The 115,343-nt window shown below is 40.6% G+C and carries 121 protein-coding genes and 2 pseudogenes (2 of these 123 cut by a window edge); 100 read left to right on the top strand and 23 right to left on the bottom strand.

Annotated features, from left to right (window positions below; translation table 11 throughout):
- From FIU87_RS20575 to FIU87_RS20540, 8 genes are all read left to right on the top strand, one after another.
- A protein-coding gene (locus FIU87_RS20575) for a C45 family autoproteolytic acyltransferase/hydrolase (RefSeq protein ID WP_152446313.1) crosses the window boundary here: on the top strand, nt 1-971 show its 3' portion. The gene continues 58 nt to the left of window position 1, outside the view; 971 of the gene's 1,029 nt are visible here — the last part of the coding sequence; the start codon falls outside the window, past its left edge; its stop codon occupies nt 969-971.
- Nucleotides 972-1,110: 139 nt separating this feature from the next.
- Nucleotides 1,111-2,205 carry an MBL fold metallo-hydrolase gene (locus tag FIU87_RS20570; RefSeq protein WP_152446689.1) on the top strand — a complete coding sequence of 365 codons (1,095 nt, stop codon included), beginning with the start codon at nt 1,111-1,113 and terminating at the stop codon, nt 2,203-2,205.
- A gap of 177 nt (nt 2,206-2,382) precedes the next feature.
- Nucleotides 2,383-2,874 carry an RNA polymerase sigma factor gene (locus FIU87_RS20565; RefSeq protein ID WP_152446312.1) on the top strand — a complete coding sequence of 164 codons (492 nt, stop codon included), beginning with the start codon at nt 2,383-2,385 and terminating at the stop codon, nt 2,872-2,874.
- Nucleotides 2,861-3,520: a zf-HC2 domain-containing protein gene (locus tag FIU87_RS20560; RefSeq protein WP_152446311.1), complete on the top strand. Its 660-nt coding sequence runs from the start codon at nt 2,861-2,863 to the stop codon at nt 3,518-3,520. Before FIU87_RS20565 ends, FIU87_RS20560 begins: the two co-directional genes overlap by 14 nt.
- Nucleotides 3,521-3,671: 151 nt before the next feature.
- A complete protein-coding gene (locus tag FIU87_RS20555) occupies nt 3,672-4,085 on the top strand; it encodes an RrF2 family transcriptional regulator (protein WP_152446310.1) in 414 nt (137 codons plus the stop codon).
- Between the two features lie 111 nt (nt 4,086-4,196).
- Nucleotides 4,197-4,907, top strand: coding sequence for a nitroreductase family protein (locus FIU87_RS20550; RefSeq protein ID WP_152446309.1), 711 nt, complete (start codon nt 4,197-4,199; stop codon nt 4,905-4,907).
- 433 nt (nt 4,908-5,340) lie between these two features.
- Complete coding sequence (locus FIU87_RS20545; protein ID WP_152446308.1) at nt 5,341-5,808, top strand: hypothetical protein; 468 nt, start codon at nt 5,341-5,343, stop codon at nt 5,806-5,808.
- A 117-nt stretch (nt 5,809-5,925) separates the two neighbouring features.
- Nucleotides 5,926-6,267, top strand: a complete 342-nt coding sequence (locus tag FIU87_RS20540) for a hypothetical protein (RefSeq protein ID WP_152446307.1) — start codon at nt 5,926-5,928, stop codon at nt 6,265-6,267.
- An 83-nt stretch (nt 6,268-6,350) separates the two neighbouring features.
- Here FIU87_RS20540 and FIU87_RS20535 read toward each other — a convergent pair whose 3' ends face one another.
- On the bottom strand, nt 6,351-7,427 hold the full coding sequence (locus FIU87_RS20535) for an acyltransferase family protein (protein WP_152446306.1): 1,077 nt from the start codon (nt 7,425-7,427) through the stop codon (nt 6,351-6,353).
- Between the two features lie 447 nt (nt 7,428-7,874).
- Between FIU87_RS20535 and FIU87_RS20530 the strand changes: the two genes are divergently transcribed.
- The 10 genes from FIU87_RS20530 to FIU87_RS20490 all read left to right on the top strand — a co-directional run bounded on the left by FIU87_RS20530 (nt 7,875) and on the right by FIU87_RS20490 (nt 16,161).
- A complete protein-coding gene (locus FIU87_RS20530; RefSeq protein ID WP_152446688.1) occupies nt 7,875-8,927 on the top strand; it encodes an ABC transporter substrate-binding protein in 1,053 nt (350 codons plus the stop codon).
- A complete protein-coding gene (locus tag FIU87_RS20525) occupies nt 8,917-9,741 on the top strand; it encodes an alkaline phosphatase family protein (RefSeq protein WP_152446305.1) in 825 nt (274 codons plus the stop codon). The genes FIU87_RS20530 and FIU87_RS20525 overlap by 11 nt, the downstream gene beginning before the upstream one ends.
- 22 nt (nt 9,742-9,763) lie before the next feature.
- On the top strand, nt 9,764-10,606 hold the full coding sequence (locus tag FIU87_RS20520; RefSeq protein WP_253905482.1) for an ABC transporter permease: 843 nt from the start codon (nt 9,764-9,766) through the stop codon (nt 10,604-10,606).
- Entirely contained in the window at nt 10,603-11,463 is an 861-nt protein-coding gene (locus tag FIU87_RS20515; RefSeq protein WP_152446304.1) for an ABC transporter permease, read from the top strand. Before FIU87_RS20520 ends, FIU87_RS20515 begins: the two co-directional genes overlap by 4 nt.
- Entirely contained in the window at nt 11,460-12,464 is a 1,005-nt protein-coding gene (locus FIU87_RS20510; protein ID WP_152446303.1) for an ABC transporter ATP-binding protein, read from the top strand. The genes FIU87_RS20515 and FIU87_RS20510 overlap by 4 nt, the downstream gene beginning before the upstream one ends.
- A 14-nt stretch (nt 12,465-12,478) precedes the next feature.
- Nucleotides 12,479-13,270, top strand: a complete 792-nt coding sequence (locus FIU87_RS20505) for a DeoR/GlpR family DNA-binding transcription regulator (RefSeq protein WP_152446686.1) — start codon at nt 12,479-12,481, stop codon at nt 13,268-13,270.
- Nucleotides 13,271-13,284: 14 nt separating this feature from the next.
- Nucleotides 13,285-14,289 (top strand): histidinol phosphate phosphatase domain-containing protein, encoded by a 1,005-nt coding sequence (locus tag FIU87_RS20500; protein ID WP_152446302.1) that lies wholly within the window; start codon nt 13,285-13,287, stop codon nt 14,287-14,289.
- Nucleotides 14,290-14,593: 304 nt separating this feature from the next.
- The gene (locus FIU87_RS20495) at nt 14,594-15,460 is read left to right on the top strand and encodes a DegV family protein (RefSeq protein WP_152446301.1); all 867 of its coding nucleotides are present in this window, start codon (nt 14,594-14,596) and stop codon (nt 15,458-15,460) included.
- A gap of 73 nt (nt 15,461-15,533) precedes the next feature.
- Complete coding sequence (locus FIU87_RS21170; RefSeq protein WP_172971141.1) at nt 15,534-15,671, top strand: hypothetical protein; 138 nt, start codon at nt 15,534-15,536, stop codon at nt 15,669-15,671.
- A 19-nt stretch (nt 15,672-15,690) separates the two neighbouring features.
- Nucleotides 15,691-16,161 carry a peptide-methionine (S)-S-oxide reductase gene (locus FIU87_RS20490; protein WP_152446300.1) on the top strand — a complete coding sequence of 157 codons (471 nt, stop codon included), beginning with the start codon at nt 15,691-15,693 and terminating at the stop codon, nt 16,159-16,161.
- A 139-nt stretch (nt 16,162-16,300) separates the two neighbouring features.
- Here FIU87_RS20490 and FIU87_RS20485 read toward each other — a convergent pair whose 3' ends face one another.
- Together FIU87_RS20485 and FIU87_RS20480 are read right to left on the bottom strand one after the other, a co-directional pair.
- Nucleotides 16,301-16,723 (bottom strand): hypothetical protein, encoded by a 423-nt coding sequence (locus FIU87_RS20485; RefSeq protein ID WP_152446299.1) that lies wholly within the window; start codon nt 16,721-16,723, stop codon nt 16,301-16,303.
- A 60-nt stretch (nt 16,724-16,783) separates the two neighbouring features.
- Nucleotides 16,784-17,812 carry a hypothetical protein gene (locus tag FIU87_RS20480; protein ID WP_152446298.1) on the bottom strand — a complete coding sequence of 343 codons (1,029 nt, stop codon included), beginning with the start codon at nt 17,810-17,812 and terminating at the stop codon, nt 16,784-16,786.
- Nucleotides 17,813-18,629: 817 nt separating this feature from the next.
- On the opposite strand from FIU87_RS20480, the gene FIU87_RS21165 reads away from it, so the two are divergent.
- The 3 genes from FIU87_RS21165 to FIU87_RS20465 are packed head-to-tail and all read left to right on the top strand — an operon-like array spanning nt 18,630 to nt 19,662.
- Nucleotides 18,630-19,016, top strand: coding sequence for a GNAT family N-acetyltransferase (locus tag FIU87_RS21165; protein ID WP_172971140.1), 387 nt, complete (start codon nt 18,630-18,632; stop codon nt 19,014-19,016).
- Between the two features lie 24 nt (nt 19,017-19,040).
- Nucleotides 19,041-19,472 carry a hypothetical protein gene (locus tag FIU87_RS20470; protein WP_152446296.1) on the top strand — a complete coding sequence of 144 codons (432 nt, stop codon included), beginning with the start codon at nt 19,041-19,043 and terminating at the stop codon, nt 19,470-19,472.
- On the top strand, nt 19,444-19,662 hold the full coding sequence (locus FIU87_RS20465) for a GNAT family N-acetyltransferase (RefSeq protein WP_172971138.1): 219 nt from the start codon (nt 19,444-19,446) through the stop codon (nt 19,660-19,662). Before FIU87_RS20470 ends, FIU87_RS20465 begins: the two co-directional genes overlap by 29 nt.
- Before the next feature lie 139 nt (nt 19,663-19,801).
- Here the strand turns inward: FIU87_RS20465 and FIU87_RS20460 are convergent, their stop codons facing one another.
- The gene (locus FIU87_RS20460; RefSeq protein ID WP_152446294.1) at nt 19,802-21,682 is read right to left on the bottom strand and encodes a M48 family metallopeptidase; all 1,881 of its coding nucleotides are present in this window, start codon (nt 21,680-21,682) and stop codon (nt 19,802-19,804) included.
- Nucleotides 21,683-21,789: 107 nt separating this feature from the next.
- Nucleotides 21,790-23,103: a voltage-gated chloride channel family protein gene (locus tag FIU87_RS20455; protein ID WP_253905481.1), complete on the bottom strand. Its 1,314-nt coding sequence runs from the start codon at nt 23,101-23,103 to the stop codon at nt 21,790-21,792.
- A 145-nt stretch (nt 23,104-23,248) separates the two neighbouring features.
- Here FIU87_RS20455 and FIU87_RS20450 point away from each other — a divergent pair, with 145 nt between their 5' ends.
- Nucleotides 23,249-23,527, top strand: a complete 279-nt coding sequence (locus FIU87_RS20450) for an ArsR/SmtB family transcription factor (RefSeq protein ID WP_152446293.1) — start codon at nt 23,249-23,251, stop codon at nt 23,525-23,527.
- 229 nt (nt 23,528-23,756) lie between these two features.
- The gene (locus FIU87_RS20445; RefSeq protein ID WP_152446292.1) at nt 23,757-24,989 is read left to right on the top strand and encodes an NADH:flavin oxidoreductase/NADH oxidase family protein; all 1,233 of its coding nucleotides are present in this window, start codon (nt 23,757-23,759) and stop codon (nt 24,987-24,989) included.
- A 53-nt stretch (nt 24,990-25,042) separates the two neighbouring features.
- Here the strand turns inward: FIU87_RS20445 and FIU87_RS20440 are convergent, their stop codons facing one another.
- From FIU87_RS20440 to FIU87_RS20435, 3 genes are all read right to left on the bottom strand, one after another.
- Nucleotides 25,043-25,588: a hypothetical protein gene (locus FIU87_RS20440; protein WP_152446291.1), complete on the bottom strand. Its 546-nt coding sequence runs from the start codon at nt 25,586-25,588 to the stop codon at nt 25,043-25,045.
- A 121-nt stretch (nt 25,589-25,709) separates the two neighbouring features.
- Entirely contained in the window at nt 25,710-25,841 is a 132-nt protein-coding gene (locus FIU87_RS21625) for a hypothetical protein (RefSeq protein ID WP_301538645.1), read from the bottom strand.
- Nucleotides 25,834-28,260 (bottom strand): bifunctional diguanylate cyclase/phosphodiesterase, encoded by a 2,427-nt coding sequence (locus FIU87_RS20435; RefSeq protein ID WP_253905480.1) that lies wholly within the window; start codon nt 28,258-28,260, stop codon nt 25,834-25,836. Before FIU87_RS20435 ends, FIU87_RS21625 begins: the two co-directional genes overlap by 8 nt.
- A gap of 168 nt (nt 28,261-28,428) precedes the next feature.
- On the opposite strand from FIU87_RS20435, the gene FIU87_RS20430 reads away from it, so the two are divergent.
- The 10 genes from FIU87_RS20430 to FIU87_RS21690 all read left to right on the top strand — a co-directional run bounded on the left by FIU87_RS20430 (nt 28,429) and on the right by FIU87_RS21690 (nt 35,839).
- Complete coding sequence (locus FIU87_RS20430; RefSeq protein ID WP_253905479.1) at nt 28,429-28,992, top strand: sigma-70 family RNA polymerase sigma factor; 564 nt, start codon at nt 28,429-28,431, stop codon at nt 28,990-28,992.
- Nucleotides 28,982-30,007 (top strand): DUF4179 domain-containing protein, encoded by a 1,026-nt coding sequence (locus FIU87_RS20425; protein ID WP_152446290.1) that lies wholly within the window; start codon nt 28,982-28,984, stop codon nt 30,005-30,007. Before FIU87_RS20430 ends, FIU87_RS20425 begins: the two co-directional genes overlap by 11 nt.
- A 563-nt stretch (nt 30,008-30,570) precedes the next feature.
- Entirely contained in the window at nt 30,571-31,056 is a 486-nt protein-coding gene (locus FIU87_RS20415; protein ID WP_152446288.1) for a GNAT family N-acetyltransferase, read from the top strand.
- Nucleotides 31,057-31,134: 78 nt separating this feature from the next.
- Entirely contained in the window at nt 31,135-32,265 is a 1,131-nt protein-coding gene (locus tag FIU87_RS20410; protein ID WP_253905478.1) for a GGDEF domain-containing protein, read from the top strand.
- Nucleotides 32,266-32,397: 132 nt separating this feature from the next.
- On the top strand, nt 32,398-33,144 hold the full coding sequence (locus FIU87_RS20405) for a TMEM164 family acyltransferase (protein ID WP_152446286.1): 747 nt from the start codon (nt 32,398-32,400) through the stop codon (nt 33,142-33,144).
- Between the two features lie 226 nt (nt 33,145-33,370).
- Entirely contained in the window at nt 33,371-33,562 is a 192-nt protein-coding gene (locus FIU87_RS20400) for a hypothetical protein (protein ID WP_253905477.1), read from the top strand.
- A gap of 135 nt (nt 33,563-33,697) precedes the next feature.
- Entirely contained in the window at nt 33,698-34,270 is a 573-nt protein-coding gene (locus FIU87_RS20395) for a bifunctional transcriptional activator/DNA repair enzyme AdaA (protein ID WP_152446284.1), read from the top strand.
- On the top strand, nt 34,257-35,165 hold the full coding sequence (locus FIU87_RS20390; protein ID WP_152446283.1) for a DNA-3-methyladenine glycosylase family protein: 909 nt from the start codon (nt 34,257-34,259) through the stop codon (nt 35,163-35,165). Before FIU87_RS20395 ends, FIU87_RS20390 begins: the two co-directional genes overlap by 14 nt.
- Nucleotides 35,158-35,658 carry a methylated-DNA--[protein]-cysteine S-methyltransferase gene (locus tag FIU87_RS20385; protein ID WP_152446282.1) on the top strand — a complete coding sequence of 167 codons (501 nt, stop codon included), beginning with the start codon at nt 35,158-35,160 and terminating at the stop codon, nt 35,656-35,658. Before FIU87_RS20390 ends, FIU87_RS20385 begins: the two co-directional genes overlap by 8 nt.
- Nucleotides 35,576-35,839 carry a cysteine-rich CWC family protein gene (locus tag FIU87_RS21690; RefSeq protein ID WP_152446281.1) on the top strand — a complete coding sequence of 88 codons (264 nt, stop codon included), beginning with the start codon at nt 35,576-35,578 and terminating at the stop codon, nt 35,837-35,839. The genes FIU87_RS20385 and FIU87_RS21690 overlap by 83 nt, the downstream gene beginning before the upstream one ends.
- A gap of 178 nt (nt 35,840-36,017) precedes the next feature.
- Here FIU87_RS21690 and FIU87_RS20375 read toward each other — a convergent pair.
- Nucleotides 36,018-36,167 (bottom strand): annotated as a pseudogene (locus FIU87_RS20375) (LuxR C-terminal-related transcriptional regulator); the annotation flags it as partial.
- A 4-nt stretch (nt 36,168-36,171) separates the two neighbouring features.
- On the opposite strand from FIU87_RS20375, the gene FIU87_RS20370 reads away from it, so the two are divergent.
- The 16 genes and pseudogenes from FIU87_RS20370 to FIU87_RS20295 all read left to right on the top strand — a co-directional run bounded on the left by FIU87_RS20370 (nt 36,172) and on the right by FIU87_RS20295 (nt 52,024).
- Nucleotides 36,172-37,593 carry an ATP-binding cassette domain-containing protein gene (locus tag FIU87_RS20370; RefSeq protein WP_301538677.1) on the top strand — a complete coding sequence of 474 codons (1,422 nt, stop codon included), beginning with the start codon at nt 36,172-36,174 and terminating at the stop codon, nt 37,591-37,593.
- Nucleotides 37,568-38,056 carry an RDD family protein gene (locus tag FIU87_RS20365; protein WP_172971135.1) on the top strand — a complete coding sequence of 163 codons (489 nt, stop codon included), beginning with the start codon at nt 37,568-37,570 and terminating at the stop codon, nt 38,054-38,056. The genes FIU87_RS20370 and FIU87_RS20365 overlap by 26 nt, the downstream gene beginning before the upstream one ends.
- A 2-nt stretch (nt 38,057-38,058) precedes the next feature.
- Entirely contained in the window at nt 38,059-38,973 is a 915-nt protein-coding gene (locus FIU87_RS20360; RefSeq protein ID WP_152446682.1) for an ABC transporter ATP-binding protein, read from the top strand.
- A complete protein-coding gene (locus FIU87_RS21685; protein ID WP_152446277.1) occupies nt 38,963-39,700 on the top strand; it encodes an ABC transporter permease in 738 nt (245 codons plus the stop codon). The genes FIU87_RS20360 and FIU87_RS21685 overlap by 11 nt, the downstream gene beginning before the upstream one ends.
- Before the next feature lie 15 nt (nt 39,701-39,715).
- A complete protein-coding gene (locus tag FIU87_RS20350) occupies nt 39,716-40,429 on the top strand; it encodes an ABC transporter permease (protein WP_172971134.1) in 714 nt (237 codons plus the stop codon).
- Between the two features lie 373 nt (nt 40,430-40,802).
- Nucleotides 40,803-41,717 (top strand): helix-turn-helix transcriptional regulator, encoded by a 915-nt coding sequence (locus tag FIU87_RS20345; RefSeq protein WP_152446275.1) that lies wholly within the window; start codon nt 40,803-40,805, stop codon nt 41,715-41,717.
- 60 nt (nt 41,718-41,777) lie between these two features.
- Nucleotides 41,778-42,404, top strand: coding sequence for a hypothetical protein (locus tag FIU87_RS20340; RefSeq protein ID WP_152446274.1), 627 nt, complete (start codon nt 41,778-41,780; stop codon nt 42,402-42,404).
- A 21-nt stretch (nt 42,405-42,425) separates the two neighbouring features.
- Nucleotides 42,426-42,680 (top strand): zinc ribbon domain-containing protein, encoded by a 255-nt coding sequence (locus FIU87_RS20335; RefSeq protein WP_152446273.1) that lies wholly within the window; start codon nt 42,426-42,428, stop codon nt 42,678-42,680.
- Between the two features lie 62 nt (nt 42,681-42,742).
- The gene (locus FIU87_RS20330; protein WP_152446272.1) at nt 42,743-43,024 is read left to right on the top strand and encodes a YkvA family protein; all 282 of its coding nucleotides are present in this window, start codon (nt 42,743-42,745) and stop codon (nt 43,022-43,024) included.
- A gap of 213 nt (nt 43,025-43,237) precedes the next feature.
- Nucleotides 43,238-44,404 (top strand): FAD/NAD(P)-binding protein, encoded by a 1,167-nt coding sequence (locus FIU87_RS20325; RefSeq protein WP_152446271.1) that lies wholly within the window; start codon nt 43,238-43,240, stop codon nt 44,402-44,404.
- A gap of 149 nt (nt 44,405-44,553) precedes the next feature.
- Nucleotides 44,554-44,937 carry an ArsR/SmtB family transcription factor gene (locus FIU87_RS20320; protein ID WP_152446270.1) on the top strand — a complete coding sequence of 128 codons (384 nt, stop codon included), beginning with the start codon at nt 44,554-44,556 and terminating at the stop codon, nt 44,935-44,937.
- 31 nt (nt 44,938-44,968) lie between these two features.
- Nucleotides 44,969-47,236: a heavy metal translocating P-type ATPase gene (locus FIU87_RS20315; RefSeq protein WP_152446269.1), complete on the top strand. Its 2,268-nt coding sequence runs from the start codon at nt 44,969-44,971 to the stop codon at nt 47,234-47,236.
- Nucleotides 47,237-47,390: 154 nt separating this feature from the next.
- Nucleotides 47,391-48,860, top strand: a pseudogene (locus tag FIU87_RS20310) (IS1182 family transposase); the annotation flags it as partial.
- Nucleotides 48,861-49,011: 151 nt separating this feature from the next.
- Complete coding sequence (locus FIU87_RS20305) at nt 49,012-49,704, top strand: helix-turn-helix transcriptional regulator (RefSeq protein ID WP_152446268.1); 693 nt, start codon at nt 49,012-49,014, stop codon at nt 49,702-49,704.
- An 86-nt stretch (nt 49,705-49,790) separates the two neighbouring features.
- Nucleotides 49,791-50,696: an EamA family transporter gene (locus FIU87_RS20300; RefSeq protein WP_152446267.1), complete on the top strand. Its 906-nt coding sequence runs from the start codon at nt 49,791-49,793 to the stop codon at nt 50,694-50,696.
- A 302-nt stretch (nt 50,697-50,998) separates the two neighbouring features.
- A complete protein-coding gene (locus FIU87_RS20295; RefSeq protein ID WP_152446266.1) occupies nt 50,999-52,024 on the top strand; it encodes an ion channel in 1,026 nt (341 codons plus the stop codon).
- Between the two features lie 1,026 nt (nt 52,025-53,050).
- Here FIU87_RS20295 and FIU87_RS20290 read toward each other — a convergent pair.
- From FIU87_RS20290 to FIU87_RS20280, 3 genes are read right to left on the bottom strand one after another with little or no spacing between them, the layout of a single operon-like run.
- Entirely contained in the window at nt 53,051-53,449 is a 399-nt protein-coding gene (locus FIU87_RS20290; RefSeq protein ID WP_152446265.1) for a DUF350 domain-containing protein, read from the bottom strand.
- 5 nt (nt 53,450-53,454) lie between these two features.
- Nucleotides 53,455-54,708 carry a glutathionylspermidine synthase family protein gene (locus FIU87_RS20285; protein WP_152446264.1) on the bottom strand — a complete coding sequence of 418 codons (1,254 nt, stop codon included), beginning with the start codon at nt 54,706-54,708 and terminating at the stop codon, nt 53,455-53,457.
- Nucleotides 54,709-54,713: 5 nt separating this feature from the next.
- Nucleotides 54,714-55,049, bottom strand: a complete 336-nt coding sequence (locus FIU87_RS20280; RefSeq protein WP_152446263.1) for an aminotransferase yhxA — start codon at nt 55,047-55,049, stop codon at nt 54,714-54,716.
- 247 nt (nt 55,050-55,296) lie between these two features.
- On the opposite strand from FIU87_RS20280, the gene FIU87_RS20275 reads away from it, so the two are divergent.
- The 7 genes from FIU87_RS20275 (at nt 55,297) to FIU87_RS20245 (ending at nt 63,120) form a co-directional block, all read left to right on the top strand.
- A complete protein-coding gene (locus tag FIU87_RS20275; RefSeq protein ID WP_216647520.1) occupies nt 55,297-55,797 on the top strand; it encodes an RNA helicase in 501 nt (166 codons plus the stop codon).
- Between the two features lie 391 nt (nt 55,798-56,188).
- Entirely contained in the window at nt 56,189-57,241 is a 1,053-nt protein-coding gene (locus FIU87_RS20270; RefSeq protein ID WP_152446261.1) for a GGDEF domain-containing protein, read from the top strand.
- A 215-nt stretch (nt 57,242-57,456) separates the two neighbouring features.
- Nucleotides 57,457-58,962 carry a malate:quinone oxidoreductase gene (locus FIU87_RS20265; protein ID WP_152446260.1) on the top strand — a complete coding sequence of 502 codons (1,506 nt, stop codon included), beginning with the start codon at nt 57,457-57,459 and terminating at the stop codon, nt 58,960-58,962.
- A 336-nt stretch (nt 58,963-59,298) separates the two neighbouring features.
- A complete protein-coding gene (locus FIU87_RS20260) occupies nt 59,299-60,525 on the top strand; it encodes an NRAMP family divalent metal transporter (RefSeq protein ID WP_152446259.1) in 1,227 nt (408 codons plus the stop codon).
- A 151-nt stretch (nt 60,526-60,676) separates the two neighbouring features.
- Complete coding sequence (gene pxpB, locus FIU87_RS20255) at nt 60,677-61,417, top strand: 5-oxoprolinase subunit PxpB (RefSeq protein ID WP_152446258.1); 741 nt, start codon at nt 60,677-60,679, stop codon at nt 61,415-61,417.
- Nucleotides 61,410-62,183 carry a LamB/YcsF family protein gene (gene pxpA / locus FIU87_RS20250; protein WP_152446257.1) on the top strand — a complete coding sequence of 258 codons (774 nt, stop codon included), beginning with the start codon at nt 61,410-61,412 and terminating at the stop codon, nt 62,181-62,183. The genes pxpB and pxpA overlap by 8 nt, the downstream gene beginning before the upstream one ends.
- Entirely contained in the window at nt 62,176-63,120 is a 945-nt protein-coding gene (locus tag FIU87_RS20245; protein WP_152446256.1) for a 5-oxoprolinase subunit C family protein, read from the top strand. Before pxpA ends, FIU87_RS20245 begins: the two co-directional genes overlap by 8 nt.
- Nucleotides 63,121-63,360: 240 nt before the next feature.
- Here the strand turns inward: FIU87_RS20245 and FIU87_RS20240 are convergent, their stop codons facing one another.
- The 3 genes from FIU87_RS20240 to FIU87_RS20230 all read right to left on the bottom strand — a co-directional run bounded on the left by FIU87_RS20240 (nt 63,361) and on the right by FIU87_RS20230 (nt 66,926).
- Nucleotides 63,361-65,361, bottom strand: coding sequence for a TRAP transporter permease (locus FIU87_RS20240; protein WP_152446255.1), 2,001 nt, complete (start codon nt 65,359-65,361; stop codon nt 63,361-63,363).
- Nucleotides 65,354-65,881 (bottom strand): DUF1850 domain-containing protein, encoded by a 528-nt coding sequence (locus FIU87_RS20235; protein WP_152446254.1) that lies wholly within the window; start codon nt 65,879-65,881, stop codon nt 65,354-65,356. The genes FIU87_RS20240 and FIU87_RS20235 overlap by 8 nt, the downstream gene beginning before the upstream one ends.
- Before the next feature lie 82 nt (nt 65,882-65,963).
- Nucleotides 65,964-66,926, bottom strand: a complete 963-nt coding sequence (locus FIU87_RS20230; RefSeq protein ID WP_152446253.1) for a TAXI family TRAP transporter solute-binding subunit — start codon at nt 66,924-66,926, stop codon at nt 65,964-65,966.
- Between the two features lie 164 nt (nt 66,927-67,090).
- Here FIU87_RS20230 and FIU87_RS20225 point away from each other — a divergent pair, with 164 nt between their 5' ends.
- Nucleotides 67,091-68,026 carry a D-2-hydroxyacid dehydrogenase gene (locus FIU87_RS20225; protein ID WP_152446252.1) on the top strand — a complete coding sequence of 312 codons (936 nt, stop codon included), beginning with the start codon at nt 67,091-67,093 and terminating at the stop codon, nt 68,024-68,026.
- Nucleotides 68,027-68,266: 240 nt separating this feature from the next.
- On the opposite strand, the gene FIU87_RS20220 is transcribed toward FIU87_RS20225, so the two are convergent.
- Nucleotides 68,267-69,733 (bottom strand): PH domain-containing protein, encoded by a 1,467-nt coding sequence (locus tag FIU87_RS20220; protein ID WP_152446251.1) that lies wholly within the window; start codon nt 69,731-69,733, stop codon nt 68,267-68,269.
- On the bottom strand, nt 69,720-70,247 hold the full coding sequence (locus FIU87_RS20215; RefSeq protein ID WP_152446250.1) for a PH domain-containing protein: 528 nt from the start codon (nt 70,245-70,247) through the stop codon (nt 69,720-69,722). The genes FIU87_RS20220 and FIU87_RS20215 overlap by 14 nt, the downstream gene beginning before the upstream one ends.
- Nucleotides 70,248-70,421: 174 nt before the next feature.
- On the opposite strand from FIU87_RS20215, the gene FIU87_RS20210 reads away from it, so the two are divergent.
- From FIU87_RS20210 to FIU87_RS20195, 4 genes are all read left to right on the top strand, one after another.
- Entirely contained in the window at nt 70,422-71,492 is a 1,071-nt protein-coding gene (locus FIU87_RS20210) for a Fe(3+) ABC transporter substrate-binding protein (protein WP_152446249.1), read from the top strand.
- Between the two features lie 227 nt (nt 71,493-71,719).
- Nucleotides 71,720-73,360, top strand: a complete 1,641-nt coding sequence (locus FIU87_RS20205) for an ABC transporter permease (RefSeq protein WP_253905475.1) — start codon at nt 71,720-71,722, stop codon at nt 73,358-73,360.
- A complete protein-coding gene (locus FIU87_RS20200; RefSeq protein ID WP_152446248.1) occupies nt 73,360-74,037 on the top strand; it encodes an ABC transporter ATP-binding protein in 678 nt (225 codons plus the stop codon). Before FIU87_RS20205 ends, FIU87_RS20200 begins: the two co-directional genes overlap by 1 nt.
- A 168-nt stretch (nt 74,038-74,205) precedes the next feature.
- The gene (locus FIU87_RS20195; protein WP_152445258.1) at nt 74,206-75,372 is read left to right on the top strand and encodes an IS256 family transposase; all 1,167 of its coding nucleotides are present in this window, start codon (nt 74,206-74,208) and stop codon (nt 75,370-75,372) included.
- Between the two features lie 494 nt (nt 75,373-75,866).
- Here the strand turns inward: FIU87_RS20195 and FIU87_RS20190 are convergent, their stop codons facing one another.
- The 5 genes from FIU87_RS20190 to rluF form a co-directional block, all read right to left on the bottom strand.
- Entirely contained in the window at nt 75,867-76,874 is a 1,008-nt protein-coding gene (locus tag FIU87_RS20190; protein ID WP_152446247.1) for a FecCD family ABC transporter permease, read from the bottom strand.
- Nucleotides 76,871-77,884 (bottom strand): FecCD family ABC transporter permease, encoded by a 1,014-nt coding sequence (locus FIU87_RS20185; RefSeq protein ID WP_152446246.1) that lies wholly within the window; start codon nt 77,882-77,884, stop codon nt 76,871-76,873. The genes FIU87_RS20190 and FIU87_RS20185 overlap by 4 nt, the downstream gene beginning before the upstream one ends.
- Nucleotides 77,885-77,956: 72 nt before the next feature.
- On the bottom strand, nt 77,957-78,892 hold the full coding sequence (locus FIU87_RS20180; protein ID WP_152446245.1) for an iron-hydroxamate ABC transporter substrate-binding protein: 936 nt from the start codon (nt 78,890-78,892) through the stop codon (nt 77,957-77,959).
- Complete coding sequence (locus tag FIU87_RS20175) at nt 78,843-79,688, bottom strand: ABC transporter ATP-binding protein (RefSeq protein WP_152446244.1); 846 nt, start codon at nt 79,686-79,688, stop codon at nt 78,843-78,845. Before FIU87_RS20175 ends, FIU87_RS20180 begins: the two co-directional genes overlap by 50 nt.
- Nucleotides 79,689-80,116: 428 nt before the next feature.
- Complete coding sequence (rluF, locus tag FIU87_RS20170) at nt 80,117-80,824, bottom strand: 23S rRNA pseudouridine(2604) synthase RluF (RefSeq protein WP_152446243.1); 708 nt, start codon at nt 80,822-80,824, stop codon at nt 80,117-80,119.
- Between the two features lie 364 nt (nt 80,825-81,188).
- On the opposite strand from rluF, the gene FIU87_RS20165 reads away from it, so the two are divergent.
- The 31 genes from FIU87_RS20165 (at nt 81,189) to FIU87_RS20020 (ending at nt 108,080) form a co-directional block, all read left to right on the top strand.
- Nucleotides 81,189-82,292 carry a BMP family lipoprotein gene (locus FIU87_RS20165; protein ID WP_152446242.1) on the top strand — a complete coding sequence of 368 codons (1,104 nt, stop codon included), beginning with the start codon at nt 81,189-81,191 and terminating at the stop codon, nt 82,290-82,292.
- Nucleotides 82,293-82,424: 132 nt separating this feature from the next.
- A complete protein-coding gene (locus FIU87_RS20160) occupies nt 82,425-83,945 on the top strand; it encodes an ABC transporter ATP-binding protein (RefSeq protein ID WP_152446241.1) in 1,521 nt (506 codons plus the stop codon).
- Entirely contained in the window at nt 83,945-85,033 is a 1,089-nt protein-coding gene (locus tag FIU87_RS20155; protein WP_152446240.1) for an ABC transporter permease, read from the top strand. The genes FIU87_RS20160 and FIU87_RS20155 overlap by 1 nt, the downstream gene beginning before the upstream one ends.
- Before the next feature lie 3 nt (nt 85,034-85,036).
- Entirely contained in the window at nt 85,037-85,984 is a 948-nt protein-coding gene (locus FIU87_RS20150; protein ID WP_152446239.1) for an ABC transporter permease, read from the top strand.
- A gap of 602 nt (nt 85,985-86,586) precedes the next feature.
- Nucleotides 86,587-87,585 carry a DNA-binding transcriptional repressor DeoR gene (locus FIU87_RS20145; RefSeq protein ID WP_152446238.1) on the top strand — a complete coding sequence of 333 codons (999 nt, stop codon included), beginning with the start codon at nt 86,587-86,589 and terminating at the stop codon, nt 87,583-87,585.
- Nucleotides 87,539-88,204, top strand: a complete 666-nt coding sequence (locus tag FIU87_RS20140; protein WP_152446237.1) for a phosphate propanoyltransferase — start codon at nt 87,539-87,541, stop codon at nt 88,202-88,204. Before FIU87_RS20145 ends, FIU87_RS20140 begins: the two co-directional genes overlap by 47 nt.
- Nucleotides 88,205-88,206: 2 nt before the next feature.
- Entirely contained in the window at nt 88,207-88,929 is a 723-nt protein-coding gene (locus tag FIU87_RS20135; protein WP_152446236.1) for a hypothetical protein, read from the top strand.
- A gap of 27 nt (nt 88,930-88,956) precedes the next feature.
- On the top strand, nt 88,957-89,256 hold the full coding sequence (locus tag FIU87_RS20130) for a EutN/CcmL family microcompartment protein (RefSeq protein WP_152446235.1): 300 nt from the start codon (nt 88,957-88,959) through the stop codon (nt 89,254-89,256).
- Between the two features lie 2 nt (nt 89,257-89,258).
- Nucleotides 89,259-90,689, top strand: a complete 1,431-nt coding sequence (locus tag FIU87_RS20125) for an aldehyde dehydrogenase family protein (protein ID WP_152446234.1) — start codon at nt 89,259-89,261, stop codon at nt 90,687-90,689.
- Nucleotides 90,690-90,816: 127 nt separating this feature from the next.
- Nucleotides 90,817-91,095, top strand: a complete 279-nt coding sequence (locus FIU87_RS20120) for a BMC domain-containing protein (RefSeq protein ID WP_152446680.1) — start codon at nt 90,817-90,819, stop codon at nt 91,093-91,095.
- A gap of 10 nt (nt 91,096-91,105) precedes the next feature.
- Nucleotides 91,106-91,936, top strand: coding sequence for a triose-phosphate isomerase (tpiA, locus tag FIU87_RS20115; RefSeq protein ID WP_152446233.1), 831 nt, complete (start codon nt 91,106-91,108; stop codon nt 91,934-91,936).
- 3 nt (nt 91,937-91,939) lie between these two features.
- Nucleotides 91,940-92,395: an RpiB/LacA/LacB family sugar-phosphate isomerase gene (locus FIU87_RS20110; protein WP_152446232.1), complete on the top strand. Its 456-nt coding sequence runs from the start codon at nt 91,940-91,942 to the stop codon at nt 92,393-92,395.
- 14 nt (nt 92,396-92,409) lie between these two features.
- Entirely contained in the window at nt 92,410-92,697 is a 288-nt protein-coding gene (locus tag FIU87_RS20105) for a EutN/CcmL family microcompartment protein (protein WP_152446231.1), read from the top strand.
- Nucleotides 92,698-92,973 carry a BMC domain-containing protein gene (locus FIU87_RS20100; protein WP_152446230.1) on the top strand — a complete coding sequence of 92 codons (276 nt, stop codon included), beginning with the start codon at nt 92,698-92,700 and terminating at the stop codon, nt 92,971-92,973.
- On the top strand, nt 92,970-93,233 hold the full coding sequence (locus FIU87_RS20095; RefSeq protein ID WP_152446229.1) for a EutN/CcmL family microcompartment protein: 264 nt from the start codon (nt 92,970-92,972) through the stop codon (nt 93,231-93,233). The genes FIU87_RS20100 and FIU87_RS20095 overlap by 4 nt, the downstream gene beginning before the upstream one ends.
- A 186-nt stretch (nt 93,234-93,419) precedes the next feature.
- Nucleotides 93,420-94,067 (top strand): deoxyribose-phosphate aldolase, encoded by a 648-nt coding sequence (gene deoC / locus FIU87_RS20090; RefSeq protein WP_152446679.1) that lies wholly within the window; start codon nt 93,420-93,422, stop codon nt 94,065-94,067.
- A 306-nt stretch (nt 94,068-94,373) separates the two neighbouring features.
- Nucleotides 94,374-94,574, top strand: coding sequence for a helix-turn-helix domain-containing protein (locus FIU87_RS20085; RefSeq protein ID WP_152446228.1), 201 nt, complete (start codon nt 94,374-94,376; stop codon nt 94,572-94,574).
- Nucleotides 94,575-94,922: 348 nt separating this feature from the next.
- Nucleotides 94,923-95,861 carry an AraC family transcriptional regulator gene (locus FIU87_RS20080; protein WP_152446227.1) on the top strand — a complete coding sequence of 313 codons (939 nt, stop codon included), beginning with the start codon at nt 94,923-94,925 and terminating at the stop codon, nt 95,859-95,861.
- A 14-nt stretch (nt 95,862-95,875) separates the two neighbouring features.
- Entirely contained in the window at nt 95,876-96,253 is a 378-nt protein-coding gene (locus tag FIU87_RS20075) for a DUF1761 family protein (protein WP_152446226.1), read from the top strand.
- Nucleotides 96,254-96,372: 119 nt separating this feature from the next.
- Entirely contained in the window at nt 96,373-96,894 is a 522-nt protein-coding gene (locus tag FIU87_RS20070; RefSeq protein ID WP_152446225.1) for a sigma-70 family RNA polymerase sigma factor, read from the top strand.
- Nucleotides 96,887-97,717 carry an LCP family glycopolymer transferase gene (locus FIU87_RS20065; RefSeq protein ID WP_152446224.1) on the top strand — a complete coding sequence of 277 codons (831 nt, stop codon included), beginning with the start codon at nt 96,887-96,889 and terminating at the stop codon, nt 97,715-97,717. Before FIU87_RS20070 ends, FIU87_RS20065 begins: the two co-directional genes overlap by 8 nt.
- A 98-nt stretch (nt 97,718-97,815) precedes the next feature.
- A complete protein-coding gene (locus tag FIU87_RS20060; protein ID WP_253905474.1) occupies nt 97,816-98,676 on the top strand; it encodes an LCP family protein in 861 nt (286 codons plus the stop codon).
- A 313-nt stretch (nt 98,677-98,989) separates the two neighbouring features.
- Nucleotides 98,990-99,202 (top strand): hypothetical protein, encoded by a 213-nt coding sequence (locus tag FIU87_RS20055; RefSeq protein WP_152446222.1) that lies wholly within the window; start codon nt 98,990-98,992, stop codon nt 99,200-99,202.
- 165 nt (nt 99,203-99,367) lie between these two features.
- Nucleotides 99,368-99,505 (top strand): hypothetical protein, encoded by a 138-nt coding sequence (locus FIU87_RS21160; protein WP_172971133.1) that lies wholly within the window; start codon nt 99,368-99,370, stop codon nt 99,503-99,505.
- Nucleotides 99,506-99,738: 233 nt separating this feature from the next.
- The gene (locus tag FIU87_RS20050) at nt 99,739-100,599 is read left to right on the top strand and encodes a MurR/RpiR family transcriptional regulator (RefSeq protein WP_152446221.1); all 861 of its coding nucleotides are present in this window, start codon (nt 99,739-99,741) and stop codon (nt 100,597-100,599) included.
- Nucleotides 100,592-101,617 carry a serine hydrolase domain-containing protein gene (locus FIU87_RS20045; protein WP_152446220.1) on the top strand — a complete coding sequence of 342 codons (1,026 nt, stop codon included), beginning with the start codon at nt 100,592-100,594 and terminating at the stop codon, nt 101,615-101,617. Before FIU87_RS20050 ends, FIU87_RS20045 begins: the two co-directional genes overlap by 8 nt.
- A 30-nt stretch (nt 101,618-101,647) precedes the next feature.
- The gene (locus FIU87_RS20040; protein ID WP_152446219.1) at nt 101,648-102,916 is read left to right on the top strand and encodes an ABC transporter substrate-binding protein; all 1,269 of its coding nucleotides are present in this window, start codon (nt 101,648-101,650) and stop codon (nt 102,914-102,916) included.
- A 24-nt stretch (nt 102,917-102,940) separates the two neighbouring features.
- Nucleotides 102,941-103,891 carry a carbohydrate ABC transporter permease gene (locus FIU87_RS20035; RefSeq protein WP_152446218.1) on the top strand — a complete coding sequence of 317 codons (951 nt, stop codon included), beginning with the start codon at nt 102,941-102,943 and terminating at the stop codon, nt 103,889-103,891.
- A gap of 10 nt (nt 103,892-103,901) precedes the next feature.
- Nucleotides 103,902-104,726 (top strand): carbohydrate ABC transporter permease, encoded by an 825-nt coding sequence (locus FIU87_RS20030; protein ID WP_152446217.1) that lies wholly within the window; start codon nt 103,902-103,904, stop codon nt 104,724-104,726.
- 31 nt (nt 104,727-104,757) lie between these two features.
- Nucleotides 104,758-105,669, top strand: coding sequence for an N-acetylmuramic acid 6-phosphate etherase (murQ, locus tag FIU87_RS20025; protein WP_152446216.1), 912 nt, complete (start codon nt 104,758-104,760; stop codon nt 105,667-105,669).
- Nucleotides 105,670-106,037: 368 nt separating this feature from the next.
- A complete protein-coding gene (locus FIU87_RS20020; protein WP_152446215.1) occupies nt 106,038-108,080 on the top strand; it encodes a catalase in 2,043 nt (680 codons plus the stop codon).
- Between the two features lie 43 nt (nt 108,081-108,123).
- Here FIU87_RS20020 and FIU87_RS20015 read toward each other — a convergent pair whose 3' ends face one another.
- On the bottom strand, nt 108,124-108,447 hold the full coding sequence (locus FIU87_RS20015) for a winged helix-turn-helix transcriptional regulator (RefSeq protein ID WP_172971132.1): 324 nt from the start codon (nt 108,445-108,447) through the stop codon (nt 108,124-108,126).
- A gap of 101 nt (nt 108,448-108,548) precedes the next feature.
- Between FIU87_RS20015 and FIU87_RS20010 the strand changes: the two genes are divergently transcribed.
- The 8 genes from FIU87_RS20010 to FIU87_RS19975 all read left to right on the top strand — a co-directional run.
- Complete coding sequence (locus FIU87_RS20010; RefSeq protein ID WP_152446213.1) at nt 108,549-109,040, top strand: lactoylglutathione lyase family protein; 492 nt, start codon at nt 108,549-108,551, stop codon at nt 109,038-109,040.
- 19 nt (nt 109,041-109,059) lie between these two features.
- Nucleotides 109,060-110,037 (top strand): zinc-binding dehydrogenase, encoded by a 978-nt coding sequence (locus FIU87_RS20005; protein WP_152446212.1) that lies wholly within the window; start codon nt 109,060-109,062, stop codon nt 110,035-110,037.
- Nucleotides 110,038-110,130: 93 nt separating this feature from the next.
- Nucleotides 110,131-110,934 carry an alpha/beta fold hydrolase gene (locus FIU87_RS20000; RefSeq protein WP_152446211.1) on the top strand — a complete coding sequence of 268 codons (804 nt, stop codon included), beginning with the start codon at nt 110,131-110,133 and terminating at the stop codon, nt 110,932-110,934.
- Between the two features lie 303 nt (nt 110,935-111,237).
- Nucleotides 111,238-112,104, top strand: a complete 867-nt coding sequence (locus tag FIU87_RS19995) for a heme-dependent oxidative N-demethylase family protein (RefSeq protein WP_253905473.1) — start codon at nt 111,238-111,240, stop codon at nt 112,102-112,104.
- Nucleotides 112,101-112,580, top strand: a complete 480-nt coding sequence (locus FIU87_RS19990; protein WP_152446209.1) for a dimethylamine monooxygenase subunit DmmA family protein — start codon at nt 112,101-112,103, stop codon at nt 112,578-112,580. Before FIU87_RS19995 ends, FIU87_RS19990 begins: the two co-directional genes overlap by 4 nt.
- A gap of 6 nt (nt 112,581-112,586) precedes the next feature.
- Nucleotides 112,587-113,546 carry a PDR/VanB family oxidoreductase gene (locus tag FIU87_RS19985; RefSeq protein WP_152446208.1) on the top strand — a complete coding sequence of 320 codons (960 nt, stop codon included), beginning with the start codon at nt 112,587-112,589 and terminating at the stop codon, nt 113,544-113,546.
- Nucleotides 113,547-113,893: 347 nt separating this feature from the next.
- Nucleotides 113,894-115,072: a ParM/StbA family protein gene (locus FIU87_RS19980; RefSeq protein ID WP_152446207.1), complete on the top strand. Its 1,179-nt coding sequence runs from the start codon at nt 113,894-113,896 to the stop codon at nt 115,070-115,072.
- A gap of 13 nt (nt 115,073-115,085) precedes the next feature.
- On the top strand, nt 115,086-115,343 hold the 5' portion of the coding sequence (locus FIU87_RS19975) for a hypothetical protein (RefSeq protein WP_152446206.1). Its footprint extends 324 nt past the window's final position; only the first 258 of its 582 coding nucleotides appear in the window; it begins with the start codon at nt 115,086-115,088; its stop codon lies beyond the right edge, outside the window.

Here is a 115,343-nt window from a genome sequence, read left to right as displayed (position 1 = left end):
AATTTGGCTTGGCACAAGGGAAGGAATTACGGTCATTACCAATCCTTGAAGAATTGAACCAGCTTAAGGAGCTGACGAAAAACTCCAATGTAGAAATGGCTAAGGAAATAATAAAGGATGTCTCTCCAAATATATTACAAGAACTAGAAGGGTTGGCAGCAGGATTAGGTATGGAATTAGATGCCACTATTAAACTTTTTAGCGGATATGATGTAGTATTTCCAGAAATGGGGTGTACTACATTGGTAAACGACGGCTATTACGTGCGCAATTATGATTTTAGCCCAGAAATGTACGATGCAAGGCTTGTATTCACGAATCCTAAGGATGGCTATGTTACTGTTGGCTTTAGTCAGCAGGTAATTGGAAGACTGGATGGAATGAATGAAAAAGGGCTCGTGGTTGGGTTACATTTTGTGAATAACGAGCATAGGGAAGAGGGGTTTATTGCAACAAGTATTGTTAGAATGCTACTAGAACAATGCGCAAATACGGAAGAGGCGATAGCATTCATCACCAATATCCCTCATGGCTATTGCTACAATTACTCCATCACAGACCAAAAAGGAAATAGTGTACTAGTAGAAGCTTCACCACAACTTCAGATTATACATTCCTCCAATCCTCTAATATGCACAAACCACTTTGAATCAGATGTATTAAGAGCGAAAAATAGATTACAAATACAACAATCGGTAAAACGGAAGGAGTATGTAAATTCCTTATTAAGGGAAAGTCTAACACCTATGTCTGCTTATTTTCATTTTAATGATGAACGTTCGCCATTGTTTTTTAATCACTACAAAGAGTACTTTGGTACGCTGCATACGGTTGTCTATTCACCAGCAGATTTAAGCCTGATAATTGGAGTGGGTGAAAATTGTAAACCGGTGGTATTTTCCCTAAAAGATTATATGGAGGGGAGATTGATTCTTCCTGAATATATAAAAGGAACAATTAATCAATCTTAATAAGAAGGAAAGAAAATAAGGTAAAGCAGCAATGCTTAAATTTTAATGAACAAGGTGAGCGGTATCATAAGTAATCATTTGACAAACTAATATGATAAGATAGAGTATCAAGCATTCAGAGAAAGGAATCATGAAAAAAATGATCTATTTTTTCATATTTTTATTTGTTTTATGTATTATCGTAGCTTTGTTTGTGAATATGCATGCAGTGTTCGGAGGAAATCCGAATAGCAGTCAGAAAGAACAATACACTTCTTTTGATAATTATGTTAATGGGAAATTTGTTAATCAGGTATCCACCAAGATGAGCATGCGTGTAGTGGATTACTTCTCGATGATGAAGGATTCTATTTTTGGTGTCAAAGACCGCAATCCTGCCCGTCCATTACCTGTTTCCAACATGGATTGGGACAAAATAAAAAGTGAAGAAGATAGTTTAACCTGGTTTGGTCATTCTGCTTTTTTACTCAGCCTCGACAATAAAAAAATGCTATTTGATCCAATGCTTGGGAAGGTTGCTTCGCCTGTTTCTTTTATAGGAAGTAAGCGCTACAGTGAAGATATGCTGCATATTATTGATGAAATGCCGCCTATTGATGCTGTTTTTATTACTCATGATCATTACGATCACTTAGATTATCCGTCTATACGAAAGTTGAAGGATAAGGTGGACCATTTCTTCGTTCCTTACGGTGTCAGCGCGCATTTGGTCCGTTGGGGAGTGGCAATGGAAAAAATTACGGAACTTAATTGGTGGGAGGAAAAGGAGTTCCAGGGTCTAACGGTGGCCTTGACTCCCTCCAAGCACTTCTCTGGAAGAGGGCTCTTTAATCGTGATTCGACATTATGGGGTGGCTGGGTCATACTTGGGAGTCAAACTCGTTTCTATACGAGTGGAGATGGTGGGTATGACACTCATTTTAAGGAAATCGGGGAAAAATACGGCCCGTTTAACATCGCTTTAATAGAAGGAGGTCAATATGACAGACGTTGGCCTTGGGTTCATATGACACCCGAAGAAGCTGTACAGGCTCATGTAGATGTCAATGGGGAATATATGATGCCCATTCACTGGGGAGCGTTTACGCTTGCTTTTCATAGTTGGACAGAGCCTATAGAACAAGCTTTAGCAGAGGCAAAAAAAGCAAACGTTAATGTAATTGCTCCTCCAATTGGAGAAACAATCATATTAACAGGAGACTTATCAACATCTCCATCTTCATGGTGGAAATAATCCCATCAGTTATAAGATTTCAAACGGTATTATAAGCTTCAACATCTCAACCCACCAAAAATAAATTTGCAATTAATACGTAGGCATATTCAGGTAAAATGAATATGTCTATTTTTTTTTGAAAATCTTGTAACGTTTTATTTTTTCGTTAGTTATTTAAGTGAAGGAGGGGAGAAAGTGAACTTTGAGGAGATTTATAAAGTTTATTTTAAGGATGTTTACTTCTATACAAAATCTCTAGTATCAGACAAAGATAAAGCAGAAGAAATTACACAAGAAGCATTTTTTAAGGCGCTGAAATCATTTCATCAATTTGATGGCAAAAAAGATGTAAGGTCATGGCTTTTCACGATTGCTAAGAATACATATTTTACACAACACCAAAAACAACAACGTGAGATAAATATGGAAGAAAATGTTGTGCAAAAAGATGTCCAACTTGTAGATTATTTGATGAATGAGGACCGTGCACTTGAGATACATCAATTTTTACATGCAATGGAAGAGCCATATAAAGAAGTTTTCTCCCTTCGAACATTTGGTGAACTTTCTTTTGAGACAATTGGGCAGCTATTTGGAAAAAGTGATAGTTGGGCAAGGGTAACGTATTATCGTGCGAAAAAGAAAATAATGGCTTATATGGAGGAGAAACAAGATGACGGAAATTAAATGTACGGTGATTCAGGATTTATTACCACTTTATATCGATGGGGTAGTAAGTGAAGATACAAAATCATTAGTTAGTGAACATTTACGAACGTGTGAGGTTTGTAAAAATGAGTATGAACAAATGAAGGAAACACTTTATGTACCAATTGAAAATAAAGTAACTTTGTTCAGCAAAATTAAAAAACGATGGAATCGAAAAAAATGGCTGCTTATTTTTGGGTCTGTATTAACCACCATCATACTAGGGTTTGCAATCTTTTCATTTATATTTTATTACGAAAAGCCAATTTCCTATACAACAGATTTATTTAAAATGGAAGAAACGGAAGACGGAATGCTTGTTTTAAATTATTTTGGAGAAAGCCATGCAGGAACACATACGACGTCTCCCTTAGAAGTTGAAATAGATGGAGAACTGAAAAATATTAGCCTGGTTTATTATAATGAAACAATTGCCCATTCACCTACTAGTAACTTTTTACTAGAGGACAAAAGAATTGGACCTGATCCATTAGAGTTAGTAAATAGTGGAACTGTTGATGCAATTTACTATGGGTATTTTGATCTTAATAAAGTAACAAAAGAAAAAGAGCAAACATGGGAAGAACTTCTCGAACCAATGACGTTGATTTGGGAAAGGAAATAAGGGGACAGGCACCTCAACCCTTTTAACCTTTAAAGTAAAGACGGGTCGCGGTGCCTGTACCTCAAACACATTCACCTTCCCCCCCTTCCTAAACACTTTGACTTTTTATGGGAGATGTTTCAGAATAAAGTGTAGATGAAGAGGTGAAACAATGAGTGAAAAGGTAACGAGTACAAGGTGGTTCAGTGTGGCCATTCAGGCACTCGTAGTGCTTGCTAATAATGAAGGCCGTTGTCCGAGTGGAGAATTAGCCGAGAAACTTAATTCTAAATCTGTCTTTTTAAGAAAAATATTAAGGCATCTGGTTAAGACCGAATTAATTGAGGCGAAAGAAGGCCGAGACGGTGGATATTTTCTTGTCAAAGATCCAAGTGAAATCAAATTGTCAGAAGTATATGATGCCATGAAAGCGGAAACCTTTCCTAAGGGGTTCTTTAATGTAGAAAGTAAAGAATGTTTTGCTGATACTACTCGTGAATCCCTTTGTACATTACGCGATGAAATGGAAGGCTGGGTCGTTGCAGGTTTAGAACAAAAGACCATAGCTGATTTAATGAAAAAGTGAAACATAGCTGTTTCGCTTTTTTATTTTTCTCTTGATTAACTGTAGTTGACAAAGGAACAGTTAACGTCATATACTGTTCTTGTAGAAAATACAGTTAAAGGGGATTTATAAATGTCTAAAAAAACGATGAGTAAAGAAGAATATTTAAATAAAGTAAAAGAAATTGATACCACCAAAGAAGCGCCCAAACAATTAGAGGACACAGATTTTCTGACTGTCGCGAAAGAACGCCGTTCCGTAAGACAATATGATCCTGAATTCAAAATAGATAAAAGTGAAGTCTTAGAAATTCTTGAAGCAGCTACGTTAGCACCATCATCTAGCAACCTTCAACCATGGAGATTTCTCGTTATTGAAGATCAAATGGAAAAAGAGCGTTTGTTGCCAATCGCCAATAATCAGCAACAAATTGTCGATGCTTCTGTGGTCATTGCAGTCCTTGGAGACAGAGAGGCATACAAGAATGCCGACCGTATTTATAGTGCCATCGCTGAAAAGGGAAGAATGCCAGAAGACGTAAAAGACATGTATGTGAACAGCATTTTGGATGGTTACGGATCTTTTCCTAAAGAACGCTTAGCGAAAATTTCTCATATTGACGGCGGACTTGTCTCTATGCAATTAATGCTGGCAGCTAAAGCAAAAGGCTATGATACCGTTCCAATGGGTGGATACGATGAGGCAAAATTCATGAAAGAATTTAATGTACCGGAAAACTACGAAGCTATCATGTTAATCTCCCTAGGCAAAGGCGCGAAAGCAGGTTTTGAAAAAACTCGTCTTCCTCTTAATGAGTTAATAAATTGGAATCGATTTGAATAAATAGACTATGTGGTCGTGGGGAAAGCGATGCCTGTCCCTCTCACAATAAAAAAACACCTTTCGCTCCATTAAGTTACGAGCGAAAGGTGTTTCTTTGTTTCTAATGAAATGCCTTTCTTCAATTTAGAAGAAGCCCATAAATACATTGTTGTTGCATCCCTCATTGTTTTTTACCGCCAAATGCAATGTGTGCAGGGTATTGGTGATAGGTGTTTGTCCATACGCTGATAGTAAATTTAGCTAAAAATCAATTCCATAGATGAACTACTTTTTGTCTTTTTTAAAAAATTTACAATAAATCACAAATGGCATGCAGGTTATAAAGCACAAATGAAGAAAAAGATAGAAAGTGATTTTTTGTTAGATTAAGATTGCTGGTTAAATGGAAGAATGGTGTTACACGTGAAACATATTTCATAGATTTGGAGGAATCATGATCAAATTAACCCAAACTATTATCCAGTTATTTTGTATTATCCTATTAGTTGGCTGTTCCTTAAACGTAGAAGGCAAAGATTATAATGTTAAAGAAATAGAAAACATCATAAACAGTACATACTCTGAAGAAAACGTATTACTAACACACAGTATAGACAATAAGGATATCATCCTTTATGAGTGGAATGAGACAATCTACTTTTTTTACTTCTTGGATAAAACGCTGAGAAACCATAATAGAAAACCTTTAGAGCTTGTTGATGAGGATGGCATTTCGTGGAGTGCTGGATCAGAAATAGACGGTGATTCCCACGTATGGGGTGTAGTTAATGAAAGCCAAGAGGTTCCAGTAGGGTTAGAAAATCATGAGATGGAATTTCTTCACTTAAAGTTTGATACTTACACCATTTTTTATATTGTGACAGAAGAGAATTTAAACTCTCCGATTCTATTTTCCTATTAGAATAGGGGAGTTTCTTTTGGAGGGGAAGTTAACAGGAAAAACGACCGTTTAAACCTTTCAAACATAGAAGGATGAAAACACCTTTCCCTTCAATATATAAAATGGAGGTGTACATGATTGAATGAACAATCACATAAATTGCTGAGAGCGTCAAAATGGGCATATGCTCTCCTTTATATCCCTTTATTTGGCTACAAGATAAATCAAGAATTATATTTGTTTTGGGTTTTTATTCTGGTAGTAGGAGGCGTAGCCGTTGCCGTGAAAAATGGCTTAATACGTACGGATTTGAGAGTAAAGATCACACTATTAGACACTGTTATCACTGCAGCCTTAGTACTATTGATTTTCTCCAATATAGGCATACCTGTTTTTATTAAACAAGTAATTTTCTTCGTTGTGGTAATCAGTGTATTTTATACTTATACGAAAGCGTTATATGCTGGAAAGTTAACGTAAGGCTTGAGGGAGCAGGTGAAACAACCCACATAGGGTAGAACACCTGCCTTTTTAAGACAGGTATTCCATATCTACCTGTTTTTTTATTTTGCTCCAAATAAAGTTTTTACAAAGGTAAAGCGTTTGATGAAAAGGTAATAGAGCAAGCCAATCGAGAGGAAAGTAAGTAGATTAATAAGGATAAATTCAACCCATATCGATAGAGAAAGCTCTTGCAAATAATACCCAATAATCACAATCAGTGTTTGGTGAAGGATATAAATGGTAAAAACCTTTTTATTCACAGAGGCAATCCATTTATTTTTTATGTTCATATAGGCCTTGAAATAACCAATTATTGCAAAAATCCATGCAAAGGTGGTGATGGCTTGTAACAACGTGAATAGTATCAGTGGAGTAGTATAGCCGTTAGTAAGGTGCAGCCAATATAAGAAGAGTACAGCGCTCATGCTTACAATAGCAAGCAATAATAGGCGTGTTCGTTCTTTCTCTACTATTCGCTCGATTTCCGTTTCTTTTACGATGTATGCCCCGTAGAGAAAAAAAGTAAAATAGTAGAATGGGTTAAACTCCATCCCTAATAACACAATATCTGTAACAAAAATAGGGATGATCAATAAATATAAAAACCATGAAGAAGTAGAAGAGGTCACCATACTCTCCTTATGTTGGATGAAGCGAAAAACAGCAATGCTTAGTAACGAAAATACGACTAAAAATAAGATGAACCACATGTGAGCCGGAGTAAACGTTCCAGTAAATCCGTCAATCTGTGAAAGATCAAAGGTAAAGAAGGTAGGATAGTACTCCCAATAACTTGTAGTAGGAGGAATGATTCCCTTACTTAAGGAGGCAAAGTATCCTTGAGGGGGAACTATCACTAATACAGCAAAAATAAAGGGAATGAGTAATCTTGTCAATCGATCGCGAATGAAGGATCTGTTGCTTCTAGAACGAAGGATGAAATATGTCCCTACACCTGAAACTAAGAAAAGAATCGGCATCCGCCACTGTGACAAAAATATCGCAAACAGCTGTAAGATCATGCTTTCGTCACCTTTTATGTAGAACGGGTAATAATCATACATTCTTGCAGTATGAAATGGAATGAGTAACATAATGGCTACTACTCTTATCACATCAATATAGTGTTTCCTCACTAAGTTATCCTCCCTTTACGACAGAGAGACAGGCACATTTCTCTCTTACCGAATCCGCATATTACCAATATATCTCAAAACTTACTTTTCGAATATAAAATTTTTTCTCCAATACATAAGCAAAAGAAGGCTAGGGTGTTTAACCTTCCGTATGGATTGTTCTTTTCATATGGAAGGTTAGCACCTTTTTTGGCTTTTAAAAAATGCTATCTCTTTTCCTCCCTTTTTGTGCACCTAACCTATCTATCATTTTTAGTTTTGTAACAATTGATAATTATTTTTTTACAATACCTTTATGTGGGATTAACAATCTATTCGTATAGTGAAGACAAGAAATACAACAAAAAACAACAGAATACAACAAAAAACAACAAATAGGGAGGAAGTCAGATGACTTTTCTTAAAGGTAAAACAATTATTCGTAATGTCGTGTTAGGAATTGGATTAATGAGCTTAACGGCTTGTGGAGCAGGTGATGCAACAAGCGATGAATTGTCATTTGATCCAAATTCTTTAAGTCTTGAAGAAATTGAAGGAAAAGCAAAGGAAGAGGGCGCTGTGAACAGTGTCGGCATGCCTGATGCTTGGGCGAACTGGAAAGAGACATGGGAAGACATGAACGAAAAATATGGACTAGATCATACAGATACAGATATGTCGAGTGCAGAAGAAATTGCCAAGATGGAGTCTGAAGGAAAAAATGCAACAGCAGATATTGGGGATGTAGGAGTTTCGTTTGGTCCAATTGCGAAAGAAAAAGGCATCACCTTGCCATATAAGACTTCTTACTGGGATGAGATTCCTGATTGGGCCAAGGATGACGAAGGACACTGGGTGGTTGGCTACCAAGGAACCATTTCCTTCGTAACAGATAAAAAGCAAGTGGAGGACGCACCAACATCATGGCAAGACCTTCTAGAAGGAGACTACATGGTTTCAGTTGGTGACGTTAAGACGGAATCACAATCCCAAATTGCAGTACTTGCTGCCGCGTTGGCACACGGGGGAGATGAAACGAATCTTCAACCAGGACTCGACTTCTTTGCTGAACTTGCAAAACAAGGGCGTTTGAGTACTGCGAATAACTTGAGTGTGTCAGGTATGGAAACAGGAGAAATGGAAGTTGGGATTATGTGGGACTTTAACTCATTAGGCTATGCAGATGCGGTAGATCGCGAGCGTTTTGATGTGAAAATCCCTAAAGAAGGTTCTATCGTTAGTGGCTATGCAACAATCATTAACAAAAATGCCAAGCAGCCACATGCTGCGATGTTAACCCGTGAGTACATTTTAAGTGACGAAGGTCAAGTAAACCTTGCAAAAGGCTATGCACGACCAATCCGAGAAAACGTTAAACTACCAGAGGATGTTGCAGCAAAAATGGTTCCAGAAGAGGAATACAAAAATGCTGTACCAATTAAAGATTTAAAAGCCTGGGAAAAAACAGCAAAAGAATTACCACGTCTATGGCAGAGTGAGGTTTTAGTTCATGTCAAATAAGCTCATCGTCGTTGTTGTTGACGGCATGCGTCACGACTTAGCGATTGAGAACTTAGGATTCATGGAACACTTAGCAGCGAGCAAGAAGGCTACTCGCTGCCAAGTAGTTTCAGAGCTTCCTAGTATCTCAAGACCTTTATATGAAGTGTTATTAACCGGTACACCTAGCTCAGTGAATGGAATTACACATAACAATATGGTCAGATTATCCGAGCAAGAAAGCCTTTTTCATTTAACGAAAAAGCATGGTTTGACAAATGCAACGGCTTCTTACTTTTGGGTTAGTGAATTATACAACCGTGCACCGTTTCATTTTATCGAGGACCGTGACCAACTACACACAGAGAAGCCGATTCAAAATGGACGCTTTTATTGGGAGGATCATTACCCAGATAGCCATCTATTCCTTGATGGAGAGTTCTTGCGTCGTCAAGTAAATCCAGACTTTCTCTATATTCATTCCATGAATGTGGATGATGAGGGGCACAAATTTGGTAGCAATTCAAAGGAATATCGTGCACGAATTTTGAATGTGGATAATCTTCTTTCTGAGCTCATTCCGATTTGGCTGAAGGAAGGCTATCAAGTGGTCGTTACAGCTGATCACGGCATGTCAGAATGGGGACTTCATGGCGGAACAACGGATGGTGAACGAATGGTGCCATTTTATGTCATCAGTGACAAAGTAAAAAAAGGCGTTCAGGATATCACTTTTGGTCAGCTAGCCTTTGCTCCGTTGATGTGTCACTTAATGAATATAGATCCATCAGCGAACATGCAACCACTACCACCGACAGTGCAATCATTGCTGTAACCGAAAAAGGAGGACGTTTTCGTTGGTACGTTCAAAGCTGCTTATATTAATTTGGCTTGTGCCATTTGCTCTTGTTTTATGTGGGTTTTTGCTTGCTCCTCTTGTGAACATGCTTGTTCAAAGCTTCAGAGGAAGTGACGGAGCATTTGGATTAGAACAATTTCAAATCATTTTTAGTGATGCCTTTTATCTCCAATCCATCACAAATAGTTTGCAAATCTCGATTATTTCAGCCTCGATTGCGATTATTATAGCAGCAATCGGTGGTTATTCCATTACGACGCTAGCAAGCAGAGGGAATAAATACATGGTTATGATTACCAATATGACGTCTTATTTTGAAGGCATTCCCCTTGCTGTATCCTTTATCGTTTTACTTGGAAACAATGGGCTATTCACATTGTTATTTTCAGAATTAGGACTTCCGATTGCGGAGAGCTTTAATTTGTATTCTTGGGTTGGATTGATCATTGTCTATGTTTACTTCCAAGTGCCGTTTGCGATAATGCTGCTACTTCCAACCTATCAAGCGTTAAATAACGAGTGGCGCTATGCTTCCAACCTACTTGGGGGTAGGTCGCTTCAGTATTGGCTAAAAATTGGACTTCCTGTTTTATTACCAGGAATTTTTGGAACGTACACGATATTACTTGCAAACTCACTTGGGGCTTATGCAACAGCATACGCACTCGTTGGCTCAACGTATAACTTAATACCATTGCAAATTGGTTCACTCATTTCAGGAGATGTGTTCTTAGATCCGAATCTTGCGAGTGCCTTTGGGGTCATCCTTGCAGTAATTATGCTTGGTTCCCTTTGGTTAAATGAAAAAATCATGCGTAAAGTTAGGCGGGATATTAAATGAAAACCAAGCCTATACATCTTTTCATCGTCATCTTACTAGCAATCTATTTACTACTTCCACTCGCTGGAACGCTCGTTTATTCGCTTTCTAAAAATTGGAGTACGACGATTTTACCAGAGTCATGGACTTTCTCATGGTACATCCAGCTTTTCCAAGATGAACGTTTTTTTCAGGCACTAGGGCGTTCCATCTTTGTCATCGCTGGTGGGGTCGGCTTGAGCATGGTCATTATGCTGATCACGATATTTGTTGTCCTTCTCTACTTCCCAAAGCAAGAGATGGTCCTGAAGCTTATCTCGATGTTGCCCTACGGTGTTCCTGCTGTTGCTTCAGCCATTGGACTACTAAACTTGTATTCTTCTAGCACGTTCACGATCGTTGGAACACCATGGATTTTAATAGGAATTTATGCGGTGATTATCATTCCATTTGTGTATCAAGGCATTAGAAATAGCTTGTATTCGGTCAATGCGATCGAGCTCATTCAAGCAGCAGAACTTCTCGGGGCATCAAAGGTTAAAGCGATATTATCCGTTGTTCTTCCGAATATCTCAAAGGGAATTTTGGCTGCTACGTTGCTTTCCATTTCCATGCTCTTTGGTGAATTTGCGCTAGCAAACATACTTGTTGGGGGACGCTATGAAACGTTACAAATCTATCTTTACCAACAGCTCAGTAAAAATGGTCATTTAACGAGCGCGATCGTTATTTCGTATTACACCATTATTATTATCATTACTGGCTTCCTTTTAACCTTACAATCAAAGAAGTCTAGTCAAACTACGAAGAAAAAATCGATTTTCCTAAAAACAAAGCAACCTATGAAAATTTCCATCCATGAAGGAGAGGTAAAATGAGTTATGTACAAGTAGATTCATTAGTAAAACGCTATGATGATAAAACGGTTCTTGATAACCTTTCCTTCTCCATTGAAAAGGGAGAATTTGTTACATTACTTGGCCAAAGCGGTTGTGGTAAAAGTACCTTGCTCCGTTCTATTGCGGGAATTACAGGGGTTGATGCAGGAAACATCATGGTTAACAACCAAGACATTACCCATCTTCCTTCACGAAAACGTGGAATTGGGATGGTCTTTCAATCGTATGCTCTATTTCCGAATATGACTGTGTTTCAAAACATTTCATACGGCTTGAAGATGAAGAAAGAGGGCAATGTTGAGTCGAAGGTAAAGAAGATGATGGACATGATGGACTTGGGTGACCTTGAGAAGCGCTACCCACATGAGCTATCGGGTGGTCAACAGCAACGCGTTGCCTTTGCTCGTTCGCTCATAATGGAGCCTAGCGTTCTTTTACTAGATGAGCCGTTTAGTGCCTTGGATGCAAAAATTAGAAAATCGCTACAAGAGGAAGTAAAAAAAATCCAACGCGAGCTTGATATTACGACAATCTTTGTCACCCATGACCAGAAGGAAGCCATGATTTTAAGTGATACTATCTATGTCATGAACAGAGGAATCATTGAGCAAGCAGGATCTCCTGAAGAAATTTATACGAAACCAAAAAACAAGTTCGTTGCTAGCTTCATTGGTGCCTACAATTTATTTTCCGCTACAGAGTGGGGAGAATGTACAGGGATGGTTGCCCAACAAGACGTCGCCATTCGGCCTGAAAGCATACTCCTCACTTCTAGCAAAGAAACCCTATTAACCAATGATGAGCAGTATGTGCTTAACGGACAAATCAAACGTAAAATGTTAAATGGAAACATAGTAAGCTATAAGGTTCAAGTAGACAATCATAGTGTCCTAGTTGATGAGATTAATCGAACGGCAAGCTACGCAGAAGGAGAAGATGTTCGTTTGATCATTCCAAAAACGGCATGTAGCTCTCTGTAGGAGATAGAAAGGTGATGAAAGACTTGTTTCCTGAAGAACGAAAACGATTTATCCTCGATCAACTAAAGTTAAAACAAAAAGTACAAGTAACGAGTTTAGCAGAACAATTTTCTGTTACATCGGAAACCATTCGTCGTGACTTGGATCAGCTTGAAAAAGATAGCCTCATCAAAAGAGTCTATGGTGGGGCAGTTCTTTCAAGCTATCAGCACGGCGAACCTTCACTAAATAATCGAAAAAGCATTCTAGAACAGGAAAAAAAATTAATCGGAAAAAAAGCGGCGGAGTTCATTAAAGATGGCACCACCCTTGTGATTGATATTGGTACAACCATGCTTGAACTTGCCAGGCACATTAAGAATAAAGAAAACGTAACCATTCTAACGAACTCACTTCCAGTTTCATCGATCCTGCTTGATTCACTAAACCGACATGAGTTTTCCGGACAAGTTATATTACTTGGTGGCGAGCTAAATATTAAGCAGCATTCCATTACAGGAAAGATTACGGAAATGGTTTTAGAAAATTTCATCATAGACCAAGCCTTTATCTCTGCGGGAGGTATGTCCTTGCAAAACGGCATTAGTGACTATGATCTTAGTGAATCAATGATTTCCAAATCCATGATTAAAGCCTCAAAGGAAATTTTCGTCCTTGCCGATCATTCCAAAATAGGGGTAGATGCCTTTTGTAAAATTTGTCGGCTAGATGAAGTGGATGCGATTGTATGTAACAACTTACTCCCTCAAGCATGGCACGGACATGAGGGATTACGAAATGTAGACTGGATAGTAGCGAATGAGTAAAAGGAAGTGACATCTTGAAACTTGACTATCATGTGCACCTAGAAGAAGGGCCATACTCGACAAATTGGCTCGCACGCACTGCAAAGGCGCTCGCCTTTTTTAAAGATAAGGACCTTAAGGAAAACCGCCACTCCTTGGAATGGATCAATCATCTCTCAAGTGATATCAGCGACCGTATCCGTCAAGGCTGTTACTCAGAGGCTTGGCTTGATTTATACCTTGAGCGTGCAAAACAGCTAGGCTTAAAAGAAGTGGGAATCGTTGAACATTTGTATCGCTTCCAAGAATGCCTAGACTATTTCACCAAGCATATGCATCTTGAAGCGGACGAACTAGGAAGCGTGCAAGCTCGTTGGCTCAACCATGTGGCCACCATCCCATCCATGAATGAGTTCATTGAATTTATTCAGTCCCAGCAGGAAAAATGGAAGTCTCAAGGCGTGACACTTCGCCTCGGACTGGAGGCTGACTTTTTTCCTCAAGGGGAAGAAGAGCTTGAACGTTTAATCTCCGACAAGCCTTGGGATTATATCATCGGATCGGTGCACTTCGTCCGGGGCTGGGGCTTTGATAATCCTGAAACTCAGCATTATTTTAAGGAGATGAACCTACGAGACTTGTACCATACGCATACATCCTATGTGTGCCAGTCAATCGAATCAAATTTGTTTGATGTTATCGCACATCTAGATAACCTAAAGGTGTTCGGATATCGCCCAGATGAAGGTCAATTGCTTGAGAATTACGAGCGAGTCGCAACAACGATTAAGAAGCATAACCTCGCTTCAGAAATTAACACAGGGCTATCCTATCGCTATCCAATAAAAGAAGCATGCCCAAGTCCTAGCTATCTTAACGTACTCGCGAAGCACCAAGTACCGCTAACCCTTTCATCAGACGCACATTATCCTGATGATCTCGGTACAAACCTTGATCACGCACGAATGCTCTTGCATGAGAACAACTATACAAAGGTGGTAGGATTCGAACAAAGAAAGAGAATGGAGATATCCCTGTAAGGGCAAAGCGGACATATACATTTACACCATCGACCTGATGGTGTCTTTCTTTTTAGTAGGCTATTATCGCAAACCTTGTTGCTGTTGCACATACCTAAAAATACAGTAAGCAATGTGGTTGTCGTGCTCTTTTTGTATAGGGAGATTTAAACATAATCCCATTTTTATTTGCATAAGATTGGAAAAAGTCTTAAACCCAACTTTTTCAATAATCTGTTAGAAACGAGCCTAGAAAATAAAAACAATAGTCTATCCATCCCCTTTCGGTTAAGATTAGAGCAGTATGTTTTATTGGAGGAACAAAATGATTAAATTAATGGCGGACTCAACTTGTGATTTGGCAGATGAAGTGTTGGAGATGTATGACATTAGCATGGCGCCGTTGTCGATTAATATAGAGGGAAAGACCTATAAGGATAGAGTGGATATAATGCCGGATGAGTTTTATGGAATGATGGAGGCGCTTTCGGAGTTTCCGACGACGGGGATGCCAAGTCCTGTGGAATATTTGGCGATCATGAAAAATGCGATTGAGAGTGGATATAAGGAAATTCTTTGTATTTGTATGTCTAGCGGGACAAGTGGAGCCTATCAATCTGCTGAGCTGGCGAAGGGATATTTTTACGAGGAGAATCCTGATTCCACGGTGAAAATCCATGTGGTGGATTCCAAATGTATGAGCCACGGGAGCGGCTTGCTGTTGCTAAAGAGTGCGTTAATGCGAGAGCGAGGGGCAACCTTCGAGGAGCTAGTAGAGTTTAACGAAACGTATAAAACCAATGTGAAGCATTACCTTTCTGTCGATGACTTAGATCATCTGATTAAGAGTGGAAGGCTGTCAAATGCCAGCGCATTCCTCGGCAAGCTTTTGATGCTGAAGCCAATTATGACCATGAAAAATGGAAAAGGGGCAATAGTTGCAAAGGAAAGAGGACTAAAGCGGGTCCTCGTGCATTATGTGCAGGAGTTCATCAAACGGAACGATGAAAAGATGACGGAATTTGTGATCATAGGCTACACCTCCGACATAAAGGTTGCGCAAAACCTCAAAGTGAAACTGGAAAAAGAAACAGATTTCAAGGGGGACATCCACATCATGCAGATGGGAGTGTCGGTTGGAACACATGTTGGACTAGGTGCGCTTTCGATGTTTTTTGTGGAGAAAAATTGACTGCTAGATGAAGATAACCTTTAATAACGGATGTTATAATAGGAGTATTTAGTAATCGTTTGGAGTGGAAAGCATGACAAAGAAAGATGAAACGAATGCAGGGAACAAAAAAGAGGATCAGAAAGTAACCCGAAAAGAAATGATTCAAGAAAGCTTTGAGAAAGCTGTGAAGCAAAACGGGAAGGCTTTAGAGAAGTTAAGTCAAAACTAATTTTGAACGGAGAACCAACATGGAAACAGTATATTTCGCAGGTGGATGTCTCTGGGGAGTTCAGGCATTTATTAAAACATTACCTGGTGTTACGTTTACCGAAGCGGGAAGAGCGAATGGCAAAACTAACACACTGGATGGCGAGTATGATGGCTATGCGGAATGTGTGAAAACAGAATTTGATCAGAGGGTTGTAAGCCTGGAGAGATTAATGGAATATTTCTTTGAGATAATCGATCCGTATAGCTTGAATAAACAAGGAGCGGATGTTGGGGAGAAATATAGAACAGGTATGTATAGTGAAGACGCCAAACATTTAGAAGCGGCGAGGAAGTTTATTCAGAATCGCAGCGATGCTAACCGTATCGTCGTCGAAGTATTGCCGCTTTCAAACTATGTAAGAAGTGCGGAGGAGCATCAGGATAGGTTAACACGGTGCCCAGATGATTATTGTCATATTCCTGAAGCGTTGTTAAATAAATATAAGTAAGGGAATTTAAGAAAAAGTAGTCAGATGGGATAGTGATCTGACCTGTTAAATTTTTTTAGAGAAAAAGAGATAGTAACTAATAGCCGGGGATAATATATAAAAGGTCATTAGCTTTTATAGTTTTTTATATAAAAAACTATTATTTGACTTCACCGACTATTTTCCATTCTCCTTCAACTTTCTCCAAAAGAATCAAAGACTGGAAAGAAAGAGATTGATCATTATTTAAACATCTAACAGTTATGTTAATTTGTTTAGATTGAAACTCTTTAATTTTATAAATAAGTGGAGCATTTCCTTCTTCAAATAGCAAATTTGGGCAAGATGTAATTCGCTTAATATCTACGGGTTCTCTTACTTTTACGAAAGGGGATGTTTCCGAGATTTCTTTCCATTGCTTTTCAGTTAGAACACTTATATTTATATTGTTTAATTTTTTTTCATTCGTAAAAAGTTCTTCTACTAAATTATAGGGTTTATTGAATGAATTATCTATTACTATGTAAAATAAACTTGATATGACAATAACGAGTATTGAAGCAGTGAGTAAGATTTTCTTCAAGTAGTTTCCTCCTAAACAAAATAACCCCTTTTGATGAAAGGGGTTATATAATAGTGAATCTTAGTAGTTTCTCCCAGATCCTTTTTGTTTCCAGTTACTTGTGTAATAAGTATTTGGATAGCCGTTATCTTGAAGTGGTCCTCTACCAGCCTTGTATTGATTTTGTGCAACATTTAAGATGTAAGTATTGTTAGAGAAATTAACTTGCGGTACCCATTCGAAAGGTAAATATCCATTGGCCGGTAAATAGTTAAAGTCTGTTGTAGCTAATTGTTGACCTGAATATCTGTCATATGCAAATTGTTTGTGTGACCAATACACTTCATGTTGATTAGAAGTAAAATAAGTTTTCCATTTTCCACCTGTATAAACCTGTCCATTCTTATATGCTTCTCTAATCCAACTTGAAGCTTTACCATCTCCTAATGCCCACTGGTCAATTGCAGCTGCTACACCACCAGTGAAAAATGTACTTAGTACACTTATCCATACTTTATTAGAAGTAACTTGACCGGAAATAAACGAGAATGTTTTAGAGTAACTTTCTCTTTCTAAAGTGCTTTTCAATCCTCTAACAGAATCAAATTGATGATCATAATAAAGGTTCTCAAATGTCATATAAATTCTTAGTGCACCTTCACCTGGATCAAAAGAGTTTGTATTAACTAAGTTGCTATAAAGTAAGTTATCTTTCTCGGTAGTATATATGGGGGTGTAGTAAGTAGCAATATAGTCCTCGCCATTTTCATTTTTACCTGTTTCTACATGGTTTATTTTATACCCTGTAATTCCTAGCTTTTGCATAAATGCTTTTTCTTCAGTCTTAGTTAAAGTTTGAGTTGCATTTTCATTCTTTAAATCATTCGGTAGGTTATTTTTACTAATAAAATTCATCTGTTCTTCAAGTGTGTTTTCGATTTTGTAAACAATATTTCCTTTACTTTCGAAAGAATCTATTTTTCTATCATTTCCCGTATTAAAACTAAATTCTGGATGTTTGTTAGTGTCATTTCCCTTTGCAAACCCGGAAGGTACTATGCTAAAAGTTAACATCAAAATAGTAAATAATGCAAATAGCTTCTTAAGCACTTCTAAAATCCCCCTTATTAAAGTTTTCAGCGACAATTATTGTCCTGCATTTCATCATAGATTTACTTATTCTATTAAACATTTTAAATAAATTTCACAAAATGATAGAAGGTATAACTAATTTTCATAAAATGGGAAAACTTCTGATTCGATTGAATCCATGATGGTTTTTGGTTAAATAAGGTAACTATTGGGAAAAAATAGAAGCTCTTCTAATATAAAAATACCATAATCATACAATAATAACTATCTTTATTCCTAAAAGAATATTCATAGAGTTAGAAGAGTAAAGTGGATATGAACCTTGAAACGGGGATGAAAAAATTGGGTTTTTCTCTTTATCTTCTAATAATTTTAAATACAATAAAGAAATTTAAAAGGAACAAATATAAGAAAATATTACACTAGAAGTATAATAAGTGAACTGGTAGTAGATAAGTATTTAAAAATAAGTCAACTCTCAGAGGATTAAGAGCCAAGTACATTTTTGATACAGAAACTGTAGCATAATAAACCAAGTTGCATTTCTATAAAAAAAGTGTTGGGCCTCCATTGACGTAACACTTTTAGTTTGAATATATATTATCCAAATTCCTTTAGATATCCTCCAGAACATCCTTTGCTGAAATCTACTGTTAAAGGAATAACCTTTTTAACCTTACACTGTTTTTGCCGAATCCTTATTTTTTTAACCCAAAAAGGAAAAAAGAGGGATCTACTAGAAATAATATATGTTCGTAATGGAATTAAAAGGAAGTCAATGGCTGTTCTTACAGTAAAAAATATCGTTCTTGTAAACACGAAGGAGAAGATACATATGTCTATTACTGAATCTAGTAAACCTTGTCACATAAAGCTTCGAGATATTAGAATCCCAGAAGATTATGAGCACATTGCTACCCTTCTTAATATGGTAGAACCAGGATCAACAACGGCTCAAACCCTTGCTGAAGAGGATTCGCAAATTCCAACGACATCAAATTTGACATTAAATGAAGAGGGTCTCTTGATTGGTTTTGGTAGAACAAGAGTGATTGCAGAAAATGATCACGGTCAAGTGATTGGGTATGGTGCTGTTTTTCGTGCTCCTTGGGTTGATGCTGGTAGTGTGGGGTGTATTTTTTGTGCTCATCCTGATTACAGTGGCCAGGGGGTAGGAGAGAGGATTTTAGCACATCTTGAAAATTGGGCAAATGAACAGTAAGCTTCTGTCTTAACATCCGTCATAATGGATTGGATTGATGCTTCCCTTCCTTTTGTCCAGAAACGTGGTTATTCTTTGGATGCTCATGTATTTGACCTTGAGTTGGACGTCCATCAATTTGACTTTGCTAGATATGCGAGTTTAGTAGAACAAGTAACAAAGTCTTGCATTCAGTTTGTTACACTTGCTGAAACTATAACAGACGATACCGAAAGAAAATTGTATGAATTGTGGGTGGATACCTCAAAGGATAACCCAGGTCAGTACGGTAGTGTTGCTCCATTTGATCAATGGAAAAAAGAGTTCATGCCAGAAAATTTTTCGCGCAAAGATTGGGTTTTCATTGCAGTTGATGGGGAGCGGTTCGTGGGCGTGACTCAATTATTCACCACAGAAGAGGAAGGAGTAGTGTATACAAACTATAGTAGTGTATACAAACTATACAGGCGTTCATAAAGAATATCGTGGGCGTGACATTGCAAAAGCATTAAAAGCTCTATCCATTGAGACGGCAAGGAAAGCAGGAGCGCAAACGATGACTACCGATTCTGAGAAAAGTAACGCTCCTATACAACATCTAAATCGAACCTTTGGATATATTCCCGGAAAAGGACATTACCGGATTTTAAAGAGATTAAGAGATTAGTTGTAGGCTAGGGAATTATTTCTGCCTCTAAACACAGCGACGAAACAGATAACTCTTTAACCTATTGAAACGCTTAAAAAAAAGCCAGGGATTCCTCCGAAAAATGAAGGCTCCCTGGCTTTTATCTGTTATGACATATTTAGGATACGTGTTCCTTGTGTACGCTCTTTTCTAATATCTGCGATCCTTCGACTTCCTTCATTTTCGCCTCAAATTCCTCATTCCCATTCAGAAGGAAAAACTGGATGTTATCCACAATCTCTAGTTCTTCTGAATATTTATCTAATAATTGCTCTGTGTATTCGTCTTGGTCGATAGCTTCTGGGACTTGCACCTTCAATCCAAGTAAATATATCTTTCTCTCTGGTATGACACTCACCACTTTTCGAATGAAATACGCCTCCACAATTTCACTGTGAGGAAGGAGATTGTCGGCAATTTCCTTCACTTGTTCTGGTGCTTGGTCGTGTGCCATATACTGGTCGTCGAGGTTGAGGTCAGAGGCTTCCTCTTCAAACTGCTTTAATAGAGTTGGCCAGGCTTCAAGCTGGATTCTAGTTTCCTCAAATGCCTCCATGTTGCCAGTGTGATAGTAGTATTCACAAAGAGTGTCTAAAGCCTCTTCCTTTAGCTCCCAATCAATTTCCATCGCTTTTTTGACGTAACGCTCGCCTTTTTGGGCAGTATCTTCCTGATGCAAGTAGATGTTTCCGAGTGCAAGGTAAGCCGGTGCAACTCTCTCTTCCGAAAACTCCACAATCATTTCCTCTAGCAAGGGAATAGCCGGTTCATATCCAACTAGATTGCGAGTTAGAATCGCCTTTTCATATTTGCCATGGATATCAAGTTCCTTACTCTGTTCTAATTCTTGCAATCTACTTTTTGCATCATTATAGGAAGCGATTTGCTCGTTCCATCTTTCCTTGTTGTGCTCTAACCATTCTTGATTAAATTGCTGGAGGATTGCTTTTGGATTGGCAAAGAAAAAGTCGATGGCAGATTCCTTATTCGTTGGAATGTCCGGTTTCATCCCAACAGCATTCAATCGCGCAGTCAAGCATGGATGGGTATCCTCTACATTGCTTTCCCTTGAAAGGGCATTTTGTAGAAATTCGTTTGCTAATGCGGGATTAAGTTTTTGGTATCTACTGAAAAATTGTGTATACGGGTGAGGCACGACGTTCGTTTTGGAGCCTTCTTGGAAAAGCTCATGAAAGAAATTCTCATAATAGTACTGTCCGCCAATGGAGACGGTACATAAAGTATCCCTTACTGCTTCAGGTGATGTTACTTTTGCAGCTGCGGCATCTGCAGCATACTCCTGCTGGCGGGCCATGACAAAGGTGTGGGCCGAATACCGAGGATAAAACCATTGAATAAACTTGCGGAATAAGAAGGTTCCAAACTGTTCATTATTTTCTAGGGAAGTCATAAGCTGCGCCCAAGTTTTTCTCACACGGTAGATCATCGCACCGAATGAGGTATCGGAATGGGAAATATGCGCTAGCTCATGGGCTAAAACAGTGGTAAACTGCTCCCGGCTGAGGCCAGACATCAGTGGAATCCCAATCATCAAGATGTTTTTCTTCGGACCAAATAGTCCAAATTTATGATGCTGCATCACAGCGGCATTGAAATCATTGTCCAACACAATCGCATGAATTTTAGGTGTTTTAAGCTGAGTACTAATAGTGGAGATGGCTTTCTCCAATTCAGGTGCTTCGTTTTTCTTTAAGTAATACCCCTCTGGCAGTGATATTGTCAAATATAGCGACTTAATAATGAAAAAAGATAGAGCACCAGTTACTAAAAATAATTTCAGACTGCCAGACGAAAAATTTCCGTCCGTCATATACAGAACGGAAATAGTCAGTAAAACTAACACCAAGGAGAGAAAGAATAAAATATATCCATAGCCAAGTGCCGTTAATAAGAGCACTTTAAAGCGATATCTCCCAGGATTTTCTTCCGCCTTTGTTTCGAGTTTTTTTACGAGCAATTCAAATTTCTCATCCGTCATAATTCCCCACCCTTTATATTTATTTCCATCTTCTTTAATTAAAGCATGACCTTCAGAAATGAGATAGTCCTAATTTTTGTAAAATTAGGACTTTTTAAATAAAGGTATTAGTGGTTTTTTCTATTTTCTACATTTTCATTGGTTTCTCCAGGGGGAAGCTGATATAACCTGCTTTTCGGGTCATAAATCTTTTGAGAAGGCCATAGTCCGTGATGTCCTGAAAATAGATAGCTAACAAGACAGGCTACAAAGAAGTATTCCAATCCTTGTCCATTAAACATTTCCATTGCGAGGAGAAATGCTGCCAAAGGGGTGTTGGTACCTGCACTAAACGCGGCAATCAAGCCTAATGCAGCCAGAAAGGAAAGAGGTAGATCGATAAAAGTATGCAACGCATTGCCTAAGGTTGCGCCAATGAAGAATAAAGGGATGGCTTCCCCTCCTACAAAGCCGCTACCAATCGATATCGCAGTAAAAGCAAGCTTGGCCAGGAAAGAATAAGGAGGGACTTCTTCCTTGAAGGATTGTTCTAACATCTCAATGCCCCGGCCATTGTAGTCTTGTGAGCCAATCAGGAAAGTTAACGCTACAACTACGATTCCTCCAAAGAACGCTCTTTTCATATGATTCTTTTTGAAAATTTTCTCTGAAAAATGTTGTATCCCGTGGCGCAACTGACAATATAAAACACTAACCCAGCAGAAGACTACAGTTAGAAGGATAACTTTTATAAACGTAATCAGTGATATCTCTGGTACGCTTTGGATGATAAGTTCCTCATGTTGATGTCCCCAAGCTGCTGTTGTGATGTAGTGTGCAACAAAGCTTGAAGTAAGACATGGGACAAGTGCTTCAAATTTCAATTTTCCTAATGTGGCCATTTCCATACCGAAAACAACCCCCGTTATGGGTGCCCCAAAGGCAGCGCCAAAGCCAGCACTTATTCCGCTCATGATGAGAATTTTTGAGTCCAATTTGTTTACTTTAAAGAAGTGGTTGACGGCTGAGGCCACACTGCCGCCCATTTGAATTGCTGCCCCTTCTCTCCCTGTTGAGCCCCCCAATATGACGGTAATAAAGGTACCAATATAGACGATTGGACCCATTCTCATCGGCACTTTTTTACTCCCATGAACGGCGTCGATGACCAGGTTATTTAACTCAGCCGTGTCATGTAACGTATTATTCGAGAAAACCTTCCCGTAATTCATATATAAGTAACCGATGACAATGCCTCCAAAAGGAAGAAGGAGGATAAGCCAATCGTTTTGTAATCGTACATCTCCAAGATAATCATTTGTTTTTAAAAGAAAGGTGGTGGTCGAGCCCACCATGAAACCAATGATGCTTCCAAAGAAACTCCATTGAGCAAGAAGGGTAAAAAAGGTTTTATACTTCAAAAGCATCCAAAAATCACTCATTTCTAACCAGTTCTAACAGACAATGTTATTTTTACCAGATGCAATAAAATTATTTAAGAGCATATCAGTTGCCTATTTAAAGGAATGCATGCTATTATATCGGTATATTCCGATATAACGATATGAAGGTGGAGAAATCATAAGCATGAATGACGTTCAAAGTTTCTTAAAAGCGTTAGCAAGTGAAAAAAGGCAGGAGATCATGTTTCTGTTCAAAGAGAAGAGTAGGTTAACAGTCAATGAAATTGCGGAGTTAGTTGGTATAGGCCAGTCTACTGCCTCCGAACATCTTGCTGTATTAAAGCGAGCTGGCATTTTACTTTCGAAAAAAGAAGGTAAAGAAGTTTACTATTATCCAGACAAAGAACAGATTATAAAATCGCTTCAAGGATTCACAGAATTTATCACTACTTGTTGCGAATAAATTATCCACATCTAAAAAAAGAAGGCTCTTTTCAAAAAATTGTTGCTAAAAACCTAAGAAAAAGTCGGCTTTAAGACTTTTTCCAATCATTATGCGAAGAAAAATTGCTAAGTGTATAAACTCCTCCAGGAAAAGAGCACGACAGCAACCTTTATCACGTGTGTCTTAACTATACGCAGTAGCAACAATGTTTGCGAAAACAGCCAAAAAGAAAGAAGGGAACATCATAATGGAAAACAATATTTTAGCTGCTCCTCTGACCTTACCCAATGGAACGGTAATCAAAAATCGTATCTTTAAATCAGCAATGAGCGAGGCGCAAGGAACAGCAGATCATGCGCCAACCACGTCCTTAGTAAAACTATATGAAAAGTGGGCAGAGGGCGGCGTTGGTCTTTCTGTTACTGGAAATGTCATGATTGATCGCCGTGCACTCGGAGAACCTGGGAACGTCGTTATAGAAGATGAAAAGGATTTAGAGATGCTATCAAAATGGGCGAAAGCAGGCACAAAAAATAATACCCATTTGTGGATGCAACTGAATCACCCAGGGAAGCAATCGCCGAAATTCATCTCCAAAGAACCAGTGGCACCAAGCGCTATCCCTCTATCTGGAAAAGTAGGGAGATTTTTTAACACACCACGAGCGCTGACTTCAGAAGAAATTAAAGAGGTCATTAAACGTTTTGGTAATAGTGCGAGGATCGCGAAAAAAGCAGGCTTTACCGGCGTGCAAATCCATGGAGCCCATGGTTACTTGGTGAATCAGTTTTTGTCCTCTCACCACAATCAACGAGTCGATGAATGGGGAGGAAGCCTACAAAATCGAATGCGCTTTGTTTTAGAAGTATATAAAGAAATCCGACAGCAAGTTGGAGAGGACTTTCCGATAGGAATCAAACTAAACTCAGCAGACTTTCAGCGTGGTGGCTTTACGGAAGAAGAATCGATGGCAGTTGTTCAAAAACTATCCGAAGCAGGAATAGATTTAATTGAGATCTCTGGTGGAACGTATGAAAAGCCCGCGATGATGGGGGCACCTGAAAAAGAAAGCACGAGACAGCGTGAAGCTTACTTTTTACACTATGCAGAAAAAGTTAGGAAGCTAGTTGCGACTCCTATCGTCGTGACAGGAGGTTTTCGTACGAAAGCAGGGATGATAGATGCCCTCACTGAAGATGAAATTGACATGATTGGCATCGCACGTCCCTTTGCCCTTTATCCAGATTTACCGAATCGTTTGTTGAATGGAGAGCTAGAAAAAGTGATGATGCCGCCTATTACAACAGGTATGACAAAGGTGGATAAAAACATTCCGATGCTTGAAATTGGCTGGTATGGGCAACAGCTAGCTCGAATAGGAAAAGGCAAGAATCCTAAGGAAAAGCTTAGTGCATGGTCGACGATTTTACATGTGTTATGGAGTCAAGGAACACACGGGTTTACGAAGAAACGAGGATAAGTCAAACAAGGGAACAGATTTAAGGACCTGTTCCCTCATTTTAATATTTGATGTTAGGTGTTACTGAACAATCTTTCTTTATCAGGATCGATGGTTTTTTCTAATTTGTCTTTCTTGCTTGTAACAAAATAAGCAAGGTTGAGAAGCTTATCCAGACTAAAAAGATAGACCTCTCTGCGAAAAATGATGAGTGTAAAGGCACTTGTATAAAGAACAAGGCTCATGAAATTCATATTTCCAGACAGTATAAAATTAATGTGCATAAAGAGGCAGGTTAAGATAGATGGGATAGTAAAAAAACCCATCACGATAAAAACTCCTATTATAATTTGTACGATAGGGATGACGTAGTTTAATGCCATCACATGTTCCAATGCCACAAGTTCAATAAAATGTTTATAAAATACTGGTACATCTGGCTTCTCTAATGCACTGTTTAAATAGGTAGTCAGAAATTCCCCAGGCTTTTTAAACCATAATTTATCAGAGATTTTGGTCACCCCGGCTAAAAGCCAACCCACCCCGAAGAGAACACGCATGAAAACAATGACAATTGGAAACATCCACCCCTTTTTAATAATTTTTGCTTGAATTGCCATTCCATTACTCCTCCTCATCATATCATCTACTACTTTTTCCTTATAGAAACTTTTTTGTATTAGGTAAAAAAATAGGATAAAAATTTTTATGTATTTATGCATTACGCCTAAAAAGTTTACCTTATGCAAAATATTTTACCAAATGAAAATAAATATGTAAATTACGAAAATACGAGTAGATGAAAAGCTCTTCTCTAAACAAAACAAAAAGTGTTACGCCACTCATCGGCGTAACACACTTTTTCTTAAACATTAACTGTATTCCCCTCCAACAACCCTCGCATATCCTCTGCGGAAATCGGTCGGCTGAAGTAGTATCCTTGTGCCTCATTACATTGCTTTTGCTGCAGGAATTGAAGCTGCTCGACAGTTTCAACGCCTTCAGCGATTACTTTTAAATTTAGGTTGTGGGCCATGGTGATGATGGTTTCTACTAGAGATGCGTCTTTTGGATCCGCATAGATGTTTCTCGTGAAGCTTTGGTCAATTTTTAGAGTGTGGATTGGGAATGTCTTCAGATAATTTAGCGAGGAATATCCCGTCCCGAAGTCATCTATGGAAAGATGGATGCCCATATCCTTTAATTGTTGCATTTTTACTACTGCATGTTTGGAATCCTGGATAATGCTTTCTGTTAGTTCTAGTTCAAGATAGTGGGCTGCTAAGCCAGTTTCTTGCAGGATGTTTTTTACACGGTCCAGTAAGTCGCTTTGTTGGAACTGGCGAGAAGAGATATTCACTGCCATCCTAAGTGGGTTATAGCCTTGGTCTTGCCATCGTTTGTTTTGTAGACATGCTTCCTTTAAGATCCACTCACCAATTTGCAGGATGAGGCCGGTTTCTTCTGCGATTGGAATGAACTCAGCAGGGGAGATGCTGCCCCATTCTGGGTGATTCCAGCGAAGGAGTGCTTCTGCACCAATGATTTCATTGGTGGTAACGTCTATTTGTGGCTGATAGGCAACCGTAAATTCATCCCGTTCCAAGGCTTTGCGTAAGCCAATTTCTAATGTCATTCTTCTAGAAACCGCTTCGTTCATGGCAGGCGTGTAAAATTGAAAATTGTTTTTGCCTAGCTCCTTTACTTGGTACATGGCCGTGTCGGCATTTTTTATTAGGGTGTCGATGTCTTTTCCATCTGTAGGGTACATGGCGATCCCAATAGATGGGGTGATGTATAGTTCTTGATCCTCCACGATTAAGGAAGAGTTAAGGGCATCAACAATTGCTTTGGCTCGCTTCGTTGCTTCAACTGCCGTCGTATGTGGAAGCAATACAATAAATTCGTCCCCACCTTGTCTGGATAACGTATCGTGTTTCCCTAAGAAAGACTGAATGCGATTGGCCACTTCAATTAACAGCTGGTCTCCAACGGCATGTCCAAGCGTATCATTAATATATTTAAAACGATCTAAGTCGATGAACATGATGCTTAACGAATCATGATTCTGGTCAGCTTGGTCCATTGCTAACGATAAACGGTCGTTCAATAACAAACGGTTAGGCAGACCTGTCAGAGAATCGAGGTACACCATTTGGTTCATTTTTTTCTCATTTCTTTTTCTTTCGGTAATATCTCTGATTATACTGCTAAAGTAAATGGCTTCTTCTTCCTTCCAAGAGGCCAAAGATAACTCAATGGGGATTTCACTACCATCTTTTTTCACGGCTTCTAGCTCTACGGTATTCCCGATTACCTTTTGCTCTCCAGTCGCGATATAGCGTTCCATTCCTTTTCGGTGTGCTTTCTGGTATCTTTTCGGAATAATCGTTTGTAGCTTTTGGCCAACGACTTCCTCTTTTTTAAAACCAAAAATTTTCTCTGCTCCGGTGTTCCATGAAATGATGGTACCTGTATTGTCGGATAAAATAATGGCATCATTAGCAGATTCAAGTACCGATAAGAATCTGCGCTCCGAAATAATCGATTGATTTTCAAAACGGCGATCAATCAACACACTCACAAACACAAACCCTAGTAAAATAAGAACGACGAGTCCTATCCCATAGGCTAAATAGGTACTGTTAAACCCCTCATACAAACCCGTAAGGTGAGAATGTCCTTCGTAGCTAGCTGCAGCCATTCCCGTATAGTGCATACCCGAAATGGCAGCACCCATAATGAGCGAGCTAATAAATTTTCTCCACCATATTTTCTTGGATTGATAGTGTTGACTAACAAAAGAGATAAGATAAATTGCCACTACCGATGCCACAAAGGCGATAAGGATCGAGAGTGCAAAGAGAAAGGTATCATAAACAATGTCAGCATCCATCATCATCGCTTCCATGCCGATATAATGCATAGAAACAATGCCCGTTGCAATAAAGAAAGCCCCAAGAAAAACATGGATGGTATTCATGTCTTTTCTACTGATGATATATAAAGCGATGCCCGAAGATAGAATCGCCGGCAGGATAGAAAGGACAACAACACGATAATCATATTGAACAGGTATGTTAAGGTGAAAGGCGAGCATTGCAACAAAATGCATGGCCCAAATCCCCATCCCCATGGCTAATGCACCCGCACTCCCCCATGCCAATTGCACATAGGACGTCGCTTTCCGGACCTGAGTACCCAAATCTAGCGCCGCGTACGAGGCCATGATCGCAATTAAAATCGAGAGTAGCACAAGTGGTAAATGGTATGAGCTTGATATAGCTTCCATGAAAATAATTGCTCCTTTTTGAGACGGAGGGACAGGTCCCTTGTCCCACTTTTTCGTAGTCCATCCAAATAGTTAAATAGTTTAATGGTATTATTTTATCATTTTTTGGAAGATGTGGATTATTTTTTAAGAAAAAATCCAAATGTTTAAGCCAAATGTGAAGGTAATTTGTCTAATAGATGTAAGAGAAACAAGAAGGGAGGAATTGCTATCATTGCTTTAGTAAAAAAAGCCCAAAAAGGGAACGATAAAGCATTTTTGAAGCTGTTTCAGGAGTATGAAGAAGATATCTATCGAATGGCGTATGTCTTTGTGAAAAATCAAAACGATGCGTTGGATGTTGTGCAAGAAGTAGCCTATCAATCATTTAAAAAGCTCCATACATTGAAAAAACCAGAATTCTTCAAAACATGGTTAATGAAGATTACCATGAATGTTGCAACGAATATCGTAAGGAGAAATAAAAAGATCGTTCATTTAAACCCAGGTTATGAGGAGTTTATGGGTACTGAGAATGAGGACATGACGCTATCGATTTCATTAAAAGAGTTGATAGAAGCGTTGGATGAGGACGAAAAAAGTATCGTATTACTGCGATACTATCACAATCATACATTTAAAGAGATTTCGGAACTTTTGGAAATTCCACTTGGGACGGCAAAATCAATTCTCTACCGTGCGTTAAATAAACTTCGAAAGCAATTTAAGGAGGGGGATATTTGTGAACAGTAATATTAATCAAGAGTTGAAAAAGATACAAATCCCAAAAGAGCTACATGAACGATCGAAATTAGGAGTAAAAAAAGCGAAAGCTGAACAACAAAAAAGGACTGTCAGAAAACCTCTAGTAGCGGCAGCTATGATGGTAGGTTTTACTGTTACATCCGTTGCATTTGCATTTCCTTCCATTGCATCACAAATCCCCTTTATGGATAATGTTATCCATTATTTTAATGAGGAAGAAAGAGATTACACGAGCTTTGATACCTTCTCCACTGATATTGGCCTTGCACAAACGAGCAATGGTACGACTGTGATGATAGACAATGCTGTCTATGATGGAACGAATATTACCATTTCCTATGCCTTAGAAACAGAACAAGAGATAAAAAATGAAATGGAGTTCCGTACCACCAACTGGTTTGATGTTGCGAGTGCAATTGGGATGGGAGGTACTGAAAAAATCACAAAAATAAGTGACAATCGCTTTGTAGGGTTGGCCACGATTACTCCTTATTTCGAAACGGAGGACTATCCAGAAACAGTCGAGATAGCATGGGAGCCAGGAGTTTTTAAAAGTTTATCGAATGATATGGAATTAGAAGGAGATTGGTCTTTTGCTTTTTCCCTCGATCGTTTAAATGGGGAAATGGAGTTGATCAATGAAACAGTTCAACACGAAAATACCCAATTTACACTTAAATCTGTTGAGTTCACAGACGTATCCACCGTTATTAACTACGAACAAGAGGTAGCGGATGAACTCCTACAAGAGTGGGAAAGTGTGACACCTGTATTTCATATAACCGATGACCTCGGAAATGTATATATGAATGGAACTGGTGGTGGCGGTAAGACAACAGATGATTACAAATCATTTAAAGGAACCAGCGATTTCGGTCCCATGAAAGAAGGCGCCACAAAACTCATCATTCAGACAACCCAGATTGCGAGTCTTAATAGTGGTAAGGGCCATACAAAAATAGAGATGGAACCGATTGTTATTGACTTAAACGAGTCACAGTGACACTTGAAAATTACTCAAGAAAAGAGGCTGGGACAAGAGTGTTTTAGCCTAAGTAAAAACCGAACTGATTGGAGTATTTGATCAAACCAGTTCGGTTTTTTAAGTATTAAAATATACTTTTACTTCTTAGATGACACCAGCGGTTGATTGGAGTGCAAGACGTAGACTCCTGCTTAAAGAAGTGGCCAAAGTGAGACCCCGCAGGCGAAGCCGAGGAGGCTCACGGGTCACCCGCGGAAAGCGAAGTCTTGCACGGAAAGCAATAGCGGTATTTAATGCCGGCATTAATATTGGTCGTCTTTTTGTTGCGTTTTTAAGTTTTGTCCCAGCTTTCATATTTTTCTCCTGACAGTCATACGACACTTATTTTGAAGTGTCGTCTCCCTTATAAAATTACCCCGATAGTACGCTAGATTTATAAGGCAATTCCTCTAAAAATTATCTAAATTTTCTTACTCTATAAATCTATTATTTATTTTTGTAAAGAAATATCTTTTTCTAAAAACCCAATGTTATAATGTAATTCTATTGGAATTATATAGAAATTAAAAGGACTGATAAAAATGAAATTGGTTATCCGTAAAATGAACGAAGAAGATATTCAGCAGGTACAGCAGGTAGCGAAGATCAGCTGGAATCACACGTATGAGGGAATAATTCCACGCGAGGTTCAGGATAATTTTTTGCAGTCTGCTTATAACGATGCTATGATGCATCGGCGCTTAGAGCAGTCGATTGTTTTTGTAGCAGAAATGGAAGGGAAAATAGTCGGTTTTGCTAACTTCTCTGGAGTAAAAGACGAGGGGAAAGTAGAGCTTGCAGCTATTTATCTATATCCTGAGTTTCAAGGGAATGGAATTGGAACAAAGCTGCTTGAAAAAGGGATAATTTACTTAGATGGTGTCAAAGAAATGTATATCAATGTCGAAAAAGACAATGCAATTGGAAAAGCCTTTTATGAGGCAAAAGGATTTCAGGTTGTCTCAGAATTTGATGATGATTTTGATGGACATATCCTAAAGACTATAAGAATGAAACTACTTGTATAAATTTCAACTTGTCAGCACAAAACAGGGCAATGAATGGTTCGAGTGAAGTGTGAAAGGCATTAAAGGAGGATTTTGTTTTTGTTAGATTTGTTTAATGATTTGTTTTTCAATCTTTGTGTTATGTTTTCCTTGATTTTTATCTACTTGCAATTACGATGGAAGGCTCAATTAGATAAAAGAAATTATCTTGTTTCCGTTATTATTGATGGGATGGCAGGAGGAATTTTAGGTTTTATCTTGATGTATTATTCGATACAGATAACGCAAGAAACCATCGTCGACTTACGTTTCATACCAGTAATGCTGATTATTATGTTTTTAGGCATCCCGCAAGCTCTTATCAGCGCGGTTTTAATTATCCTCGGAAGATTTATATTTGGATTCACTAATTCTGCCATTGCAGCATTGTTGCTAATGGCAATTTTGATCATTGGTTTTGTAGTCATCAACAAATTATGTGATAAAAATAACCTAGGTCGACTATCCTACAAGAAAAGTTTGGTTATGATTGTTTTCTCCAATATTGTATTTAGCGTCTTTATCTCCTTTCTGGTTGATGATTACGGTGTTTTAACTATTTTAATTCCATCGTATTGGGTGATTTCCATTATTGGTGGGCTTACTTCTATCTTCTTCGTTGAATATATAAGAAAAACACAGTATCTCTTAATGAAGTATGAAAAAGAATCAACCATTGATTTTCTGACTGGCTTAAATAATGTCCGTCAGTTCGATGCGATTTGGAATACCCTAACTAGCAATGCTGTAGATAAAGGGGAGCGATTATCGCTATTAATCATTGATATTGATCATTTTAAAAACGTGAACGACACCTATGGACACCCTGTCGGTGATACGATACTAACAGAATTGGGAAAGGTTCTAAAAAATACGACTCGCTCATTTGATGTTGTTTCTAGAAATGGGGGAGAGGAGTTTTCCGTCATTTTACCTGATAGCCCGCACGCTCATGCAATGGAAATCGCAGAGCGTATCAGAAAAGCAGTAGAAGCTCACAAATTTATAGTTTCACCTATAAAATCCATCCACATCACGGTTTCCATAGGTGTTGCAACCTATCCAGAAACCGAGAGTGATGCTAAACAAATTGTCTATGTTGCTGACGAGTGTTTGTACAAAGCAAAGCGCACAGGCAGAAATAAAGTTTGCGACAATTCTTATGAAGATTTTAATAGAAAATATAAGTAGGAAGAGGGGGGAGGATTCATCAAATACCGATGAATTCTCTTTTTTTTACAGGTTAATTTGCAATGAAGCAGGTCATAAGACTCAAATGGAGAAAAAGTTAGAGAGTAAATTTTTATGAAAGGAGGGTGATCTATGACGAAGCTGCTCGAGGCCATTCCATTATTTTACTACGATGTAGTTGCCATTGGAATTTATGTTGCCATTTTATTCATGATAAAGAAACGTAATGTACAGAACAAAACGAAGGTGTTGTATTTATTATCCGGGATCAGTTTTGTTGCTCTTTTAATTAATAACTATTGCTTTTATCTGGACGGGTGGCACTGGCTCACGCTATTGCCTTTTCATTTGTGCTACATCGGGGTAATCATTATTCCTCTTGCTCTCCTGATTAAGAATACTACTTTGATGGATTTTGCATTCTATTTATGTGTACCTGGCGCCTTTGCAGCACTTATCCTGCCGAGTAAAGATTATATTGCAGAGCCATTTTCTCTTTTAACGCTATCATTCTTTGTTTTTCATTTTTTAAATGTTGCGATTCCACTGCTTGCAAGCAGGTGGGGGCTGTATGATCCTTCGCCATCCTTCAAAAAAGCAATACGTGTCAGTCTAACTGGACTCGTTATTGCCGGCATGATGCACCTATTGAACCTGTTCTTGATGAGTGTTACTAATCTCGAAATCAATTACTTTTATACCTTTATCAAATATGCTGCACCGACAAATCCAGCATTTGAACTATTAGGTAGCTTCATCCCATACAATTACTTTTATCTCTGGCCAGGGCTATTGGTCTTGTATGGTTATATGGGATTTGTATTTGTGATGAGAAGTGTGAGTAGCTATTGGAAACAGACTGCTAACATTACTGGTTAAGAAAAGGTGTTACACGTGAAACAAAAGGGTAGGTAGTGGGACGAGGGAGCTGTACTTTCCTGTTCCTCCGTCCTTTAGCATTTTTCCAGATGGCAGAAAATATACTAATGGTAGGGCAGGAAAATACAAGCGAGATGGTGAGACTATGAAACTTTTTTTGGTAGTAAGCCAACTATTTTATCTGGTGAGTTTGGTTTTCTGGCTTCCAATATGGGGATTGTCTTTTATGGCTTTTGATAATGGAATTGCTTTTTGGAATAGTCTCTTTGTGTTAACCATCAGTGCCTATCCACTTGCAGTAATCATTTGTTCTATCTTTGCATGGGTCCTTCATAACAAAAAGAAACGAGCTGCCGTCGTAATAAACCTTATTCCTATGGTGTGGGTCATTGGTGTGGGGATGTTGGTGTTACTATAGGTGATTAAGGGACAGGGAAACCTGTCTTCTTTTTATTCCCTCATTTCAGACCATAAGAGCAAGAATAAGGATGAAAAGAGCGTTCAATACTTGTTAAAATAAAGAAAATAGGGCAGGAAGGGAGAGTAAAGGGATATGGAAACCGATATCAAACTTTCATTTGAAGAGATGTGGGAGAAAATTATTGCGTGTGATCGTAAGTATGATGGGGTATTTTTTACAGCAGTCAAAACGACCAAGATATATTGCCGCCCCTCCTGTCGCTCAAGAAAACCGAAGAAAATAAATGTGGAATTTTACAGTTGTATCTTGGAAGTGGAGAATGCTGGTTTCCGCGCATGTAAGAGATGTCAGCCAGAAATTGAACATTCCCCACATATTGAAGTTGTGAGAAATGTTATAAGCTTTCTAATCAATCATTATAAGCAACATTTGATGTTAAAAGATATTGCAGATCAAGTTGGCCTAAGTCCTTTCTATTTAGAACGCTTGTTTAAACAGGAAACGTCGGAGACTCCTCGCTCGTACTTAGAAAAAATTCGTGTGGATAAGGCAGCGCACCTTTTAAAAAATACAACATTAACGAACCTGGAAATTTGCTATGAGGCGGGATTTCGGAGCCCCTCTAATTTTTACAAAGTGTTTCGAAGCCTAAAGTCTTGTTCACCTAGTGAATATCGAAAGGAACATCTCCATGAATTGGCGTGATAAAGAAGCTACAATCGAACTGTATCCTCCAAAGGAATTCAATTTCGATGAGTGTTTAATTTTTTTGAACAGATCGAACCTGGAAATTCTACATCAAGTGAAAGAGGGATCTATCTATAAACTTATTAAAGTGAAAGAAGCGTTACTATTATGTAAGCTTGATTACGTTAATCATGCCATTATAGTGGAGTTCCCCGCACAATCACCCTCCAGTTACTATCGTAAAAAAGTGGCAGAATATTTTTGGGAATGGTTTGACTTGGAGCAAAATTTAGAGGGGTTTTATGAGATGGCACGGCAAGATAAGGTATTAAAAACCCTAGTTCATCGCTATCATGGATTGCGCATTTTATGTATCCCTGATCTTTTTGAAGCACTAGTATGGGCCATTATGGGTCAGCAAATCAATTTAACTTTTGCCTACACCTTAAAAAAACGCTTTGTCGAACAGTTTGGGGAGAGCATGACTTGCGAGGGAGAAACCTACTGGCTATTTCCATCATTTGAAAAAATTGCATTACTAGACGTAGCGGAATTAAGAGAGCTTCAATTTACTAGTCGGAAAGCCGAATACATCATCGGGATTGCCAAAATGATGGCAAATGGCGACCTTTCAAAAGGCTTACTATTTCAAAAAAATGAATGTCATGAAATAAAAAAATCATTAATGACGATAAGAGGAGTCGGAGCCTGGACAGCAGATTACGTGATGATGAAATGCCTGCATCTCCCTTCGTCCTTCCCAGTAGCTGATGTTGGCCTTCATAATGCCTTAAAGCAGCTGCTGAGTTTAGAAAATAAACCATCTATTTCAGAAGTACAAGCCTATGCAGCCAATTGGGAGGGCTGGGAGGCGTATGCAACCTTTTATCTTTGGAGGTCCTTATATGACTAGCATCCATAAATTAGATTATGAATCACCAATTGGGGTAATCGAAATAATGGCTACCAATGAAGCCATCCTCTCCATTTTCTTTTCTGAAAAGGAGAAAAAGAAGAACCTTTTACAAGCACAAACTCCTTCTGTATTAACAGAATGCTATACCCAGCTTGATGAATACTTCAAGGGAGAGCGCCAAAATTTCTCCTTCTCTTATCAATTAAAGGGCACGGACTTTCAACAAACAGTTTGGAAAGCATTAATAGAAATCCCCTATGCGGAAACGGTAACCTATCAACATATTGCCGATTCCATTGGAAATGAAAAGGCTATTAGAGCTGTAGGGAATGCAAACGGAAAAAATCAATTAAGCATCGTCTTTCCTTGTCATAGAGTAATAGGCTCAAATGGAACATTAACCGGTTATGCAGGAGGTCTTTGGAGAAAAGAATGGCTACTTCAACATGAGAAGAAATGGTGTCAAGAAAGGGAAGATGCCCGTGGATAAACATCGTTGTCCCATATGCAACAACCATAATCAGTGCAAAGTAGATGAGGATGTTAAAACCTGTTGGTGTATGTCTCTAAAAATGGATCCGAAAGTTCTGCAACAAGTGCCAAAAGAGTTTATAGGGGTACAATGCATTTGTGAAAAATGTTTTAAAACACGAGAATTTCCCCCATCCTGAACAACCCCCGACCTGTTTGTTCTTTACCATAGAAACAAGTAATCATATAGTGTTATTTCTCCTATATATACTAGCTATGGGAAGATGTGAGGGGAGGGGATTTAACTGATATAAAGAAATTCTTTATTCACTTTTCATCTTAAATTAAGTCTATTAAGGGATTAATTTATTTCTGAAACTAAACATGAAGTAAACCTTTTTTAATACCATTAACGACCGCACCAACTCTTGAATCAGCATTTAATTTTCGAATAATGGAAGAGATATGATGTTCAACAGTACGTTTACTGACCATTAATTCTTCGCTGATCTCATAATTTGATTTATCGAAAATTCAAAGGAAAACGGATGAAAAAAGTACAACCAAAATTTTTGATCATATTTTTAGCCTTTCTGTGAGGCAAGTTCAAACACGCAGCGTAGGGGATTTGACAGTACGAATAATGGGACTAGAAAGAATTAGAAATTTCGTAGTAAATGACCTAATTAACTTAATAGTTTCTTTAATTGTTATTGTACCAGTTTTAGTTAACATCTATTTACAAAATCCAACATATGCTTTAATTCTAATGTCGTTAATAACAATGACAATTGTGATAAATATTTTATATAGTAAACATTTATATAAAATTTCTTTAGTGGAGAATTTTCATCTTGCAGACCACCGTGGGAATATCAATGAATCACTAAAGGAGCATTATTTTATTAAAGTTACTGGAATATATGATAAAATAAGGAAAAAATGGAATGATTCTTATAAGAACTATTTAAGAGTAGTAAACAAACGCATGGTTAAGCAATATACCTTTGAGTCATTAAATAGTTCCTTGTCTACCATTTCTATGATTCTATTTTTAATTATTGGTTTTTATGACTTTACTCGGAACCAAGTAAGTTTATCAAATGTTTTCTTTTTTATTACGATGGCAAGTATTGCTTTTGGACCAGTCACAAAAATTGTTAGTTCTATTATAAATTGGAATGCAATTGGCCCAATAATGTTAAGAGTTCAAGATGTTTTTGAAGAAACGGCTGATAATGAAGAGGTATCGCAAAATATAAAGTTAGAAAAGAATAATATTTCTTTTGAAGCTATAAGCTATGAAATCGAAAATACTAAAATTTTGGATAATATTAATCTTGAAATTAATGCAAACGAAAGTATCGCAATTTTCGGGAAAAGTGGTAGCGGTAAGTCAACTTTAGCAAATATATTAATGAAAGTTCACAAGCCTACTTCAGGAAAAGTAATGATAGGCGGGGATAATATTGAGAACATAAATAGTAATGGTTTAAGAAAGAATATCGGTTTAATGACTCAGGATGGGGTATTATTTAGCAGTACATTATTAGAGAATCTATCAATTTTTGATGTGATGTATAACCCACTAGAAATTCAATCATATATTAATAAACTGAACCTTGGGGATTACCTGCAGTTCAAGAGTATAAATGATATAACGATTGCAGAAAGCGGGAGAAATTTTTCTGGTGGTCAAAGACAACGTCTAGCAATGCTGAGGTTATTTTTGAAAAAATATCCTATTTTAGTATTAGATGAACCAACTAATCATTTGGACAAGAAAACAGGAGATATCATTATTGATAATATTTTTTCGGTTACAGCAACAAAAATCATTATCACTCATGATGAAAGAGTATTAAAAAAAGCTGATAAAGTGTTTGAATTAATTAATGGTCAATTAGTATTAAGAAGGGATGTTGAAAATGGAAAAGTGGAATCTCATTTTTAAGAAGATAGGTGCATTTATTATTGATGTGCTTTTATTTAACATAAGTTTTTTTATTTTTGCAAAAATTGTTGAATCTTTCAATAATCAAAGTTTATATCTTAGAGTACCAATAAATCCGATTAATCCTTTATCTATTGATGAATTAAATGAAATTCAATCATTTTCTTCAATTATCATTTTAAAGTTATTGATTTTTGTGGTATTAGGAGTTATTTTTTGGGCGGTAATTCCCATTATATTTAAGAGTAAGAGTACTATAGGAATGGAATTTTTTCGCTTAGAATATCAAAGTTATAGAAAGAACAAAAAAATTTCATTTATACAAGTTTTAATGCGTTATTTTTCTTCATTTGTCTCGTATGGCGCATTAGGCATAGGATTTCTTTTAGGAATATTTAATAATCGAGGTTTGACATTGCATGATCTAATAACTAAAACTATCATTTTGCCTAAGGAGCGGTAATGTTGCAACCAATTATTCAAATTAAACATCTTACTAAATCATTTTTGACTCAAACTGTAGTAGAGGATTTATCACTAAATATCCCACAAGGGTCTTTATATGGCTTTCTAGGCCCTAATGGAGCGGGTAAAACTACAACTATGAGAATGTTAATAGGTCTTATTTCTCCAGATGAAGGGGAAGTTATAATTAAAGATAAGAATATTAATAGTTGGAAAGAGTCTCTTTTTAGTCAAGTGGGCTGCTTTATAGATTCTCCAAATTATTATCCTAATTTAAGTGCATTTGAGAATCTAGCATATATTCAAAAGGTAATTAATAAACCCTTATCAGAGGTTGATCGAGTATTAAAAATAACAGGAATATACGATGCAAGGGATAAAAAGGTGAGAAATTATTCGCTGGGTATGAAGCAAAGGTTAGGTCTTGCCTTTGCTCTATTAAATGACCCGGAAATTTTAATATTAGATGAACCCACAAATGGTTTGGATCCAGAAGGAATTCATGAAATTAGACATTTATTGATTGAATTGTCTAAAAACAGAGGGAAAACTGTATTTGTCTCTAGTCATAACTTGGCAGAAATAGAGATGATGGCAGATTATATTTCATTGATTAACAAAGGGAAGCTAGTTTATGAAGGTAAATTAAATAAAGTTCTAGCCTCAGGTGAATATATATTAAAGGTTGATCAATTGGAATTAACCAAAACAATATTAGAAAACGAAGAAATACCATTTAATATAAACAATTTTGGTCAATTTATATTAAACATATCTGAGCAATTGGTAGCCAGAATTGTACGGTTGCTAGTTGAGAATAATGTCAATATATATGAAATTACCTCAAGAAAACAAACTTTAGAAGAAATGTTTCTTACTCTTACTAGTAAAAAGGAGTCTCTGCATGTTACATAATGTAAGAAACCAAATTGAAGGAGAAGTATTGAAAATAGGGAGAAACAGGATAATAGTAATCGGGGTATCAGCAGTCATTCTTAATTGTATGGTTAGTATTATTTATTTTTCATATAACCAAACTGCGTTAGATATAGAAGATTCGTTAAGGATACACAAATATTTATCAATATCTCATTTTTTTACTACCTTTATCCTAATCTTATTTTCAGCAGTCTTATGGAACCTACTAGTCTCATTAGAAAATAAAAGAGGTACATGGAGTATAATACTAACCCAACCAATCAGAAAAAGTAACCTAATTCTTTCAAAACATCTCCTATTCTTACTAATTTATACTCTATTTATTTTTTTTACCTTTAGCTTTTCACTTGTTTACACCAATTTTCTTGAAATCAAATTAGATTTTGAAATATTGTCTAAGTCGTACGTTGTATATTATTTTATTGGGTTAACAATTCCTTATAGTCAACTTATCTTTCATATATTTCTAAAGAATGGTATACAAGCTATGTCGTTATCAGTGGTCTGGATATTTCTATTAATGACAAAAAGTGTTTTGCCTAAAACAGTTAGTAGCGCGATACCAATTTATTATTTAGACCAGGTTTTAGGAAGCATTGCACCTGACCAGAATACAATAATAAAATATATAATCCTTACTACATTATTAATGTGCATTATGTTTTTTGTATCAATAAGAAAAAATTACTATGATTACTATTAATTTATGGAGGAAAAAATGGTTGTACTAGGAGAGTTCAAAAAAATGCATCGGACCGGTGTTTATCTAATCATTATTTTTTTAAGTATTCTCCCTATTTCATTTCAAGGAATCTTAGGAATATTAGCAGATGTCCAGAAAAGTAATCTATTTATTACGACTACTGGCTTGTTTTTTCGATTATTTATTATTATCGCAATTGGGCTAATCATCTCCTATTCATTTAGTAATGAATATAGAAAAAATGGTTACTTAAACTCTATTTATAACGGAATATCAATTACACATATGTTTAAGACAAAATTACTGTTCACCTATTTAATTATTACTATTTATATAGTCATTTCGATAGCAATAGCGTGCATTTTTATTTATTTAGCTGGTGGGGGGGTTCAAGAATCAATAACAACTCAACTAAAACCTATCTTATTTATCATTATTAGCGTATTCATACTGGTCAACATTCATTTTGTAATTTGTTTGGTAATTAAACAGTCTCCAACTATTTCTTTGTTGGTAGCGCTTCTTGGTGGTGTTTCCAGTATATTTTTTTCTTCAACCCCCTATTGGATTTTAAATCCATGGTCATATCCATATAGAGTTCTGTACTTCTCCTCCGTTAAATCAAGTTATTTAGTAATTATTATTTTTATCTTCCTTGGAACATTAATCGCAACAATAATATCAATATTATTTTTTGGGAAGACAAAACATATTGAGTATAACAGATAACATAAACTGAAAAATGGGTACGAAACAAGCAGCATAGAAATCGTAACAGGAATAAATATCGAATATAAACAGATAAAAAACGATTACCGTTCCTTCGTTAATGTAGAAAAGAGACGCGTATTCTATTGCTGAAAAAGCTTTTTGGCACGAACTCGGTGTGTTTTGGCATCAACTCCACTCATTTCGGCACGAGCTTTTTATCATAACTAAAAGTAATGGTGACCTCTAAATCAGGTCACTATTTTTTTGCCTTAAAACACCGCTTTAACTGGCTTTTTAAACGTTGCAACCAAAGTTATCTTTACTTTCCGAAGCCTATCTCATCATAATATATGATAGAAGGAGACGGATGAGGATTTGGGGGAGATAGTGTATGAAAGTCGAGAGATTACTTGCAATTATAATAAAATTGTTAAACAAAAATAGAGTAACAGCGAAAGAGCTTGCAGAGGAATTTGAAGTCTCTGTCCGAACCATTCAACGAGACATGGACTCCATTAACATGGCAGGAATCCCCATCGTCTCCTATAAAGGGTCCAATGGCGGCTATGGGATTTTAGAAGACTATAAAATCAGTACAGGTCTATTTAATGATATCGAGCACGAGTTGCTGCTTACTGCCTTACATGGAGTATATAAAAGCTACGATGACAAACAGTTAAAGCAAATTATTGAAAAGCTTTCTTCTATAAAAACAAATGCAAATCCAATAAATCAAGCTCCTATTTTTTTAGACTTCGGTGGGTGGGGACCGACGGAAAAACGAATAGAAAAAGTGCAGATAATCAAACAAGCGATTGAGTCAAAAAAAGTAGTTTCTTTTGAATACATTGATATCAATGGGAACGCCACCGAACGTAAAATCGAGCCAATAACCTTGATTTTAAAAATAAACAAATGGTATGTGTATTCCTTTTGTACATTAAGAGAGGAGTATCGACTATTCAAGTTAGGCCGTATGAGAAACGTAACACTCACCAATTTAGCAATAGAACATCGTGGACAAGTTAAGGAATATAACTTTTATCAGCATGAACGTGAAATGGTGACTTTGAGCATTAGGGTTACACAGCAAGCCTTAAATGAACTTGAGGATTTTTTAGATTTTGAAGGACTGGACTTCCGTGATGATGGGTGGATTTATGTGACGGAAACGTTTCCTGAGGACGAATGGATTTATCGAATGATCCTAAGCTTAGGAGATCAGGTGGAAGTCCTTGGACCACAACATATTAGGGACATCATGAAGGATCGGGCCAAAAAAATTTTTGATAGATATACGACATAAAGGTGTCTGATTACATGTGCTAGTGTAGTGAATAGAAACACAAAGAAAGGAAGGAGTAGCATGACCATTTTGCACTTAGTAGCTTCACAGCAAGGCCGTAACGATGAAGAGCCTAATATCGAACTTGCCCATAGGCTAGCAGAGGAAGAAAATCACGAGGGAATTGAAGAAGTTGTCCATCATCTATCGAACAAGGACAAAAAGATACAACACGACTGTATCAAAGTATTATACGAAATTGGTCAAGTGAAGCCAGAGCTTATCAGCCAATATGAGCTTATATTCATAGAACTGCTAAATAGCCGTAATAACCGTTTGGTGTGGGGCGCTATGACGGCAATAACTACCATTGCAGAGGTAGCCTCGGAGACGATTATGGCTCATTATGAAACCATCATTCGTGCTATGAAAAACGGCTCTGTTATTACGAATGATAAGGGTGTGCTGACACTTGCAAAGCTCGCAGCTGTCGATAATAAAAATTGTAGAAGGATCTTTCCTTACCTGCTAGAGCACTTAGAGAATTGTAGACCTAAGGAAATTCCCCAGCATGCTGAGAGCACCCTGATTGCCGTAACAGCGGATAACAAAGCAGCGTTTTTGGATGTGCTACAAAAAAGAGAAAAATATCTTACTGCGCCGCAACTAAAAAGAGTCAAAAAAATATACAAAGCATTAGAAGTGTAAATAAAGACAAGAGGTGAAACGATGAAAGAATATAAAAAGTGCCAAAGCTGTGCCATGCCTTTAAAGAAAAGCGATGATCGCGGTACAGAAGATAACCAAGCAAAAAGCGCCATGTACTGTAAGCACTGCTATCAAGAAGGAGAGTTCACCCAAAAGGATATGTCAGTAGAGGAAATGAAACAATTCGTAAAAACGAAATGCATAGATATGGGATTTCCAAAGTTTATGGCAGGATGGTATGTGAAAAACCTTCATAAATTGGAGAGATGGCAATAGACATTTTCCTATTGTGTAGTATACTTTATGAAGTTTAACCTAGTGAAAAGGTGGGGAGAAGGATGAGAAAAGTGCTCAAGCGGTTGCGCTTCGTATTTACGTTCTGGAGGTTCATTCCCTTTCTCGTGGACTATTTTAGGTCAAGGGAAGTATCAGGGACGAAAAAAATAACGGGGTTTGTGCTTCTGCTCGGGTACGTCGTTTTCCCTTTTGACCTGATCCCAGATTATGTATTGTTGTTTGGTGCAGTTGATGACATTGTCATAATCACCTTTGTGTTAGAGCGACTGGTCAAAATGGCACCAGCTTCTTTAAAAGAGAAATATAAGCTTTTGGATAAATAAGATGTAAACGTAAGGTGACCCTACTAAAAGGTCACCTTTTTTCATCCATTTTATAAATAGTAATTATTACGTTTTGTATATTGAAATTTTCATTAGTACACTATATACTTTGATGATAAAAGTTATCAATTATAGGAGTGCTACTCGGCTCCCTTTATAAATTTTTTTAACTATAAAATCGTAATTGTTACGATTTAACGAGGTGAACCAACGATGTTTGATTGGATTATTATTGGTGGGGGAGTGCAGGGAATGACTTCCGCTACCTACCTTCTCCAAAGCAACAAAACGACGACTTCAAAACTGCGTATCATTGATCCACATAAGAAACCGCTGGAAAACTGGAAACGATGGACAGACACTATTTCCATGCCATATTTAAGGTCACCTGCCGTTCATCATATGGATATAAATCCATCCGGTTTGAGAAATTTCTCGAAACAATTCTCTGAGGACTCTTTTTATGGGCGTTATCAACGGCCATCCCTAGCGCTATTTAATAAGCATTGTGATCATTTGTATCAGGATTTAAAACTACATGAATGCTGGATACAGGGCAGAGTAACAGAGGTAAAAAAGAAAAATCAACATTGGCAGATTATAGATGATGAAGGAAACACGATGGAAGCTAAAAATATTATCATCGCCATTGGTATCGGAGAGCAACCTTCCTGGCCTGAATGGGCACTCGAGTTAAGGAAAGAGGGAAAAAACATTCACCATATTTTTGAAGATTCCTTGGACATTCCTTCTTTAACGGGTCCAATTGCGGTAATTGGCGGGGGGATGACGGCAGCTCATCTTGCCAATAAGCTGGCAGCCCTGTTCCCAGGAGAGGTAACGATGGTAAAAAGACATCCTTTCAGAGTAAAGCTATTTGATAGTGATCCAGGATGGCTTGGCCCCAAAAACCAGATCTCCTTTCGGAAAAATACGGATTACTCAAGACGACGGAAGGAAATTGTAGATGCTAGACATCGTGGATCCATCACACAGGATCTTCATATAAAGCTAATTCACCTGAAGAAAAAAGGACACCTTGACTGGATGGACGAAGAAATTGATTCGTTCAATCTAGTAGAAGAAGGGACCTTGTTGGAAACGAAAACAGGAAAAGAACTATTTGCAAAGACCATCATTTTAGCCACTGGTTTTGTGCCCACTCTTCCAGGGAAAGAGTGGATTACCCCATTAATTAAAAGGGAAAAGCTAAAATGTGCGGAGTGCGGATACCCAATTGTTTCGTCCCATTTGGAATGGGCAGAAGGACTCTATGTGACAGGAGCGCTAGCTGAACTACAGATTGGCCCAATTGCCAGAAACATATCTGGAGCAAGACAGGCAGCAGAAAAAATTGTATCAGGAATAAAAATTGGATAAAAAAAAGGAAAAGACGATTGCGTTTTTTCCTTTTTTTTATTTATCATTCAAAAGAATATTTGAATAAACCTTTGACAATTTTAAAAAGGTGGCATACGATAGTCGTAGAACTAATAATCAAACGAACGTTTGAATGGGAGTGAAGATACATGTCAGAAAAATTGGCTCCAACTGCTGAAAAGGATACATGTGAGACCTTTTGTTTTGATGAACCTAAAGTAAACACCCTAAAAAATAGAGTAGAAGAAGTGAACGGTGTGGAGTTAATTTTCAAAGCACTTTCCGATCCCACCAGACTTAAGATAGCCTATGCGTTAACGCTAGAGAAGGAACTATGTGTGTGTGATGTTGCCAATATTATTGGATCCTCCACGGCCACTGCTTCCCATCATCTGCGGATGTTAAAAAACATGAACTTAGCGAAGTACCGTAAAGAAGGGAAGTTGGTCTTTTATTCCTTAGCAGATGACCATATTCATCAGCTTGTTTCGATAGCGTTAATACATTCCAAAGAAGAAATCGATCAAAAATAGACAGCCAGAAACTAGACGAAGGGTGAGAGCTATGTCAACAGATCAAACCAAAACGAATAGTTGTTGTTCAAATAATGGAAATAAACAAGAGGCTTCTCTTCCAATCGAAGTAACGCAGCACGCCTCTTCCTGCTGTACCGATTCAAAGGAGTCCAGTTGTTGTGGGGAAAAAGCAGCAAATTCTCCAATCGAACCTCTTTCCATTACATCAGGTTCGAATCAAGTGCATACCTTCCGAATAGAGGGAATGGACTGCGGCGCTTGTGCAGCAACCATTGAGAAACACCTTAGCACCAATGCAGCAATAAAAGACGTGCGTGTAAATTTTTCAACAGGAAAAATGCAGATTGTTCATGAAACATCGAATGAAGAGATTATGAAAGAAGTGAGCAGAGCGGGATTCACGGCAAGCCCTATCACAAAAGGTGGCGCTGCCCCAACTGAAAAGAGAAAAGAAATTCCGTTAACCGCCATCTCGGGGATATTTTTAGCGATTGGGTTTATCGGGTCCTATACAGGGCTTAGCAGTTTTCTAGTCACGCTTTTCTATGCGGCGGCCATCGTTGTAGGTGGATATAAACCAGTGAGAAGTGCCTACTTTGCAATAAAGAGTAAATCACTAGATATGAACGTCCTGATGTCAGCAGCGGCAATTGGCGCAGCGCTGATTGGCGAATGGTTTGAAGGGGCAACTGTGGTATGGCTGTTTGCTTTAGGCAATACGCTTCAAAACAAGTCCATTGAACGAACAAGAGACTCCATCCGCAGTTTAATGGATTTGGCTCCATCAGAAGCGTTAGTCAAAAAAGACAATAATCTGGTACGTATGCCAGTCGAAGAGGTATCCGTTGGCGACACCATTGTGGTGAAACCTGGAGAAAAAATTCCGTTGGATGGGGCAATTGTTTCCGGTGTTTCCACGGTCAATCAGGCTCCGATAACAGGTGAATCCATTCCGGTCGATAAAGCGGTTGGTGACACGGTTTATGCGGGAACAGTTAACGAAAATGGGTCGTTAGAGGTTCGAATAACCAAGCTTGTGGAGGATACCGCCATTGCGAAAATTATTCACCTTGTAGAAGAAGCACAAGAGAAAAAGGCGCCGACCCAAGCCTTTGTCGACCGTTTTGCAAGCATTTATACCCCTATTGTTTTTGGTATCGCATTAGTCATCATGATTGGGCCACCACTACTTGGCTTTGGAACGTGGGCAGAATGGGCCTATAAAGGGTTAGCTTTACTTGTTGTAGCATGTCCATGTGCACTCGTGATCTCTACCCCAGTCGCCATCGTCTCTGCGATTGGCAATGCTGCTAAAAATGGGGTGCTGATTAAAGGAGGTACCTTCCTAGAGAAAGCAGGAGCTATTACTGCAATCGCCTTTGACAAAACAGGTACCTTAACGGAAGGGAAACCAAAAGTATCGCAGGTTATTACGCTAAAAAATACAGAAAAAGAACTGCTTAGCATCGCACGTACCATTGAAGAGCACTCCAATCACCCGATTGCAAAAGCAATTACTGCTTATGCTGTAGAAAAAGAAATTCAAGCACTAATTGGTGATACTTTCCGAACCATCGTCGGAAAAGGTGCTCAGGCGACCATAAATGAGCAAGTGTATTATGTTGGGAATCCTAAATTGTTTGAAGAATTACAAGTATCCTTGTCCGGGATTGCTAGCCAAATCAAACAGCTTCAGCAGGAAGGAAACACACTGATTCTCGTTGGAACACAATCAGAGGTCCTCGGAATTATCGCCGTTTCTGATGCCATTCGTGCCATCACCGTACAGGCGATTGAAACCTTAAAGCAAGTGGGAATCGATGAAATGGTCATGCTGACTGGTGATAACGAAGGAACCGCCAAGAAAATAGCCTCCCAAACAGGGGTCGATCGTTATTTTGCAGAATTAATGCCTGAGGAAAAAGTAGAAGCCGTGAAAAAGCTTCAAAAAGAAGGCAAACAAGTCGCGATGGTAGGGGATGGAATCAATGATGCTCCTGCCCTGGCTACTGCAGATTTAGGTATCGCCATGGGTGGAGCCGGCACAGATACCGCCATGGAAACCGCCGACATCGTGTTAATGGCCGATAATCTTGAAAAGCTCCCTCATACGATTTCGCTGAGTAGAAGAGCCTTAACCATCATCAAGCAAAACGTGTGGTTTTCCCTACTTACCAAGCTTGCCGCCCTCATCCTGATTTTCACAGGAGATCTCACCTTATGGATGGCCGTGTTAAGTGATACAGGGGCCGCGTTGGTGGTTATTGTAAATAGTATGAGGTTGTTGCGGGACTAAGGGGACACGGGGGACACGGGGACAGGTCGAGACCGCTGAAAAACTCAACCTAAAAAATGTAAAATGATAAATAAAAAAAAGAAAACCTTCCTAAATTTGATATAATTGAATCGACCAAGAACCAATTAATCAAAGAGAAGGAAGGTTTTCTTTTATGCTTAAAGACAAGGATATGCAATTAAGCATCTACTCAGTATTATACAATAAAATCCCTAAAAATCATAAACTCAAATTACTCAAAGACGAAATTGATTTCAGTTTTATCAATGAGGCTCTTGAGAAATCATATTGTAAATATTATGGCCGTCCTGCCAAAGAACCTGAACTTATGGTAAAACTGTTAGTACTTAAATATCTATATAACCTCTCAGATGAGCAAGTGATTTTAGATGCTTCTTTAAACCTTGCTTACATGTATTTCTTAGGTGTAAACCCAGATGATGATCTTCCTCATTCCAGTCTGTTAACAAAATTTCGTAAAAATAAATTAGAGGGCAACCTAACGGTTGATGAAGTTATTGTAGAGATAATAAGGCAATGCGTGGACAAAGGGATTCTAGAAGGATCTGGTATAAGCATTGATACCACCCATACAGAGGCAAACACTTTTAAGTGTACGGCTGAAAGAGTCATGAAAAGATTGGCAAAAAAGATTTTCAAGACGGTGGAGAAGGAATGTGGTGAAGTTCCGGAGGAAATTAATCAAGACATTCCAAACTATAAAGAGATAGAAAATAATAAAGAAGCTAAAGCTGTCATGAAATCCTACCTCGATGAAACTATTCAGAAAGTAGAAAAAACAATTAGTTTGGAGAATTCTCCAAAAGTTAAGGCACTACTTGAAAATGCCAAAGCTATCGTTTCGGACCCTAAATTTATGAAGCAAAAAGGCGTTCGGTCCATTGTAGACCAGGACGCTAGAGTTGGGCATAAGAGTAAAACCTCTCATTTTTTTGGTTACAAAACAGAATTTATGATTACAACAGAAGACCGAATTATTACAGCTGTTCATGTGGATGATGGAGCTTATGTGGATGGAAAGAACTTTGATGATTTAATAGAGTTAACGAAAAAGAGTGGCTTAAAGATAGAAAAGGTATATGGTGATAAAGCTTATTTTCGAAGACCGATACTCGATAAAATTAAAGAAATTGAGGCTAAGTCCTACATACCAGTCAGTGAAATGGCTTATAAAATTGATGAAGATTTATTTAGTTATAATAAAGACTCAGATGAGTGGTTCTGTGCCCAGGGCAATAACACTATACGAAAGCATCATAAGAAAGGTAAGCACCGACAGGCTTACAAATATTACTTTGAAAAAGAACAATGTCGACACTGTCCCATCCGAGAGGTTTGTATTACTGGTAAGACAATAGGTAGAGTATTAGAATTGGGAATAAATACTCCAGAATTTTATCAATACAGCCAGGAACAAAAAATGGATGAGTTTAAAGAAGAATACAGGAAAAGAGCTTGCCAAGAATGGAAAAATGGCGAGATGAAAAATTTCCATGGATTAGATCGTGCCAAATGGTACGATCTAAAAAGCATGGCCTTACAAGCCAAGTTAACTGCATTAGCCGTAAATTTAAAGAGGATAGCAGCAATACTATCCTCTAAAAAGGGACTAAGTCCCGGATTATTTTCCAATATATTGGTATTTCCTGTGAAAAAAAGTGAAAGACGAAACCGTTGTGCTTAACAGCTTATAAAAAAGCCCCTTTTTCAGTAGTCTCGGACAGGTCCCTCGTCCCAATAAAGGAGGAATTCACATGCACCAACTCACCTGTGAAAAGAGGTCTTATAAGAGAGAGCTAACCTCCCACCAGCATGAATATGGGCAGTTTTTGTTTCCGTTACAAGGCTCGTTGGATATTCAGACAGAATGGCAGGAGATTAACCTGAAACCTGATTCCTTTTTTTATCTGCCTCCAACCTACGATCATCACTTTCGTTCCGAGGATCGGAATGAATTTTTAATCTTGGATGTGCCGACGTACCTTTTACCCGAAGGTACGAGCAGTATGTATCTTCCTTTGGATCAGCAATGGACATCCATACGCTATTTGCTATTGGAGGAGGCGGGAAGGCAGGATAACAAGTCGGCCTTAGGAGATTTAACGAGATATGTGACCAGCAAGCTTCAACACGCTAATCCGGTATCCATTGACTATCTTCATAACCACTATAAGGAAGCCTTAAGGGTAGAAACGCTAGCGGAAATGGAGCATTATCATCCAGTTTATTATTCTGCCTGGTTTAAAAAACGTACGGGGAAAAGCCTGAAAGCCTATGTATCGGAGCTTCGCTTGAAGGAGGCAAAACATCTGTTACTTTCTAGTGGATGGTCGATGTCAAGAATCAGTGAGGAGCTGGGCTTTGAGAATGCATCCTCCTTTACCCGCTGGTTTGGCCGCACAGAAGGAGTGCCGCCGCAAACATTCAGAACGCTTCATAAAGGATAAAAAGAATATTAAACTTGGTAAAGAAAATTGGAGCGAGATTTTCTATGCTAGGTTTAACTATTCTTTTTTTATTGGAGTGAGTATTTGTGAACGAAAAAATAGCCCCCTTTCTTATTTTAATGGCAGCCTTGCTCTGGGGAACAACTGGAACCGCTCAGGCATTTGCCCCCGTATCCGCACATCCCGTTGCCATTGGCGCTGTCCGCTTAGCTGTTGGCGGCATCTTTTTACTACTGCTAGTTCTAGTTACAGGAAAATTAAGCTTGAAAAATTGGCCTCTAAAAGCAACGATTGTCGCCGCCCTTAGCATGGCAATGTATCAGCCGTTGTTTTTCTCAGCCGTAACGAAAACTGGGGTCGCTATTGGGACCGTGGTTGCAATCGGTAGTGCTCCCATTTTATCGGGTTTGATGGAATGGATTTTCTTAAAAAGGCGTCCGAATAGGGTGTGGTGGATGTCGACCTTTTTGTCCATCTTCGGGTGCATGCTGCTGTTTTTGAACAAAGAATCTGTCATGGTTGACCCTGTTGGATTGGTGATGGCGCTAGGGGCCGGTTTATCCTTTGCCATTTATGCGATTGTCAGCCGTAACTTAGTAGGTAACTATTCTTCGTTAGCTGTCGTGGCTGTAGTGTTCACGCTTAGTGCTGTGTTTTTACTTCCACTATTATTTATGTTTGATCTTTCTTGGATAGCGAGTAGTCGAGGCATAAGTGTTAGCCTTCACCTTGGCATTATGGCAACAGGCATCGCCTATTTATTGTTCGCCAAAGGGATGAGGCACGTTTCCTCTTCTACGGCAGTGACCTTGGCCTTAGGAGAACCATTAACGGCGGCCATGCTAGGGGTTTTCTTATTAGGGGAACGTTTAAGTGGCACCTCGTGGTTGGGGATGTTGCTGGTGTTGCTTGGAATTGGACTGTTAATTGGTGCAACTAAAGCAAGGGTGGAAAGCAAAAAAGGTGGGGGTATACCCAATGAAAAAGGCTGATAAAAAATGGATTCGCTTAATTATTTTTATTTTCGCTTGAATAGGTGAATGATCGCTGAAAAAATGTGATTGTCGCCAGAATCCCCCCTGTTTTCGCTGATATATTTAGATTTTCGCTGAATCACACGTGTATATACCTACTAGGGGTATAGGAACCGACCTAACTTTCACTGAAAATCCTCAAGAACCTTTCTAAAATCAGTCTATTCGCAACGAAAACTGAAACCTTTCTCCCCCTACTAAAGTAGTAAAGATAAATGCTAAAATAGAGAAAGAGAAAAAGTAAAGGAGGAACCTTCTAAGTGTGGATTTTGCAACGTTTCTTTAAAAACATGATGAAAACGAACAATTTTGGGATTGTGCTAGTTTCTTTTCTTGTCATTGCTGGGAGTTCGTTTGTCATACATGCGTTAGAGCCAGACACGTTTCCCACTTTTTTTGAGGGAGTTTGGTGGACGATGACGACCGTAACAACGGTGGGATATGGAGATGTTTCACCAGCCACCGTGCCAGGGAAAATTTTTGCAATGTTTTTATTTGTTTTTGGTATTGGACTAATAGGGGTGTTGATTGGAAAGGTTGTTAATCTTTTGTCGTTGTATCAACGCTTAAAGGAGGAAGGGAAATTGAATAGCAAGAAGACGAATCATTTTATTTTTGTTGGCTGGACAGAGAAAACAGCTAAAACAATTGAGGAGATTCGAGAGGATAATCCAAACGCGCCAATTGTGCTAATTGATACGAAGAAAACGAAACCGGGAGATTTAGAGATTGATTATGTGCAAGGAGATGCGAGCGAGGATAGCGTGCTATTACAAGCTAATGTCTTAGAGGCAAAATCTGTGACGATTTTCTCTGATGACACAATTGAGGATGCATCGCTTTCTGACGGGAAGACCTTGCTAGTTGCTTCCTCCGTTGAAAGACTCTCAACCTTACATAACCGCAATGTTTATACGATCGTGGAAATTCGCAAGGAAAAAAGTATCCCGAATTTCTCCCACGCCAAGGTAGATGAGTTCGTGATCTCTGGGGAAACGGCATCACGCCTGATGGCAAAGGCCACCCTGTATAATGGTTCAACCCATCTATTTAGACAATTAACAAGCAGAATGCACGGCGATAATGTCTATGAAATTACGGCAGACCCATCTTGGAGCACCTACAAGCAAGCCTTCCACGAAATTCTTGAAAAAGGGGCAACCTTATTGTCCAACGGGAAAGATTTGAACATCAACAGAAGGCTCGATGAGAAAATTCCGAGCGGTGCGAAGCTTTATATTATTTGTGATAAGGACACCTATGAAGCGAAATTTAAGGTGGGTTGAGCTTAGGTAGAGGGGTATGTTGAGATGAATGAGGACAACAGAGGTTGATCTCTAGGTCGAGATGTCTTCATAGAGTCGGAATGAGGACAACAGAGGTTGATCTCGAGGTGGAGATGTCTTCATAGAGGTGGAATGAGGACAACAGAGGTTGATCTCGAGGTCGAGATGTCTTCATAGAGGCGAAATGAGGACAACAGAGGTAGCCCTCGAGGTGGAGATGTCTCCATAGAGGCTGAATGAGGACAACAGAGGTTGATCTCGAGGTGGAGATGTCTTCATAGAGGGGGAATGAGGACAACAGAGGTAGCCCCTGAGGTGGAGATGTCTTCATAGAGGCGGAATGAGGACAACAGAGGTAGCCCCGTAGGTCGAGATGTCTTCATAGAGGTGGAATGAGGACAACAGAGGTAACCCTCGAGGTGGAGATGTCTTCATAGAGGTGGAATGAGGACAACAGAGGTAGCCCCGGAAGCAGAGATGTCTTCATAGAGTCGGAATGAGGACAACAGAGGTTGATCTCGAGGTCGAGATGTCTTCATAGAGATGGAATGAGGACAACAGAGGAAGCCCTCGAGGTGGAGATGTCTTCATAGAGGTGGAATGAGGACAACAGAGGTAGCCCCTGAAGCAGAAATGTCTCCATAGAGTCGGAATGAGGACAACAGAGGAAGCCCTCGAGGTCGAGATGTCTTCATAGAGGTGGAATGAGGACAACAGAGGAAGCCCGGGAAGCAGAGATGTCTCCATAGAGTCGGAATGAGGACAACAGAGGAAGCCCCTGAGGTCGAGATGTCTCCATAGAGTCGGAATGAGGACACCAGAGGAAGCCCCGGAAGCAGAGATGTCTTCATAGAGGCCAAATGAGGACAACAAAAGGCCAACAGGAAGTGCTAATGTCTTCATAGAGTCCAAATGGAGACAACAAAGCAGGAAATCCATCCTCTGCTGTCCCCATTCACCCAAAATATCAAAAAAAGCTGCTCAGAAAGTTGGCTAATTTCCAACCTTCTGAGCAGCTCTTTATTTTTAGTACGTCAACGAACTAGCAATAATCCAACCAATCGAAAGCGAGAACATCATGAGCAAAATCCCGACAGATACGCGGTCTTCGTTGATGGCTTCCTTAATGCTGTAATTAATCGTTGCTACTTCAGCTAGCACGTAAAACACGATTTGGGCGATAATCCCGATGACTCCCCAAATTACCATGTCCAAGAAGGAGACAGAGTGTGCGATCGCAGACCCAATGACAAAAGCCAATCCGAGAAGCTTTCCACCCATAACAAGTGCGGCCGTTGTATTTCCTTGCCCCACCTTTTTGATTTTTTCATTTCTTGAGGTTAAATCAAATAAAAATAAACCAACAAATAAGAGAACAAATGCTGTTCCTGCATACATCCCAAAAGACGCTAAATAGCTGCCCATTTCTTTCACTCCTTCGTTTCTTTAAGCCCCACAGGCAAAAAGTAAGATAAATTATCGATGATTTGTTTGCCAATACGGTAGCCAAATGCACTTGCTTGTTCATTCACAAGGAAAGTACCAATCATCATATGGCCCTGTTTTTCCTCATGGTTTATTTGAAATGAAACCTCCGGCAGGTCGATATACTCCTGATACACCTGCACATAGTCGATATAGCTATTGTTCGGATCTTCCTCTACTTTTTCACCAGTTGGCGCGAAAATTTTAACCGAATCACCTTCTCTGCCAAACGTCGGTTTCTCCACATACTTTGTCCCCGAGGCAAGAAACGGTGAAGGCTCAAGGTAGGTGGCGAGAAAATACTCACGGACCCACTGATGCTCCTCTTCTGTAAAATAATCGCTTTTTTGTTCATGAAGTCCCCAAATTACGGCTTGCACCGCTTTAGACTGAAGCAAGAAAGCACTCAAGGGATTGACGACAGCAAGCTTTTTCAGACGAACAAGCTCTAACAATTGGAGTCCAACACTTGCCCCAGTTTCCGCATCCTTATCAAGAATAAGCGATTCAATCGGAAACGTCTGACGGTAAAGGACATCAATCACGCTGCCTTCCTCATCAAGAAGCGCCTCACCATCTGCAATTTGCAGCTTATGAAGAGGAACATACCGAGCAGGAAGTTTACAAATATCCATTAAGTACAACACCGTTTGTTTGTCCTCGAAATTCTCTTCATGAGACGTAAAAACAATGTTTGGAAAATCCTTTTTCCCTAAATCCTGATAGCTTTCAAAAATAGCATTCTTAACGCTTTTTCCCAAACGTTCCTCTTCTTGATTGTTCGGATTCTCGCGCTGTAGCTCCTTACACACTTCCCCATTGATATGAAACAACTCTTTAATAAACGTTGGGGTGTCACTATTAATCTCTAACACTTTATATGTATCCTTCGTTTTCACCAGATCCACACGCGAGATAACGGACTCTGCTTCCGTAGTCTTTATTTTTAGATACGGCAAGGTCTCTTTCGGATATCCAAGCTCCAGTAGCGTATCCTCATCGAGCTTTCGCAGCAGCTTCGCCATCTTGGAAAAAATTCGGCCCACTCTATAGGTTACTTGGCGAATGTGAGCTGCTTCCTCTGATTCAATCTCATGAAGTGTGAAAAGGGCATATTCCTGACCATATAAATTGCTCCAAAAAGTAGGATACCTTCCATAAAAATCATCTCGTGTTGTCTGATTTACATGCCTACTCATTTCCCTCATCCTCCAGAAAAAGATGAGCCGCTGCCGAAGCCTTTACTCGTTGAAGTATTCGATTTAAAGGTGGTGCTGTTCCGATAACTTTTATAGGAAGAATTATTTTTTAACGCGGATTTGTTCTTAAAAAAACTGCCGCCGTGATAATAGCTACGATAATAATCTGAATCATCATCATCACAAACATAAACGCCCTCTTCGTTATCCCATTCATACTCCTGACAACGATCATCCGATGGGACTTCTGGCAAGGTGTCTTCCTCTGATCCACAACCAGTCATTCCTAACGCAAATATCGTAGCAGAAACACTCGTTAATACTTTCTTCGTTTTTGTCATAAGGCCTACTCCTTTCCTGCAAAATAGCTTTTTTCGCAAAAGTGGTTGCTGTTTCGCATCGTTCTAAGACACGTACCGACATTTGATGTCGTGCTCTTTTCGTGAAAGTGGGGAAAAAAGTTCAACTTTTTTCATGAAAACAGCAACAAGCTTTGAGAAAAGAGCTTACAAAAATCAACTAAACTAATAGTAACAAAAAAAGGAAATAAAAGGGGAAATATTTTAATATTTTCGCAGGTTTTTTGCTATGATGGAAGGACAGGACAATTCTAAAAAAAGCAGGTGTATCCGAGTGGAATTAATTTATTATTTACACGACCGAGGAAGCTACGAACCCATCTATGAATACAAAAAAGGCAGCATCAGCGAGGACGAGATTTACGCGCGCCAGCTTTGTACCTACTTCATTAAAAATGGTGTTCAATACAAATTAGTATGCAATGAAGGTACAGTAAATAACAATACCGAGACGTTGACTGTGGAAAGAGACGATTTGGCTAGAAATTTTTATAAAGAAAAAACGTATCCTGAGGGCATCCACATGGAATTTCGTGAATTTAAATACCTTCAGGACATGCCGCTTCTTCATACGGAAGCCCTAGAAAGTCATTGGCAGGCACTCAAATTCTTGCTAAAAGATGTTGTGCACATCCCAGGCGTTGGCGAATGTCACGTAGACTCCACAGAAATCGACGAGGACCGGCAATGCTATGTGTTTTATATTGGGAAAATGGTGAAGGAAGAGTAGTGGCGAGTTTGAGCCAACCCCATTTTTCCATCCCCCTTCAGGTGTTCAGTTCTACGGTCAACATTCAACCTGTAGGGGTATATGCAATTTAAAATAGAAGCGGATGGAGGCTTTCGCTGAAATATCTTTTTATTCGCTGAAAATAAGTGAACTTTCCGCTGAATAAATAAAATTTTCGCCACATTCCCATCCGTTTTCGCTGATATATTTAGATATTCGCTGAATCACCGCTGTAAATACCCCATATAGGTATCCAATCCGGACCCCATGCTTCCCCATCATCTTTCGTATTCCTAAACAAACTCCATTTTCTAAGCAAAATATAGTAGCTTCCCTCCATTTTTCCTTTATAATGTAAAAAGGTAAAAGTATTTTACAGGATGTGGACGGAATGAAAGCTTTGCTAGATCGTGCGTACCAATCACACCATGCTCTTGAAGTGATTTTTTCTTCGTTGCGCTGGTTTTTTTTAGTGCTGTCAATTGTGGTTTTCAGTATTCAATATGTGGCGCAACCTGACTTCCAGAAGCTAATGTTATTTGTGCTACTCGTTATCTTCGGTTTCATCTATATGGGCTTTTCTGATTACTATTTACATAAATCCCCTGAGGGTTCAAAAATGTATACCACCATGACAAAGGGTGGGCCAGTCTTTGATTTTATTGCCTTTTCTGCCCTTATTCCCTTAACTGGTGGCCTCGCAAGTCCACTTTTTCCGCTAGCCTACTTAATTATTTTGCATGTGGCAGTCTATTGGAGATTTCTTGGCGGAATGATTGCAGCGGGCTTATTTACGCTCGTGTACTCGATCATTTTTTTCATGCAGAGAGAGGAAGCCACTTCTCTTCACCCGTTCATTGACTATTTTAGTGCCGTGTTATTCTTGCTTTTAATTGGCGGGTTATGCGGAATTATTGTTTCGAGAGAACGGAAGCATCATTCCGAGAACAGCATGTTGGTGGAAGCGGCCAACCGCGATTACCTTACCAATCTATTAAACCATCGTTCTTTTCAGGAATGCCTGCGAAAAGATTTAGACAATGGCGTGGATTTTTATCTGACGCTCACAGACATTGATAAGTTTAAGTCAATTAACGATAAATATGGCCACGTGATGGGAGATAGGGTGTTGCGACAAATTGGAGATATACTATCATCTTTTGTCCCTGAAAAACATGGAAAGGTATTCCGGTATGGTGGAGAAGAGTTCGCACTGATTCTCTATTATGAGCGACAATCAGAAGTAACCGAGGTGCTAGAGGAGATTAAGCAAGCGGTTGCATCTCATCTTTTCCAATGTAAAGAAGAGACGTTCTCAGTCACGATGAGCTTTGGGATGGCAAAACAGAACGGAGAAAATCCTGGTCAGCTTGTGGAAAAAGTGGACATGCTGCTTTATGAAGCTAAGGATAGTGGGAGAGACAGGATTGTCTGCGCTGGTTAAAACAGCCAATTGGAAGGACTTCTCTCTTTTTTCTGCCGGCTAAATCGTTTATAATAATCAGATAATAGTAGATAATTTCCACTATAAAAAATTCTTGCAAATTATGATATGATGATAATTAAGATAGATTTAGTATGTTTTAGGTGAAGCACCCTCTTTTATACAAATGCAGGTGTGCTGGCTCTTTTATAAATATAGGGGATGTGGACGTAATAATGAGCAACTCGCAGAAAAAAACAGACGTTATCTTAATTGGTGCTGGAGTCATGAGTGCAACCTTAGGGGCATTATTAAAGGAATTAGCACCAAAATGGAACATTAAAGTGTTTGAAAAATTGTCAAGCGCCGGAGAAGAGAGCTCAAATGAATGGAACAATGCTGGAACAGGGCATGCAGCTTTATGTGAGCTTAACTATACATCCGTGAAGGCAGATGGCACCGTAGACATTAGTAAAGCCGTAAAAGTGAATGAGCAGTTTCAGATCTCCAGACAATTTTGGTCCTATCTTGTACAAACAAAAATGATCAAAAAACCAGAAGACTTTATCATGCCAATTCCTCACATTAGCTTTGTAGAAGGCCAAGATAATGTCACCTTTTTGAAAAATAGGATGGAAGCGCTGTCAGCAAATCCGCTCTTTAAAGGAATGGAATTCTCCACCGATGCAAACAAGCTCAAGGAATGGATGCCGCTTATGATGGAAGGGCGTACCGCCAAGGAGCCTATAGCTGCTACAAAAATTGATTCTGGAACAGATGTGAATTTCGGGGCATTAACACGCATGCTGTTTGAACGTTTAAAAAAGCAAAACGTGGAGCTTAACTATAATCATAGTGTAAAAGATTTAAAGCGTGATAGCGACGGTGGCTGGGAAGTAAAAGTGCAAAACGAAAAAACTGGAAAGACCGAATCTCACCATGCAAAATTTGTTTTTATAGGCGGTGGTGGAGGCAGCTTACACTTGCTGCAAAAAACCGGCATACCAGAGTCCAAACAAATAGGCGGCTTCCCTGTAAGTGGATTGTTTTTAGTATGTAAAAATCCAGAAATCGTCGCGCAGCACCATGCTAAAGTATACGGAAAAGCAAAGGTCGGCGCGCCGCCAATGTCGGTGCCTCACCTTGATACCCGATATATCGATAACAAAAAATCCTTACTGTTCGGTCCTTTTGCAGGCTTCTCACCAAAATTCTTGAAAACAGGCTCCAATCTGGATCTCGTTACCTCTGTTAAGCCAAACAACCTTCTGACCATGCTTTCTGCAGGCTTTAAGGAAATGGCGCTAACGAAGTATCTGATTCAGCAGGTGCTCCTGTCACAGGAAAAACGGATGGAAGAGCTCCGCGAATTTGTTCCTAATGCAAAAGCGGAGGATTGGGAAATCGTCGTTGCCGGCCAACGTGTGCAGGTAATTAAGGATACAGACGCAGGCAAAGGAACGCTTCAGTTCGGTACCGAAGTGGTAAGTGCTTCCGATGGCTCTGTTGCTGCCTTACTTGGTGCCTCTCCTGGTGCTTCTACAGCTGTTCATGTCATGCTCGAAGTATTGGAAAGATGCTTCCCGCAGCACATGTTCGAATGGCAGGCAAAAATCAAAGAGATGATTCCTTCTTACGGTGTATCCCTCTCTGACAATCCAGCTCTATTCGAAGATATTCATGCATCGACTGCCAAAACCCTTGGCCTCCATGCAAAACAAAAAGAGATCGTCTTAAATTGAAGAGCAAGAACCTATAATCGTGGGTGATTATGGGTTCTTTTTTTGTAGGCCTCTCTTAGTTATCCCTTTTAACAAGGTGGGTTTTTGATGTCTAGAGTGTGTTTCTACCTCGCTTTTCCCAAGTGCAATTAGCTTTGTTATGTCTATAGTCCAAGAGTGATCATCAAAGCTTTTTTACAAACCAATTACATTCAAGTCAACCCTTTTCATTTTTTACAACAATACGGCCGAAAATTGTCAGTCAATTCATTTATATGTTAATATAGCGGAATAATATATCATTGAAGGATTTACCAAAAAAAGTAAGCGCAAACACAACCAGATGGAGGCTAAAAAATGACAGAAAATAATAATAGGACCTATGATTCCTTACAAAAGCCAAAAAGCAACTGGAGTGTTCTTTTAGGAGCAGCATTCTTGATGGGGTCGTCTGCTGTTGGTCCCGGATTCCTCACGCAAACAGCGGTCTTTACAGAAGAGCTCCTGGCAAGCTTTGGTTTCGTTATTTTGATGTCGATAATTTTAGACATCGGTGTGCAGGTTAATGTGTGGCGAATCATCGCCGTGTCCAAAAAGCGTGGACAGGACATCGCAAACATGGTGTTACCAGGACTCGGCTATTTCCTTGCCTTTGCAGTGGCACTAGGTGGCCTTGCTTTTAACGTTGGGAATATCGGTGGAGCAGGGATGGGGATGAATGTACTCTTCGGTCTTGATGTCCGAATTGGCGCCATTATTACTGCCGCTATTGCCATTGCCATTTTCCTCTCCAAAGAAGCGGGAGTGGCGATGGACAAGATTGCTCGTGCGCTTGGGTTGATGATGCTGTTGTTAACGTTGTACGTAGCATTTAAAAGTAATCCCCCGGTTGGCGAGGCAGCCTTGCGCACCTTCGTTCCAGAAAAGATTGATGTGTTTGCCATCATCACCCTTGTTGGAGGAACCGTTGGTGGGTATATCACCTTTGCTGGGGGACACCGTTTACTAGATGCCGGCATTAGCGGGAAGGAAAATCTCCACCAGGTGACGAAAAGTTCGGTATCAGGTATTGTGATTGCGTCCATTATGCGTATTTTTCTATTTCTTGCCGTACTTGGTGTCGTATCTACAGGCTTTAAGCTTGATCCTGCAAACCCACCAGCATCCGTTTTCATGGAAGCAGCTGGAATGGTCGGGTACAAAATGTTTGGAATAGTTCTGTGGGCTGCTGGTATCACCTCTGTAGTCGGTGCGGCATATACCTCTGTTTCTTTTTTACGAACATTATCGAAAACGGTCAACCGTCATAACTCCTGGTTTATAATCGGCTTTATTGTCGTCTCTACTATCATTTTTGCTTTTATCGGGGAGCCAGTTCTCTTGTTAATTTTAGCAGGAGCATTTAATGGACTTATTTTACCTGTAGCACTTGGGACACTGTTAATTGCCGCATACAAAAAATCAGTAGTTGGAGACTATCAGCATCCATTATGGCTAACGATATTCGGAGGTATTGTGCTTATTGCGACTGCTTATCTGGCAGGTGTCACCCTAATGAACCAGCTCCCTCAATTATTTTCATAGAATTAGCGAGTAGCGCTCAACGGAAGGTGAATGAAGCGCGGTTGGCCGTGAACAGTCAGCTAGAACCACCCAGCAAGCACTACTCGTCATGACACTAATCAACAAAACTATAGATTAATTATCTAAGGTGAAAAGAGAGGGGGAAAGTGGCTTGAACATTTCGTTTTTCCCACTAGGAGACACGGGCATTCAACTGTCATTTGGGGATGAAATAAAAAAAGAAACGAACACACAAATCAGAAGGTTTGCGGAATATTTACGGAAACATCCGATAAAAGGCGTCATGGAGTGGGTACCTGCCTACACCACCTTAACGATTTTTTACCAACCTGACGCCATATTGTATCAACAATTGCATGAACGATTACTTGAAGTAAAAGAAAATATACAAGATGAACCAGAAACGCATGCTGCAAAAGTGTATGAAATTCCGACCTTGTATGGTGGAGAAGAAGGGTCGGATTTAGGAGAAGTCGCTCGCTACCATGGCTTAACGGAAGAAGAGGTTATCTCCATCCATTCGGAAAAAGAATACTACATTTACATGATGGGCTTTGTACCAGGATTTCCGTATCTTGGCGGCATGGATAAACAGCTTGCTACACCAAGACGGGAAAATCCACGACCGAACATTCCAGCAGGCTCGGTTGGGATTGCTGGGGAACAGACGGGCGTTTATTCGCTTGAAACCCCAGGAGGCTGGCAGATTATCGGACAAACACCAATCAAGCTCTATGACCCAACAGAAGAGGAGCCGATTCTACTAAAAGCAGGCCATTATTTGCAATTTGTTTCGATAGATAAAGAGGAATTCCAAGCCATTAAAGAACAAATCAAAAATGGCAGCTACTCCGTGAAAACAAGAGAAAAGGGAGCGGATGAGGATGAGTAGGGTTGATTTAAATAGTGACTTAGGGGAAAGCTTTGGGGCTTATACAATCGGAAATGACCAAGCAGTACTTCAGTACATTTCCTCCGCCAATATCGCTTGTGGGTACCATGCAGGAGACCATAACGTTTTGATGGATACTGTAAAAAAGGCAACAAAGCTTGGAGTCTCTATCGGCGCACATCCAGGATTCCCGGATCTCGCTGGCTTTGGACGCAGAAATGTCCACATGCATCCAAATGAAATTTTTAATATGGTTGTGTATCAAATTGGTGCAATTCAAGCGGCGGCCACTGTTAACGGCACAAGGGTGCATCACGTGAAGCCGCATGGTGCGCTTTACAACATGGCCTCAAAAAATCAGGAAATCGCCATCGCTATCGCAAAAGCGGTTTATGCGATTGACTCATCCCTCGTTCTTTTTGGCCTGGCAGGAAGTGAGCTCGTAAAAGCAGGAGAACAAGTAGGCCTAAAGGTAGCACAGGAGGTTTTTGCCGATCGAACCTATCAGCCTGACGGAACGCTGACACCAAGAACAGAACCTCATGCCATGATACATGATGCGGATGTGGCGGTAAAACGGGTGATCCGAATGCTGCATGAAGGCAAAGTAACGGCTGTAAATGGGGAGGATATTTCCATTCAAGCAGATACTATTTGTGTGCATGGCGACGAATCAGAGGCATTGGCGTTTGTTAAAAGTTTAAGAGAGTCGCTGCTTGCTGAGAACATTGCCATCGAGCCTTTTGGAGTGTTGCATCATGAGTAGCGCTGTATTTAAAGTCACAAAGCCAGGCCTCCTAACTACCTTTCAGGATAAAGGCAGAACAGGCTTTCAGGAATACGGCGTGGTGGTGTCAGGCGCGATGGATGATTTTTCTCTGCAAATCGGCAATCTGCTTGTGGGGAATCCTGCAGGAGAAGCGGGCATCGAGGTAACCTTGATGGGACCAGAGCTAAAGGCGCTTGAAGATGTCGTCATTGCCATTTGTGGCGGGAACCTGTCTCCAAAAGTCAACGGACAGCCTGCTCCGATGTGGAAAAGCTTTAAAGTGAAAAAAGGCGAAATTGTGGAGTTTGGAAAACCAATTTCAGGTGCCCGTGCCTATCTTTGCTTGGCAGGAGGCTTTTCGATTCCAGAAGCCATGGGAAGCAAATCAACCTTTTTAAAGGGAAGCCTCGGTGGTCTAGAGGGAAGAGCGTTTCAACGGGAAGATATTTTGTACGGGACCTCAGCAAACGGCAGTAGAACAGGGCGATCCCTGCACCCAGACGAAATTCCTACCTACCAAAAGGAAATGGAAATCAGGGTTTGTTTGGGCCCACATCTTGCTGCGTTTACAGATGCTGCAGTGGAGACCTTTCTGACATCCACCTATCAAATTACCCCACAGTCTGACAGAATGGGCTACCGCTTAAAAGGTCCAACGCTTGAACACGTGACTTCTGCTGATATCATCTCAGAAGCCATTCCGCTTGGCGGGATTCAAGTACCTGCTGATGGTAACCCGATTATTTTAATGGCAGACAGGCAAACAACCGGTGGATATACGAGAATAGCAACCGTCATTTCCACTGATATTTCCTTGCTTGCCCAGGCTCCCCCAGGGACAAATTTCCGTTTTCGAGAAATCTCTGTGGAAGAAGCGCAGGAACAGTATAAAAAAAGAGCGAAATTGTTTAGCGTGTTGGAAAAAGTCACGTAAAAAAAGCCAAATCACTGGAAGGTAACCTACCTAGTGATTTGGCTTTTTCTAGGCTCTTTTCTTAAAGATTGTTGCTATCAACAAGGAAAAAGTCGGCTTTAAGACTTTTTCCAATCTTTAAGTGAACAAAAATTATCTCATATTTAAATATTCTTCCCCGAAAAGAGCACGACAGTAACGTTAATTACGTAGCTCTAAATTATACGCAGAAGCAGCAAAATTTGCGAAAACACTCTTTTCTTATGCTTCTTTTACAACGGAACCTTTTCCAGAATCTTTACGCTTCCAGAAAATCTGTAAAGCGAGCATGATTCCAAATGCTACAAATCCATAGATGTCAGTATTCGACTCAGGATAGATGAGTAAAAGTCCAACTGCAACAGACAGAATACGCTCAATCCAATGAAGCTTTCGATACCAGAAGCCGATGAGGCCGGCACCGATGGAAATCATCCCAACGATAGAAGTGACAAGTATCCAGCTCACCTGCGGGATAGTCGTATCAATCATCAGTAGTTGTGGCTGGAACACAAACATATACGGAATGATGAATGCCGCAATCGCAAGCTTAGAGGCATTGATTCCCGTTCTGATTGGTTCACCTTTAGAAATCCCTGTTGCTGCAAAGGCTGCTAGTGCAACAGGTGGGGTGATATCTGCCACAATTCCGAAGTAGAACACAAACATATGTGCAGCAAGCACCGGAATGGCTACCTCAAGCTGATCATTCAGCGCTAAGATCGCTGGCAGGGCAATGGTTGATGTAATAATGTAATTTGCTGTTGTTGGTGAACCCATCCCAAGGATGATCGAAGCAATCATCGTAAAGAACAGCGTTAAAAGCAATAACAGAGTAGGAGTAGAAGTAATAGAAGCAGCCATACTTACCAAGCTGTTTCCAAGCTTTAGTCCAAGACCTGTTTTCGTTACAACCCCAACAATGATACCAGCACATGCAGTCGCTGCTGCAACGCCTAGCGCTGTTCGTGCACCAGAAGTAAGTGCCAACATAAATTTCGAAGGTGTAATTCTTGTATCTTTTCTAAATAAGCTCACAATAATCGCACTTAAAATACCTAGTAAGGCGGTTCTTTCAATACTAAATCCGTTAAACAATAAGAAGACAATAACTAATATAGGTAGTAATAAATGAATTTTCTTCAATACGACCATTTTGCTTGGAATTTCTTCTTTTGGAAGTCCATGTAAGCCTTGCTTTTTCGCTTCCAGATGCGTCATGATCCATATTCCTGAAAAATAAAGAATAGCAGGAATGGTCGCGGCTTTCGCGATTTCCCAATAAGGTACTCCCGCAAATTCAATCATTAAGAAGGCGGCGGCACCCATAATTGGTGGCATAATTTGTCCACCGGTAGAGGAAGCGGCCTCAACGGCACCAGCAAAGTTACGGTGATAACCGAGTCGTTTCATTAATGGAATCGTATAAGAACCAGTTGTTACCGTATTCGCAACCGAGCTTCCGGAAATCGTTCCTTGCAGGGCACTGGAGAAAATCGCGACCTTTGCTGGCCCACCAGTACGTCTTCCGGCAAGCGAGATTGCAAGATCATTAAAATAGTTCCCTACCCCGGTCTGAACGAGGAATGCACCAAATAATAAGAACAAGAAAATATAGGTAGATGATACCTGTAACGGTGTTCCTAGAATCCCATCTGTGGTAAAGAACATCGTTTGAATTAATTGTGTAAGGCTTAACCCTCTGTGAATGAGCATGCCTGGCATATACGGGCCAAATAATGCATAAATCATAAACACCACAGCGATGATGGTGATAGGTAGTCCAATCGCACGTCTCGTTGCTTCAATAACTAAAAGAATCGCCAAGCCTCCGATAATGGTTTGCGCCATATCAATGCTACCGATTTGTTGGACGAGCGTTTCATAAAAGACTGGCCAATAACCACAAACAACAATGGTTAATCCGACTAGAATGTAATCATACCAAGCTATCTTTGTTTTATCAGAGCCTTTTCTTGCTGGAAATAGCAAGAAGATAAGTGTAAGGGCAAAGCCTAAGTGAACGGTTCTTTGCAAATATGCAGTGAGTTGCCCGAAAATTCCTGTGTAGAGCTGGAACAAAGAAAAAGCAATCAACAACAAGAAAATCACTTTTGCAGCATATCCAGATAGCTTACGAGTTTGCGCTTCTGGGTCGTATTTTTCCAAGAGCTTTTCTTGTTCTTCCGCTGTCATCTCTACTTTATCTTTCATGTCACTCATCTATTTTCATTCCTTTCATACACTGCCACAGTGTTAATTTTTCTACTCTTACATTATACCAATCTCCTGGGGGAAAGTATGTGTTAAACCATACCATCTTTTCGCCGTTCTCCCCCCAGAGGAGGCGGTTTTTCGAAACGGTTTTCCCGTTTCGTATATTCATAGAGGGGAAGACATTGTTTAAGTTTTTTATATGATATTTACCATCTTCATATACAAACTCTTCTCCATCTTGTGCATTGGATGGCATGCCGATCCCGAATTCCTCGTAAACAATTTCGGTTTGGACAATTTGGTGGTCATCTCTCACCTGATACTTTTCCACCACATCCGTTAAGTGAATGGAATGTCTGAAGATGATTTGAAATGTTTCCTGTTCTTTTATGGGGAGATAGGCTTGAATGTTTTCTGTATTTCGTTGATAGAAAACAAGTGCGGTTCGAAATGGGATAAAAAATAGCCCCACTACAAGTAAAACTGTAATAGAGGATAAAATAATAGCACGCTTCAATTTGTTCATAAAAAACCACCTACTAAAATCAAAAAGAAGGACCGACAGCACCAGAAAATAGAGTGTCGGTCAATCCGTTGTACGTATCGAATTAGTCTAGTAGACCTTCTTCTTTAAAGTATTTCTTAGCACCTGGGTGGAAATCAATTCCGATTCCATCCGTTGCTGTTTCAAGTGTGATGAATTCACCCTTTGCATGGGAAATTGCATCCGTATTTTCATAGATTGCTTTTGTGATTTTATAAACTAGGTCCTCAGAAAGGTCCTTGGAAACAGCCAACATCGCAAGAACTGCTACCGTATTTACTTCATTTTCCATGTTATACGTACCAGCTTTAATAGTGTCAGCTGCATAGTATGGATATTTCTCTACAAGCTCGTCTACTTTTTCCTTTGAAATTGGAACGATGCTTACAGGATTTGTAGCAGATAATCCATCCACCGCACCAGTTGGTGTACCAGAAGTGATGAATGCTGCATCGATGTTTCCATCCTGGATTCCACCAGTAGATTCACCGAAATCAAGGTTTTGCGCATCAATGTCGTCCATTGTCATACCATGAACCTCTAGGATTTGCTCAGCATTGATGTAAGTACCAGAACCAGGTGCACCTACAGAAACCTTCTTACCTTTTAAATCTTCTACACTAGTAATTCCAGAATCAGCAAGCGTAACGATTTGAACCGTTTCAGGGTAAAGAGACCCAATTGCCAATACGTTGTCTACTGCTTTCCCTTCAAATGCGTTTGTTCCTTCAACTGCATTTGCCATAACATCCGTTTGAACGAATGCCAGCTCTGCTTCTCCATTAGAAAGCGCAACTACGTTATCAGCTGATGCGTTAGAAGAAACCGCGTCCGTTTGAATACCTGTTTCATCTGTAATAATCTTTGCCATTGCTCCACCAAGTGGATAGTATGTACCACTCGTTCCACCCGTTAGCATGCTCATTAACTTTGGATCATCGCCGTTACCTTCTCCGCCGCCACATGCAGCAAGAAAAAGAGATAGAACTAGAGTCATAGAGATAATTAGAAAACTCTTCTTTTTCATCGTACTCCCCCTAATTTTAAATTTACATCTCTTATTTTACAATTATTACACCATTTTTTCAAATGAAAACGCATTCGCACCTGTGGTAGTTGCCTGATGTAATGCGATTGTGTACTATTACACATAGTTGAAGAACCTTAAACAGATGGAGGCAAAATGCTGGTATGAAGCTGGAAAACATTCTATTTACTGGGAAAATATATAAAGAATTATCGCAGCTTGTTCCATTAAAATTGCAAGGAAAACAGCTGCGTTTTCTCTCTGAGAACAACGTAACAGAAAAGGACCTTGATTGGGCAGATGCTTTTGTCGCCTTCCAACCAACTCGCCAATTCCATTTTCGTCATGTAAAGTGGGTGCACGCTTTAGGAGCGGGTGTGGATCGGTACCTCGAGTTGCCTGCCTGGCCAGCTGACGTGCTCCTAACCAGAACAATTACCTCTTTTGGGCAAAAAATCGGAGAGTACGTGCTAAGTTACATGCTGCAAAACCTTCAGCATCATCAGCGGTATGCAGACCTACAGCAGCAAAAGGAATGGAAGGTGGTTCCTCCAGTCTCACTGGCAGAAAAGCGTGTAATTATCTATGGTACAGGAGAAATCGGGCAGGAGGTCGCGCGAATGCTTTCCTATTTCGGCGTTTGTGTGTATGGCGTTTCTCTAAGTGGGGGTGCTAAGCCTCATTTTAAACAAAACAGGACTCTCTCAGATGTCGATGACGCGCTTCTCCATGAGGTCGATTATGTGATCAACACGTTACCTTTAACGAAAGAAACCTCCCATTTTTATAATGAAGCTTTTTTTGCAAAGTTAAATGGAGCTGTTTTTATTAATGTTGGCAGGGGAAAATCGGTTGCAACAGAGTCATTGTTGCGTGCATTAGACAATGAGAATGTTGCCAGAGCAGTATTGGATGTGTTTGACGAAGAGCCACTTGCTTCAAGCAGTGCGCTATGGACTCATCCGAACATTACGATTACCCCGCATATTTCCGCTATCACGACACCAGAAGAAGCGGTAACGTGCTTTTTAGATACCTTAGAGAAAATTGAGGCAGGGGAGCCGTTAACGAATAGGGTAGATGTGAAGAAGGGGTACTAAGAGTGGAGGCTTGGGTTGGAAGGAAGTAGATGGGTGTCGATTTTTGTCGAATGGCCTTTATATGGACTCAAATGGACAAAAAAATAAAAAAGTCGCTTAAATAATTTGAAAGCGGATTAATTATTTAAAAGTTGGCTTAATTATCTCGAAAGTGGACAAATTATGAAATTGAGGACAGAGATCTCAGTACCAAAGTCCCCCAAAAAAGGCGCAGCCCACACCGGACTACGCCTACTCTATTTAAGAAGCCCTCTTTCTCTTCACACGCTCTTTTCTTTTTTCCTGAAACCAGGTAAAAAAAGCACTTGCTTCCTCACGCGAAACTCCAGCAAGGCTATTTAACTCACTAGGGTTTGCTCGGTTGTGGAAGGTTAAAGTAGCAATCCCAAATTTACGCTGCAGCCAAGAGTGCTCCACCGACACCTCTTGAATTTTACTAGAGTGGGTGACAAAGGTGGTCGTACTCCAGCCGCCTTTTCGTATTTGGACGGTATTCTCCAGCCGTCGGTAGCTAGTAAACACATAATCAAGTATCCTTGTCACCACTGCAAGCACAAACATGATACCTGCTGCCCAGAGCCATTCTGGTTTGAAAATGAATAAACCGACCGCCGCGATTATCGTTATATAGTAAGGAACAAGCAGCTTGTACCAAAGTACTTTCAATGGAAATCGATCCATCTGTTGCTCCAATGTATAACTAGGAAGGAGGGTGCCAATAAGTTTAAAAGCTTCCTCTTTTGGCATAAAAGGATAGAGTGAGCTCGTTTCCTTTTCTTCTGCTGTCATGGCTCCCACACTAACGAGTTTAATAGATACAAGGCCGAGCATTCTTTTTAAAATGGGTTCTTCCAGCACAATAGCCTGCACCTTGTGCTTGGGAATCACAAAATTAGTGGTACTCCCGATTCCTTTTTTAACATAAATTTTTTCCTTATCATCACTGATTTCAAAGTTTCCATATTTGATGGAGGTTTTCACATAGCCTATTTTAATTGAGATGGATAAGGCGATGAAAAAAAGTACAATGAGCATCCACCAGTGAATTAACAAGTAATCCAAAGCGCTTTCTGCCGTATCCTCGAGGCTAAAATAATCAGCTACATTCGTATAAATGGTAAGCAAGATAGGGAAGATTGCCAGAAAGCTTAGAGACGTAAAAGAAGCTTTGAAGATATCTTTTTTGGTAGAACGGAAATGAACTCGTCTTCCTTCCGGTAGAGGGGAGGTAGTTGCTTCACCTTCACCGTGTGCAGCTTCCTTCTCTTTTTCCAAATAGGACAGAATTCGTTGCTTTTCTACGACGGTAAGAACAGGGAAGACCACTTCTCCATCCTCTAACACAGTTCCAGTTTCAAGCGTTAAGGAGGTTAGTCCAAACCATTTATGTAGAAAGGTTGTTTTTGTGTGATGATTTTGAATGCGCTCAAATGAGATGGTGCGCTGTTTCTTCACAAACACGCCTTCTTTTAACACAATCGCATGCTCCTTGATTTCATAGCGGTGAGAAAACCACTTTAGAACATGAAAAACAAAGGTGCAAACCAACGCAATGATAAAAATATACCTTCCCCAAATCACCCAAGTAGATGTGGAGTTAATCTTTATTACAAAAAGAAAGAGAAGCCCAGCAATCGAATTTTTTATTGTGCTAAAAGAAGCGATGGCAATCCAGGCTGGATGAAACCGCTTATTACTCTGATTCATCTGTTACTTCTCCTTCCGCAACATCATCCTCTGTTACCTTGGCAAATGTTGCAATACGCGCTTTTAAATCTAGTGCAAGATCTTTCGGGATGGCCGGAATGGTGTGACTTGAGGTGGTCGTCCCAATCACGATGTTGTATAAATGAAACTTGCGTAATAAAGGTCCTTGCTCTGTTTTAACAACCTCTACTTTTTCCATTGGAATAATGGTGTGGCTTTCATTCCATTTCCCTTCCTTAAGCTGGATGAACTCCTCATCCACCTCATATCGCCATGTTCGTTGCAGAAAAGTCGGCTCAATGAAGATCGAGTAAATCGCAGAAACGGTAAAAAGGCCAATGAATATATAAAGGACAATAGGTACCCAGCTGTACCACCCGAACGCATGACTGCAGTATAGCAAGACAGCTAAAATAATGAGTGCTACAGTGTGACCAATGGTGTTGGACATTCTCCAAACGTTTACAGCATGGCTTGAAATTTTTTTGGTAGGTTCTTTTATGGTTAAGTACATGTTTATCACTCTCCTATTCAGTAGTACGGAAATGGAAAGGAATAGGTTTCGTGTGTTTCATGGAATTTTCATTGTTTTTTTGAAAAAGTATTGACTTGATAATGATTATCATTACAATAGTAGTAGTGAGAGTGATTATCATTTTTGTTTAATTTTACATAGGGAGTGTCAGAAATGAAGAAATTAACTATCTTAATAGCTTTAATGCTGACTTTCGCGTTAGCGTTAACAGGCTGTGTAAGCAGTACGAATAACAATGGTTCTTCTGATAATAATGGAGAAGAGAAGGCTACAGACGTAGTGAACGTATATACAAGCCGTCACTATGAGGCAGATCAAGAGCTTTACAAAAAGTTTGAAGAAGAAACTGGAATCAAAGTGAATGTCGTGGAAGGAAAAGGCGACGAGCTAATGGAGCGCCTAAGCATTGAAGGCGATGCAACAGAAGCAGATGTGTTCATCACAGCTGATGCTGGTAACCTTCACCAAGCAAAAGAAAGTGAGCTATTACAAGCAATTGAAAGTGACGTTCTTGCAGAAAACGTCCCAGAAAAACTGCGTGATGTTGACAACCAATGGTTTGGTCTAACTAAGCGCGCACGTGTTATCGTATATGACAAAGAGCGTGTAAAACCTGAGGAGCTATCCACTTACGAAGCTTTAGCAGAGCCAGAGTGGAAGGATCGTGTGGTTATCCGTACTTCTGAAAACATGTACAATATGTCTTTACTAGCATCTTTCGTTGACATCATGGGCAGAGACAAAGCGAAAGAATGGGCACAAGGAATCACAGACAACATGGCACGTGATCCTGAAGGCGGCGACCGCGACCAAGCGAAAGCAGTTGTAGCTGGTGAAGCAGACGTAGCAATCATGAACACATACTACATTGGTGTGATGCTAAAAGGTACAGATGAAGAAGAAAAGAAAGTAGCAGAAAAATTAGGGGTATTCTTCCCTAACCAAGAAACAACGGGTACACACATTAACATCAGTGGTGCTGGTGTGACAAAACATGCGAAAAACAAAGAAAATGCCATCAAATTCATTGAATTCCTAAGTGGTGAGGATGCACAAGGTAAATTTGCAGAGGCAAACTCCGAGTACCCTGTAAACCCTAATGTAGAAGCATCTGAGCTATTAAAATCTTGGGGCGAATTCAAAGAGCAAGATATCAACCTATCTAAACTAGGTGAAAACCAACAAGAAGCAATTAAAATCTTTAACGAGGTTGGTTGGAAATAAGAAAAGCAGAACGGTGAATGAAGCTGGATATCGGCAATTCGACTAGTTTCAAACAACTTTGCAACCCGTTCCCTGAAGTCTAATCGCTTATATTATTGAACAACTTTTGAACCGAAGCACACCAAACTAGTGCTTCGGTTCTATTAATTTGTCAGTCGATATTCCATTTGAGAATGATTTTCGTTATAATTTAGAGTGAGGCTTTTTTCGAAAAGGATGTGTCATCTGTGAACCGGTTTCATTGGTCAAGAGTGCACCATAAAGGATGGGCTCTTGCTAGCATAATTTTTATAACGATTATTCTCATTCCAAATATATTGATTGCTGTTGAATTTTTTACAGAAGGAAATGACAACTGGCTACATATTAAAGAGTATTTGCTCAGGGATTACCTGCAGAATTCGGTTGTCATCATTGTCTTTACAGCGTTAGCTACGATGTTCATCGGCACAAGTTTAGCATGGCTAATTACTATTTATGATTTTCCGCTCAGGAATTTCCTGAAGTGGGCACTCATACTGCCGCTTGCGATTCCTCCGTATATTGCAGCTTACACCTTTCATGGCATTTTGAATTACACCGGTGTGATCCAAACAACGTTGCGTAATTCCTTTGACATGCAAATAAATCAAGCTTATTTCAATATCATGAGCATTCAAGGTGCGATATTTATTTTTACCGTAACTCTATTTCCGTATGTGTATGCCATCACAAGGAGTTATTTTCAAAGCCTGTCAGCCTCTGTATTAGAGAATGCGAGATTACTAGGTGGCAGTGATGTGGATACCTTTTTCCGAGTGGCATTGCCAATTTCGCGCGCAGCTATTATCGGCAGCGTGACCCTTGTTATTTTGGAAGTGCTAAACGATTATGGGGTAACTAGTTATTACGGCATCCAAACGGTGAGTACCGCCATTTTCAGAACGTGGTATGGCATGATGGATCTAGATTCCGCGTTAAAGCTAGCCGGAACGCTAATGATGATCGTGATGGCTGTGTTGGTGCTCGAGCGCTTGCTTAGAGGCAGAAAGAAATTTTACGACCCGTCCTCTAAAATCAGGCCTATCAAGCCGAAAAAGTTAACCGGGACAAAAGCATGGGGAGTATTTGCCTATTGCTTTGGGGTGTTTACGGTTGCGTTTATCATTCCGCTCTTGCAGCTTTTGCGCTGGGCATTTATGACCTATGAAAAAGTGTTTAATGCCCAATTTATCACGCTAGCGAAAAATTCGATTTTAGTGGCTACAGTAGCTTCTTGTCTAATTATTTTTATCGCGTTGGTTATTTCAAATTACACGCGCTTACAACCGGGAGTGCTGACAAAAGTCATCTCCAGAGTAACAACACTGGGCTATTCAATCCCAGGAGCGGCAATCGCCATTGCGGTTATCACGATATTTATTTCGTTAGATCAAAGCATTGTGACCTTTTTGGCGCAGTTTAACCTAAAGCCAGAGTTTGTGTTGCGAACGACTTTAGTGATGCTCATCTTCGCCTACGTAATCAGGTTTTTGGCGATCGGCTTTAACAATATTGAAGCTGGCTTTGAAAAAGTGGGGAACCGCTATTCTGAAACGTCGCGTATGCTTGGTGCATCTACGTTGAGAACCTTCTTCATGGTCGACCTCCCGATGCTCCGTGGCGCCATCGTGAGTGCATTCATCCTTGTTTTTGTGGATATTCTAAAAGAATTACCACTAACGTTATTTCTACAGCCATTTAACTTTTCAACCTTGGCGACACAGGCATTCAAGTTTGCAAACGACGAACGCGTGCAAGAAGCATCGATTGCGTCTCTCATGATCATTTTCATTAGTGCGCTTTGTATTTTTATTTTCCACCGCGTACTGGATAAGGAGGCAACATAATGTTTATACAAATTAGAGATTTGCAATTCCAATATAAAAATACGAAAGCGAAGACGCTGGATAATGTAAATGTGGAGATTAATCGCGGCGAGATCGTGTCGATTCTCGGGAAAAGCGGAAGCGGAAAGAGCACGCTGCTGCGAATTATCGCTGGTCTGGAATCTTCGACTACTGGGAGCATGAAGGTGGACGGGAACGTCATGTTTGACCCTCGCACTTTTGTTGTGCCGGAGAAGCGTGGAATCGGTGTGGTGTTTCAGGATTACGCACTGTTCCCACACATGACGGTTTCGCAAAATATTAAATACGGCCTAAGGAAAATGAGCCGAAAAGACAAGCAAGAGCGCATGGAGGAAATGCTTCGGCTGATTAACATGGCGGATTATGCGCACCGTTATCCATATGAACTAAGTGGCGGTCAGCAGCAACGAGTGGCGTTGGCACGTGCGTTAGCGCCCGCACCTTCCTTGCTGCTGTTAGATGAGCCTTTTAGTAACCTGGATGCTCATTTACAAGAAAAAATCCGCGATGAATTGAAGGAAATCTTAAAGAAAACCGGGATTACCTCGATTTTTGTAACCCATGACTTTGCAGACGCGAAGGCGATTGCCGATAGAATCCTTTACATTGAAGAAGGGCATCTGGTAAACAGGGCTTGTGATCTTGTGATGAGCTAACTTTTTGGGTAGCACGGTGAATTTTGGCCGCCGTTTTGAGTGATTGCTATGCCCTTGGGAGGGAATTGCTGATTAAGTCCATATAATTGTGTAAAAAGAAAGAGTCATTTTATTCCTTCTTGTCAACACTGTTTTCAACGACGATAAACAATGAGAAGAGGAATAAGAATGACTCAATTACAGTTTAACCTAGATATCGACCTTTTAAAAGATGCAGTAATGAATTCTAATATGGAAGCAGTAGTTAGATCTGCGATTGTACTGGTGCTAAATGAATACATGGAAAAAGAAAGAGATGAATACTTACAAGCTGCTGCTTATGAACGCTCAATAGAGCGTTTGGATTATCGTAATGGCTATTATGAACGTGAATTTACGATGAGTATTGGGAAACTAAAGCTCAAAGTACCACGCACTCGAAATGGTGATTTTTCACCTTCCGTTTTCGAAAAATATGCCCGATGTGACCAAGCCTTCGTTCTCTCCATGGTAGAAATGGTCATTAATGGTGTATCCACTCGTAAGGTGACGCATATTGTGGAACAGCTTTGCGGAGAAAATGTTTCCAAATCGTTTGTGTCTTCTCTTACTCAAAAGCTAGATCCTATCGTTAATGACTGGGCCAAGAGGCCTCTTAATGACACCTACTATCCTTTTGTCTTTGTAGACGCTATGTATACCAAGGTGCGGGAGCACCATCGTGTTGTCTCCAAAGCTATCTATATTGCGACAGCTCTGACGGATAAAAACCAACGTGAAATTCTTGGTCTTCAGGTTGATCATGTCGAAAACTATGAAAGCTGGTCTCGTTTTTTCCAACAGCTTAAATCACGAGGGCTTCAATCACCTAAACTAGTTGTTTCTGACGCTCATCAAGGTCTACAAAAAGCTATTCAACGGGAATTTATTGGTACTAGCTGGCAAAGATGTAACGTACACTTCAAACGAAACATTTTTGAGAAACTCCCTAAGAAAGATTCCTTAGAAATCAGAACAATGATTAAACGTATTTTTGAAGCTGTAACGATTGAAGATATGAGAAACTTCAAAGAGGAACTCATGAGCCAATTTGCGGAGAACACGAGATATGAAAAAGCCTTAAAAGTTCTTGATGAAGGTTTTGAAGATACCATTCAATATATGGAACACCCACAAAACATCCGCCCTCATATTAGGAGTACGAATTGTTTAGAAAGGTTAAACCAGGAGGTTCGTAGAAGAGAAAGAGTAATACGGATTTTCCCTAACACTCAGTCAGCTTTTCGTTTAGTGGGGGCTGTCTTACTACACTATCAACAAACTGTTTACGCAAAGAGAAAGTCCTTTAGTAAATAGTTACTATTGTTTGCGTGGAACTTCCATCATGGATTGTTTCATAGCCAGAATGAGCTGTCAAAGTGAAGAACCTTTGACAGCCCACCCTGGCTATGAAGAGATAATACCATGGAAGTTTCGCTCAAAAAATATGAGGGCAATAAACTATAAACTTTTAACAGTTGAAAACACTTGTAAGGAATTTTACACAATATTAAGGACTTGACTGAATTGCTTTGCTTTTCGGGGTTATTGCGACACTTTCCGGGGTTATTGCAACACTTTTCGGAGTTATTGCAACACTTTCCGAGGTTATTGCAACACTTCATGGAGTTATTGCAACACTTTCGGAGTTTATTGCATCACTTTTCGGGATTATTGCATCACATTCCGAATTTATTGCATCACCTCTAAATACCAGTTTTGAAAACCAAATTCCTTTACAAAAAAAGCCTGATTCCCACACACCGCCCTCAAAGCGTGTGTGCGGGGTAATCAGGCTTTTTCCAATCCAATTAAACTTTCCGCAACAACAAATACATAAAGTATGGTGCGCCAATCAATGCCACCATTACCCCAGCTGGAATTCCTGTCTCAAGCAGGTTCCTCCCGACCGTATCTGCAAACAACAACAACCAACCACCAATCAGCACCGCAACTGGAATGAACAGCTGATTCCGCGGTCCAACCAACGATTTCGCAATATGCGGAGCCATCAAGCCGACAAAGGCAATGCCGCCTGTCACCGAAACAGCAGAGGCTGCCAACGCCACCGCAGTCAGCATCAGTACTACACGTTCCCTCTCCACGGACACACCAACGCCAACCGCAACCGGCTCACCAAGGCCCAGTAAATTAAGGCGATTCGCTTTATAAAGCGTGAATGGTACAAGCACGACAAGCCAAGGCAACAGCGCCAACACAAACGGCCAATCCGTCCCCCAAATGTTCCCCGCCAGCCATTGCGCGATAAAGTCGACCTTCACGCGCTCAGCAGAGGAAATCAAAATAATCATCAGCCCCGATAAGGCCATCGAAAAACCAACTCCGACTAGCACCAAACGAACTGGCTGTAAACCAGTAGCCCGTTGATAAGAGGACAAATAAATGCAGATAGCAGTCAACAAAGCCCCAACAAACGCCACCAAAGGAAGCATATACACAAAGTTCCCAGCATTAATGGGTACATACAAAAAGAAAACAGCGACCGCAACACCGGCTCCTGAATTAATCCCGATGATTCCTGGATCAGCAAGGTCATTCCGAGTAATTCCCTGTAAAATAGCCCCTGATAACGCTAAGGCCATTCCAGCAAGCAAGGTTACCGCAATTCGCGGTAAACGGATGGAAAACAGCACAAATTCCTCTTTAAATTCACCTTGACCAAAAATAGTAGGGAGGAGGCGATCATAAGCAAGAGAAGCGGGACCTAGGCCCATGCCAATCACCACGGTTGCCACAATTAACAATAATAAAGCAAGAATCGTCATTCGTTGTTTTTTCATAATGGAAGGATGGATCATGAGAATGCTTTCCCTCCTTTACGCACAATCACTAGGAAGAATGGCAGGCCGGCAATCGCAACAATCGCAGCCACCGGTGTTTCAAATGGTGCATTAATCGTGCGGCCCAACGTGTCAGCGAACATCATAAATGTCCCGCCAACAAGGGCAGACATAGGCAAGATAAAGCGGTAATCGGTACCCACGATAGCACGTACCACGTGAGGAATCATTAGCCCGATAAATGCCATATTACCAACCAAGGCTACCGAAGCTCCTGTCAAAAGAATAATAACCACAAACAGGGTTACTTTGACAGCAAGGATCTTTTGCCCAAGACCAACGGCAACCTCCTCGCTCAGGCTAAGAATGGTGAGCTGCCTGGAAAGGTATAGCGCAATTAGTATTCCAACAGTTACAAGCGGAATGATTAGCTGCAATTGCCCCCAAGTCGTCCCGATAATCCCACCTGCTGTCCACATCGATACATCCCGTGAAAGCTTAAAGGTAAGCGCCACACCTTCTGCGATTGCAAAAAGAAAGGCAGAAACCGCAGCTCCAGCAAGAACAATCCGCAAAGGAGAAAAGCCACCTTTTCTCATGGCGCCAAGACCAAACACCATCACCGCTCCAATGGCAGCGCCGATAAAACAAGCAATCATGATACCGTAATAATTCACGGAAGGTAAGAAGGCAAGTGTAATTGCAAGGGCCGCATTCGCGCCAGCTGTTAAGCCGAGTAAGCCTGGGTCTGCAAGCGGATTTCGCGTCATGCCCTGCATGATGGCACCTGCAACTGATAATCCTGCGCCAACAAAAATCGCCGCTACCTCACGAGGCAGTCTGATTTCACGAAGGATGAGGATTTTGTCACTGCTCGTGGAATAAGAGGTGAGTGCTAGCCAAACATCTCGTACAGTAGTATCCGCCGCACCAAATATCATCGCTGCAAAAAACATCCCTGCAAAAACAAGAATGGCTGCAAGCAGTTTATAGATAAATGGCATTCTTTTCTCATTTAGTATTTTCATCGTATCCATCTCTTTTTTATAAAATAATAGGGACCTACTGCCATAACAGAAGGTCCCTTTCTAACAGAAAAATTAGTTTCCTAAAAAGCTATCTTTAAAGAATTCAAGCTGGAAGTCAAGGGAAATTGGATCATTGAAATAGAACTCTTTCGCATCTGCTTCAAACACCTGGCCATTTTTCACAGCAGGAATGTTTTTGTACGTATCGGTTTCTTGGAAGGATGTATCTCCATCAGAGTTCTTACTGAATACCATGTAGTCGCCGGCAAACTCAGGCAGAACTTCAAAGGAAAGCTGATAGTACCCTTCTTCTAGGGCCATTTCCTTCACCTTTTCTGGCATGTTCAATTTCATTTCTTGATAAAGGATTTCCGTTCCACGACCCCAGTTGTCTCCAAAAACATATAGTTCTTTATCGAAGTTTTCGATAACAGATACCGTTGCATCTTCACCGATTTCGGCACGGATTTCTTCTCCTGCTTCTTTCGCTCGTGTTTTGAAGTCATCCACCCAGTTTTGCGCTTCTTTTTCTTTGTTTAGTAGTTTTCCAACTTCAACATGCTGCGTTAAGTAATCCACTTTTCCATACGTATAAGCAACAGTAGGAGCAATTTCCCCAAGCTTATCAAGGTTGTTTGTATTTGATGCCGCGATAATTAAATCTGGATCAAGTTCAATAATTTTTTCTAAATCCTGGTCAGATATTTCCTCTGCGTCTTTAATATATTCTTGATAACGAGGATTTGCTTTCGCCCAAGAATCTACACCAACAATATTCGTATCAAGCGCCATCACGTTACCGGCTACGAATGAGTTAAGCACCACCACACGCTGTGGGTTTGCTGGAACTTCAATTGGACCAGTTTCTGCTTCATAGGTAATTGTTTCAGAGGAGGAACCTTCTCCTTCTTTTGAGTCATTGTTATTGCCTGCATTATTAGAAGTATTTCCGCACGCACTAACTACCAGTAAGAGCAGGAATACGAATGGTATCATTAATTTTTTCATCGTTGTTTTCTCCTTTAAGTAGATGATAGGTCAAGCACATTGGTTTATGTGTTCTCGGGTCACGCCCGATAACAGCGTCAATCTGAAAAACTTGTCTGAGGACTTCTGGGGTAATGACTTCCTCACAGTTTCCGGCCTTCATGATGTTGCCATCTTTTAGCGCAATCAAGTAGTCCGCAAAGCGAGCAGCCTGGTTCAAGTCATGAAGCACCATGATGATGGTACGCTCTTGCTCCCTGTTCAGCTTTTGTAACAGCTCCAATACCTCAAGCTGGTGGGCCATATCTAGGTAAGTGGTTGGCTCATCAAGGAAAATAATCTCGGTTTCTTGGGCAAGGGCCATCGCAATCCAAACGCGCTGCCTTTGTCCGCCGGAAAGGGCGTCAACAGAACGATACTTGAATTCGGTGGTACCTGTTACCTCTAAAGCCCAATCAATGACCTCATAATCCTTTTTCGTCAAACGTCCAAAGCCCTTTTGATATGGAAAACGACCATAGGAAACAAGCTCACCAACCGTTAATCCGCTTACACTTTCAGGTGTTTGCGGGAGAATGGCAATCTTTTTCGCGAGTGACTTCGTGTTTTCTTTTGCAATCTCCTGACCATCGAGCACAATGCTTCCAGATTGATGCGCGATAATTCGCGTGATTGCTTTAAGTAGGGTGGACTTCCCGCATCCATTGGAACCTATAATGGTGGTAATTTGTTTGTCAGGGATTTCGACTGTGAGATCGTTGATGATGGAGCGTTCACCATAGCCGATGCATAGGTCTTTCGTATGTAGGCGAACCATAATGTTACCCCCCAGTTCAGCATAAGTTTACATTAAATGATAATGATTATCAGTTTCGTTACATCTATTACTATAAGACTACTGAGAATCATTGTCAATGACAAATTGGTGGAAAAAAATAGCCCTCTACCATGTTAGGGTAGGGGGATGGAAATATGGGAAGAGCGAGGGTGGACATGCAAGCTAAGGAACTGTGGGAGAATCGGCGTGGAGAATTTTAAAGAATATTGTCGAGTGGCTGATAATTGGTGAGTTTTGGCTGATAAACAGGTCATTTCGGCTGATAAACGCTCAATCCGGCTGATAAACGTTCATTTCGGCTGATAAATCCACAAACCGACCATTCCCCCTCTAGCTGACAAAGCTTCCGCAACCCAAGCCAACAAAAAAAACCACCCCATTGACTCATGGGGCGGTTCGGTCGCACTCTACCATTCACGCGGCTCATAATCCAGCTCCGCAAACAGCGCACGCTTTTCTTTTTTCGTTAAATCACGCCATTGGCCCATCGGCAGGTTTCCTAAATGAATATTCATGATGCGGGTACGGACCAAACGCACCACTTCATAACCAAGCTCGGCACACATGCGGCGAATCTGCCTATTCAAGCCTTGCGTCAAAATGATCTTAAACTCAAACTTGGACAGCTGCTCAACCTCACAAGGCAACGTCTTCGTGTCTAGAATTCGAACGCCTTCAGACATGTTCTTCACAAACTCAGCGGTAATTGGCTTATCAACCGAAACAATGTATTCTTTTTCATGCTTGTTCTCTGGTCGAAGAATCTCATTAATGATGTCACCGTCATTGGTTAGCAAAATCAACCCTTCCGATTCTTTATCTAAGCGCCCGATGTGAGACAAACGCAGCGGATGATTGACAAGGTCGATGATGTTTCCCTTCACACTTTTTTCGGTAGTGGAAGTGATGCCGACCGGTTTATTGAGGGCAATGTAGACATTATCGCGGGCAATTCGAATGACTTGGCCATTTACCAAGACCTCGTCACCTGGATTCACCTGTCCGCCGATTTTCGCCACACGGCCATTTATTTTTACTTTACCTTCTTCTATTAATTTATCTGCTCCGCGACGAGAAGCGACGCCAGAGTCACTAATGAATTTATTAATACGCATTAAACATCCGTCCTTACATTAAAGGTTCTCAACAACATTCATTGTACTATAAGAAAATACCACCTTACAAATAGGCAAGATAGAATGCGATTGTAAAAAAAATTGCCCCGCAGACTCGATTTCACTTTGCAAAAATAAACAACGTCTTTCCTATGTAATTTTTACCATTTTTTCAAAAGAAAAAAATAGAAACCCAGTATTTATCTGCAAATATTCGACATTTTTCTTATCTAGGACCTTTTATTCATGAAAATATGTTCATCTTTAAAAAACATATATTGAAAAATTAATAGATTAAGAATATAGTAATGTTAGTAAGGGTTTTCAATTTACTAATATTTTTAAATTTTGGGGGAGTTAAGACATGAAAAAGGGTTTTATTGCAACGATCATCATGGTTTTAACAACGATGATCTTTTTAGTAGGTTGCGGTACAGACAAGTCTAACGGTTCTGGTTCTACTGGAGATGGAAGCGGTTCTGATTTGAAGGTTGGTATGGTAACTGACGCGGGGACAATTGACGACAAATCTTTTAACCAAGGTACTTGGGAAGGTATTAAACAAGCGAAAAAGGATTTCGGTATCACAGAGAAATACTTACAGCCTGCAGGTACAACAGAAGCAAACTACATGCAAGAGATTACAAACCTGTATGATGCAGACTTTAAATTTATCGTTACGCCTGGATTCAAATTTGAAACAGCTATTTTCCAAGCGCAAAGCCAATTTGAAGATGCAAAATTCGTTCTTATCGATGGATCTCCACACAATGGTGATTTCAGCCCTGTAGTAGGTGAAAACACAGTATCTATTTTCTTTGCTGAGCACGAAGCTGGTTTCTTAGCTGGTGTTGCAACAGCTCTTGAATTAAAAGAAGGCGAAGCTGGATTTATCGGTGGAATGGAAATTCCTCCAGTTCAAAAATTCAACTGGGGCTTCCAACAAGGTGTTGCTTATGCTAACGAGAACTTAGATACAAATGTAAGCATTAAAGCAGAAAACGTTATCTACCAAGGTACGTTTGACGATGTAAACGCTGGTAAACAAATTGCAGCAGCGATGTTCGACCGCGGTGTGAAAGTAATTTTCGCAGCAGCTGGTGGTGTAGGTGTTGGTGCAATTGACGAAGCGAAAACTCGTGTATCTGGTGGAGAAGAAGTATGGATGGTTGGAGTCGACGTTGACCAATACGAAGATGGAAAAATGGACAACGGCGAATCTGTTATCTTAACTTCTGCTATGAAGAGAATTGACGTAGCTGCTATTGATATGATTAAAGCAGAAATCGATGGAGAATTCCCAGGTGGAGAAACATTAACGTTTAACGCTGAAAACGATGGTGTTGGTCTTCCTGAAGAAAATCCAAACTTAAGTGAAGAAACAACTAAGAAAGTAGACGAAATCTTCGAAATGATCAAGTCTGGTGACATCGCAGTATCTCATGAGCAAGGCGATCTTATCAAGTAATATAAAGTAACACCTGGCAATAAGATGCTTCAATAAAAAAAAGGCGGGTTGTCCCGCCTTTTTTACTGCCTATATTAGAGGTTAGTTGTCTGTCCTCTTGGGATAAATTTTTTAAAAAGGGAGAATAACTCGATGGACTATGTAGTGGAGATGCTCAATATCCGGAAAGAGTTTACTGGAATAATTGCCAATGATGATATTACACTTCGTCTGAAGCAAGGGGAAATTCATGCCCTACTTGGTGAAAATGGTGCGGGGAAATCAACGCTGATGGCAATCCTTTTCGGAATGTATCAACCGGATAGAGGGTCTATTAAAATCAATGGCAAAGAAACGAAAATAGCCAATCCTAACGTCGCGACAAAGCTTGGAATTGGTATGGTGCATCAGCACTTTAAACTGGTTAGTAATTTTACCGTGACAGAGAATATTATGCTTGGCTCTGAATTGCATAACATGTATGTGCTTGATAAAAAAACTGCCAGCAAAAAAATTGAGGACCTATCTAAAAAATACGGCTTGAATGTCGATCCTCATGCCAAAATTGAAGATATTTCCGTTGGGATGCAGCAGCGTGTAGAAATCCTTAAAATGCTTTACCGCCAAGCGGATGTGTTAATTTTAGACGAGCCAACAGCAGTACTTACTCCTCAAGAAATAGAAGAGCTCGGCAAAATCCTTAAAAACTTAATTGCAGAGGGTAAATCAATCATCATTATCACCCACAAGCTGAAAGAAATTAAGGCGATGGCAGACCGTTGCACCGTTATCAGAAGAGGAAAGACAATTGGCACTGTGAACGTAGCAGAAACAAGTAAAGAGCAAATGGCCGAAATGATGGTTGGCCGTGAAGTTAATTTCAAGGTTAGCAAAAAAGAAGCAACCCCAGGGGAAGTCGTTCTAAAGATGGACAATGTTTCCGTTAAACGCGGAAAAGACGTGGTTGCGCTGAAAAACATGACCTTAGAGCTTAAAAAAGGAGAAATCCTTGGTATTGCAGGGGTTGATGGAAACGGTCAAGCAGAAATTGTGGAAAGCATCACAGGCTTAAAGCAGGCTGACTCCGGAACCATCCTTTTTGAAGGCAAAGATATCACAAAAATGCCGGTTCGCTCCAGAATTGCGAGCGGAATTGCGCATATTCCAGAGGACCGTCATAAGCATGGTCTCGTCCTTGACTATACGATTGAAGAAAACATGGTCCTAGAGCTGTATCATAAAAAACCTTTCTCCAAGCGCGGATTCCTTAATTTCCAAGCAATCAGAAAGCATGCGGATAATATTATCCAAAGCTTTGATGTACGTTCTGGTGAAGGCGCAAAATCGATTGCGAGATCACTTTCCGGTGGGAACCAGCAAAAAGCGGTAATTGGTCGTGAAATAGAACTGGACCCAACCTTGCTGATTGCCGTTCAGCCAACACGTGGCTTGGACGTTGGTTCAATCGAATACATTCACAGCAGACTTGTCGAGCAGCGCGATAAAGGAAAAGCCGTGCTACTTGTATCCTTAGAATTAGATGAAGTAATCAATGTTTCCGATCGCATTGCTGTCGTGAACAATGGCCAACTAGTTGGTATCGTAAACGCAAAAGAAACAAACGAAAACGAACTTGGTCTGATGATGGCAGGCGTGACGAAGGGGGAAGAATAATGAGAAATGGCATCATCTCGTTACTTGCTGTCCTTTTCGGTTTAATTGCAGGTGCGATTCTAATGGCCGCCACAGGCAACAACCCTGTGGAAGGCTATAAATTTCTGTTTGAAGGCGGACTTAAGAACATTTCCCGTATTGGAAACACGTTAGCAACCGCAACGCCGCTCATTTTTACTGGTTTATCGGTAGCCTTTGCTTTCCGTACTGGTTTGTTTAATATCGGAGCAGCTGGACAAATGCTCTTCGGAGGCTTTTGTGCCGTTGCAGTCGGCTTAACATTCGACGACTTATCCAGACCATTACTACTTTTGCTTATGGTAGCGGCTGGTTTCCTTGGTGGAGCGCTTTGGGCGTTCATTCCTGGTTTATTAAAAGCGAAATTTAACGTGCATGAGGTAGTATCCACTATCATGATGAACTGGATTGCTTACTGGACGATTTATTACGCTGTACCAACTTATTTTAAAGGAGAGTTTTTGGAAACAGAATCCAGAAAACTTCCAGAAGTCGCGTCATTGCGCACACCGTTCTTAACGGAATTATTCGGTGGTTCTTACATTAACTTAGGCTTATTTATTGCTGCCATTGCAGTTATCGTATTCTCTTTTATCATCAATAAAACAACGCTAGGCTACGAGTTAAAAGCAGTAGGATTTAACCGTGATTCTGCAGAGTACGCAGGAATCGCAGTGAACAGAAGTATCGTAACATCCATGGTTATTGCCGGTGGGTTAGCAGGTCTTGGTGGAGTTGCCTTCTACACAGGGAACGCAACAAGCATCCAAATCGGTATTTTACCAACGCAAGGCTTTGATGGAATTGCCGTCGCGCTTCTAGGTGCAAACACTGGTGTTGGTGTGTTGTTAGCCGCGATTTTCTTTGGTCTTCTTTACTCTGGACGCGGATTTATGAATGCAATGACCGATATCCCACCAGAAATCGCGGACTCTATCATCGCGATTATCATCTATTTCGCAGCAACTAGCATTCTAATAGACCGTATGATTCGTTACTTCATGAACAAAAAGAAAAACAAAAAGCCGGTCGTTCCGCAAAATACGGCTCAAAAGAAGGAGGAGGTATAAGGTATGTGGACAATCATTCAGCAAATAGCTCCGTATGCGATTATCTTTACCATCCCTCTTTTGATTACCGCACTGGGAGCACTATTCAGTGAACGAAGCGGTGTCGTAAACATCGGATTAGAAGGTTTAATGGTCATTGGGGCATTTACAGGGGCGCTAGTGGTCCTTAAAATGCAAGCAGTAATGTCAGGTCCAAAAGCAATCTGGATTGGCCTTGCACTCGCAACCTTAATGGGACTCTTGTTCTCGCTCTTACATGCTTTTGCAAGTATTAACCTTCATGCTAATCAAATCATCAGTGGTACTGCCATCAACATGATCGCTGCTGCCATCACAGTATTCTTAGCACGTAACATTACAGGTAGCGGAAACATTCAGGTTAGCACATTAAAACCGTTTAATATCCCGTTCTTATCGGATATCCCGATTATCGGAAGTTTGTTTTTCACAAGAACGTATGCAACAACATGGCTTGTACTCGCAATTCTGCTGTTAAGTGCCTTCGTGCTTTATAAAACACCATTCGGTTTGCGCCTGCGTTCTTGCGGGGAGCACCCACACGCAGCAGAAGCAGCTGGGATTAGCGTAAGTAAGATGCGCTATATTGGTGTGATGATTTCCGGAGCATTCTCTGGTCTTGGTGGTGCGGTTTATATGATCACTACCGGTGGGGAATTCAGCGGAACAGTTGCAGGCCTTGGTTTCTTGGCCCTTGCATCCTTGATTTTCGGTCAGTGGAAGCCACTTGGCATTCTGGCTGCAACGTTGTTCTTCGGTTTTGCAACAACCGTTGCAAACGTGTCCCAGGTAATTCCAACATTGGCTGTCATTCCGCCAGTATTCTTGAAGGTATTCCCGTACGTGGTTACCCTAATTGCTCTAGTAATCTTTTCAAAATCATCCCAAGCTCCTAAGGCTGTTGGTGAGCCGTTTGATTCTGGAAAAAGGTAATAAGATGTTTGCTTGCACGCACCCGACTGATCGGGTGCGTGTTTTTTTGATTTTTGTGAGGTTATTGCGAGGGAGGAGGGTGGATGAGGGCAATGGGGAGGGTGTATTAGGACAATGGGTCGGGTGGATAAAGGTTGGTTGTCTTCATAGAGGTTGTATGAGGACAATGGGACGGGTGGATAAAGGTTGGTTGTCTTCATAGAGGTCGTATGAGGACAATGGGCCGGGTGGATAAGGGTTGGTTGTCTTCATAGAGGTCGTATCCATACAACGGCGAGCGAAAACTAGTTTAATAGTCTTCATATAACACCAATGGCCCCCAACCGAAGCAACCCACCCTTCTTATAAATAACATAGCTCCCTTTAACCCCTGCCACATCAACTAATCCCCACACAATTAAAACAATTCAAAATAAAAATTATTGACAGAATTTTCGCTAGGATTATAATAGAGTTAACATATGTTCACGAACAACTTTACAAAAGTTTAGTAAAGCGCTTACAGGAGAGCCTATCTATGAAAATTCAACAAGAATCCCGATAATAACAAGCACTTTCGTAACAAACCAAGTGAACATAATTTTAAAATCGGGTGAAGTAGCATGCAAAATGAAAAAATAGCCCGTTTAGTAGAAGTGGCTAAAATGTATTATCTGTTTAACTACAGCCAACAGGAAATTGCCAAAAAGCTTGGGGTATCACGACCTACTGTTTCAAGGCTCTTAGACCAGGCAAAGCAAGATGGTGTCGTACATATTAAGATTTGCGACCCAACCGAAGATATGACCAGCTTAGCCTTACAGCTAAAAGAGAAATTCAGCCTAAAAGATTGCGTCGTCACTTCCTCTCCTGCTTATGAAGACAATCATATAAAAGAAAAGCTTGGCGAGGCGGCAGCCGAATACTTATACACCATCGTCAAAAACGGCGATACAATCGGCATCACCTGGGGAACAACGCTTTATCAGCTCTCCCTAAAGCTAAGTCCAAAAAATGTGCAGGATGTGGAGATTGTCCAATTAAATGGTGGGGTGAGTTACTCGGAGCTGAACACGCACGCCTCTGATATCATCAATGGACTTGCGGCAGCCTTTCACACAACACCGCACTTCCTTCCGGTACCGGCCGTGGTCGATCATCCTGTCGTCAAGCAAGCGATTGTCGCGGACCGCCATATCAACAAGGCTCTCGAGCTTGGCAAACAAGCGAACATTGCCGTTTACACAGTCGGTGAAGTGGGAGAACAATCCACGCTCATGCGGGCGGGCTACTTCCTGGAAAGTGATGTAGAAACGTTAAAGAACAACAAAACGGTGGCTGATATTTGCTCACGTTTTATTGACATGAACGGGCATATCAGTAATCAATCCTTAAATGCACGAACGATTGGGATTGAGCTTTCCCAGCTTGCTGAAAAAGAATATAGCATTCTAGTGGCAGGTGGAAACAAGAAAGTAGAAGGAATACTTGGTGCTCTAAATGGTCAGTATGCGAATGTTTTAATTACTGACCAATACACAGCAAAAGCACTGTTGGAAATGGAGGAGAACAAAGATGGAGCGAGCGAGTATCAAGGCGCTGGTCCAAGAGGTGGTGCGTAACACCCTCCAGGCATCAAAAAAACAGGTGCAGATTGCCGTTTCCAACCGGCATATCCACCTGTCCCCTCAGCATGTGGAGAGGCTTTTTGGCAGAGGCTATGAGCTAAAAAAACAAAAGGATCTTTCCCAGCCTAACCAATTTGCTGCAAAAGAGACTGTCACGCTTATTGGGCCAAAAGGCAGAATCCAACATGTCAGGGTGTTAGGTCCTGCAAGAGGGAATACGCAAGTGGAAATCTCTCTTTTTGATGGCTATACCTTGGGAGTAAAAGCCCCTATCAGGCAATCAGGAGACATAAAAGGCTCGGCACCCATCACCATTCAGGGGCCAAGAGGGCAGCTACAACTAGAAGAAGGGTTGATTTGTGCTTCTCGTCATATTCACATGCACCCACAGGACGCAGATCGCTTCGGCGTGAAGGATGGGGATATGGTCGATATCAAAGTCGAAGGCGAGCGTGGCATAACTTTTTCCAACACCTTAATCAGAGTTTCTGAGAAATATAAGCTCGAAATGCATATCGATCTCGATGAAGCAAACGCAGCAAACATTCGCAATGGTCAGCTTGGAGAAATGACAGCGGTTTATTGCGCTCCAACGAAGGATGGGGGGGTGTAGCTGTGGATGTAAGGGAGACAGTTAAGACATTAGTGAAACAGGCGGTGGCAGCATACCTAGAAGCAAATCAGGAATCGCTGCAATCATCCAAACCAGCAATAACGATTCTCTTAACCTATCATGCTTCCAATCCAGACGAAATTTTGAAAGCGATTACTTCGATTGAAGAAGCTTTTAACATAACGCTCGTAGCATCAAAGGAATGGAGCGCGCGTTTGAATGAAAAGGAAGCACTTCCAATCGAAGATATGCCACAATACGAGCTGCAAAAGCTCTGGAGAGAAACTGATCTTCTCATCCTGCCAGTCGCGTCATTTGGGCTAGTTTCAAAGCTTGCCCTAATGATGGATGATGACAAGGCTGTGAAAACAGCGGTTGGATTTCAGCTGCTCGGCAAGCCAGTGATTATCGCAAAGGATGAGGTGGAGCTTGGGGTGTACCAGCAGGTGTTGGCACCTTATTCCGTTCAGGAAAAGCTCCAAGATTATATCCGGACGCTTCAAAAGGATAAGGTCAAGCTAGTACCGTTAACGCAGCTTACGAAAACTGCAACAGAAGAGCTTTCACAGCTAAAAGAAAGGCAACCGCTCATTCTCGCAAAGCATATAGAAAGTGCAAGTAGAGAGCGATTGAGTGAAGTTACCGTTCCGAAAAACAGCAAAATCACGCCTGTTGCAAAGGATATGGCAAGAGAACTCAAGGTTAAGATCCATAAAGAAACATGATGCTCCTTGAAAGGAGGCCAAGCATTAATGATCATCGCGAAAGTGGTCGGCTCGATTGTTGCCACAACGAAAGCAGAAAAGCTAACCGGGAAAAAACTGCTGATTGTTACACCTTTAGATATGAAAAGTATCGAAGAGGATGGCAAGCCTTTAGTAGCTATTGATACGGTTGGTTCTGGTATTGGGGAAGTGGTGCTGGTGGTCAGCGGAAGCTCTGCTCGCCAAACAGAAGCAACTACGGGAGTACCCGTGGATGCTGCCATTGTGGGGATTGTCGACCAGATTGAAATTCAAGGAAATCTTACCTTTTCAAAAGGAGGTAGTTAAGCTTGCAAATTAAAGAAAGTGATATCAAGCAAATGGTTGCAGAAGTGCTCGCACAGCTTGATGGGACACAAAAAGAAATAGGAACACAAGCTCACCAGCCAAGCGACATCGCTCTAGGCAACGGTGTGTTTCAAACCGTGGACGAAGCGGCTGATGCGGCAACAGAGGCGTGGGACAAGCTTCGCGTAACCTCACTTGAAACAAGAAAGAGAATGATTGAAAACATGCGGAACGTCAGTCGTCAGCATGCAGAAGAACTGGCAAAGCTTGCGGTCGAGGAAACTGGTCTTGGCCGAGTAGAAGATAAAATTGCCAAAAATCTGCTTGCAGCGGATAAAACACCGGGTGTGGAAGACATTGTCGCAACCACATACTCTGGTGACGGTGGATTGACTTTAGTGGAATATTCGCCTATGGGTGTGTACGGAGCCATTACGCCATCCACTAATCCAGCAGCCACCATCATTAATAACTCTATTTCACTTGTAGCTGCCGGAAACGCGGTTGTTTTCAATCCACATCCAAGCGCAAAACGAGTGTCTATCCGTGCGATGCAATTACTAAATGACGCAATCGTAGCGGCAGGTGGACCAGAGAATGTTCTTACCTCCGTTGCGAGTCCAAATATTGAGACCTCTAACGCGGTAATGAAGCATCCAAAGGTAAGGGCGCTCGTGGTTACTGGTGGCGGTATTGTTGTTCAGGCAGCAATGGCAGCAGGCAAAAAAGTTATTGCAGCAGGGCCTGGTAACCCACCGGTTGTGGTCGATGAAACAGCAATCATTCCAAAAGCCGCGAAGGATATTGTCACAGGCGCAAGCTTTGATAACAATGTGCTTTGTACGGCGGAAAAAGAAGTGTTTGTCGTAGAAAGTGTTGCAAACTCCCTAAAGAGCGAGATGACTAAAAACGGTGCCATCGAACTAAAAGGCTACCAGTTAGACAAGCTTTTAGAAAAAGTGCTAGTGAAAAAGGGAGACAAGCACTATCCTAACCGCGATTTTATCGGGAAAAACGCTTCCGTTCTACTTGAAGCAGCCGGTATCAAAGCGGACGCGAACACGAAGCTCATTATTGCAGAAACAAAAGGAGATCATCCTTTGGTTCATACAGAAATGCTGATGCCAATTCTGCCAATTGTCAGGGTAAAAGACGTCGATACGGCCATTTCGCTTGCGGTAAAAGCAGAGAAGGGGAACCGTCATACGGCCATCATGCATTCACAAAACATTAGCAATCTCACAAAAATGGCAAAAGAAATTCAAGCGACTATTTTTGTGAAAAATGGTCCGTCAGTATCTGGACTAGGTTATCAAAGCGAAGGGTTTACCACCCTCACCATTGCTGGCCCAACTGGCGAAGGCTTGACCTCAGCCAAAACCTTCACCCGTCAACGACGCTGTGTGCTGGTAGACGGCTTTAGAATTGTTTAGGAGGAATAGGTAGATGGCCGAATTAGAACAAGTATCTCAAGAAAGCCAACAAACGAAAGCCCCTAAAAAAAGAACAAAGAAACAACCAAAATCAAATAAAACAGAAGATATCCAAGGAGGAATTCAAATGAGTCAAGAAGCATTAGGAATGATCGAAACAAAAGGTCTTATCGGAGCAATCGAAGCAGCAGACGCAATGGTGAAAGCTGCAAATGTAACACTAGTAGGAAAAGAGTTCGTTGGCGGAGGCCTTGTAACAGTAATGGTTCGCGGTGATGTTGGCGCAGTGAAAGCAGCAACAGAAGCAGGAGCAGATGCAGCAGGTCGCGTTGGTCACTTAATCTCTGTACATGTGATTCCACGTCCAAACACAGAAGTAAACGGAATTTTACCGGTAGCGAAATAGGTTGTAGCGTATGGATTCTTCCATCAAAAACTACATCAAACAATTGGTACAGGAGGCAGTGAACAATTCTTTCTCACACCAGACTAACCAAACGGGAAGAAAGCCTCTTGTCGTGGCCAATTGGAAAATGAACAAAAATCTTCAGGAAGCCCTGAGCTTTGTACAAGATATTGAGGTCGAGGAGGGAGCAGAGGTTATCCTTTGTCCTCCAGCTCCACTTCTTTATCCAGTCGCCCAAGCGTCAACCCTACAAGCAAAATCGCTTCACATCGGTGCGCAAAACGTTCACCAGGAAGCGAGCGGTGCCTACACGGGTGAGATAGCGGGAAGCCTCCTGAAGGATATTGGCTGCAAGTACACACTTATTGGTCACTCCGAAAGACGGCAGTATTTTCAGGAAGATGACCAAACCATCAACCAAAAAGTGAAACGCGCACTAGAGGAAGGGTTAATACCGATTATCTGCATCGGGGAAACCTTAGCGGATAAACAGCAAAGCTTAACCGAAAAAGTCCTAACCACCCAGCTGTTAGGTGCATTAGACGACATTAGCCTCACGGATGTTGTGCTCGCCTATGAACCAGTTTGGGCAATTGGAACCGGAGAATCGGCAACAGCTCAGGATGCTCAAGCGATCCACAGCTACATCAGGGCCGTTCTCACCCATATTGATCCGCAAACTGCAGACAATGTATCCATCCTGTACGGTGGATCCGTGAATGAAAAAAATGCGAAGGAATACGCTGAGCAGCCTGACATCGACGGCGTTCTCGTCGGCGGCGCCAGCCTGAAGGTGGATTCTTTTCAGAAAATAATCAGTTCCTTTGCCAAAGGAGAATAAACAATGAAAAAAGTTGCAATTGGTAGCGACCATGGTGGCTACGAGCTAAAGGAAACGTTAAAAACGTACCTAACAGAGCTTGGCTATGAGTACCTCGACTTTGGCTGCAAGGCGAACGAATCCGTTGACTACCCAGACATCGCGTTTCTAGTCGGCGAATGCGTTGCAACCAACTCCGACTATGTTGGCATCATGATTGATGGTGTTGGCGTTGGGAGCGGCATGGTTCTGAACAAGATTCCAGGTGTCCGCGGGGCAGTGTGCTGGGATTTATCATCAGTCATCAACAGCCGCGAGCATAACAATGCCAACGTCTTGTCGATTGGTGGTCAATTTATCGGAGAAGGCCTTGCCAAGCAATTGGTGAAAACATGGCTGGAAACAGATTTTGCAGGCGGCAGACACGATCGCCGCGTCACCAAAGTAATGGAAATTGAAAGTCGTTTTATAAAACGCTGAAAGCAGGTTTAAACATGTTTGTAGCAAAAGTGATTGGCAATATGATCTGTACACATAAAGACGAAAACTTAAAAGGGTTAAAGCTTTTAATCGTCCAACCAGTAGACGATCAGCTGCAGGATAAAGGTAAACCACTTGTTGCTATTGATACCATCGGTCAATCAGGAGAAGGGGATCTTGTGTATCTTGCCAAGAGCCGCGAATCCTCGCTCCCTTTAAAGAACAGAGAAATCGTCCCATCAGATGCAGGAATTCTTGGAATCATCGACTATTACAATGTAAAACGAATGGAGGAAATATAAATGAGTAACGCATTAGGCATGATCGAAACTAAAGGTTTAGTAGGTGCTATTGAAGCAGCAGACGCAATGATGAAGGCAGCAAACGTATCTCTAGTAGGAAAAGTACAAGTTGGCGGCGGTTTAATCACTGTTTTAGTACGTGGAGATGTTGGCGCAGTGAAAGCAGCAACAGAAGCAGGAGCTGACGCAGCGCAACGTGTTGGTGAATTTTTATCTGTACACGTCATCCCAAGACCACATTCTGATATCGAAAAAATCCTTCCAACTAACCTATGAAACTAGCAAAGGTCGTTGGAAATGTCGTATCGACGATCAAAACACCGACACATCAAAACAAAAAGCTCATGGTGGTCGTCCCCGTAGATGAAAAAGGGGAAAAATGCGGAGATGCCATGATTGCCCTTGACCGCTTTCATGCCGGGGTGGACGACTATGTGCTTATTTTAGAAGAAGGCGGCTCGGCAAGAGAAATATTAGGTGATGCAAACGGCGCATTTGATGCTGTCATTGCCGGGATTGTCGACCGATTACAATAATGCGAGGTGAACACAATGCAAATGGAAGCATTGGTGGAACAGATTACAAATCAGATTATGGAACAGCTGACCAATAAACAAAAGCTTGCAGAAGGAACGCCCGCAGCTTCCGCACAACAAGCAACCGCACCAAAAAGTTACACAAATGCAGCAAGCAGCCTAGTGACAGGACCATCTGTTGCCAGAATGATTGACCATACTTTACTTAAGCCAGAAAGCACAAAAGAGCAAATTGTAAAGCTTTGTGAAGAAGCAAAGGAACACAACTTTGCAACAGTTTGCGTAAATCCATTTTGGGTACAAACAGCAGCTCAAGAGCTAAAAGGCTCTAAGGTTGGAATCACAACCGTTGTTGGCTTCCCGCTTGGTGCAACAAACAGCTATGTAAAAGTGGCCGAAACAAGAGATGCCATCGCAAGTGGCGCAACGGAAATCGATATGGTCATGAACATCGGCGCGCTAAAATCCGGTGACTTCGAAACGGTGAAAAAAGACATTGAAGCAGTGGTTCTCGCTGCAAAAGGCCACGCACCAGTAAAAGTGATCATCGAAACAGGCTTCTTAGAAAACGAAGAAAAGAAAAAAGCGTGTATTCTTGCGAAAATGGCAGGCGCTGACTTTGTTAAAACATCCACAGGCTTTGGACCAGGTTGCGCAACAGCAGAAGACATCAAACTAATGCGTGAAGCAGTAGGACCAGACATGGGCGTAAAAGCATCCGCATGCGTTCGCGACCTAGATACGGCCCGCAAGCTAATTGAAGCAGGCGCAACTCGTATCGGCGCAAGCTCCAGCATTGCCATCATCACAGGTGGTAAGGGGACTGGATACTAATATAAAAGTAATTAGGTAAGTGTTAATAGAGAAATAGTTACCAGCTGTTGATTGCACCAAAAGTCGGAAACAGAGCGGCGTGCTTGAGCCTCCCAGGGCATAGCCTGAGGAGGCTCCTCAAGGCCGTCCATAGGAAAGCGAAGCCTCATGAGAAAAACAACAGCGTCTCCATACACAACCTAATCTGACAGAACACCATACAGAGGAATCTTAGTTGGTGTTCTGTTATTTTTTCTATTGTAATACTCTGAAAATTCTTATATAATAATATGTAATCGCTTACACAATAGCCAGAGGAGGATTTACATGAAACATATCGCTAACCAACTAAAGAATGCACGAACAAGACAGGATATTGAAATAGATCAACTGGCAGCACTAACTGGCCTACCTGCAGACACCATCGCAGCAATTGAAGCTGGAACACTTGATGTGCAAATCTCCACTCTAAGTAAACTTTCAGAAATATTACGATGCTCCTTTTCAATAGGAGATTTGTCTATATAAGATCTCGGAGAAACCAGAGGAAGCTCTGGTTTCTTTTTTTATCTTTAAAAGGAGGGGAGTTCTGAAATTTAACTATCGCCAGATTATTTCTATTTTCGCCAGAATAATAAAATAATCGCTGAATTATCTCGCTTTTAGCCAAAATAACAAAATAATCGCTGAATTATCTCGCTTTTCGCTGATTAACGTAAATTTCCGCTGAATCGCGTTCCTTCCTCCCCGGCCCAAACCTTTCATTCCCTCAACCTCTACTCCAAACAGAGGTAATTTTGCAAAAAACATACAAAAAATTATCTAAACCTTTAAAAACCTGCCATAATAAAAGAAACAAAGTGAAGGAGTATCCCCATGCACACTGTCGAACAGCAAAAAGCCATTGATATCGTGATTGACTACATAGAAAAAAATTTAGAAAGCACACTTTCCCTACAAACACTCGCAGCCGTCTCCACCTATTCACCCTATCATTTTCAACGCATCTTTAAAGCTGCCATTGGAGAAACACCTGCCAACTACATAAAGCGCCTCCGAATGGAAAAAGCAGCGCATTTACTCATTTATGAATATTCCATCCCTGTCACGCAAATTGCCTTGATCTGTGGATTTTCCTCGCTTTCTTATTTTACCTCCTCCTTTCAATCCTACTTTGAAATGAGTCCAAGCAAGTGGCGAGAAGGTGGTTATCTTCAGCATTTCCCAAGGGAGTACGCAGATCATAGCAAGATTTCTAAACTAAACCGCAATATGCAGCAAGAAAAGTCCTATTCTACAAAGTATAATAGGTTTCAGTGGCTGAACCTTGAAAAAGTAAAGGTTACTGAGTTTCCTGTGTGCACAACGGTGAAAAGACAAAGCATTGGCTCCTACACTCAAGGAATACCAGAAGTCTGGGAAGATCTCTATCGCTTGGGAAGTGCTCATGAACTTATCGATAAGACGTCTTTGCTATTCGGTATTCCGAAGAATAATCCTTACATTACTCCTCCAGAAAAAAGTAGATATGAATGCCATCTTGCCATTTCTAGCAAGGATGCCATTCAAGGGGAAAATATTTCCACTTTTGCAGGGGGCAAGCATGTGGTCTATGAATTTGAGGAAGCGGTAGAGTACGAAAATCGAAAAATGCTTATAGAGTGCTATTCAGAGCTCTATAGCTTTTGGCTACCGGGGAGTGGCTATAAATATCTTGATAACCCCATCGAATTGGTGGAACTAACAAACGTTCAAGGCAGCTTAGAGGTTAGAAGTAAAATTAAAGCAATTGCTTTGGCTATTGAGCCGAAGTAGGAAAGGAATAAAAAATGGAAATCATCGACTTAAATTTAATAGCAATTTTAGCAGGAGCTGTGCTCTACGCTGTATACGGAGGTATTTACTACTCGGTAGTACTCGGGAAAAAGAAAGAATTCATCCAATCAGAAGGACCAATTAAATACATGGTAGCCGTACTGGTTGCCATCCTAAGCTCTGGCATCATGAATGTCCTCATTGGAGCTTCAGGAGCAATTGGATTAGGAGAAGGTCTGTTTCTTGGTCTACTGGTAGGATTGGTTATCACCCTTGTGTATTTAAAAAACATGCTTTTTGGACTAATGAGCAAAAAGGCATTTCTCATCGCAATCGGCGATCATCTCGTCATTTTCACATTGCTTGGCGGCCTACACGGCTTACTAAATTAACAAAAGAAACGCAAAAATGTGTGACAACTGCACATTTTTGCGTTTTTTATTTTTTTTTGAAACAATTTCACCTGCACAATCGTCCAACAATTGCTCTAAAGAGAAAGAGGCGAGGTAACGTGAAAGAAAAAGAGAGAGATTTTTTACTGGAGAAAGCCATGGTGGAGTATGGGGATCAGTTGACGAGACTAGCATACTCCTATGTTAAAGACGCGGACATGGCAAAAGACTTGGTGCAAAACACATTTATAAAATGCTACACCACCATAGAAACTTTCAGGCATGAATCAACATTAAAAACCTGGTTGTACCGAATAACCATCAATGAGTGTAAAGATTATCTTAAAAGCTGGTCGTATAAAAAGTTTTTGTTGCTTGAGCTATACAACAGCAACAATAATAGCTCGTTATCTCCAGAAGAGGTAGCAATAAAGAATTGGGAAAAAGGCAGAGTAAAAAGTACGATTTTCTCCTTACCTCCAAAATATCGTGAAATTATTTTCTTATATTATTATGAAGAGCTAACAATGGAGGAAATATCAACGCTGCTAGGGTTACCGATTAGTACTGTTAAAACCAGAATTAGGCGTGGAAAAGATAGGTTGAAACAGACCATTGAAAGGAAAGAAATCAATGAATAATGATAAAAAAGAAATGGAATCTATCTTTGAAGGCTTTGATGAAGTGAAATTCGATTCTAATGATCGAAAGAAGGTATTTAACACCTTAAAAAACAAAAGGGATAAAAAATTTCCTTTTACCCGTCTCAAGCCAATACTGATAAGCTCTTTATTCGGCTTGGTAGCAACTGTTTTGTTTTTTAGTATTTTTACTGATTTTAATAAGGAAGATCGACAAAGTGCTGAAAATAGTGAAAAACATCAAACAGGTTTTCTGTTTATTTCAAATGAAAATTATCGAACATCTTTGATTTTTGTATTGTCGTATAGCCCAAATACGGAATCTTTAAATGTTTTATCAGTTCCTAAAAGTTTAAAAGTACCCTTATATGATGCTGATGGAAATTATAGGAGCAGTGATAAAGTCTTACATGCTTATGGCTATGGTGGGGCAAACGGAACTAAGGAAACCTTGAAGAATCATTTCACTCAAAGCCCACCCGATTTTTACATGGAGCTAACAGAATCAGAATTTATTGGTTTCATTGATTCCATTGGTAATGGAGAAGAGGTATTGGCTGCTCTTTTAAAGAGGGACCAGGCACCAATGAATGAATTGGAAATGGCCGAAGAGGAGCATTACCAAGTTCTAAGCGATCTACTAGAGCGAACAATTGCAAGAGACAAAGAAAAAAGTCTGTTGGGAGTTAACTTACCTGATGAAATAAAGATAGATTCAATCCAGGTTGCGAGAATGCTAGAAGCTGAAATTTCAAACGAATTATTTTTTTACACCTTGGAAGAGGACGAATTACACGAAATTAGAAATAGTCTAAAACAATAAGACGTGAGGGTATTACAATGAGCAATTTTTCTAGAAACCAAAAAAGAGTAATAAGACGGAAAAAATTTATATGTTTACTGTTACTAATTCCAGCTGTAATGATTTCAGCCTTGTTTCTCTATGGATATTTCCAATATAAAAATGCTTATGATAACAATATCAGGGAGACTGTTTTAGCTCGCTCCGATATTGAGTTTAACGGTGCGGTGAGTAGCGACCAAAAATATAATGTATTGCTTCTAGGTACTGACGCGAGAAATGGTGAAAATTCGAGGGCTGATACCATTATGGTTGCTCAATTTGATCAAAAAGCGAATAAAAGTAAATTAATTTCAATCATGCGGGATTCCTACGTAGAGATTCCAGGTCACGGTTTTAACAAAATAAATGCTGCTTATGCCAATGGAGGAGTGGAAACTTTAAGAGAAACACTTCAACATAATTTTGATATTGATATCCATTACTATGTAATCATCAACTTCACCGGCTTCTCTAAAGTGGTTGATACAGCTTTTCCAGATGGAGTGGAAATTGACGTAGAAAAAGATATGTCTAAAGGCATCAATAATAGTTTGGCGGCAGGCTTTAGTACATTGAATGGCGAACAACTATTAGACTATGTGAGGTTCAGGCAAGATGAAGAAAGCGACTTTGGAAGAGTGCGCAGACAACAAGAAGTCCTCAAAGTATTGAGCAGTGAATTCTCGGAAATAAATAATCTTGTAAAACTTCCAAAAGTGATTGGAACTATTTCACCCTACGTTAAAACAAACCTCGATACTAAGCTATTACTCTCAATGGGACAGACTTTTCTGATTGAGGAGCAGAAGAGAATAGAAACCCTAAGAGTCCCTTTGGACGATACCTATACTGATGAAAGATATGAACATGCGGGATTAGTCCTCGAATTAGACTTAGAAACAAATAAAGCGGCTATAGACGATTTCCTAAATGAATAGTTTGTATAACTAAAAGAACGTGACAAAACAAAGGATTGTCTCTTTAACTGTTTCCGTTACCTATAAAAATGCCTATCAATCTGTATGCTAAGGCGATGTTTTTGCACCTCTATTTGCAACTTAACAATACGCATGGTAAGACCCCAATACACCTTCAATTTAGGAGGGAAATTCAGAAGGATAAGTGGGATTTTATGTTAAAATAAAATTTAACATATGCGTTATTCCGTTATAGGGCAGTATTATTGAATAAGGATTTTGCAATATTAATAAGTTTCTACTAAGCATTTTATAGGGGAGAGCAATAAATAAGATGAAACAAGTCTTTGAAAAAGTAATATATTTTATTTTTACTTTATTTATTTTTACCGTGTTATGGAAATTAATGGCGGTTTTATGGGACGCTTTTGTGCCTTGGAATTATAAAACTGACTTACTAGGACTTTTTGTGGTAACACCACTACTAATAGCAGCGGCTTTTATTTTATCAAGCTTGTCTTTTAAGATTATAAAGAGTTCAAAATAATAAGCCCTTACTGCATTCTCTTGAGCGATTGCAGCACTGTTGATTGCTCCTTACATATGAATAGGCTAGGTTACTTGAACAAGCTTGTAACTTTATGTCGTTAGAATCGTAGGAGTATTAAGTAAGAATTCATAGATAAACAATGATATTGATAGGGGAATTGAAATGGAATTAATAGTTGGAATAGCTATAGTACTAATTGTGTTTTTTTCTTCAAGCATAATTGAAAAAAGGTTAAAAAGCATAGAAAAACAAAACAATCGTGTAATAGAAATACTCGAAGAAATTAGAGATAAAAAATAAATTGTTATTCCACTAAATAGGAGCGATTATTGAATAATCCTCTACCAAGATATACGATTTAAAACTCAGTTCATTTTGGAGCTGGGTTCTTTTTTTGCTTTATTTATTGGTGTAATGACTCCTTTGAAAATTATGCAGAAAAAACGTGAAATAAAACTACAAAAATTACATTGATTTATGAAACTTTATTTTATAGAATAGAAGTAAGAAATATCTGAAAATGAGGAAATGCGATGAATAGTGAATTGGTTTTCATTCAGGAGAGCTTACATACGTTTAAGCCGACCGAACGGAAGGTAGCGGAGTTTATCCTTAGAAATCCAGATGAAGTCATGAATATCTCCATCCAAAAGCTTGCAGAACGAGCAGAGGTGAGTGAAGCGACGATCATCCGGCTTTCTCGTTCGTTAAAATGCAGAGGCTTTAAAGAGCTGAAGCTAAAAATTGCTTATGATCTTGCGAAATCCAAAGCCGAGAAAAAACTTGAGGGCTATGAGGATATTCCAAGAGACGATTCTATCGCGTCGATGATTCAGTCTGTTTCCCGAAACAACATCCAGGCGATTGAAAACACGGTCGATGTGTTAGATGGCGAGGAGCTGCAAAAGGCGATTGACCTCCTCTCTAAAGCAAGAGTCATTGCGGTATATGGGATTGGAGCATCTGGGTTAGTCGCCATGGACTTTAAGCAAAAGCTTACGCGAATTAACAGATGGTGTGAGGCAGCTTATGACAAGGATACACAGGTGACGATTGCGGCAAATCTCTCGAGAGCAGATGTGGCATTTGGCATATCCTATAGCGGTCAAACGAAGGATATTATCGATTCGTTAAAGGTTGCAAAGGAGAATGGCGCAAAAGTGATTACGTTGACAAGAAGTGGAACAAATCCAACCTCTTCCCTTGCGGACGTGAAGCTTCATACAACAAGCTTAGAGCGCAATGTCCGAAGCGGTGCCACGAGCTCCCGAATTGCGCAGCTAAATGTGATCGATGTGTTATTTTTCGGCGTAATGAAGCTTGACCAGGAACGAAATATAAAAGCCTTGGACAAAACGCGCAAGGCAGTGGGGGCTTCTAAACAAAATGTATAAGGAATACCTTCAAAAGCTTGTCGCAGACCGAGACATCCCTGGTGGTGTACTCTTTGTCCTTCAAAAAAAGCAGCCCATATTCTATGAGGCAATAGGAAGTTTTACAGGAGCAAATCTAAAAAACTATCAGATAACGAAAGATACACTTTTTGATGTGGCTTCTCTGACAAAGGTAGTGGCAACCCTGCCTGCTAGCTTATATTTGATGGCTGAGGGCGCCCTTAGTTTAGAGGCACAGGTAAAGCATTTTCTACCAGACTTTCGCCATGATGGCATCACAATTGGGCATCTGCTTACTCATAGGTCTGGGCTTTCCCCTGATTTACCTTTTAAGGACAGAGGTTCTCAGCGGGATGTGCTGGAAGGTATCTACATGCAAGAGCTCGCACACAAGCCTGGAAGCCAAGTTGCCTACAGCGATCTTGGCATGATTCTACTAGGAAAAATTATTGAAAAGGCAAGTGGGGAGAGGTTGGATGCTTTTGTAGAGCAGCGCATTTTTACTCCATGGGGACTGAAAAATTCCCATTTCCATCTACCAGAAAATTTGAAAGCGCTTGCTGCCTCTACTGAAAAATATCAATCTAGCTTTATTCAAGGCGAGGTACATGATGAAAAAGCCTTCCAACTTGGAGGGGTGAGTGGCAGTGCTGGATTGTTTTCAACCGCACAAGACATCTCCACATTTGCTCATCATTTTTTATATCCGGAGGAGCAGAGCGTCATTCCTGCTGCCTGGATGCGCAAGGCAACCCAGCATGTTCAAGGGAACAGAGGGCTTGGCTTTGAGGTTTGGAATGGGGAAGGGGACCCGCTATCATGCGGAGCGCATTGGCCTGTTGGTTCTTTCGGCCACACCGGCTTTACCGGCACAAGTATCTGGATGTCGCCGCAGGATGAACTGGTGGTTGTTTTTTTAACCAATAGCGTTCATTACGGGCGCTCCTTAAAAATTCGTACCATCCGCAAGAAATTACATTCGTTGATTTACTCCGCTACTACAGGGGAGATGTCATAAATTTATTAATGATAACAAGGGGGATGTACAGTGAAGGGGTTAAGTAAAGTTTGGTTGCTTAGTTTGATGGCGATTATGTTGGTCGTTTCTTCTGCTTGTTCCAACGATACAGGCGGAAACAATAGTGATGGGGATGAAGTTACGCTTACGATTGGAAGCTGGCGTACAGAGGACACGGAGAATTATAAGAAGGTTATTGCAGCGTTTAACGAAAAGCACCCTGATATTAAAGTTGAATTTAAGCCGTCTAAAAATACGGAGTATAACACCATTTTAAATACCTCTTTGCAAGCAGAGGAAGGTCCGGACATCATCCACCTTCGTCCATATGCACCAGGTCTTGAGCTTGCAAAAGCAGGCTATATTGAGCCAATCGATGGTCTAAACGGATTGGATAACTTCCCAGAATCTACCCTAAAGGCATCTCAAAGTGCAGATGGGAAACAATATGGCGTACCTTTAAACCTAAGTACTACGCAAGTATTTTACAACAAAGCAATTTTTGAAGAGCATGGTATTGAAGAGCCAAAAACGTGGGATGAGTTCATCGCGATTAATGAAAAATTATTAGATGAAGGCGTAACTCCAATTGCATTAGGAACGAAAGAAGGCTGGTTGCTTTCTCTAACACATGGTATTTTCGGTCCAGCTCACTGGGGTGGGAATGCTTTTGTAGATAAAATTTCTAAAGGCGAAACGGATTTCACAAGCCCAGAGTTCAAGAAATCTGTGCAAGCTATGGAAGACTTGAAGAAATACTTCCCGAAAAATTCTGAAGGACTTGGCATGGAAGATATTCGTACCCTATTCTTTACGGGCCAAGCAGCAATGTTCCCGCTTGGAAGCTGGGAAATTGAAGTGGTCCGTGGCATGAATCCTGACCTTGATTTTGGTTTCTTCCCAATGCCGTCCGCAACAGGTGGCGACCCTACGATTACTTCATGGGTAGATGGTTCTTTTGGTATCAATGCGAACTCTGAGCATAAGGAAGAAGCAAAGAAATTCTTAGAGTTCTTAACAACAAAAGAGTTTGGAGACCTGTTTACGAAAGAGTTCAAAATGATCAGTGCCAATCCAGAAGTACAATCGGACGATGAGCTGGTGAATAGCTTAAGTGAGGCAGTAAACCAATATTCTACTCCGTACATGATGCTTGTTCATTTTGCTGGTGGGAACCCAACAACAAAGGTGACCATTGAAACAGAATTACAAGGCATGTACATCGGCGACCAAACGGTAGATGGCGTGGTGGAAAAAGTACAAGAAAGTGCAGAAAGCTGGTTTGAGCCGTTTAAATAATAAATTACCAAGGTGGCGGGAAATATGCAGATTGAAACTAGCACACCCATAGTGAAAGAGAAGAAAACTAGGAATTGGAAAAGATGGGGGATCCATCTTTTCCCGATTCCCGCCCTGCTAATTTTTAGTATTTTCATTGTTTATCCCCTTGTTGCAGCCTTGTCCTATAGCTTTTACGACTGGAACGGCATCAGCAGGGGTGCGTTTATTGGTCTGCAAAACTTTGTGGACCTGTTTACCCTCCAGCCATTTAGCGACAGGTTTTGGAATGCTGCGCAGCACAACCTTCTTTATTTTGTGGTCCAAATGATTGTTCAAAATGGCATTGCCTTCCTACTGGCGTTTATTATTTATAAAAAAATCAAGGGGGCAGAGTTCCTCAAGATTGCTTATTTTTTGCCAAGGCTACTGTCTGTCATTGTCGTAGGCTTTCTGTGGAAGCTGATTTTGAACCCGAATTTTGGGGCATTAAATGTGTTGCTAGGGAAATTTGGCCTCGAAGATCTCCAAAAAGCATGGCTAGGCGATCCGGACACCGCGCTCATGGCTATTATTCTCGTAAACTGTTGGTTTGGGATTGGCTTTGCGATGTTGATTTTCCTTGCAGGCTTACAGAACATTCCGAAAGAGCTAATGGAGGCGGCCACACTAGACGGAGCAAACGGGCCAAAAATGCTCACAAAAATTATTTTACCGCTAATGGTACCGTCAATCATGATTATGACTGTATTGACGTTTATTCAGTCCTTTGAGGCGTTTGAACTGGTATATGCCATGCAAGGGTCACAAGGAGAGCCATATTTCTCCACAGATACCCTGGCTGTATTTTTCTATCGTCTTGCCTTTGGAGGCGGGGCAGGGGACTCTACCGCAGTAGGACTTGGGTCCGCACTTGCTGTTGTGTTGTTCCTCTTTATCGCAACATGTACAGCACTACTACTTAAACTGATGCAGAAAAAACAAGTGGAAATGTAGGTGATTGAAGGTGAAACAGACAATATGGACAAGACCGCTTTACTACACGATTGCCTTTGTATTTGCCACCATCAGCTTGTATCCGATCGTCTTAATGGTGCTGTCATCGTTTAAGCCGAGCGCAGAAATTTTTATGAATCCACTGTCTCTTCCGAAAAGTTTTAGCCTTGATACGTACCGCAGGCTGATGGAGGAAGTGCCTTTTATGACCTATTTTTATAATAGCGTCATTGTCAGTGTGATTTCTGTGCTTCTTATCCTTATCACGACGTCACTTGCGGCATTTTATATTGCAAGATATACATTTTGGTGGAACAATCTGCTCTTCTTCTTTTTCCTGATGGGCATGATGATTCCAATCAAGTTGGGAATTGTTCCGTTATTTATTTTGATGAAAGATTTAGGATTATTAAATTCTTTATGGTCACTAATTTTCATGTACACCGCGCAGGGTATCCCGTTATCGATTCTTATTTTGACAGGCTTTTTCCGAACGATGCCAGTGGAGCTCGAGGAAGCGGCACGCATGGATGGTGCAACAGATCTCCGCATACTGTGGAGCGTCCTGTTGCCTCTCATCAGACCAGCGCTTGGTACTGTCATGATTATCAACTTTATCAGCTCATGGAATGACTTTTTCTTTCCGCTAATATTTATTACAGATGACTTGAAAAAGACAATCCCCGTTGGAATGCTTTCTCTCTTTGGAGAATATTCCGCGGACTGGGGGACACTATTTGCAGGCTTAACGCTATCCTCCCTTCCTATGATTATCTTGTTCTTCGTCGCATCTAAACAATTTATGGACGGCCTGACAGCAGGGGCTGTGAAATAAACTGTGGGCTTATCAGGAAAGGAGGTTGGAAATGAACGAACTGAATCCAACGTACTTAACAGAAATGAAAAATCAACACTCTGAAAACCTTCATGATTTCTCCACCATGGAAATCATCCAGGTTATGAACCAAGAAGATAAAAAAGTTGCCTCTGTGGTAGAGAAAGCTCTTCCTCAAATTGCTGCAGCCATTGATCGCATCACCAAAGCGCTAGAAGGGGGTGGCAGGCTCTTTTACATCGGTGCAGGCACAAGCGGTAGGCTCGGCGTGTTAGACGCCTCAGAATGCCCGCCAACGTTCGGAGTGCCAGGCTCTCTTGTGAACGGACTGATTGCAGGCGGAGAGCAAGCCATCCGCTATCCGATTGAAAACGCCGAGGATGATGAGAAGGCTGGAGAGGACGCGGTGGTTGGGCAGCTGACGAGCCAGGACGTTTTGGTTGGTATCGCTTCAAGCGGCAGAACACCTTATGTTTTAGGAGCAATAAAAAAGGCGAAGTCTCTTGGAATTCCGACAGTGGGAATCTCATGCAATACCGGCTCTGAATTATGCCAGTTGTCTGACTTTCCAATTGAAGTGCCAGTCGGTCCGGAAGTGGTAACAGGCTCCACAAGGCTTAAGGCAGGCACCGCACAAAAAATGGTGCTTAATATGATTACGACCGCGGTGATGATCAAACTAGGGAAGGTGTATCAGAACCTGATGGTCAACGTCCAGGCTACGAATGAAAAGCTTCGCAACCGTTCAATCTCTATTATTTGCGATATAACAGGCGCAGATGAAGATACTGCTCGAAAAATGAACCTCAAGGCCAATGGGGACACACGAGTGGCCATCTTAATGATTTTGTACGGAGTTAGTGTTCGGGAGGCGGAGGAGGCTATTCAAGCCAGCAACGGACATTTTCCGAAGGCTGTGCGCGCACTTGCGAAGGGTAAATAATCTTTTGGTCGTCCTCTTTATGGGGGCGGCTTTTTTTATTGAAGGCAAAAGTTACCCCTAGCTACCAATCACGGTTAGTTCGCGTGAGCTTTCTAGATAAATGGGAACCTTTGATGCATTTTTAAAAAGGTTTGGAGGTAACGGAGGAAGCTTGCGAGATAAAGGGGCAACCTTTCGAGCAAAAGCGCAAAACTTTGGAAATACCGTACCTGGACAACCCCCTATATAGGACAATATCCCCCTTTTCCCTCTCGTACCAAAAAACCCCAATTTTCTTGTTTTCCCTTCCTCTACATGGGGTACTCTAAACAGGTAGCTATTTTTTCCAAGAAGCATTACATAACCTCATAAAGGAGTGGAATGGCGAATTGAGTAAAAAAGTGAATGAGCAAAGCAAGCACGAGCAACTAGAACAGTACCGTACAGACGACGAAAACAAAACGATGACCACCAACCAAGGAGTCAAGGTCTCAGAGGACGAATTTTCCCTAAAGGCTGGAGACCGTGGACCCACACTCATGGAGGATTTCCACTTTAGAGAAAAAATGACTCACTTTGATCATGAGCGGATACCAGAGCGAGTTGTTCATGCAAGAGGCTTTGCCGCACATGGCGAATTTGAACTTTACGAATCAATGGCAGAGTATACAAAAGCAGGTTTTCTGCAGGACCCTGCCGTTAAAACACCTGTTTTTGTACGCTTTTCCACGGTTGCCGGGTCTAGGGGGTCTGCGGAAACGGTCCGAGATGCCCGCGGTTTTGCCACGAAATTTTACACAGAAGAAGGGAACTATGACCTTGTCGGAAACAACATTCCTGTATTCTTCATTCAGGATTCGATTAAGTTCCCAGACCTTGTACATGCCCTTAAACCAGAGCCACATAATGAGATGCCACAAGCGGCGTCGGCACATGATACGTTTTGGGATTTTGTCGCTAACAATCAGGAATCTGCACATATGGTGATGTGGACGATGTCTGACCGGGCAATCCCCCGCAGCTTCAGAATGATGGAGGGCTTTGGTGTCCACACCTTCCGTTTCGTCAATAAGGAAGGCAAGGCTCACTTTGTGAAATTCCACTGGAAACCTGTGCTCGGCACCCACTCTCTTGTCTGGGACGAGGCCCAAAAAATTAACGGAAAAGACCCCGATTTTCATCGCCGAGACCTTTGGGAGTCGATTGACAATGGTGATTATCCGGAATACGAGCTTGGCGTACAGCTTTTAGCAGAAGAGGACGAGTTCGCATTCGATTTCGATATTTTAGATCCAACAAAGCTATGGCCGGAAGAGGACATTCCTGTGAAAGTCATTGGGAAATTGACCTTGAACCGCAATGTGGACAATGTGTTTGCAGAAACAGAACAAGTTGCATTCCACCCAGGGCATGTCGTGCCGGGCATTGATTTCTCCAATGACCCGCTACTTCAGGGCCGGTTATTTTCCTATACAGACACACAATTAATTCGTCTTGGTGGTCCTAATTTTCACGAACTGCCAATTAACAGACCTGTTTGTCCTTTCCACAACAACCAACGTGATGGCTATGGCCGGCAAACGATAAACAAGGGGCCTGTTAGCTATCATAAGAACTCATTAGCTTCTAACACCCCCGCACCTGCTAGTGAAGAGGAGGGCGGCTATGTTCACTACCAGGAAAAAGTGGAAGGGAGAAAGGTGAGAAGCCGTAGTGACAGCTTTAAGGACCATTTCTCTCAGGCAACCTTGTTCTGGAATAGCATGAGCCAGCCTGAAAAAGAACATATCAAATCTGCCTTTAGCTTTGAGTTAGGAAAGGTAAAGAGTAAATCCGTTCAACAGCAGGTAGTCGATATGTTTGCAAATGTCAGCTTAGATCTAGCCCAGGAAGTAGCAGAGGCTATCGGTGCAACCACACCGAATGTGCAAGCTTCCAACGTGACTAAATCTTCTCCAGCACTCAGTCAGGAAAATACGAATAAATTAGCAGCGACAAGGAAGGTTGGCGTGATTATTGCCAACGAGTATAACTGTAAGGAAGTTTCCCCGATTTTAGAAGGGCTAAAAGCAGAAGGACTGCAACCTGAGCTAATTAGCTCCAAGCTTGGAACAGTAACGGGTATTGGTGGGATGGAATTGGAAGTCGACCACACCTTTTTAACCTGTGATTCGGTACTTTTTGATGCGCTCTATGTGGTTGGAGGAAAGGCAACCGATAAAAAGTTTGACAGGGAAACCACTTACTTTGTACAAGAAGCCTTTGACCACTATAAGCCAATTGGAGCTACGCATGATGGCGTGCAGTGGCTGGAGAACCTTGAACTGCAAGGTGCAGCAGGAGTGATCACGGAAGACACTACTGAAGGCTTTGTGCCAAAATTCTCAGAAGCAGTAGCAGCTCATCGCTTCTGGAGTAGGGACGTCGGGTAAGAAAGAAGAAAGACTGTCAGAATTATTTTCTCTGACAGTCTTTTTATTGCTCATCCGAACAGCTTTCTGTTCCCCATTTGCATAAGGATTTCATGGTTGGTTGCAGGGTCATGGCGGCTTCTGTAAGCTCATACTCAACATGCAATGTTTTTCCAGGGTATTCTGTTCGTTTCACCATGCCTAGCTGTTCTAAATCCCGTAACTGATCTGTTAAAACTTTCCGATTTATCTCTGGAATTTCTCTTTCTAATTCAGAAAATCGCTTTGGTCCATTTTCAAGCGCGCAATATACTTGAGGTCGCCACTTACCACCAATTACGTCTAACGCCCGGTTTACCGGGAAATTTGTCGGTTTCACGTGAAACATCGCCCCTTTTGTAGTTACTTAAAAGTACGTACTTCCATTCATAATAATATTATTTTACCCTAACACTAGTAGCAAATAAAAAGTATTAGGAGGAATTTTTTATGCGATATCCACGAACTTTTTCACATATTGGTTTATCTGTTCCAAATTTAGAAGATGCAGTCAAGTTTTACACAGAAGTAATGGGCTGGTATGTAATCATGGAACCAGCAGAAGTGGTGGAGGATGATTCTCCAATTGGTGTGATGTGTACAGATGTGTTTGGTGAGGGCTGGGGTAAGTTCCGAATCGCCCATTTATCTACAGGTGACAAAATAGGCGTCGAGCTGTTTGAGTTTCCAAACAATGAAAAACCGAAAAACAATTTTGAATACTGGAAGACAGGAATCTTTCATTATTGTGTCCAAGACTCTGACATAGAGGGTCTAGCAAAGAAAATTGTCGAGCATGGCGGAAAACAACGTATGCCAATTCGCGAATATTACCCAGGTGATAAGCCGTTCCGCATGGTATATTGCGAGGACCCATTTGGGAATTTAGTCGAAATTTACTCTCATTCTTATGAATTAACCTATTCTGAGGGAGCATATTAATTTTTTGGAGATGAAAAAAATGAATGCATGGCTACTAACAAAAGCAGGAAGCTTAGATAATCTTGTTTGGGGAGAAATCGATACACCGATGCCAGAAGCGGGAGAACTACTTGTAAAAGTAAAGGCTGTTGCTTTAAACCCTGTTGATTATAAGGTTGCGATCAATGGAAATCCTGCCTGGTCCTATCCACATATCGTTGGAGTGGACCTTGCAGGAGAAGTGGTTGAAATCGGGCAGGACGTAGTAGACTTTAAGGCTGGAGATCGCGTAGCCGTTCATACAAACCTTTCCCAAAAAGGTGCATTCGCGGAGTTTGCTGCGGTTGACGCTAGAGCAACAGCCCTCATTCCAGATGGTGTATCCCTTGAAGATGCTGCGGCCATCCTTTGCGCAGGAATGACGGCATATGAAGCGGTAGTACAAAAGTTAAATACCACGCATAAACAAAATATTTTAATTCATGCTGGTGCTGGAGGAGTTGGTGGCTTTGCCATTCAACTAGCAAAGCTCCAAGGCTTACATGTGTTTACAACAGCCTCAAGTGAAAACCACGAATGGGTAAAAAATTTAGGAGCAGATGTAGCCATAGATTATCACAAAGAAGATGTAACAGAACGTATTTTGGCAGAAACAAATGGGAGAGGTGCGGACCTGATTTTAAATACTGTTGGGCGCGAAGTAGCGACGGAGGATGTAAATCGTCTAGCATTCTCCGGGCATCTCGCATACATTGCAGGAGCACCAGATTTATCTAATGTAAAACCATTTTCCTTATCCCCATCCATCCATGAGGTAGCATTAGGCGCGGCTCATGCTAGTAAGGACGAGAGGGCAATCAGAAATCTCGCTTTTATGGCAGAGAAGTTAATGGAACTGGTCCAAGAAAACAAGCTTAACACTTTAATATCGAATGTAATTGAGCGTGAAAGCTTAGTGGAGGGGCTAAAAGCACTCCAAGGCAGGCATGTTCGCGGGAAAATAATCGTGAAAATGTAATCGGAGTTGACAATCCTGGTGTAACAAGTGAAATAAATCCCCCTTTCCGAAAATATACTGTCATAGAGCAGTAAAGGAAAGGGGGACTTTTATATGCCGAAAATAGAAGTTAGTTCAGGTGTTGAGCTAGTTTATGATGATCATGGAGATGGCACGCCTGTTCTTTTTATCCACGGTGTCTGGATGAGTAGGAAATTTTTTAAAGAACAGCTACCATACTTCAGTAAGGATTTTCGCGCCATCACTGTCGATTTAAGGGGGCATGGGGACTCTTCGAAGGTTCAGGAAGGACATACTATCGCCACCTATGCCAAAGACCTTCACAGCTTTATTCAAAAGTTGGCACTCATGGACGTGGTGTTGGTTGGCTGGTCGATGGGGGCCTTTGTGATTTGGGAGTATTTAAATCAGTTTGGTGAAGAAAATGTCAAAGGGACCGTCATTGTGGATGAGTTAGCCTCTGATTTCAAGTGGCCTGACTTTGAAATTGGTGCCTTTGACCTTGCTACCTTGACTCATTTTATGCGCGAGGTTCAGGATAATCGTGAGGAGTTTTTGAAGGGATTTATTCCGTTAATGTTTAAGGATGATGTTAGTGCTGACGACATGAAATGGATGTTAGAGGAGACCACAAAGCCTCCGGCAGGTGTAGCGAGCGCCATTTTATTTGATCAATCCATCGTCGACTATCGTTCCGTATTCCCTAGCCTTACCACGCCAACGTTACTCTGCTTTGGCAAAGAGGAGAAGCTGATTCCAATCGCTGCCGGAGAGCACCTTCATGACTCCATAAAAAATAGCAAGCTCGTTCTTTTTGAAAACAGCTGTCACTGTCCTTTCCTAGAAGAAGTGGAAGCTTTTAACAAGGAAGTTGCGAATTTTATAAAGTCACTTTAGAAGAGGGCATTGTGAAAGATGTTGAAAAGATAAAAAAAGTTTTCCAGCTGTAGATTGGCGAAATCCATTGACTGGAGACCCCCAGGCGCAAAGCCTGAGGAGGCTCAGGACGCGGAGCCATATTCAGAAATCTACAACGGTGTTTAATGAGCCTGATAGCCATTTGCTGTCAGGCTCTTTCTGTTTTACAATTGAACTATCTAATTTTTCTGAAAAAAGAGGTGAAGTAACCTGAAAGAGCTAGCGAGTTTTCCATACCCGTTTACAAGCGACACTTATAGATATTCTAATAACTCCATTCCATTGAATCCTCCCTCAAGTGTAGAAATCACCGATAACTATCAAAAAGAAATAGAGCTAAAAAGATCATTATTGCAACACCATACCAGCCGCTGTTTTCATGCCTTTCCGCATACCAAACAAGCGCAATGGGAAGCGTTAGAATTGGTGATAGAACATCTTACCACTTTTTACCCTGCCCATTTTTCTATCAAAAAGGAAGGGGATATATGGACATTTGAGAATAAAATATTAGATGAAAAGGTGACGTTCTGCTTTGGTGATGACTCGGAAATGGAGCATCCGCTTAATTTTATTGGCAGGCACGTACAGGAGGACCTCATTCTCATGCTACAAAAGGACAGCGATCTGTTCCTAGATGCCGGGCAACTTTGCTTTCCGGCGAATTGGTCGATTGCCTTCAACCATGGTATGAGCTTTAGAGACCTGCACTTTCCGATACCTGGCTTTAAAGAGGAAGGTCTGGATGAGCGAATACTGAGGTTTTTGTTAAAGCTTGAGGCAGGTAATCCTTGGTGGCGAAAGAACTGGTCGCTAATGGCAGGGAACAGGCTGGATACCTCTTTAGAGACATTTGCAGAATGGGGAAAATTGCGAGGACAAGTGACAGCTGACAATGCCGGGCACCTTGTACATGTAAGAGTGGAGGTACAGAAGTTATTTCGATTACCGGGCACGCATTCTATCCTTTTCACCATCCACACGCACTTGCTTTCTCTAGAAAAGCTAATCGCTAATCCGGCCTGGCATCGACAATTCTATCAAATCATAAAAGAACTACCAGCAAGCATAGCAGAATATAAGGGGATTTCATTATACCGAGATAGTGTTTTAGCTTATTTAGAAAAATACATGGAGAGAAAAGGATGAAAGATGTTTTTACTTCTCCTGTTTTTGTACCTGGAAAAAGAAAGTATATTCTGATAGCAAAAGATAATAATGATCCATTGCTTCTAAAAATAATAGATGCGTTAAAAAGAACAAATAGTCCCTTTGAGCAGTGGGTATATTGTGACGAAAAGCCATTAGAATTAGTTGATGTTATCAAACTTCAAAAGGTTGGCACCTATTTTTATATAGCTTTGAATCAGCAAGCAATCTCTATATTGAGACCGAGCTTAAGAGGTATTGGGCTTACATCAGGTGAAGTGCAGTATATCACTACTGTTGCTAAAGAGAAAACGGTTTTCTGTAGCCGTTGCCACGAAATTTTTTCTGTCCAAGAGATTGGGAGGGGAGAGGTGTCGTGCCCTGCTTGTCAATTAAGATTAGAGGTATCCGAACATTTTTCTACAATAAAAAATGCCTATATGGGTTATGTAGCAGCCAGTGAGTTAAAGGAGTAGATTTGTTTGAGTCAAGAGAACTATATTGATGTATACATAAACAAAATTATAGAAGAGACTTCTAGCATCAAACGCTTTGTTTTGAAGGCAGTGGATGGTGGATTTCTGCCTCGTTTTAGTCCTGGTTCCCACATCATTCTTAACCTAGCAACCAATCAAGGGGTGATAGATAGAAGGTACTCCCTTGTAAATGATCCTGCCCAAAGAGACGCATACGAAATTGCTGTTAAGCTGACAAGTGACTCAAAAGGGGGGTCCTCCTACTTGCATCATCAAGCTGCTGAAGGTGATAGGCTGCAAATAAGCTTACCTAAAAACTATTTCACAATAAGTTCTTCTGGCACTCATCATGTCTTTTATGCGGCTGGGATTGGCATTACTCCCTTTCTTTCCATGATGCATACATTGAAGAGGGAAGGGCACTCCTTTGAACTCCATTATGCAGCACGTTCCATAAAGGAGTGTGCGTTTTATCCGTATTTAATTACTCATTTTGCTGACCATGTATCGTTTTATTTTTCTAATCAACAACATCGGTTAACAACTCGGAGCTTACATGATCACTTGATTGGGACACATGTTTATTTTTGTGGTCCACCTGCCTTTATTTCCATTTTCATTAAGCAAGCAACAGAGATTGGCTTTCCGGCCACTCACATTCATTATGAGCATTTTACTCCCCCAATTAGCTCGGAGCAGGGAGAGGCATTTACAATAATATTGAACAATGGAGAACACATCAAAGTAAAGGAAGATATCTCTGTTTTGGATACCTTACTTGCTGCAGGATATTATGTCCCTTCTTCCTGTAAAATTGGCCGCTGTGGAACTTGTGAAATTAAAGTGAAGGCTGGTTCTGTACTTCATTTGGATGATTTTCTCTCAGAAGAAGAGAGACGAGAGAATGAAACGATGATTACTTGTGTGTCGAGGTGCAGTGATAATTTACTAGAATTGGATATTTAATCAGAGGAATAAAAGGGATAATATGGTTGAAATATTAAAGTTTACAAAAATCGTCTACAAGTATACAAAATGTATACGGTTGTAAACGTAATTGGTTTACATGTATACAAACACGTAAACATGCTGGTATATATGGATGTGTACAGTTTATGTAAACAGGTATACCTAAAATGTAGACATGTTTGCAAAGTAAACACAGTTGTAAACGTTTTTTACACTTTCATTACTTTTACGATGAAGGATTGATTAGTGGAAGAACTTTAGGTACGCTTAAATTATACTTACTAGATTTTTTTACTACTTAAGGAAATCAATATTGAATAGAGGAAAAGAAAGGAAGATGTCAAATGAGTAAATCTAGAATCGCGGCAATTGATGTTGGTAACGACTCTATTAAAGCTATTTTTGGAAAACTAGAATCAGAATTGAATATTCCAAACGTAATTGCTAGAGATATTGAAGATCGTCCTGTAATTGGAATTGAGGAGCTTGATAATAAGGATCCCCTTGATGGCATCCATGTTCGTGTACACTCCCCTGCCCTGATGGACAACAATGCCATTTATCGTATTGGTAATCTAGCAACAAAAAGTAAGAATGCAACTGAGCTAGATCCAGGGAGCAGTAAATCTGAAGAAGACCAAACATTAGTGATGCTATTTGCGACGTTGGCGTTGGATGCAGTTCATGCGCAAAATGAAAAAGTTTTTCCTCGTAATAAAAATGTCGTTGATGCTAACTATACGTTAGGTACTGGATTACCGCTTCGAGAAGTGAAGGAAGGCAAGGATGCTGGGTATCGTTCAAAATTACTAGGCTCTGTGCACCAAGTAGAGTTTTTGGTAACACCAAAATACCAAGGCATGAAAGTGAACATCAAGTTCGATGAAATCAAGGTTTATCCAGAAGGCTTTGCTGCGTACATCAACTTAGTTTTAGATAATGATGGAAATATCATTAACAAAGACCTCATTGATAAGCGTATTTTAATTCAAGATATCGGTGGTCTTTCAACGGATATTGCTGTCATTAAAAACCGCAATGTGGATGACGATAAAGCGCAAGGCTTTAACCTTGGTGTATCAGAAGCGCTAGAGCAAATTAGGGAAGAAATTTTGTCCAAGCATGGTGTGGAGCTGGACAGCCGCTCGGATGTAGTGGAGATTATTACGAAGAAGAATGATCGTAATCACATTATGGTACGTGGAAGCAGAACGAGCGTACATGATATTACAGATCGCATTCTGCTTGATTTGGCGAAAAAGCAATATCGATTGCTTAGAAACGTATGGCAGAAGAATTCTCAATCAGAAATTTGCTATTTTGTTGGCGGCGGTTCAACGGTTTTAAAAGAATACTTAAAAACCTTAAACAATAACCTAGATGGGTATAATATTGACTTTTTCGAGGATGAAAAGGAAAGCATTTGGATGATGGCGAATGCTTATTACAAATTGATTTCTGACTTTGTGAAGAAAAACAACAAAGAGAAAGAGTCGAAAGAACAAAAACCAGTGAAAGCATAATTAGGGTGATGGGATGAAGAAAACAAATGCTAGTCAGGGGATTCAGCGCGGACAAGCTCTTTCCTTCCGCATTCCCTCTGACACACCAGACCACCTGATTAAACATTTACAGCGGCTTAAGGAAACGGAACGACGTAATTTTTCAAGCAAAATTGCCGACTTTGTCCTACAAGGCGTAACACAATCACATGCTAGGGAAAAAGAGACCATTTCGATCCCGCTTCCTAAAAGCTTATCAAAAAGCCAGCGGGATTGGCTGAAGCATCAGCAT

Source organism: Bacillus sp. THAF10 (assembly GCF_009363695.1).
GTDB lineage: Bacteria > Bacillota > Bacilli > Bacillales > Bacillaceae_I > Sutcliffiella_A.
The sequence above is the reverse complement of the archived record's forward strand: the minus strand, read 5'-3'. Positions and strand labels throughout refer to the sequence as shown.

Excerpts from the sequence above, each read along its gene's own strand:
- FIU87_RS20570 (WP_152446689.1), top strand. The coding sequence starts at position 1,111 with ATGATCTATTTTTTCATATTTTTATTTGTTTTATGTATTATCGTAGCT.
- FIU87_RS20560 (WP_152446311.1), top strand. The coding sequence starts at position 2,861 with ATGACGGAAATTAAATGTACGGTGATTCAGGATTTATTACCACTTTAT.
- FIU87_RS20555 (WP_152446310.1), top strand. The coding sequence starts at position 3,672 with ATGAGTGAAAAGGTAACGAGTACAAGGTGGTTCAGTGTGGCCATTCAG.
- FIU87_RS20550 (WP_152446309.1), top strand. The coding sequence starts at position 4,197 with ATGTCTAAAAAAACGATGAGTAAAGAAGAATATTTAAATAAAGTAAAA.
- FIU87_RS20545 (WP_152446308.1), top strand. The coding sequence starts at position 5,341 with ATGATCAAATTAACCCAAACTATTATCCAGTTATTTTGTATTATCCTA.
- FIU87_RS20530 (WP_152446688.1), top strand. The coding sequence starts at position 7,875 with ATGAGCTTAACGGCTTGTGGAGCAGGTGATGCAACAAGCGATGAATTG.
- FIU87_RS20525 (WP_152446305.1), top strand. The coding sequence starts at position 8,917 with ATGTCAAATAAGCTCATCGTCGTTGTTGTTGACGGCATGCGTCACGAC.
- FIU87_RS20515 (WP_152446304.1), top strand. The coding sequence starts at position 10,603 with ATGAAAACCAAGCCTATACATCTTTTCATCGTCATCTTACTAGCAATC.
- FIU87_RS20510 (WP_152446303.1), top strand. The coding sequence starts at position 11,460 with ATGAGTTATGTACAAGTAGATTCATTAGTAAAACGCTATGATGATAAA.
- FIU87_RS20505 (WP_152446686.1), top strand. The coding sequence starts at position 12,479 with ATGAAAGACTTGTTTCCTGAAGAACGAAAACGATTTATCCTCGATCAA.
- FIU87_RS20495 (WP_152446301.1), top strand. The coding sequence starts at position 14,594 with ATGATTAAATTAATGGCGGACTCAACTTGTGATTTGGCAGATGAAGTG.
- FIU87_RS21170 (WP_172971141.1), top strand. The coding sequence starts at position 15,534 with ATGACAAAGAAAGATGAAACGAATGCAGGGAACAAAAAAGAGGATCAG.
- FIU87_RS20490 (WP_152446300.1), top strand. The coding sequence starts at position 15,691 with ATGGAAACAGTATATTTCGCAGGTGGATGTCTCTGGGGAGTTCAGGCA.
- FIU87_RS21165 (WP_172971140.1), top strand. The coding sequence starts at position 18,630 with ATGTCTATTACTGAATCTAGTAAACCTTGTCACATAAAGCTTCGAGAT.
- FIU87_RS20470 (WP_152446296.1), top strand. The coding sequence starts at position 19,041 with ATGGATTGGATTGATGCTTCCCTTCCTTTTGTCCAGAAACGTGGTTAT.
- FIU87_RS20460 (WP_152446294.1), bottom strand. The coding sequence starts at position 21,682 with ATGACGGATGAGAAATTTGAATTGCTCGTAAAAAAACTCGAAACAAAG.
- FIU87_RS20455 (WP_253905481.1), bottom strand. The coding sequence starts at position 23,103 with ATGAGTGATTTTTGGATGCTTTTGAAGTATAAAACCTTTTTTACCCTT.
- FIU87_RS20450 (WP_152446293.1), top strand. The coding sequence starts at position 23,249 with ATGAATGACGTTCAAAGTTTCTTAAAAGCGTTAGCAAGTGAAAAAAGG.
- FIU87_RS20445 (WP_152446292.1), top strand. The coding sequence starts at position 23,757 with ATGGAAAACAATATTTTAGCTGCTCCTCTGACCTTACCCAATGGAACG.
- FIU87_RS20440 (WP_152446291.1), bottom strand. The coding sequence starts at position 25,588 with ATGGCAATTCAAGCAAAAATTATTAAAAAGGGGTGGATGTTTCCAATT.
- FIU87_RS21625 (WP_301538645.1), bottom strand. The coding sequence starts at position 25,841 with ATGTTTAAGAAAAAGTGTGTTACGCCGATGAGTGGCGTAACACTTTTT.
- FIU87_RS20435 (WP_253905480.1), bottom strand. The coding sequence starts at position 28,260 with ATGGAAGCTATATCAAGCTCATACCATTTACCACTTGTGCTACTCTCG.
- FIU87_RS20415 (WP_152446288.1), top strand. The coding sequence starts at position 30,571 with ATGAAATTGGTTATCCGTAAAATGAACGAAGAAGATATTCAGCAGGTA.
- FIU87_RS20405 (WP_152446286.1), top strand. The coding sequence starts at position 32,398 with ATGACGAAGCTGCTCGAGGCCATTCCATTATTTTACTACGATGTAGTT.
- FIU87_RS20400 (WP_253905477.1), top strand. The coding sequence starts at position 33,371 with ATGGCTTTTGATAATGGAATTGCTTTTTGGAATAGTCTCTTTGTGTTA.
- FIU87_RS20395 (WP_152446284.1), top strand. The coding sequence starts at position 33,698 with ATGGAAACCGATATCAAACTTTCATTTGAAGAGATGTGGGAGAAAATT.
- FIU87_RS20390 (WP_152446283.1), top strand. The coding sequence starts at position 34,257 with ATGAATTGGCGTGATAAAGAAGCTACAATCGAACTGTATCCTCCAAAG.
- FIU87_RS20385 (WP_152446282.1), top strand. The coding sequence starts at position 35,158 with ATGACTAGCATCCATAAATTAGATTATGAATCACCAATTGGGGTAATC.
- FIU87_RS21690 (WP_152446281.1), top strand. The coding sequence starts at position 35,576 with ATGCAGGAGGTCTTTGGAGAAAAGAATGGCTACTTCAACATGAGAAGA.
- FIU87_RS20365 (WP_172971135.1), top strand. The coding sequence starts at position 37,568 with ATGGAAAAGTGGAATCTCATTTTTAAGAAGATAGGTGCATTTATTATT.
- FIU87_RS21685 (WP_152446277.1), top strand. The coding sequence starts at position 38,963 with ATGTTACATAATGTAAGAAACCAAATTGAAGGAGAAGTATTGAAAATA.
- FIU87_RS20350 (WP_172971134.1), top strand. The coding sequence starts at position 39,716 with ATGGTTGTACTAGGAGAGTTCAAAAAAATGCATCGGACCGGTGTTTAT.
- FIU87_RS20345 (WP_152446275.1), top strand. The coding sequence starts at position 40,803 with ATGAAAGTCGAGAGATTACTTGCAATTATAATAAAATTGTTAAACAAA.
- FIU87_RS20340 (WP_152446274.1), top strand. The coding sequence starts at position 41,778 with ATGACCATTTTGCACTTAGTAGCTTCACAGCAAGGCCGTAACGATGAA.
- FIU87_RS20335 (WP_152446273.1), top strand. The coding sequence starts at position 42,426 with ATGAAAGAATATAAAAAGTGCCAAAGCTGTGCCATGCCTTTAAAGAAA.
- FIU87_RS20330 (WP_152446272.1), top strand. The coding sequence starts at position 42,743 with ATGAGAAAAGTGCTCAAGCGGTTGCGCTTCGTATTTACGTTCTGGAGG.
- FIU87_RS20325 (WP_152446271.1), top strand. The coding sequence starts at position 43,238 with ATGTTTGATTGGATTATTATTGGTGGGGGAGTGCAGGGAATGACTTCC.
- FIU87_RS20320 (WP_152446270.1), top strand. The coding sequence starts at position 44,554 with ATGTCAGAAAAATTGGCTCCAACTGCTGAAAAGGATACATGTGAGACC.
- FIU87_RS20315 (WP_152446269.1), top strand. The coding sequence starts at position 44,969 with ATGTCAACAGATCAAACCAAAACGAATAGTTGTTGTTCAAATAATGGA.
- FIU87_RS20305 (WP_152446268.1), top strand. The coding sequence starts at position 49,012 with ATGCACCAACTCACCTGTGAAAAGAGGTCTTATAAGAGAGAGCTAACC.
- FIU87_RS20290 (WP_152446265.1), bottom strand. The coding sequence starts at position 53,449 with ATGGGCAGCTATTTAGCGTCTTTTGGGATGTATGCAGGAACAGCATTT.
- FIU87_RS20285 (WP_152446264.1), bottom strand. The coding sequence starts at position 54,708 with ATGAGTAGGCATGTAAATCAGACAACACGAGATGATTTTTATGGAAGG.
- FIU87_RS20280 (WP_152446263.1), bottom strand. The coding sequence starts at position 55,049 with ATGACAAAAACGAAGAAAGTATTAACGAGTGTTTCTGCTACGATATTT.
- FIU87_RS20275 (WP_216647520.1), top strand. The coding sequence starts at position 55,297 with ATGATGGAAGGACAGGACAATTCTAAAAAAAGCAGGTGTATCCGAGTG.
- FIU87_RS20270 (WP_152446261.1), top strand. The coding sequence starts at position 56,189 with ATGAAAGCTTTGCTAGATCGTGCGTACCAATCACACCATGCTCTTGAA.
- FIU87_RS20265 (WP_152446260.1), top strand. The coding sequence starts at position 57,457 with ATGAGCAACTCGCAGAAAAAAACAGACGTTATCTTAATTGGTGCTGGA.
- FIU87_RS20260 (WP_152446259.1), top strand. The coding sequence starts at position 59,299 with ATGACAGAAAATAATAATAGGACCTATGATTCCTTACAAAAGCCAAAA.
- pxpA (WP_152446257.1), top strand. The coding sequence starts at position 61,410 with ATGAGTAGGGTTGATTTAAATAGTGACTTAGGGGAAAGCTTTGGGGCT.
- FIU87_RS20245 (WP_152446256.1), top strand. The coding sequence starts at position 62,176 with ATGAGTAGCGCTGTATTTAAAGTCACAAAGCCAGGCCTCCTAACTACC.
- FIU87_RS20240 (WP_152446255.1), bottom strand. The coding sequence starts at position 65,361 with ATGAGTGACATGAAAGATAAAGTAGAGATGACAGCGGAAGAACAAGAA.
- FIU87_RS20235 (WP_152446254.1), bottom strand. The coding sequence starts at position 65,881 with ATGAACAAATTGAAGCGTGCTATTATTTTATCCTCTATTACAGTTTTA.
- FIU87_RS20230 (WP_152446253.1), bottom strand. The coding sequence starts at position 66,926 with ATGAAAAAGAAGAGTTTTCTAATTATCTCTATGACTCTAGTTCTATCT.
- FIU87_RS20225 (WP_152446252.1), top strand. The coding sequence starts at position 67,091 with ATGAAGCTGGAAAACATTCTATTTACTGGGAAAATATATAAAGAATTA.
- FIU87_RS20220 (WP_152446251.1), bottom strand. The coding sequence starts at position 69,733 with ATGAATCAGAGTAATAAGCGGTTTCATCCAGCCTGGATTGCCATCGCT.
- FIU87_RS20215 (WP_152446250.1), bottom strand. The coding sequence starts at position 70,247 with ATGTACTTAACCATAAAAGAACCTACCAAAAAAATTTCAAGCCATGCT.
- FIU87_RS20210 (WP_152446249.1), top strand. The coding sequence starts at position 70,422 with ATGAAGAAATTAACTATCTTAATAGCTTTAATGCTGACTTTCGCGTTA.
- FIU87_RS20200 (WP_152446248.1), top strand. The coding sequence starts at position 73,360 with ATGTTTATACAAATTAGAGATTTGCAATTCCAATATAAAAATACGAAA.
- FIU87_RS20195 (WP_152445258.1), top strand. The coding sequence starts at position 74,206 with ATGACTCAATTACAGTTTAACCTAGATATCGACCTTTTAAAAGATGCA.
- FIU87_RS20190 (WP_152446247.1), bottom strand. The coding sequence starts at position 76,874 with ATGATCCATCCTTCCATTATGAAAAAACAACGAATGACGATTCTTGCT.
- FIU87_RS20185 (WP_152446246.1), bottom strand. The coding sequence starts at position 77,884 with ATGAAAATACTAAATGAGAAAAGAATGCCATTTATCTATAAACTGCTT.
- FIU87_RS20180 (WP_152446245.1), bottom strand. The coding sequence starts at position 78,892 with ATGAAAAAATTAATGATACCATTCGTATTCCTGCTCTTACTGGTAGTT.
- FIU87_RS20175 (WP_152446244.1), bottom strand. The coding sequence starts at position 79,688 with ATGGTTCGCCTACATACGAAAGACCTATGCATCGGCTATGGTGAACGC.
- rluF (WP_152446243.1), bottom strand. The coding sequence starts at position 80,824 with ATGCGTATTAATAAATTCATTAGTGACTCTGGCGTCGCTTCTCGTCGC.
- FIU87_RS20165 (WP_152446242.1), top strand. The coding sequence starts at position 81,189 with ATGAAAAAGGGTTTTATTGCAACGATCATCATGGTTTTAACAACGATG.
- FIU87_RS20160 (WP_152446241.1), top strand. The coding sequence starts at position 82,425 with ATGGACTATGTAGTGGAGATGCTCAATATCCGGAAAGAGTTTACTGGA.
- FIU87_RS20155 (WP_152446240.1), top strand. The coding sequence starts at position 83,945 with ATGAGAAATGGCATCATCTCGTTACTTGCTGTCCTTTTCGGTTTAATT.
- FIU87_RS20150 (WP_152446239.1), top strand. The coding sequence starts at position 85,037 with ATGTGGACAATCATTCAGCAAATAGCTCCGTATGCGATTATCTTTACC.
- FIU87_RS20145 (WP_152446238.1), top strand. The coding sequence starts at position 86,587 with ATGCAAAATGAAAAAATAGCCCGTTTAGTAGAAGTGGCTAAAATGTAT.
- FIU87_RS20140 (WP_152446237.1), top strand. The coding sequence starts at position 87,539 with ATGGAGCGAGCGAGTATCAAGGCGCTGGTCCAAGAGGTGGTGCGTAAC.
- FIU87_RS20130 (WP_152446235.1), top strand. The coding sequence starts at position 88,957 with ATGATCATCGCGAAAGTGGTCGGCTCGATTGTTGCCACAACGAAAGCA.
- FIU87_RS20120 (WP_152446680.1), top strand. The coding sequence starts at position 90,817 with ATGAGTCAAGAAGCATTAGGAATGATCGAAACAAAAGGTCTTATCGGA.
- tpiA (WP_152446233.1), top strand. The coding sequence starts at position 91,106 with ATGGATTCTTCCATCAAAAACTACATCAAACAATTGGTACAGGAGGCA.
- FIU87_RS20110 (WP_152446232.1), top strand. The coding sequence starts at position 91,940 with ATGAAAAAAGTTGCAATTGGTAGCGACCATGGTGGCTACGAGCTAAAG.
- FIU87_RS20105 (WP_152446231.1), top strand. The coding sequence starts at position 92,410 with ATGTTTGTAGCAAAAGTGATTGGCAATATGATCTGTACACATAAAGAC.
- FIU87_RS20100 (WP_152446230.1), top strand. The coding sequence starts at position 92,698 with ATGAGTAACGCATTAGGCATGATCGAAACTAAAGGTTTAGTAGGTGCT.
- FIU87_RS20095 (WP_152446229.1), top strand. The coding sequence starts at position 92,970 with ATGAAACTAGCAAAGGTCGTTGGAAATGTCGTATCGACGATCAAAACA.
- deoC (WP_152446679.1), top strand. The coding sequence starts at position 93,420 with ATGATTGACCATACTTTACTTAAGCCAGAAAGCACAAAAGAGCAAATT.
- FIU87_RS20085 (WP_152446228.1), top strand. The coding sequence starts at position 94,374 with ATGAAACATATCGCTAACCAACTAAAGAATGCACGAACAAGACAGGAT.
- FIU87_RS20080 (WP_152446227.1), top strand. The coding sequence starts at position 94,923 with ATGCACACTGTCGAACAGCAAAAAGCCATTGATATCGTGATTGACTAC.
- FIU87_RS20075 (WP_152446226.1), top strand. The coding sequence starts at position 95,876 with ATGGAAATCATCGACTTAAATTTAATAGCAATTTTAGCAGGAGCTGTG.
- FIU87_RS20065 (WP_152446224.1), top strand. The coding sequence starts at position 96,887 with ATGAATAATGATAAAAAAGAAATGGAATCTATCTTTGAAGGCTTTGAT.
- FIU87_RS20060 (WP_253905474.1), top strand. The coding sequence starts at position 97,816 with ATGATTTCAGCCTTGTTTCTCTATGGATATTTCCAATATAAAAATGCT.
- FIU87_RS20055 (WP_152446222.1), top strand. The coding sequence starts at position 98,990 with ATGAAACAAGTCTTTGAAAAAGTAATATATTTTATTTTTACTTTATTT.
- FIU87_RS21160 (WP_172971133.1), top strand. The coding sequence starts at position 99,368 with ATGGAATTAATAGTTGGAATAGCTATAGTACTAATTGTGTTTTTTTCT.
- FIU87_RS20050 (WP_152446221.1), top strand. The coding sequence starts at position 99,739 with ATGAATAGTGAATTGGTTTTCATTCAGGAGAGCTTACATACGTTTAAG.
- FIU87_RS20045 (WP_152446220.1), top strand. The coding sequence starts at position 100,592 with ATGTATAAGGAATACCTTCAAAAGCTTGTCGCAGACCGAGACATCCCT.
- FIU87_RS20035 (WP_152446218.1), top strand. The coding sequence starts at position 102,941 with ATGCAGATTGAAACTAGCACACCCATAGTGAAAGAGAAGAAAACTAGG.
- murQ (WP_152446216.1), top strand. The coding sequence starts at position 104,758 with ATGAACGAACTGAATCCAACGTACTTAACAGAAATGAAAAATCAACAC.
- FIU87_RS20015 (WP_172971132.1), bottom strand. The coding sequence starts at position 108,447 with ATGTTTCACGTGAAACCGACAAATTTCCCGGTAAACCGGGCGTTAGAC.
- FIU87_RS20010 (WP_152446213.1), top strand. The coding sequence starts at position 108,549 with ATGCGATATCCACGAACTTTTTCACATATTGGTTTATCTGTTCCAAAT.
- FIU87_RS20005 (WP_152446212.1), top strand. The coding sequence starts at position 109,060 with ATGAATGCATGGCTACTAACAAAAGCAGGAAGCTTAGATAATCTTGTT.
- FIU87_RS20000 (WP_152446211.1), top strand. The coding sequence starts at position 110,131 with ATGCCGAAAATAGAAGTTAGTTCAGGTGTTGAGCTAGTTTATGATGAT.
- FIU87_RS19990 (WP_152446209.1), top strand. The coding sequence starts at position 112,101 with ATGAAAGATGTTTTTACTTCTCCTGTTTTTGTACCTGGAAAAAGAAAG.
- FIU87_RS19980 (WP_152446207.1), top strand. The coding sequence starts at position 113,894 with ATGAGTAAATCTAGAATCGCGGCAATTGATGTTGGTAACGACTCTATT.